This window comes from Streptomyces sp. LARHCF249, from assembly GCF_052871255.1.
Genome location: NZ_JBIXJQ010000002.1, coordinates 57672 through 168422, shown reverse-complemented (window position 1 = coordinate 168422; position 110751 = coordinate 57672). Strand labels below are relative to the sequence as shown.

Genomic DNA, 110751 nt, shown 5'->3' with positions numbered 1-110751 from the left:
CGGGTCCACCACGGTGCCGCCGCCGGCCACCGCGACCACCGCGTCGAGGAACTGCTCCACCTGCCCGACCCGGTCCTTCAGCAGGTAGCCGACGCCGCTGCCGTCCCCGGAGTCCAGCAGGTCGGCGGCGTACGAGCGCTGCACGTACTGGCTGAGCACCAGCACCGGCAGGTCCGGGCGGACGGTCCGGAGCTCGACGGCGGCGCGCAGCCCCTCGTCGGTGAAGCCCGGGGGCATCCGTACGTCGGTGACGACGATGTCCGGCGCGTGCGCGGCGACGGCGGCGCGCAGCCCGTCCGCGTCGCCCACGGCCGCTTCCACCCGGTGGCCGAAACGCGTCAGGAGACCGACGAGGCCTTCGCGGAGCAGGACGCCGTCCTCGGCGAGGACGACTCTCAGGGACTCACCGGGCACGGGATCTCCAGGCTCAGGACGGTCGGCCCGCCGGGCGGGCTGGTGATCGTCAGTGTGCCATCGAGGACGGCGATCCGGTCGGCGAGTCCGGTCAGCCCGGAACCGGCCGCCGGATCGGCGCCACCGCGTCCGTCGTCCCGTACGCCGATCAGCAGCGCGGCGCCGGTGTGCCGGGCGGTGACGGCGGCGCGGGCGGCGCCGCTGTGCTTGCCGGCGTTGGCGAGGGCCTCGCAGACGCCGAAGTAGGCGGCGGCCTCGACGGACTCGGGCAGGCGGGGCAGGGCGGGGTCGATGTGCGCGTCCACGGGCAGGGCGGACCGCTCGGCGATGTCGGCGAGGGCGCCGGGCAGTCCGTAGTCGGTGAGCACCTGGGGGTGGATGCCGTGGATCAGTTCGCGCAGTTCGGCGAGGACCTTGCCGGCCTCGTCGTGGGCGGTGGCCAGCTGGTCGGCGAGCGGGCCGGGCGGCGCGTCCAGGCGGGCCAGGCCGAGGGTCATCGTCAGCGCGACGAGCCGCTGCTGGGCGCCGTCGTGGAGGTCGCGCTCGATGCGCCGGCGCTCGGCCTCGAACGCGGCGACGAGGCGGGCGCGGGACCGGGTGACCTCGGCGAGGCGGCCGCGGAGCTCGCGCTCGCGGGGGGCGAGGAGGGCGCGGGTGAGGGCGGCGCGGGCGCCGGCGAGCGCGCCGAGGGGATAGAGGAGGACGGGGAGGAGGAGGGCGCCGGCGGCTGCGCAGAGGAAGGTGGCGGGGTAGTCGGTGATCAGCCAGGTCTTGAGCACCTTGACCTCGCCGTCACCGGCGAGGGCGAGCTGCAGCGGGGTGGTCAGGAGGAGGAGCGGGACGCCGAGGAGGATGCCGAGGGCGGCGAGGTCCACCCACCAGAGCAGGAAGCCGTGCAGGACGGCGTAGCCGAGCTCGCGCCAGGTGGCCTGTTCGCGGTAGCGCAGCCGGGCCCAGGCGGCGAGGCCGGGTTCGGCGGGTGTGCGGTGGGGGGTGGGGGCGGGGTCGGGGTCGATGAGCCGCAGGCGGCGGCGCTCGAGCGCGCCGAGGGGGATTCCGGCGAGGGCGAGCAGCGGCAGGCCGACGAGGAGGAGGCCGGTGCCGGTGAGCAGGACGAGGGCGAGGAGGGCCGGGATGCCGGTGAGTGCCCCGCCGGCCAGGTATCCGGCGGCACGCCAGGGTCCTGCGGAGCGGAGGTATCGGCCGCGGCTCAGGCTCTGCCAGGTGTCGTCCATCGGCCCAAGGTAGGCCCCGCGGCCCCGCCGCCCCATGGCCCCAGGGGGTGTCCGGGGGTATGCCCAGCCCTACCCCCGGGCCCGGCCCAAAGCCCGGGGCTCCGCCCCGAACCCGCGCCTCAATCGCCGGCGCGGCTCAAAGACCTGGGGCTCCGCCCCAGACCCCGCGCCTCAAACGCCGGCGGGGCTGGATTTTTGGCTGGCGTCCGCTCGGAAGTGCGCGCAGTGCCATTTGGGCTGGCGTCGGCCCAGAAGGGCGCGCAGCGCCATCCAACCCGCGGGTGGCAGGTACGGGCACAGCTCAGCCACATCCAGCCCCGCCGGCGTTTGGGGCGCGGGGGTCCGGGGGCCGGCCCCCGGCAACGGCGGCGCGCCCTAGCGGTCCAGCAGCGGGCGGCGGCCCTGGGCTTCGTACGCTGCCAGGAGGGTGGCGAGGTCCGGCTCGGACAAGGGGCGGTAGGGCCCGGTCCGGGGGCGGTGCCAGACCGGGTCGGGGCAGAGGAAGCCGGCCCGGCGCAGGGCCACGCGGTGGACCTTGTTCGTGGCCGTGACGGGCATGGTCTCCATGATCCTGACGTACCGCGGGGACATCTTCGTGCCCAGGTCCGGCTGCGCGGCCAGGAACGCGGAGAAGGCGGACGGGTCGAAAGCCGCGCCCTCCCGCAGGGCGACGGCCGCCATCACCTGGTCGCCCGCGACCTCGTCGGGGACGGCGTAGACGGCGACCGCGGCCGCGTCGGCCCACCGCGCCAGGATGTTCTCGATCACCGCCGCGGCCAGGTTCTCGCTGTCGACCCGCAGCCGGTCGTCCGTGCGGCCGGCGAAGTACAGGAAGCCCGCCGCGTCGCGGAAGAAGAGGTCGCCCGTCCAGTACCAGCCCTGCCGCGTACGGGCGGCCTCCGCGTCCGGGTTGCGCCAGTACCCCTCGAACAGGCTCCGTCCCCGGTTGACCAGTTCGCCGATGGCGGCCGAGCCGTTGAGCAGGCGGCCCTCCGCGTCCAGCACCGCGGCCGGGCATTCGGCGCCCGTCTGCGGGTCGATCACCGCCAGGTCGTCCCCCTCCCCCGCCCGGCCCAGCGCGCCCGGCGGGGTGTCCGGCGTGCGCTGGACGGAGGCGCCGCCCTCGGTGGCCCCGTAGCCCTCCACCAGCGGGACCCCGAACCGCTCGGCGAAGCGCGCCGCGTCCACCGCTCCGGCCTCCGTGCCGAAGCCGAGCCGCAGGGTGTGCTCGCGGTCGTCGGGGCGCGGCTCGGTGGCCAGCAGGTACTGGACGGCCCGCCCGACGTACGTGAAGTACGTCGCCCCGTACGCCCGTACGTCGTCCAGGAACGCCGAGGCGGAAAAGCGCTGGCGCAGCGCCACCGACGCCCCGCCCGCGAGCGCCGGCAGCCAGTCGGCGATGACCGCGTTGCCGTGGAACAGCGGCATGCAGACGTAGTGGACGTCCTGCGGGGTGACCGAGAACCGGCGGGCCAGCGCGGACCCGGCCGCCGCGAGCCGGCCCTGGGTGCAGATGGCGGCCTTGGGGGCGCCGGTGGAGCCGGAGGTGAAGTAGAGGAGCAGCCGGGATTCCGGGCCCGGGGTGCCCAGCGCCGCCTCGCCGGGCTTGGCGGCGGCATAGGGGGCGAGCAGGGCCTCGTACTCCTCGGTGCCCGTGACCAGGAGGCGTACGCCCGGCAGGTCGAGGCCGCGCAGCAGCGGCAGGTGGGCGGGTTCGGTGATCAGGATCCGGCAGTCGGTGTGCAGGATGTCGCGGGCCAGCTCGGCCCCGCGCCGGGTGGGGTTGATCCCGGCGACGGCGGCCCCCGCGAGGGCCGCCGCGCCGAGCCAGAACGGGAACTCGGGGGTGTTGTCCAGCAGGACCCCGAGGTGCGGCTCGGCCCCCGGGGGCATGAGGTCGACGAGGAGCGCGGCGCGCGCGGCGGCCTCCTGGGCGGTCCGGTGGTGGCTGAGGACGGCGGTTCCGGTGTCCTCGTACTTCAGCCCCGGCCGGTGGTCGCCCCATTGGCGCGCCACGAGCTCCGCGACGGTCTCGGGTGCAGTCGTCGTCCGCATGCCGCCGGAGATTAGCTGACGTAGCGTCAGAATTGAACGTCGGAGCAGGCGTAGAAGGCGTTGGCCGTGTCGTTGACGGTCCAGACGGCCAGGATCAGGTGCCGGCCGGTCCGGCCGCTCGGCATGGAGCCCTGGTGGACGGTGGTCATGGCGGGCCGGGCGCCGTTGTAGGCGACGGTGAGGAAGGGCTGGGGCTCGAGGTCGGCGCGGGTGAGGGCCTTGGTGCCGTTCCAGCCGTTCTTGGTGACGTAGTACTTGAAGTCGGTGGTGGAGTGGTTGGCGGTGAACTGCCACCGGAAGCCGTAGCTCTGCCCGCTGGTCACCCTGGTGGTGGGCCAGGCTCCGCCGCGCGGGTTGTCGAGCTCCGCGAACTGCGGGAGGCCGGCGGAACATATCTTGCCGTCGGCGGGCCCGGCGGCCGGGAAGCCCTTGAGCCCCTCGACGCTCTGCGGCTCCCACTGGATGGCGCCGCAGTCGGAGACGGTCTTGTTGGCGCAGAGCTTCTGGCGGCTGATGGGGGTGTCGGTGTAGCCGTGACTGCTGGCGCTGGGGGCGCCGAGGAGGGTGATTCCGGCGACGAGGCCGAGGCCGAGCGCGGCGGCGCCCGCCCGTCCGGGCATGCGGAGGTGACGCATGATGCTCCTTGAACGTGGGGGGAGTTCGGCGAGAGCGTGCGCACGCGTGGGGATGGTGTTCGGATCTTAGGTCTAGACCAAGTTCCAGACTATTGACGGCAGTTGGCCATGTCCATACCAACGGACGAACGGGTGGTCCGGTCGGATCCGGCCACCCGTTCGTCCCGTACCGCCGGGCGCGCTACTCGCAGCGCCCCGTGTAGAAGGCGACGGTGAGGTCCTTCACGAGTGCCTTGCGCTCGTAGTCGTCGAGCTCGACGAGCCCGCGCGAGGTGAGCCGGTGGACGGTGTCGTCGACGGCGTCCACGACCGAGGTCAGCACGGAGTCCCGGTGCTTGGCGTCGATCGCCGCGACCCGGCGGCGGCGCATGGCCTCGGCCACCTCGGGCGCGTACTCGATCCGGGTCGGCTGGGCCGAGAAGACCTCGATCCCGACGGCCTCGGTCTCCGCCGCCAGCATCCGGGTCAGCGCGTCGCCGACGGCCTCGGCGTCGCGCAGGGTCGGGGCGTCCTCGTGGAAGGCGTCGGCGGGGAGCTGGGAGAGCACGCGGGCCATCGCGGATTCCACCTGTTCGGCCAGGTACTCCACGTGGTCCGCTACGGCCAGGGCGGCCCTGGCGGTGTCCCTGACCTGCCAGACGACCTGCACGACGACCTGGAGGGCGAGGCCGCCGGAGTCCACGGCGGGCATGGGTTCGCTGCGCCAGTGCCGCAGGCGTACGTCGACCCGGCGGCGCAGCAGCAGGGGGCTGATCCAGGTGAGTCCGGTACGGCGGACGGTGCCGCGGTAGCGGCCGAACAGGGTGAGCACCCAGGCATGGCCGGCGCGGGAGCGGCCGAGGCCGCCGAGGGCGAGGAGGGCGACGATGCCGAGGAAGGCGAGCGGGGGCCAGTGGGTGGCGCGCAGTCCCTGATAGGCGCGCGGGGTGCCCCCGAACGCGGCCACGAGCGGGGCGGGGACGGCCCCGGCCCGCCAGAGCACGGCCGTGCAGCCGGCGAGGGCGAGCCCGCCGACGGCCACGCCGATCCAGCCGGGGAGCACCGGGCCGCGGTGCTCCCGGAGCCGGTCGTCGCCGCGGGGGACCCGGCGGCCGGGGGCGGGGCGGGGGGTGGCCGGCGGCCGGGGGGCGGGGGCCGGGGCCTGGGCCCGGGCCTCGGCGGCGGGCGCGGCGGTCCGCTCACCGGGGAACGGCAGGTGCACCGGCACCTCGGTGACGGCGGCGCCGCGGAGCGGCGGGCCGGGCGGGGCGGGTTGGGTGTCCCGGGTGTCGCCCTCCTCCACCAGGGCGCGCGCGACGGCCCGGGCGACGATCGAGACCACCCCGGGGCCGGGCACACCGGACCGTACGGCCTCGGGCTGGGGGCCGGGGTCGGGCTCCGGCTCCGGGTCCGGGTCCGCGAACGCCGGCCCGGGCTCGGCCGCCGCCTCCGGCACGGACCGGGGGTCCGGCTGCGGTACGGCTTCGGCCTTCGGCCGCACGGGCGCCAGCCGGGGGTCCGGCTGCGGTACGGCTTCGGCCTTCGGCCGCACGGGCGCCAGCCGGGGGTCCGGCTGCGGCGCGGCTTCGGCCCCGGCCGCCGCCAGCCTCGGCACGCGCCAGGGGTCCGGCTGCGGCCCGGTCGCCGGGGCCGCCGGCGCGGGCTCCGGTTCCGGAGGTGGTGCGGCGGCTTCCGCGTCGGTGATCCGCAGGCGCAGGGTGGCCACCGGGGCGCGGGCCGCCTCGTCCTGGGGGTGCGGGATGTCCAGGCCCGCGTGCACCGGTTCGGGCTCGGCCTGGGCCCGGGCGGCCGGCACCTCGGGGCCGGGCGCCAGGAGGACCGCCGGGGCGGTGGCCCAGCCGGTCGAGGTCTCGCCCGAGACCGGAACCGGAACCGCCTCGCGGGGCGCGGGTGCGGCGACACCCCGCACCGGCGAAGGCGCCGGAGCGGGGCCGGGAACGGGAACAGGGGCGGGAGCGGGAACAGGGGCGGGAGCGGGTGTAGGGGCGGCTGCGGCGGCGGGAACAGGGCCGGTCGCCGCCGGTACCCGGAAGGTGCCCGTGGCCGAGGTGGTGTGCGTGGGGTACATCGTGTCCTCCGTCATGCGAACAGCCGGCGCCAGGTTTCCGGGCCCGGGTAGCCGTTGGCCGAGGCACCGCGCCAGCCCTGCGCGCGCTGGAAGGCCTCGACGTTGCGGCGGTCCGCCTCGCTCCAGCGCGGCCCCGGGCCGGACGTGTAGTGCTTGCCGAAGCCCTTCTTGATCAGTTGGCGGCCGAGGGCGGCGATCGCCGCGTGCGACCGGCCCGGGCGGAACACCGCGGCCCCGGGGTAGGCCCGTACCCCGCCCGGCCCCGGCGCTGCCTCCACCGTCGGCGGGATGTCCCTGCCCTGGCGCTCGACCAGCAGGCGCCAGGTGTGCGCGCCCGGAACGCCGTCCGCCTCGGCGCCGGTCCAGCCCTGGGCCGCCTGGAAGGCCTGGGTGGCCAGCCGGTCGTGCTCGCTCCACGTCCGGTCCGCCACCCCCTTCGGGTAGAACCGGTACGCGCCGCGCTCGATCAGCATCCGGCCCAGCCGGGCCACGTGGTCGTTGGTCTGGCCCGGACCGAACTGCGCGGCGCCCGGGAACACCGTCGAATCCCCCGGCTTCGGGTCCGGCACCGGCTTCGGGTCCGGCACCGGCTTCGGGTCCGGCACCGGCTGCTCGGGCACGATCCCGCCCGTGACCCCGTTGAACCGGTAGGGGACGTACTTCGACCCGTTGGCCCAGTACCCGTAGGGCGTGGCCAGCTTGCGCGTCGTGGGCCGCGTCTGCTCGTAGGCGATGTAGTGCGTCTGCGTCTCGTCGGCCCAGCCGCCGAAGATGACCACGTGCGAGCCGTTGTTGGGGTCCGCCGGGTTGTGGAAGAGGAGCATGTCCCCCGGCAGCAGCTCGGCCTTGGTGATCTTGGTGGCGAACTTGTCGAGGCTGCCGGTCCACTCGTTCGTACCAAGGTTCCAGACCATCGAGACGTAGCCCGAGCAGTCCTGCCGGTATCCGTCCGTCCAGTACTCGGACATGCTGTACGGGACCTTCGCGTCCAGCCACAGCTTCGCCCGGTTGATGATCGTCGTCCGGTCGATCCGCTTCACCCCGGCGGGCGCCCCGGGCTTGCCGACCGGCCCCTTCTTCGGGCCGTGCAGCGGAGCGCGCCCGCCCTGCGGGGAGCCGGGATCGTCCAGGGCCACCGGCCCGGCCGCCGGGGTGGTGACCGCCACCGCGGCTGCGCCGCCACCGCTCAGGACCACCCCGGCGGCGGTGGCGAGGACCAGCGCCCGGCGGGCCCCGCGGGCGGCGGGATGACCCCCGTCGCGCAGCGGTATGGCCCGCGCGCGGGCGAGGGCGCGACGGCGCTGGGCGCACCCCCGGCACGCGCAGTCGCCCGCGGGCTCGTACTCCTCGAAAGCGGGCATCGGCATCGGCGTCTGCACATGCGTCGGCGGCTGCATCGTCATGCGGTTCCGTCCACTCCCCTGCTCGTCCACTGGTCAGCCAGGGCCGCATCTGGCGGGTCATCAGATGCGGCACGGCCACACATATCGTGCACGATAAACCCCTCAAACATGGGTTAATCGGACAAGGCGGGCGTGGCTGGTCACGAGCACCACTCGAGGTGGGGTAGAGTTTTCCCTGTCAGCAAGCGCCGCTAGCTCAGTTGGTTAGAGCAGCTGACTCTTAATCAGCGGGTCCGGGGTTCGAGTCCCTGGCGGCGCACAGACGGAGGAAGCCCCCCGCAGCGAAAGCTGCGGGGGGCTTCTTCGTTTGCCCCGCGGGGCGGGGCTAGGCCGCCGTGCCCGGCCGGAGCCCGGCGCCCGTCAGGTAGGCGGAGACCACCACGTTGGCCGTGTACTCCTTGGCCGCCTTGTCGTACGTACCGCCGCAGGTCACCAGCCTCAGCTCGGCGCGGCCCCTGATCCGCTGGCCGTACGCCTTGTGCGGGTCGAAGGCCGCCCGCTCGTAGACCCGTACGTCCTCGATGGTGAACTCGGCGACCGAACCGTCCGCCCGCACCACCCGTACCTTCTCGCCCGGCTGGGCCGAACTCAGCCCGTAGAACACGGCCGGCTTGGACTTCGTGTCCACGTGCCCCACCATCAGCGCGGCCCCGGCGGCGCCCGGCTGCACGCCGTTGCTCCACCAGCCCACCGTGCCCGGGCTGTCGTACGGGGGCGGCTCGATCGCGCCGTCCGCGTCCAGGCCCCGGGAGATCACCGGGGCCTGGACGCCTATGGAGGGCACGTCGACGCGCTGCGGCAGGGAGGCGTTCAGCGGGGCGCGGGCCGCGGGCAGGGCCTGGCCCATCGCCCCGCCGGCCTGGCCGGCGACCGGGGCCGGGACCCCGGTGATCTGCCGGCCCCACAGCCACAGGCCCAGGACCAGCACCGACCAGGCGGCGAAGGTCAGCAGTCGGCCACCGCCGGAGGACTTGCCCTCGCTCATGCGCCCCTCGCTCGTGCGCCACTCGTTCATGCGCCGCTCGCCCGATCGCCGCGCGTTCAGTCACCGCTGCGGCGGCGGCGCAGGGCCAGCGCCCGGCCCGCGACGGCCAGGGTGGCCGCGGCGGCCAGGACGGCGCCGATGACCGTGTGCGGCAGCCCCGGCCCGTCGTCGTCGTGGTCGTCCTTCTTGGCCGCCGCGGCCGGCCGGGAGTTCTCGGCGAGTTCGGCGGACATGCCGCCGCCGCCCGCGTGGACCGGCCAGACCGGGGAGGCGTGGTGGCTCGGCCGCCGGTGGGAGATCTCGATGGAGCCGCTGACCTTGTCGTGGCCGTCACAGGTCACCCGCACCGAGTGCCGGCCCGGCTGGGCGTGCGAGCTGATCACCGCCTCGCCGTAGAGCGGGCTGCGGCCGCCTTCGCGTCCGTACAGCTCGGCGTCCCCCACGAAGACGGACGACTTGGCCGCGCCCCTGGTGCCGTCACAGCCGTTGACGCGCAGCTTGACCTGCGATCCCGGGTGGGCCGGATTCGGCTCGACCGAGATGCTGCCGCGGTCGCCGCGGTCGCCCCGGTCCTCCTCACCCGCGAGGGCGGTGGGCGCGGTCACCGCGGAGAACGCCGTCAGGGCGACGGCCACCCCGGCGGCACGGAGAGCGATGTGAACACTGCGCATGGTGAACCTCCTCAACAAGGAGATTCACGCGCGGCACGCCGCTCCGCATCCGGAGCGGCGCCGTACGTGTCAGCCGAACGACTTAAACGAGGTCCACCAGGTCGGCGATCGAGTCGACCGTCTTGGTGGGGCGGTACGGGAACTTCTCGGTGTCCTCGACCGAGGTCAGACCGGTGAGGACGAGGAAGGTCTGCATGCCCGCCTCGAGGCCGGCCAGCACGTCGGTGTCCATCCGGTCGCCGATCATCGCGCTGGTCTCGGAGTGCGCGCCGATCGCGTTCAGGCCGGTGCGCATCATCAGCGGGTTGGGCTTGCCGCAGAAGTAGGGCGTCTTGCCCGTGGCCTTGGTGATCAGCGCGGCGACCGCGCCGGTGGCGGGGAGCGGTCCCTCGGTGGAGGGGCCGGTCTCGTCGGGGTTGGTGCAGATGAAGCGGGCGCCCGCGTTGATCAGCCGGACCGCTTTGGTCATGGCCTCGAAGCTGTAGGTGCGGGTCTCGCCCAGGACCACGTAGTCCGGCTCGTGGTCGGTCAGTACGTAGCCGATGTCGTGCAGGGCGGTGGTCAGACCGGCCTCGCCGATCACGTACGCGGTGCCGCCGGGGCGCTGGTCGTCGAGGAACTTCGCGGTGGCCAGCGCGGAGGTCCAGATGTTCTCGACGGGGACGTCGAGGCCCATGCGGCTGAGGCGGGCCTGGAGGTCGCGGGGGGTGTAGATGGAGTTGTTGGTCAGCACCAGGAAGGGCTTGCCGGATTCGCGCAGCCGCTTGATGAAGGCATCGGCGCCGGGGATCGGGGTGCCCTCGTGGATGAGGACCCCGTCCATGTCGGTGAGCCAGGATTCGATCGGCTTGCGCTCTGCCACTGGACTGTTCTCCGCTCTCGGTGGCGTCTGACCTCTGGGACCTCTGGTCTGACCGCTGGTCTCTACCACCCTATCGGGGCCCGGTCGCGGACGTACGGGGCGTCCACGGCCCGGACCCCGGGGCCCGGGCTCAGCCCAGGCGGACGTTGTCGACGGTCCAGTACCAGTTGTTGCTGCCGCTGTAGCGGAAGCGGATCTGGACGTCCGTGGCACCGGCCGGGACCTGGAGGTTCAGGGACTCGGCCCTGGCCACCGCGTCGGCGGTGTAGCTCTTGACGACGGTGGGCGCACCGCCGTTGTAGGAGACGAGGACCTGGGCGGTCTGCCCGGCCTCGTGGCGGTAGTGCGTCTGGAAGGACAGGGTCTTCACGGTGCCTGCGGTGACGGCCCACTTGGGGGTGATCAGGGTGGAGTCGAAGCTGCCGGTGTGGCTCTTGTCGTCCCACTCGTCGGAGTCGGCGACGGCGAACACGTCACGGGAGCGGACGTTCAGCTCGCGCCACTGGTCGCGCTGGGCCCGGCTCCAGAACTCGTCGGTCGCGAAGGCCCATCCGGCCCACTCGGCGACACCGCCCGTGCCCATCCGGGAGTTGTCGACGGACCAGCCCGCGGGCGGGGTGTGGGTGAAGCCCTGCACCCCGGCCGGGATGCCCGTCTCGTCCACGCGGCCCCGCAGGCCCGGACGCAGGGTGTCGAAGGGGTCGCTGTCGGGGGCGTTCAGCGGGACGCCGTCCAGCGCGGCGGTGGAGACGCCGACCTGCGCGAGCGCGGTCGCGGCGACGTCGACCAGCTTGACGTCGTCCCGTACCGAACCGGCGGCTATGCCCGCGCCCTTGGCGATGACGAAGGTGCCGCGCTCCTGGATGGTGGAGCCGCCGTGGCCGCCGGCGTCGGTGTGGCCGTGGTCGGTGGTGACCAGGACCTTCCAGTTCTCCTGGGCGTAGGTCGGGCGGTTCTGTACGGCGGTCAGCACCTGGCCGATCAGCTTGTCGGAGCGGCCGATCGCGTCGAGGTACTGCTGGCTGGCGGCGCCGTAGGAGTGGCCGGCGATGTCGATCTCGCCGAAGTAGACGAAGGCGGCGTCCGGGTTCTGGTCGCGCAGTTCGGCGGCGGCCGCGGCGGCGATCTTGGGGTCCTCGCTGCCGTAGCCGTCGCGGTCGCCCTTGAGGGAGAGGCGCTTGTCGACCTTGGCGGAGAAGATCGGGCCGCCCGCGTCGGTGGAGGTGATCGGCTCCCAGTCGGCGGCCGCGTACGTGTTGAGCGCCGGGTTGGCGTTCTCGATGCGGGTCAGGAAGTCCGGGTAGGCCGTGTAGTTCTTGCCGGCGAAGGAGTTGTCCTTCACGCCGTGCTTGTCGGGCCACACGCCGGTGGCGATGGTGGACCAGCCGGGGCCGGAGGAGGTGGCGGCCATCGGGTTCGCGTACAGGGTGCTGCGGGCGGTCAGGCCCTGGGCCATCAGGCCCTTCAGGTAGGGGGCGTTGGCCGCCTTGACGCGGTCGAGGACCGCGCCGTCGATGCCGATGACGAGCACCTTGTCGGTGTTGGCGGCGGCAGCGGCGTCCGCGGCGCCGGCCGGGGCGGCCAGGGCGGAGGCGGCGATCAGGGCGGCGGCGGATGCGGTCACGGCGATGACGCGTCGTCCGGGCAGGGCAGTGGACACGTACTCCTCCTGGGGAGCAGGTGGGCGGCGAAGGTGCGGGGACAGGTGCGGGGACATGCCACCGGGCCCGGACCGAAGGGCATTTTGGTCCAGACCCGTTATGCAAGCGTCACTTTTCCGGACCAGGGTGTCCGGGAAGTGACCGGTCAGCTGCCGGTTGCCGACTTCCACGCGTCGACGTAGGCGGTGAGGTTCGCGTCGATGTCGGCCCAGTTCGGCTCGAAGACCTCGACACCCGTCATGATCTTGGTGAGCTCGACGGCGTTGGCATCGGTCGGCTTGACGTCGGTGCGCGCCGGGAAGCCGCCGCCGACCCCGCTGACCAGCTGCTGGGCCTCCTCGCTGAGCAGGTGGTCGAGGAGCTTCTTGCCGTTCTCGGTGTGCGGGGCCTTGTCGACGAGGCCGGCCGCGTACGGCAGGGCGAAGGTGGTGGGCTTGCCGCCGTCCTTCGCGGGGAACCAGATGCCGATGTTCGGCATGGACTTGGACTGCGCGAAGTTCATCTGGACGTCGCCGTTGGCGACGAGCAGCTCGCCCTTGTCGGTCTTCGGCGCCAGCTTGCTGGTGGAGGAGGACGGGCCGACGTTGTTGGCCTGGAGCTTCTTCAGGTACTCCATCGCCGGCTCCTTGCCGCCGAAGTCGTGCATCGACTTGATGAGGACGGCGGTGCCGTCGCCCGCGACGCCCGGGGTGGAGTACTGCAGCTTGCCCTTGTACTTGGCGTCCAGCAGCTCCTCCCAGGTCCTGGGGGCCTCGGCGAGCTCCTTCTTGTTGTAGATGAAGCCGAAGTAGTTGTTGACGACCGAGGTCCACTTGCCGTCGGCGGCCTTGTCGGCGCCGTTGACCTTCTCGGAGCCCTGGGGCCTGTAGGCCTGGAGGAGGCCCTTGCCGTCGGCCTGCTGGATGAAGGGCGGCAGGGTGATCAGTACGTCGGCCTGGGTGTTGGTCTTCTCGCGGACGGCGCGCTGCACCATCTCGCCCGATCCGCCCTCGACGTACTTGACCTCGATGCCGGTCTTCTTGGTGAAATCGGCGAAGACCTTGTCGTACCAGCCGTCGCCCTTCTCGCTCTTGAGGCCGTCGGCGCTGTAGACGGTGACGACCTTCTCCTCGGCGCCCTTGCCCGAGTCGGCGGTGGTGGAGCCGCCGCAGGCGGTGAGGGAGACGGCGAGGGCGAGGCTGCCGGTGACGGCGGCTGCGGTGCGGAGCACGAGCTTGCTGGGCATGGAACTTCCTTACGGGAAAAGGGAGTCGGCAGAGGATCAGCGGGGGGTACGAGGTCAGCGGTAGGAGGCCTTGGTGCGGATGCGGGAGACGGCCAGCAGGACGAGCAGGGTGGTGGCCATCAGGACCACGGCGACGGCGGAGCCGCTGAAGAGCGAACCGCGGTCGGTGGCCGTGAAGATCCGGACCGGGAGGGGCATCCAGTCCGGCGGGTAGAGCATCATCGTGGCGCTCAGCTCGCCCATGGACAGGGCGAAGCAGAGCCCCGCTGCCGCGGTGAGCGACGGCAGCAGGAGCGGGAGCCTGACCCGCCACAGCACGTAGCCGGGGCGGGCGCCGAGGGAGGCCGCAGCCTGCTCGTACGCGGGGTCGAGCCGTACGATCGCCGCCGAAACCGACTGGTGGGCGAACGCCGTGACAAGGATCGTGTGCGCCAGGATGACGATCGAGCTGGTGCCGTTGAGGAGCAGCGGGGGCCGGCTGAAGGCGACGAGCACGGCGAGGCCCACGACCACGGACGGCACGGCGACGGGCAGCATGAACAGCGCGTCCAGGCACCGCTCGCCGCGCTTGCCGAGCGCCGCGCCGGCCAGCGCCGCCCAGGTGCCGACGGTGAGCGCGAGCAGGCTGGCGGCCACGGCGGTGACCAGGCTGGTGGTCAGGGCCTGGAGGGACTCGCCCTGCACGGCGGAGGCGTAGTTCGCGGTGGTCGGTCCGGAGGGGAAGGCGCCGGACCAGTGCGTGGCGAAGGAGGCCGCGACCACGACGAGCAGGGGCAGGGCGAACAGGGGCAGGAAGAGGAGTCCGAAGAGGCTCCAGACGGCCCAGCGGCCCGTCTTGCTATGCACCAGCACGCTTGCCCACCACCCGGTAGAGGCCGAACAGGCCGACGGAGATCACGATGTTGACGACGGCGACCACGCAGGCGGCCGCGTAGTCGGATTCGAGGATGGCCTTGCCGTAGATGAGCATCGGCAGGGTCGTGACGTCCTTGGCTCCGGTGAACAGGACGATCCCGAACTCGTTGAGGCACATGACGAGGACGAGGCTGCCGCCCGCGGCCAGCGCGGGGAGCGCCTCCGGAAGGATCACCTGCCGGATGATCCGGGCGGGCCGGGCGCCGAGGCCGGCGGCGACCTCCAGCTGGGCGGTGTCCAGCTGGGAGAAGGCGGCGAGCAGGGGGCGCATCACGAAGGGCGTGAAGTACGTGATCTCCGCGAGCAGTACGCCCCAGGGGGTGGTCAGGAAGTGGAAGGGCCCGTCGGCGGCGCCGGTGAAGTCGGTCCACACGCCGTTGGCCATGCCGACGGTGCCGTAGATGAAGAGCAGGGCGAGGGTGATGAGGAAGGAGGGGAAGGAGAGGAAGACGTCGATGAACTTCGCGACGGCCCGGGCCCCCGGGAAGGGCACGAAGGCGATGACCAGCGCGAGCGCGAAGCCGAGGACGAGACAGCCGACGGTGGCTCCGACGGCGAGCCACACGGTGGTGCCGAGCGCTTCGCGGAAGGCCTGCGAGGCGAAGACCTGCCCGTAGGCGTCGAACGCCCCGCCGCCGTTCTCGGGCGTGAGCGACTGCTGGACCACCAGCGCGAGCGGGTAGAGGAAGACGAGCGCGAGCACGGCGACGGGCGGGACCGTCCACACCCACCGGGGGACCGCCCGCCGGGAGGTGTCGGCCGCAAGCGCACCGCCTCCCCCGGCGGGGGCGGGGGCCGGGCCGGGTGCGGGCCCGGCCTGGGCCGGGACCGCCGGGCCGGCGGCCACGGACGGGGCCTCAGCCATCGGACACCCCTGCGGCCAGCAGCACGGCGTCGCGCGGCTCGAAGTGCAAGGTGACCCGGTCCCCCAGGGCCGGTGTCTCCCGCAGCTCGGGCAGGTCCGCCTTCACGCGGTGGCCGTCGACGTCGACGTACAGCCGGTGCGTCGAGCCGCGCCACTGGACCTCGGCGATGCGCCCGCTCAGCGCGTTCGGGCCGTCACCGAGGCCGAGCAGGTGCGGCCGTACGCACAGGGTCGCGGTGGACCCCGGCACGGCGCGGCCGCGGTCGAGGGCCAGCGGGCGGCCCTCGAAGACCGCGCCCGCCTCCGCCACGGTCACCGGCAGCAGGTTCGCGTTGCCGACGAAGGACGCGGTGAACTCGGTGCGCGGGGCCCGGTACAGCTCCTGCGGGGTGCCGAAGTCCTGGAGCCGGGCCTTGTCCATGACGGCGATCCGGTCGGCCAGCGTGAGCGCCTCGACCTGGTCGTGGGTGACGTACAGGATGGAGACGTCGGGCAGTTCGCGGTGCAGGCGGGCCAGTTCGGCGAGCATCCCGGAGCGCAGCTGCGCGTCGAGCGCGGACAGCGGCTCGTCGAGCAGGAGCACCCCCGGGCGGATGGCGAGGGCGCGGGCGATGGCCACGCGCTGCTGCTGGCCGCCCGACAGCTCGCGCGGGTAGCGCTTGGCGAAGGCCGCCATGCCGGTCATCTCCAGGGCCTCGGCGACCCGCCCGGGTATCTCGGCCCTCGGCGCCTTCTGGGCCTTGAGGCCGAAGGCGACGTTGGCCTCGACCTTCATGTGCGGGAAGAGCGCGTACTGCTGGACGACCATGCCGATGCCGCGCTTGTGCGGCGGGAGCGCGGTGACGTCCCGGCCGCCGATCAGGACCCGGCCCGCGGCGGGCCGTACGAAACCGGCGACCGCCCGCAGCGCCGTGGTCTTGCCCGAGCCGGAGGGGCCGAGCAGTGCCATCACCTCGCCGGGCTCGACGGTCAGGTCGAGGGAGTCCAGGACGGTGTGGCCGCCGTAGGCGACGCTGACCCCCTCGAAGCGGATGCCGCTCACGCCGGCTCCGCCAGCAGCTGCGGGAGTTCGGCGACGGAGCCGAGGACGTGGGTCGCGCCGTGTCCGGTCAGGGCCGCGCGGTCGTGGGCGCCGGTGAGGACGCCCGCCACGGTCCCGGCGCCGGAGCGGCGGCCGCTGAGCATGTCGTAGGCGGTGTCGCCCGCGACGACGATCTCCCGTACGTCGTCCACGGCGCCCGTGCGCAGGAACGCGGCGAGCACCATGTCCGGGTACGGGCGGCCGCGGCCGCCCGCGTCGGCGGGGCACAGGGTGAGGTCCGCCAGGCCCTGCCAGCCCAGGGCGTCGAGGATGGCGTCCTGGGTGACGCGGGCGAAGCCGGTGGTCAAGGCGACGGTGCGGCCGTCGGAGCGGAGCTTCTCGATGGCCTCGCGGGCTCCGGGGACCGGGGCGATCAGGCCGCCGTCGACGAGTTCCCCGTACGCCTCCTCGAAGGCGGAGTTGGCGCGCCGGGCGAGCTCCTCCGTACCGAAGAGGTGGCGGAAGACCGAGATCTTCGACTCGCCCATGGTGTCGCGTACGTACTGGAGCTTCCCGGCGTGGTCGGCGCTGCCCGGCTCGACGCCGAGGCGCTCGGCGGCGCGCTCGAAGGCGCGCTCGACGAGGCCGCCGTCGGCGACGGTGGTGCCGGCCATGTCCAGGACGATCAGGTTCTGCTTGCGGTGCTCGGTCATCGGCTCGGTCATCGGCTCGGTCATCGGCTCGGTCATCAGACTTACCAGCCCAGTTCGTTCGCGGTGGTCTCGGCTATGGCGGGCGAGCAGGTCATGCCGCGCCCGCCGGGTCCGGTCACCAGCCAGACGCCGTCGGCCACCTGCTGGCGGTGGACGACGCGGGTGGTGTCGGTGCACTGCGCGTACACGCCCGCCCAGCGGTGCCTGATCTTCGGCAGGGGGCGGCCCAGGAAGGACTCGACCACCTCGGCGAGGTGCTCGTAGGGGTCTTCGAGGGTGTCGAACGCGAAGGGGTGCTCGTACTCGTGGGTGTCGCCGATGGTCAGTCCGCCGTCCAGGCGCTGGACCATCAGCAGCTGCATCTTGTGGGCGGCGGCGATCGGCGCCTGTGCCTGCTCGGCGGCCAGCGCGTCGAGGGCGCCGGACGCGTACGCGGGGTAGTAGCGGAAGCTGTCGGCGTCCGCGACGGAGGTGGTCAGCGGCTCGCCGAGCGGGGCGGTCTGCATCATCTGGAGGCGGACGCGGCGCACGGGCAGGTCGGGAACCAGCTCGCGGACCAGGCCGGACAGCCAGGCCCCGGTGGCCAGGACGACCACGTCACCGCGGTGGACGTCGCCGTGGTCGTCGCGGACGGCGCCCGGGCCCGCGACCTCGCGTACCTCCCGCCCGGGGAGGAAGGTGTACCGGCCGCCGGCCGTGAGGGCTTCGCGCAGGTGGAGCTGCGCGGTGCGCGGTTCGACGGCCGCGTCCCGCTCGCACCACAGCGCCGCCTCGAAGGCGCCGCGCAGGGCCGGGTTGATCTCCCGGGCCTCCGCGGCGGTGACCAGCTTGTAGCCGCGGGCGGCGGCGTCGGGGCGGGCCGCGGCCGCCTCGGCGACCGCGTGTTCACGGGCGTTGCGGACGGGGGTGAGGGAGCCGATGGCGCGGAAGCCCAGTCCGGGCACCTCCGCGCCGATGCGCTCCCAGAGCTCGCGGGCCCGCAGGGCGGTGTCGAGCTCCTCGCCCCCGGCCCGTCCGCTGACCCAGATCTGGCCGAAATTGCGCAGGGACGCGCCGCGGGCCTCGGCCTCTCGCTCGATCTGGACGACCTCGTGGCCGCGTTGGACTGCTTGCCAGGCGTGCATGGTGCCGACCACGCCGCCTCCGACGACTATGACTCTCACGCCGTCCACGGTGGGCGCGGCCCGTGACCCGGGGGGATCCGGCGGACGACGCGCCGGTGAACAGCCCCCCAAGCTTGGACTAGACCCGTTACCGTTCCGTGATGAGGATACGTCCTTTTTGGGGTAGGCAAGGGTGGTTCCCTCGGGACTATTCGGGCCGCAGACGGGTCGTGAAGCTGAACCGGTCGCCACGGTAGAGCGAACGCACCCGCTCCAGCGGCCGGCCGTCCTGGTCCCGCGAGAAGCGGTGGATGAGCAGCATCGGGAGGGCGGGCGGCGTGCCGATCAGCAGGGCCTCGCGGGGCGTTGCGAGGACCGTCTCCAGCTTTTCGTCGGCGTCGCCGAAGGAGATGCCGAGCCGGTCGCGGAGGTATCCGTAGAAGGAGGAGTCGGGCTGGAAGTCGATGTCGAGCCGCGGCGCACGGGCCACCCGCACGTACGTGCTCTCCAGTCCGACCCGCTCGTCGTCGGCCAGCAGGACGCGCTCCAGGTGCCAGACCGGCTCCCCGGCCTCGGCGCCGATGCCGGGGGCGAGGTCGGGCGGGCACGCGAACCGCTCGAGCCCGATCAGGTGACGGCCCGGACGGCGGCCCTGGCGGCGGACGCCCTCGGTGTAGCTCGCCAGGGACAGCGGCTGCTCCAGCTTCGGGCCGGCGACGACGGTCCCGCGGCCGGCGCGGCGCAGGCGGCCTTCCAGCAGCAGCTCGCGCAGGGCCTGGCGGACGGTCTCGCGGGACACCTCGTACCGCTCGGCGAGATCGCGCTCGGTGGGCAGCGATCCGCCCTCGCCGAGCTCGTCGAGGAGCTCGGCGATGCGGGCCTTGACGGCGTAGTACTTCGGGATGCGGCCGTGCTCCGGGATGCCGGAGCGGACGGGCGAGCCGGGACGGTGGTGCTGGGTCTGTTCTTCCACCCTGGGACTCTATGCGGGGCGGGTGTACGGAGATCAGCGGGCGGGGCCGCGCAGCCGCCGGGCCCCGATCACGAGTCCGCCGCCGAGGGTGAGGGCGGCCACGGCACCGGCCCCGATCCCGTACGCCCGTTCGCGGGAGCCGGTGTGCGCGAGGGAGCCCGCCTCGTAGGGGTCCTCCGGGCCCTCGACGGAGAACCGGTAGCCGCCCGCCTCGCCCACCCAGTCGCCGTCGTCGCCCTTGCGCTGCACGAGGGCGGCGTCCGCGACGACCTCACCGGTGGGCGCGTCGGGCGCGAAGGCGAGGCCGACCCGGACGGTCAGCGAGCCGCCCGCGGCGACGGTGAAACCTGGGAAGGCGGACCCGCCGTCGAAGACGGCGATGATCTCGTCGCGGTCGGTCCGCTCCAGGCTGACGGGGAGGGTGCCGTTCGGGGTGTCGAACTCCATGCGCAGGTGGGCGGGGCGCAGGGCGCGGGCCTTGTCGGTGAGGACGACGACGGGGTGGATGTCCGTGCAGCGGGAGTCGGTGGTGTTCGTCAGGTCCAGGTACCAGGTCTGCGGGCCGCCGCCCGTGCGGTACACGGCCGGTCCGCCGCGGATCCGGGCCCCGATGGGGAAGGCGTGGCTCTTGCCGTCCCCGCAGGTGGCCTGCGCGCGGGACGGCAACGCGGGCGCGGGGCGGGCCCCGCCGCCGGTACCGATGTCCGCGCCGGCGGTGGGTGCGGTGGCGACCAGGGCGGCGGAGAGGACGGCGCCGAGGGCAAGGGCTTTGCGCACTCGCATGGAAGACCCTTCGCTGCTCACCGGACGGGACGATGGTCGGACGAGGTGACTATCACCCTGCCCAACCCGCACCTTCCCACGCCCATCACCCCACCCCTGCCCACCACGCCCAAACCCCTCCGCTTTACCCCCGAACAGCCCAAACGGTCAAGCCCCCACACCGAAACCCGTCCACCCCGACCCACCCCCCTCCAGCCCCCCACCGAAACCCGTCCACCCCGACCCACCCCTCCAGCCCCGCATCCAGCCCCGACTCAGCCACCCCGGCCCGATCCGGCCCGATCCAACTCCACACCCGATCAAGCCCCACCGGCCCAGCCAACCCGGCCCCATCCAGCCCCGCCGGCGTTTGAGGCGCGGGGTCTGGGGCGGAGCCCCAGATCTTTCCGGAGGCCCGCCCGGTCAATCCCTCCGGGCGGCGCCCAAGGCTTCGGCCGTGCCGGCACACGAGGCCCGGCCCCGACAACAACGGCAACGGCACCGGCCCCTCACTCCGCCCGACCGAAAACCGGCCCGAGCACCAGCTCCGCGGCCCCCTCCGCAACCCCGGCCTCTGCCAGAGCCACCCCCACCGGCCCCGCACCCGCCCCCCGCACCGCGATCACCCGCCGGACCCCGTCCAGGAAGACCCCCGGCGCCCCTGCCACCACGCGCCCGCCCAACACCACCCGCTCCACATCCAGCAGCGCCACCAGGTTCGCCGCCCCCTCCCCCACGATCCGCGCGGCCTCGGCAAGATCCCCCCGAGCCACCGCCGCCAGGCACAAGACCTCCGCGCACCCCCGCGCCCCGCACCGGCACGGCGGCCCGTCCAGCCGGAGCACCTGGTGCCCGAACTCCCCCGCCCCCGAACGCCCGCCCCGGTAGACCTCCCCGCCCAGCCGCAGCCCGGCCCCGAGCCCGGTCCCGACGTGCAGGTACACCGAGGTGCCGCGGGATCCGGGCGCAACGGCGGCCGCGCCGGCGTTCGTGTCCTTGTCCAGCAGCACCGGCACCCCCAGCCGCCCCGCCAGCACCTCCCGCAGCGGAAACCCCTCCCACCCCGGAAACCCCGTCACCCGGCCCATCACCCCGGCCCGGTGGTCCAGCGGCCCCGGCGCGGCCACGCCGACCCCCAGCAACGGCTGCCCGCCCGGGTCACCGACCCGCGCGAGCGCCCGTACGACCTCCTCCACCACCACGTCCGGACCGGCCCCGAAGTCCAGCGGGCCGCGGCTCTCGGCGACGACCGTGCCCGCCAGGTCCACCCGTACCGCCCGGAGCTCGTCACGGTCCAGGTGCACCCCGGCCGCGTACCGGGCCTGCGGCACCAGCCGCAGCAGGGTGCGCGGCTTGCCGCCGGTGGACACGGCGCGGCCGGCCTCCGCGACCAGCCCCTCCCCGCCCAGCCGGGCCGTGATCTTGCTGACGGCCTGCGGCGTGAGCCCCGTACGGGCGGCGAGTTCGGCACGCCCCAGCCCCGCCGGCCCGGCGCCGCGCAGCAGGTCCAGCAGGAGCGCCTCGTTGTGCCCGCGCAGCGCCGGCAGGTTCACCCCGCCCCGCCCCCGCCCGTGCCGGCACCCGTGCCCGTACCCGTACCCGTAGTGCCCGTCCGCGTCGTCTCCGTGTCCGTCCCCGTTTCCCCTGTTCACCCGCCCATTGTCCACCCTCCTTGCACTTCGACAACGCTGTTGCCAAAGTGGCACCCATGAACGTCACCGCCCCCGCCACCCGCCGCTCCGCCCCCCTCCGCGTCGGCCTGATCGGCTACGGACTCGCCGGTTCCGTCTTCCACGCCCCGCTCGTGGCCGCCACCGACGGGCTCGTCCTCGACACCGTCGTCACCTCCGACCCGGGGCGGCAGGCGCAGGCCCGCGCCGAGTTCCCCGACGTCCGGATCGCCGCCTCCCCCGACGAGCTGTGGGCGCGCGCGGGCGGCGCCGAGGCCCTCGACCTCGTCGTGATCGCCTCCCCCAACCGGACCCACGTCCCGCTCGCCACGGCCGCCCTGACCGCGGGGATCCCCGTCGTCGTGGACAAGCCGCTCGCCGCCACCGCCGCCGAGGCGCGCGAACTCGCCGCCCTCGCCGAGCGGACCGGAACGTTCCTGTCCGTCTTCCAGAACCGCCGCTGGGACAACGACTTCCTCACCGTCCGCCGCCTCCTCGCGGACGGCGAACTCGGCGAGATCCAGCGCTTCGAGTCCCGCTTCGAGCGCTGGCGCCCCCAGCTCAAGGGCGGCTGGCGCGAGTCGGGTGCCCCGGAGGAGATCGGCGGCCTGCTGTACGACCTGGGCAGTCACGTCGTCGACCAGGCGCTTGTGCTCTTCGGCCCGGCGGTACGGGTCTACGCGGAGGCCGACGCGCGCCGGCCGGGCGCCGAGACCGACGACGACACCTTCATCGCGCTCACGCATGCGAACGGGATCCGCTCCCACCTCTACGTCAGCGCCACCACGGCCCAACTCGGCCCGCGCTTCCGCGTCCTGGGCTCCCGGGCCGGCTACGTGAAGTACGGCCTCGACCCGCAGGAGGGCGCCCTGCGCGAGGGTCTGCGGCCCGGCACGGAGGCGGCGTGGGGCGAGGAGCCCGAGCACCTGTGGGGGCTGCTGGGTTCCGGGGAGTCCCCGCTGACCGGCGGCGGCACCCCGGTACCGACGACCCCGGGCGACTACCCGGCGTACTACGCGGCGGTGGCGGCGGCCCTGCGCGAGGGAGGGCCCGCGCCGGTCACTGCGTACGAGGCCGCGCACTGCCTCGAGGTGCTGGAGGCGGCCCGCACCTCGTCCCGGGACGGAGTGGCCGTCGAACTGTGAGCCGGCGCTCCTGAAAATCGGCGAACCCGGGGCGCACAAACGATCTATCCTGCACAGATTGCCATCAACATGATCATCACGTGTGTGAAGAATGGATCTTCTGTGAAGCTGCCCCGGATCGCGTCGGTCGTCGCTGCCGCCGCGATAGCCCCGGCCGTCCTGCTCTCCTCGCCGGCCTTCGCCGCTGACGTCCCGTCGGCCTCGACCCCGTCCACGCCGTCGGCCCCCACCGCGCCCGACCAGGACTCCGAGGGCCGGCCGGTCGCGGGGAACCCGGCGGGGAACCCGGCGGACAAGCCCGCGGACAAGCCCGCCGAGGACCCGCAGGCCGCGAAGGACCGGGCCGCGATCCAGGCGATCCTGGCCGACCCGGCGACCGGCCGGGGCGTGCGCGAGGCGGCCGAGAAGGCGCTCAAGGGGACGGCCGCGGACATGCGGCACTTCCTGGAGGTCGTCTGGCAGAAGGAGCAGTACGTCGACGACCAGGTACGGGTCTTCCAGATCCACAGCACCGGCGGCGTCGCCGTCAAGCGGGAGGCGGAGAAGGCCCTGCGGGCCGGAACCCACGCCGCGCTGAAGGAGTTCCTCACCGTCGGGCAGCACAAGGCCCGGTACGAGGACGACCAGGTCGAGCTCTTCCGCATGCTGAACGGCGCGGGCAACGGCATCCGCGAGGCCGTCGAGAAGCTCCTGCGCAGCGGAACCCCGGAGCAGGTGCGCCAGTTCATCGAGGTCGACCAGCACCACGTGCGTGCGAGCGACGACCGCGTCGAGCTGTCGCGCGTGTACGAGAGCGCCGGCCCGGGCCTGAAGGCGGCGATCAACGCGCTCCTCAACGGGCACCCGTCCAACGCGGAGCTGCGTGAGTTCGTGAAGACGGGGCAGCACAAGCTGCGCGACGAGGACAACAGCGTCCTGATCTCGTCGATGGTGAACAACGCCGGTCCGGAGCTGAAGAAGGCCGCCCTCGCCGCCCTCAAGGGAACGCCCGAGGACCGTGCCGCGTTCCTGGCGACCGGCCAGCACGAGGCGCGCGCCAAGGACAAGGCCGCCGAGGAAGCGGCCGCCAAGGCGGAGCAGGACAAGAAGGACAAGGACAAGGACAAGAACGGGTCCGCGGGCACCGGCACCGGCACGACCCAGATCGCGGCCCAGGGCGCCGGCGGCAACGGCAACGTGACCGCGGCGGGCGGGTCCGCCCCGCTCGCGAACACGGGCGCCGGTTCCGAGAACGCCTGGTTCGCGGGCGGCAGCGCCGCCGCGCTCGCCGCGGGCGCGGGCCTGGTGCTCGCCAACCGCCGCCGCCGTACGCCGACCGAGGGCTGATCCGCACCGCACACCACGCGCGCGGAAGGGGCGGGGCTGCCATCGGCGGCCCCGCCCCTTCCGGATGTTTCCGTGTTCGCGTGTTCGCGTGTACGCGCCACGTGCGGCGCTACGCGCCCTTGAACTCCTGGCGCTGGCGGCCCAGGCCGGCGATCTCCAGCTCCACGACGTCGCCGGCCCGCAGGTACGGCTTCGGTTCCGGCTGGCCCATGGCCACGCCGGCCGGCGTACCGGTGACGATGACGTCACCCGGGTACAGGGTCATGAACTGGCTCAGGTACCGGACGACCTCGCCGACCGGGAAGATCTGGTCCGCGGTGTTGCCGTCCTGCTTGAGCTCGCCGTTGACCCACAGCTTCACGTCCAGGACCTGCGGGTCCGGGATCTCGTCGGCGGTGACCAGCCACGGGCCGAGCGGGGTGAAGGTCTCGCAGTTCTTGCCCTTGTCCCAGGTGCCGCCGCGCTCGATCTGGAACTCGCGCTCCGAGACGTCGTTGACCAGCAGGTACCCGCCGACGTGCGCGAGGCCCTCCTCGGCGGAGGCCAGGTAGCGGGCGGTGCTGCCGATGACGACGCCGAGCTCGGCCTCCCAGTCGGTCTTCACGCTGCCGCGCGGGATCAGCACGGTGTCGTCCGGGCCGACCACGGTGTCCGCCGCCTTGAGGAACAGGATCGGCTCGGCCGGCGGCTCCGCGCCGATCTCGGCCGCGTGCCCGAAGTAGTTCAGCCCGATGCCCACGATCTTGCCTATGCGGCCGACCGGCGCGCCGATCCGCAGCCCTTCGGCGTCCAGGACCGGGAGCTCGCCCGCTTCCGCCGCCTCCCGTACCCGGGAGAGTACGGAGTCCTCCGCGAGGAGAGTGCCGTCCACATCCGTGATCAGGCCGGACAGGTCACGCAGGGCGCCGTCCTGGTCGAGCAGCGCGGGGCGCTCCGACCCGACGGGTCCGACACGCAGCAGCTTCATGGGCATTCTCCCGTGGTCGTGGGTGGTCGGCGCATGGGCAGGCCCATGCGCCGGCCGATGGGTTGCGGCCATCGGAGGATTGGTCGATCCTCCAAGAAGTCCGAACAATCCGCAAGACCCTGTTCACAGACTGGAACGCTCACCTCCGCGGGCCGCCCCACCTGCGGCCTCGCCCCCAGCCCCTGCACCCGCTCCTGCGCGGGACTGCAGCCAGACGCGCTCCGCCACCGACCAGCCCGTGGTGGTCAGCAGGTACAGCCCTGCCGCGAGCGGGACCACGGCAGCCGTGATCAGCGTCCCGAAGGACAGCAGGGGCAGTACGCCGCCCAGCTTGCGCATGACCTCCTGCTGCTCGGCGCTCGCCCCGGCCGGAGCCGCGGCCCCGGCCGGGGCGAGCGCGGCCTCGGCGGCAGCCCGGCGCCCCCGTACCGCACTCCACGCGGCCACGACCCCGATCGCCGCGAACAGCCCGAGGAACACCAGCCCCTGCTCCCCGAACAGGCCGCCCTCCCCCAGCGCCTCGGTCCACCGGGCGCCCAGCGGCGCGGCGAACAGCCGGTGCGCCAACAGCTCGCCCCCCGAGGAGAAGGCCTGGTACATCAGGAAGAACACCGGCAGCTGCAGCAGCACCGGGAGGCAGCCCGCCGCCGGCGTCGCCCCGCGGAAGGCGGCCCGGCTCAGCGGATGCAGGGCGAGCCTCACGAGCACGGTGAACAGCACGATCGCGGCAGCGGTCGCGGACTCGGCCAGTACCGGCTCGAGAAGCCGGCCCAGCTCGGCAACAAGGTGGGTGAAAACGGACACGCGGGCCCTCCGAAGGGTCTCGTCGACGTCGAAAGAGATGCAGGGAGATGCATTTCGGCGTGACGACCCGCGAGGGGCGACGACAGTGATCAGTCAGTCAGCAGAAGGCGAAAAGTGGTGCGGTGCTGCGCGCCCCTACGCGGCCGTCGGGACCGGACGGCCGGGCGCCCTGGGCCGCGACCGGCCCGAGGCATCGGGATCGCGCTGCGGCAGGAACGCCGTGCGCTGCTCGCGATCACGGATCGCGGTGCGTATTCGGTGCGGCGGCACGGGCCGCGCCAGACGCGCGGCGGCAGCCAGGGCCTCGGCGCCCACGGCAACGGTGGCGGCCAGGGCGACGACGACCGCGCCCAGCCCGCCCTCCCCGGCGAACAGCGCGAGCACTCCCCCGAGCAGCAGCAGAGCCGCCACCCACGAGGTGCGGGAGACGAACAGCAGGAAGCGCCGAGCCATACGGACCTCCCCCTTCCACTCCCCCGCGCGAACCTCCGTACGAGAGACGCGACTTGCCATCGATACTAACCGGCCCCACTGACAAGGAGTCGGGACGAGACGGGATCAGGCGGGATGAGGCGGGATCAGGACCTGAGGGTCCCCCACACCACCAGCCGGTACTTGGACGTGTACTCGGGCGTGCAGGTGGTGAGCGTGATGTACGCACCGGGCTCGCTGTACCCGTAGTCCGGTTTCACCAGACTGCGCGGCACGGCCGCGATGACCCCCACATCCCGCTCGGTCGTCTCCCCGAGCACCTTCCCGACCACGTACGTGAACCGCTTCCCACGCACCTCCACGACCAGTTCATCGCCGGCCCGCAACCGGTTGATGTACCGGAACGGCTCCCCGTGCGTATTGCGGTGCCCGGCCAGCGCGAAGTTCCCCTCTTCCCCGGGCCCGGCGGTCCCGGGGTACTGCCCCGCGTACCCCTTGTCGAGCACGGCCCGCTTGTCGATCCCCTGCGCGACGGGCACGGTGAGACCGAGACGGGGGATCCGCAGGACGGCGTACGCCCGGTCCCGGGCGGGCGCTCTGGCAGCAGGTGCCCGGGGGGCGGACGACTCCGGCGACAGCGACGGCGGCGACGAACGGGGCTCCGTGTCGCCGGCCTGCGCGGAGGCGACCGGATCGGCGCCGGCGGACTCCTCGGCAGGACTTTCCGGCGTCGTACGGGCCCAGTCGCTCTCCAGGGCCTTGACCTGCTCCTGCGCGGCGGCGACGGCCTGCCGGTTGGTCCACCACACCTGGTGCACCACCAGCAGCAGGACCACCACCCCCACCGTGACGGTCAGCTCGGCGGCCGCCCACAGCACCCCCGCGAGCCCGGCCCGGCGCGCCCGCCGGCCGCTCCCCTGAACCACCACAGGTATGTGATCCCGCACGGGCGGCACCCTAAGTCCTCCCCCGTCAACTGACCAGCAGCAGTACGGTGTGATCCATGCGCCCTGACACGCCTGCCGAGCACATCGCCGAAGCCGAGCGCCTCATCCGCACGGCGACCCGCTACCCCGAGGACCAGGAGCCGTTGCTCCTCCAGGCCGCTGCCCACCTCGAGTTGGCAGACGCCCGGGACCGCGCCAGCGCGCTGTACGACCAGCTCCTCTCCGCCTCCCCGGCCAACCCTCACCTGATCAAGGCCCTGCAGGCGGCGAACCTCTGGGAGTACGGCCACGAACCGGAGGCCCGCGCCCTGATCTCGGGCATCCGCGCGGCTTCCCCCAAGGACCCGGCGCCCTGGGAGGTCATCGCGGAAACCCTCGAGGCCCACGACGAGTTGGAAGCCTCGCACGACTGCTTCACCGAGGCGGCGAGCCTCCTGATCGCGGACACCGACCCGCTCACTCCGGCCACCACCGCCCTCCTGACGGGCCGCCACCGGGTCCGGCGCCTGCTCGGGCGTCCGCACGACGACTGGGACATGGTCGCCGACACCCGCCACATCGGCCCGATCCCGCTCGACGAACTCCACGACCCGAAGCGCATCTGGGCCCTCGGTTCCGACGACCCCGCCGAACTCCGCGCCGAGATCGCCCGCCTCCGCGCCGAACTGGGCGACCGCCGCGCCGCCCTCTCCCGCCCGTTCCCGGTGGCGATCCTCCACTGGCCCGCCCGCGAGCTGGCCGAACTCCTCACCTCGTACCCGACCCTCGCCGCGGAGTACCCCTCGCACGAGGCCCACCTCCGGGAGATCGAGACCTCCCTGCGCGCCCTCGCCGCCTCGGGCACCACGAACCTCGGCATCGTCACGGCCAGCGTCCCCTCCTACGAGGCCTTCGCCGCCTCGGAACGAACCTCGCCGGCCTCCCCCTCCCTCCTCGCCGAATACGCCACCACCCTGGCCGCCCGCGGCAAAGCCACCCCCTGGCCCCCCACCCCCACAAACCCCTGCTGGTGCACCTCAGGCAAGCCCTACGCGGAGTGCCACGGGATCACCAACCCCTGACTCCACGGTCGACGAGCCGGCCGTATTCACCCAGACCTGCCGCAAGTGACACGCGCGGATTAGGCTCGTCCTCGATTCGACGATCCGCGAGGCAGGTAATGACCGACGACTGGCAGTTCGAGGTTCCCACCACCGGCAGCAAGCACCTCCCTCCTGACGCCCGGTACATGGAGGCGCTCAGCAGCCAGGGATACGGGTTCGAGGTGGCCATCGCCGATCTCGTCGACAATTCCATTGACGCCGGGGCTCGGGACGTGGTGATCCACTTCCTGCGCGACGAGGACCGGCTCGTAAGCCTCCTGGTCATCGACGACGGGAAGGGGATGACCGAGGAGGAACTCGACGTCGCAATGACCGTCGGGGGCCGGCGCGACTACGCCTCCGAAGCCCTGGGAATGTTCGGCACCGGGTTGAAGTCCGCATCACTGAGCCACGCGTCCGCGGTGACGGTCGTGAGCAAGACGCGCAGGACCAGGGCCGTGGGCCGTCGTTGGCTGATGGAGCGGGCCGTGAACGGGTACCAGTGCGACATCGTGGCAGCCGACTATGCACAGACACTGATCGACCGGTACGCCCAGCGGCCGATCACCTGGCAGGGCACCGTCATCCGCTGGGACGGGGTGAAGAACTTCCCCCGGAACGGCGGAGGTGGGCAAACCGACCGCTACCTGCACCGGACCATCAACCGACTCGGCCTCCAGCTCGGTCTGTACCTGCACAGGTTCCTCGCCAAGGACGACTTCAACATCACGATCGCGGTCGAGGACGTGAACACCGGAACCGAGTACATGAACTTCGGAGTCGAGCCCCTCGACCCGTTCGGATATCCGGTACCAGGTCACCTCGACTACCCACGGCGCTTCACCGTGGATCTCGATTCCATTCGCCCCGTTTCCCTCGACGCCCACGTCTGGCCGGCGAAATCAACCCTGGACGGATACAAGGCGGTCGGCTCCGTTCTGGAACGCCAGGGCTTCTATTTCTACCGGCACAATCGTCTCGTGCAGGCAGGCGGGTGGAACAATTTCCGGCAGCCCGACCAGCACCTGTCGCTTTCCCGCGTCGCCATCGACCTTCCGCCACATGGAAACGAAGTTTTCCGGCTGACGGTGAAAAAGGAAGGCGTGGAGGTCTCCCCCGAGTTCATCTCCGCCTTGGAAGAGGCGCGGGACGCCAACGGGCGGCGATTCGTCGACTACGTCGCAGACGCCGAGTCGGTTTATCGGGAGGCACGCAAGCGGGCGGGCACCACTCGAAAGTCCGTCGTCGGGCCGGGCAAGGGGTTCGATCCCGCCGTACGGGAGGCCATCGAGGACGAGCTGCCCCTGCTGCCAGGCGAAGAGCCCATCGCCATCCGCTGGCAGGCTTTGGACAACAGCCTGTTCTTCGATGTCGACAGGGAGAACCGAACCATCGCCTTGAATCACCATTATCGGTCGGCGATTCTCGGCGGACGGCGCGGCGGTCTCAATGACGCCCCTACCTTGAAGTCCCTCATGTACCTCCTGCTCCACCAGGTATTCGAGAAGGAATACAGCGGGAGCCGCGAAAAAGACAACCTTCAATTGTGGCAGTCCATCCTGGTGGCCGCCGCACGCACCGAACTGGAACGCATGGGCGACGATGACTGATACCGGCGGATACCCGGAGCTGCCCTGGTCGACCGTCGAGCACTATCTCGGGGAACGACAGGCAGCCAGCTACCGGCTCTCCGCACCGACCGCGGAGCGCGCGGTCTGGTATGAGATCGGGGACGGCGGGCAGGAGATTTCGCTGCAGGTGGAACTCGACCGCCATCAGCAGCCACCGCGCTCATCGCTGCCGGCCGTGACCATCGACCAGGTGCGACGCGGCGAAGCGCGGATGGCCCGCATCCACACCACCCACGTGGCGTTGATGCGCGATTTCCACGATCTTCTCATCGCCATCGCGGACCGCATCATCACCGGCGAGCGCGATCTCGGGCAGGCCTTCGAGGAGACGGTCCGGGCCTGGGGGCGGCTGCTCGACCAGCCGCGCGGCCTCGGAGTGGAACGTCGCATAGGACTGCACGGAGAACTTGCGGTGTTGCGCGCCGTGGCGCGCTCCCACGGGTGGGCGCAGGCGGTCGAGGCGTGGACCGGCCCCAAGGCGGAGCAGCACGACTTCGGGCTGTCCGACTCCGATCTCGAGGTGAAGACCACCGCATCCGAGAGGCGTCGACACACCGTTCACGGGATACACCAGCTCACGGAGAGCTCCGGACGACCCTTGTGGTTCGCCTCGCTTCAACTGACGCGTGGTGGACTCGGCGGCCGCTCCCTGGGTGAGTCGGTGGCCGCGGTGATCCGCGACGCCCGCGCGGCGCATCGCATCGCGTCCGCGCGCCTGGAAAGCGCCCTCGCCTCCGGCGGGTGGAGCGAGAGCGACCCGGACGATGAACGCTGGACTTTGCGCACGGCGCCTTTGCTCGTCCCGGCAGAGCAGCTGCCGAGGTTGACCGAGTCGATGATTCCCTTCTCCGTCCGAGAGCACGTCTCATCGATCGACTACCGCATGGACGTGACCCATCTGAGCTCGGCACCCGGCCCGCCGGTCGACCTCACCGACTTCCGTCTTCCGTGACCGACGAGGACCCTCAATTGACCAGCAACGAAACCCTCCGGCTCCAACTGCACAGTGCCGTGCTGTCCGATCTCGACGGCAGCAGGCCGAAGAACCTGGCCCGTGCCCTGGAGTACCAGGCCGAGGACATGGCCCCGGAAGCCGGGGCCTACGCCGACGAGGCGGACTTCCAAGCAGCGCTGAAGGGATCCCGCTCGACGCATCAGCTCGTCGAGCTGTGGCGTAAACAGCTCACGCGATGGGACTACGCCGACCGGCCGACCTGGACCGACACCCGGCCGCGTACGGACGAGCGGAGGGCCGAGATCCACCGCCTGCTGAAGCTGGAGGAGACCACACGCACGCTGCTCGACGGGCTGATCCCCGTATCGAAGGCGGCGGTCTCCGTGGTGATCAGCCCGGAGCACAAGCCCTGGTACACGCCCCAGTCACAACTCAGCCGGCCTCACTACTGGCCCGCCTACCGCGGGCTGCTCGCCGCCAAGGGGTGGCCGGCCGACGCCGTGGCCGCGTTGGACGTGGCGACCGATCAGGTGATCGAGCGGCTGGCCGACCCGACCGACTCGGCGGTGTACCAGTCCAAGGGGCTCGTCGTGGGCTACGTACAGTCCGGGAAGACCGCCAACTTCACCGGTGTCATGGCCAAGGCCGTGGATGCGGGCTATCGACTGGTGATCGTTCTCGGGGGAACGCTCAACATGCTGCGCGCCCAGACCCAGCGGCGCCTCGACATGGAACTCGTCGGCAAGGAGAACATCCTGCGGGGGGCCGACGAGCTGGAATCGGACTACGCCGACGACCCTGCCTGGATGGCCGGCAGGTTCGTGAGCTTCGGCAGCCTTCCGTCCGCCCTCGGGGCGTTCGACATCGTGCGCATGACCACGCGGGGCGACGACTACAAGAGTCTGCTGCAGGGCATCACCGCCTTGGAGTTCGAGAAGCGCGAACCCGCCCTGCCCCTGTACGACCGGGAGAACCTGCACCGCTCCGCAGCGCGCCTGATGGTGGTCAAGAAGAACAAGACGGTGCTGGCCAAGCTCGTCAAGGATCTGGGAAAGATCAAGACTCCATTGGCGGAGATCCCCGTCCTGATCATCGACGACGAGTCGGACGAGGCCTCGGTCAACACTGCGAAGCCGGACGTTCAGCGCAGCGCGATCAACGAGCAGATCTCGAAGCTGCTGAACATGCTGCCGCGTGCGCAGTACGTGGGCTACACGGCGACTCCCTTCGCAAACGTCTTCGTGGACCCGAGCGACACCGAGGACATCTTTCCCAAGGACTTCCTCATCTCTCTGCCCCGCCCAGAGGGATATATGGGGGCGCGCGACTTCCACGATCTGGACAGCGAGGTGGAGGAGCACGAGCGCACCGTCGCCAACTCCAACGAGAAGGCGCACGTGCGAGACATCGTCGACGACGCAGAGGACGACACCTGCCTGCAGCAGGCCATGGACATGTTCGTGCTGACGGCCGCCATGAAAATGTACCGGGAGGACGCGGGCGGACTCGGTGACGGCTACTTCGAACACCACACGATGCTCGTCCACGAGTCGGTGCGCACCGGAGTCCACCGCGACCTCCACGATCGGGTCCTGAACCTGTGGCACAACGCGGGGTACACCGGTCCACGCGGGCACGAACGGCTGCGGAAGCTCTTCGAGACGGATGTCGCACCGGTCTCGGAGGTCCGTGCCGACGGTCAGGCCGTACCTGCTTCCTACGACGAGTTGATGCGCTACGTCGGTCCGGCGAGTGTGCGGATCGGCGGTGACGGCCAACCGATCATCGTCGTGAACGGCGACAAGGACCTGGAGACGGGAGAGGCCGACTTCGACAAGCGTCCTATCTGGAAGATCCTCATCGGGGGCCAGAAGCTGGCCCGCGGATTCACGGTCGAAGGGCTGACCGTGTCGTTTTTCCGCCGCCGGGCCGGAAACGCCTCAACGCTCATGCAGATGGGGCGCTGGTTCGGATTCCGCAAGGGTTACCGCGATCTGGTGCGTCTCTACCTCGGACGCAGGGAGACCATGGGGCGGACCGAGGTGGATCTGTACGACGCCTTCCAGGCGATCTGCCGCGACGAGGAGGCGTTCCGTTCGGAGCTGCACCGGTATTCCGTGATGGTGGATGGTCGGCCGCAGATCACACCCGCCCAAATCCCTCCCCTGGTTTCCCAACACCTACCGTGGCTGAAGCCGACCAGCCCGAACAAGATGTACAACGCCAGACTGGAACTCGTACGATCCGCCGGACGCTGGGAGGAGCCCACCGCCTATCCGCAGAAGGGCGAATATCTCCGACGTAATACGGAGCTGTGGCTTCCGTATCTCGAATCCCTCGAATCCCAGGCGGTCACGTACGGGTACCACTTCACGGACAAGGGCGTCGTCCACCGCTTCCGCGCCCTGACTGGGATCTTCTCTGCGAACACGCTCCTGGACACGCTCCGCAACCTGCACTGGGAGGTTCCCGAGCAGTTTCCTCCACACCTTCGGTACCTCTCCGAGATCACCGAAGCCGGCAAGGTGGACGATTGGGTCGTACTGGCTCCGCAGCACGCCTCGGGCGGGGAAGCCAAGACCGTCGCCCTCGGCTCGGCGGTTCGGCCGTACTCGTGGTTCTCCCGTGACCGCCGCGCGGACCGAGGACCCCTCTTCGGAGCGATCAGCGACAAGAAACACCGTGGGGTGGCCCATCGGATCGCCGGAGCGCTCGGGACCTCCGGGGACGAGGCCACGGAGTCTCTCGTGGGCGAACGCCGCGGCGCGATCGTCCTCTACCCGATCATCGAGACCGTTCATCAAGGCAGCATCAGCGCGGATCGGCGCATCGATTCGGACAAGATCGTCATGGCGTTCGCCTTCGTGGCCCCGGCATCGGCCCACAGCGCCAACGGACAGGTCGTCCAATTCACGACGGTCTCCTCCAAGCCCAGTGCGATCATCGACGTCACTGAGATCGACAAGAGTTGATCTCCTGGTACGGCGGCGGCGAGGCGGACCATTGTCTCGCCGCCGCCCTCACTGGGACTCCGGGGGCGGCATGAACACAGGCACGACGGGACGATTTCGCTCCCTGGACATCTGCTCGGGCGCCGGTGGACTGGCACTCGGCCTCGAGGAGTCCGGCTTCGACCCCGTCCTCCTGCTCGACAACCGCGATGTCGCGTGCCGCACCCTGCGTGCCAACCGTCCTTCCTGGAACGTCCTCGAAACGAACCTGCTCGACTTCGACCCGTCCGAGCACACCGAGACGTACGACGTGGACCTGCTGTCGGCGGGCCTGCCGCGGGTAAGGGCAACGGCCACCGTGGCGCGCCGGGACAGCGAGGCCGAACTCGAACTGCTCCGCGCCACGATGCTGCTGCTCCACGGCGTGCAGCCCAGAGCACTGCTCGTCGAGAACGTGCCCGACCTGGTGACGAAGCCTGCCTACGAAGCGATTCGCTCTTATGTCGCGGAGGAACTGTCGCACCTGGGCTATAGGCATACCTGGTTCGTCTTGAACGCAGCGGATTTCGGTGTGCCGCAAACTCGTCGTCAGGGAATTCTGTTGGCGTTCAAGGGCGACGTGCTCGATGCCTTCGTCGAACCGACTCCGACGACCGATCCGCACAGAACAGTCGGCGAGGCGCTGCTGGAATCGATGTCCGCCGGTGGCTGGGCCCAGGCGCGCAGTTGGGCCGCACAGGCCCACCAGCCCGCCCCCACCCTCGTCGGTGGTTCCTGGGAACGTGGTGGTGCCGACCTGGGACCGACGGGGTCCAAGCGCGCATGGGCGCGCATGGGGGTCGATGGCGCGACAGTCGCGGACGCCGTCCCGGACGCGGGCTTCCATTGGGATCCGGCGATCGGCCGGGCGGGCATGATGCCCCTGACCGTGGCCCAGGCCGCACTGCTGCAGGGGTTCCCTCCCTCGTGGCGGATCGAGGGCCGCAAGACCGCGATGTACCGGCAGGTGGGCCATGCCTCACCGCCTCCGGTCGGACGCGTGCTGGGCACTTCCATCGCCGCCGCGCTGCGAGCCTGACGGACAGGGAGAGAGACGCTATGGGCCTTCAGCTCGGTGACTACACTTGACCCTCATGACCAGAAAGCAGCCCCAGCCGTCTCAACCTGTGCAGATCCGCGTCATGGACCTGTTCGCCGGGGCTGGGGGCTTTTCCTCGGGATTCAGCCGGTACACCCCTACGGGAACGGCGAGTCCGTTCACCTCTGTCGCCGCCGTCGAGTTCGACCGCGCCGCGGCCGCCACCTACGCGGCCAATTTCGGCGGCGCGCACGTCTTCGCCGGTGACATCGCGAGGTTCGATCCCACCCCCTTCAAGGGCCAGGTCGACGTGATCATGGGTGGTCCCCCCTGTCAGGGGTTCTCCGGGCTCGGCAAGGAGGATCCGACGGACCCTCGCAACGAGCTCTGGCAGGAGTACGTGCGTGTGGTGGCCAAGGTCCACCCCAAGGTGTTCGTCATCGAGAACGTCGACCGCTTCCTGAAGTCGCCGCAGTATGCGGAGCTGCTGTCGGCTTCCGCGACCCCCGGGCATCCGCTCCACGATTACACGGTGGTGCCTGCCGTGATGAACGCGGCCGACTACGGAGTCCCGCAGGCACGACGTCGCGTCATCGTCATCTGCACGCACAAGGACTTCACCCAGCCGCTGCGGCACCCGGCACCCACGCACCACAAAAACGGGCACGAGTCCGACGAGGCGCAGGACGCACTCTTCGATTCCGTGCCCGGTGGTCAGGCTCTGCCGCGCTGGGTTCCGGTTTCGAAGGTCTTCGACGTCTCCGCGAAGCGCCCGATCCTGGAGCGCATGCCCGATCCGCGCGACGAGGCGATTTCTGCCGGCGCCGTCCCCGGGCACTACCTCACGACGGATCTTCATTTTGGCCGAAACCCAGAGGATCTTTCCCGCGCGCGGTACATGGCGATTCCCGAGAACGGAAACCGGAAGAACCTCCGCGGGGTCAGCTATCGCGTCGACCGAACCGGCCGTATTCGGCTCTCCACCGAGAAGGACTACGGCCGACTGAAGGGGCAGGAGTTCTATCTCTCCACCGAAAGCTGGGACAACCACAATTCCGGATCCGGCGACGTCATGGGCCGCATGCGAAAGAACGCGCCCTCGGTGACGATCCGGACGGAGTTCTACAAGCCGGAGAAGGGGCGTTACCTGCACCCGACGGAGCACCGACCGATCACCCACTACGAGGCCGCCCTCATCCAGGGGTTCCCCGAGACCTTCAAGTGGTACGGAACCAAGATCGAGATCGCCCGTCAGATCGGCAACGCCGTTCCCGTCGGCCTCGGCAGGATGCTGGCAGAGGCCATCCACACGTTCCTGGCCCGGCACAACTGACCCGAGCCGTCGGGCCGCCCGGTCAGAGGGGGTCCGACGGTTTGGCCAGGCTCACCCCTGCCGGCACCCGCGGCGCGGGAACGTTCTTCCTCCCCGCCGAGCGGTCTCGCAGCGGCGCCTCGGCCAGCAACTGCTCGAAGATCGGGACAAGGGCATCCACCGAGGTGGGGCTCACTTCGCCGTCCTCTGGACCTTCCGGCAGCCGATCCCAGGGAGCCGCCGCCGAGCCCTCCGCCTCGTCGATCCAGTCCTGGAGTGCGTCGGTATCGGCCGGTCGGTCCGGTGCCAGAACGTCGTACACCAGGGTGCTGCCGGCAGCATTCACAGCTGAGGAGAGCGCGTTGATCTGGTCCCCGGGCCGAGTCACGCTTGCCGCGAGCTGCCGTTCGAGAACCTTCAGGATCGACTGTGCGGTCGGGCGGTGATCGATGACGTCCAAGCGCATCGTGGTCTGCAACACGTCCTGTACCCGGCAGGCGGTCTCGACCGGGCGGTAGTCGGGCCCGTTGCGGAACAGCTCCGCGGCCCACCAGAGGCGCGAGAAGGCCTGCGTGTAGTGCGGTCCGCAGAAGCGGGCGGCCGTCGCCGTGCCCGGACCGCCGTCCGTGTCGGCTCCCCGATGCCGCCAAGCGACGTAGTCGGGGGCGACGACCATGGCGATGAAGTTCCACACTCGGCCGTCCGCGGCCTCGGCCCGCGTCATGCGCAGGGTGGCATGCAGCCGGGGTGCGAGCCAGCCATCCGCAGCCGTGCGACGGTCCTCGAAGCGTCGCATCGCCTCGTCGACCAGGACACGCACCGGTTCGGTCCGCCACCGGTCTGCACCGCCCAGCGTTTCGGCCGCCCTTCGGAGCGCGACCTGAGGGGGTCGCTCCTGGCCTGCCTGCACTGCCCGACCGAGGTACTTGGCCACCGAAGCATCCGTCAACAAGCCCAAGGTCGGAGGAAGTTCTCCACCGTCGACTCGCTTCACCGCATACCACCGGCCCCTTCGAGGTTCTGCACGGAACGCACCGCATTGGTCAGGTTCCTCGTCGCACGGCTTCGCCTCCCGGCCGCGAACTGCACGCCGGTCTGGATCTCGGCCCATCCGTAGCCCCTGGTCCGCCGTTCGACGATCTCATAGAGCGCGTCGGTCGGTTGGCGGCCCGGCAACACGTCGGGGAGCATGGACCGCAGCACCGACTCGCGCCACCCCTTGGGCAGTATCGGAGTTCCGTCGTCGTCCGCGTCCAGATCGCTGATGGCCGTGTGGAACATCGCGGTCCAGGCGTCCTGGGCGATCTGGGTGGCCGCAAGATCACGCAGCATCCGCTCTGCCGGGCTGCCACCGGAGCCACCGAGCGCCTCCATCAAACCCTCGACTGCTCCGGTGTTGAGGTACACGGTCGGAACATCGCCCGTGGTCTCGACGATCCAAGCAGACTCCTTGTAGGGGCGAAGCCACTCGTGCTCACCCTCCTTGAAGTCCACCTCTACGATCTCGATCTCTCGTTGCCTGGCAGGCGTCGAGGCCTTCAGATCGACATACCAGTCCCTGGCGGCGGACCCCACCAGCCGGCCTGCCACGCCTTCCACCGTCGCGACCACCGACACGCCCAGCGTGGCCCGCCGCAGGTACGCCACGCTGTCCAGCTCGATGGTTCCCTGCATCGTCCCGTCCGCGGCCCGGGAAAGCACCGAGGTGGTACGGGCGTTGGTCGCCTTCTCCGAAAGGACGGCGAGGAACACCACATCGGACCACGGGCCCGATCCGAGTTCTGCCTCCGGGAAGGCCACCGAGAGCCGAAGCCGGGCCCGGTCCCACGCGCCACGCCCCGCCTGGTGCAGGGCGACGGCCCGATCCCCGGCAGAGATCATCGAATAGGGGAGCTCCCGATTGTCCACCGAGACCGACACGACTCTCAGCTCCACGTCCCCGAAGAGCGTCGGATAGGGGAAAACCGCTGTCACGCCGAACCTCCGCGAGCCTTCTGAACCTCCACCACGAGTCGGGCGTATCCGCTGCGCACCGGATGCGTGGCGGGATCGGTGATCCCGCGGAACACCGCCCTGCGCACGCCAGGCTCGACGACGAGGTCACCCTTCTCCACACGGCAGTCTTCCTCGGCGGCAAGGGCCGCCCACTCGACCACCGGACGCCCGCCCGAACGCACATCGAACTTCGCGACGGGCGTCAATCGCCACGGGTCCTCGGCAAGAGGGAGTCTGACGTCCACGGTCACGCTCCACGCTCCGGATTCCTCCACGCGAGCCGTCACCCCACGGACCGTTGGGAAACCCTGGGTCCGCCGTGCCGCGCCGGTCTGGGCGTCCCAGGTGAGCAGCTCGCGCAGCGCCGCAGGACCACCCGCGCGCTTCATCTCACGCCTGCCCACCAAGGCGCGCACGGCCCTGTCGACATCGCTGCGAAACTCCTTCAGACGACTGACGGCGCCGCGCTCGTAGAGCGATGTGAGTTCCTCTGTCCGGTCCCAACGGTCGTGCTCGGGTGGCTCCGAGGCGCGCAGGAACTCCTCGGCCAGGGCCACGTCCTCACCGTTTCGGTCCGTTGCGTAACCGGCCAGCAGTACCGCCTGGAACGGCATTGTCCCCAGAGGCAGTTCGCGCGGCCGATGCTCCGTGATGGTCATGCGGTTGCCGCGCATGCAGACCACCCGACTGTGTCGCTCGTCCGCGTCGGCCGCCGGAGTCAGCAGAAGGACGGCGCGGTGCTCCCTGCCCTTGTCCCGCGCTCTTCCCTTGCCCTTCAAAGGCGTCACGATCAGAGGCACCTCGGCGCGCGCCACGTGGTCCTCCGACGTCAGGCTGTCGACCGTCCGGCCGTCGAGGTGCGCTTGGAGGGCGCGACTCAAGGCAGGGTGGCGGGTGTGGGGATCGACTCGCTCCTCGGGCACGACGACTTCCCCGTCCCGGAACGTGGACACGCGCGCCTCCAGCAGGGGACCTGCCGCGGCGCCTCCGATCATCGCCGCCCAAAAGCCGTCGGCCAGTGATCGCACCACTTTGTCGTGGAGGTCACGCAACTCCTCCGCGTCGCCCGAAGCATCGTGGGCGCCGACCACCAGGAACGTCGTGCCGGGTTCGCCGGTGTGCCGCTCGAGGTGCAAACTTCGCGCCGTGTCCTCGTCGGCCCACCACGACCGCGACACGTCCTTGTGTTCCGGGTCCGTATCCGGCTCGCCGAACCAGGCCGGGCCGGCGAAGGCCTCGCCGTCGACCTGCCGCCACGGCAGGTCGAGACGTCCGATGACGCGTCGTTCGGTCCGGCCCTCGTGCGGCTCGGAGAGCGTGGAGTTGATAAGGACGAGACCGAAACGGCTGGCCGCCCACAGCGTTGCCTTGCCCAGGCCGTATGACCCGCCCGCACGACCGCCGGACTGCTTGTGACTGTCGAGCTGGCGCCTGACGACGGCGGCGAAGCGCCCGTCGTGATATTCCGGTCCGGTGAGCCCGTTGGCGTTGAAGTCGTCCACGCGCAGCAGGAGCAGCGAGTTCTTCGACTCCAGTTCGTCCAACGCCGCCCGCAGACTCCTCGACACCTTCTGCTCCGCCGAGGCCGCCCGGTCGTAGTGCGGGCGCAGCTCGTCCCATTGGAGCGCGGCCAGGAACGAGGAGAGGTGCTCGCCCGTCAATTCGTGCAACGTGTAGTGCACTCGAACCGGCGCGTTGGCGTCGAGTCGCTCGTCAAGCGCGTTCTGAGTGGCCTCCCGGGCCAGAACAGCCATGTCCGCGTCGAAAGCGAAGGCAGCGGCGTTGCCGTACTCGCGCCCGCCGTCGGCATGAGCCGTGCGATGGTGCCACCGCAACGGACGATTCATCGATATGTCGCTCGTTCGACTTTCGACCAGGTCGGGGTTGGTGCCGAATACCTCGGCCAGCGACCGTTTGGTCTCCTCACGAGGCTCCGCACGCCCATTCACCCAGGCGGAAACGGCCGCACGGGTCAACCCGAGTCGGGCTGCCAGGTCGGATTGCGACATGTCCATTCGGTTCAACTGCCGCGCCAGCCAGGGACCGAAAGCCTCACCTCGGTGATCCATGCATCGCCCTCCGCTGTTCGGCTCGCCACCGCGTACGTCGCGATCACCCTAACAGGGGTTATTTGACAAGGAGGGTGCTGTCAAATATTCGAGATGGAGCCTTGCGCTCGGGACTTGGGACGTGTGCTCGCGCGACGACTTGCGACGACCTCCAGCACGCGCTCTGCCGCCTCGTCCGCCCGCTCGTGCTCCCAGACACGCACGGCCAGCCATCCCGCCTCGGCCAGCCGGGCGTCCGTGTCCAGGTCGCGACGCCGATTCCCTTCGATCTTGGCGCGCCAGAACTCGGCGTTGTTCTTCGGCCACGTGGCGTGCACGGGGCAGCAGTGCCAGAAACAGCCGTCCACGAACACGGCCACGCGTGCCGGTCCGAACACGATGTCGGCCTCGCGCCTGACGCCCTTCACCGGCTTCCGGTGGATCCGGTACCGAGCCCCTTTGGCGTGCAGTGCCTTGCGCAAGGCCACCTCCACGCCGGTGTCGCGGCTCTTCTGGCGACTCATTCGAGTACGCACGGTCGCCGTCGTTGCCAGTTTCTCCACCCCACCATTGTGAACCGCTCGGGCGCGGGCCCACTCAGAACGGCAGCCAGAGTTGTTGGTGGCCGCGGGCGAGGGCGTTGGGTGGGGTGGGGCGGGGGGTGGTGAGGGTGAGGAGGGTGCGGAGGGCTGCGAGGACTTCTGTGGGGGTGTCGCGGAGTATCGAGGGGGTGGCGCTGACGACGAGGATGCCGTGGGACTCCAGGCGCAGGCGGCGGCGGAGGGTGGCGTGCCAGGCGTCGCGGGTGTAGTGGTACTCCGCCGAGTCGATCTCCAGGGCCACGCCCTCGTCGGGCCAGTAGGCGTCCGGGCTGGCCAGGAAGGTGCCGTCCGGGGTGTAGAGGCGTGCGTTCCACAGGGGGGTCGGGAGGTCCGTCGCGGTGAGGACGTCGCGGGCCTGGGCCTCGGCGATCGAGCGGACTCCGGCGAGGAGTTCGGAGGCGGCGGCGCGGATCGCGGGGCGGCCGAGGAGGCGGGCGGCGCGGAGTTCGGCGTGCAGGTCGTGCGGGTGGCACCAGCCGGCCTGGACCACGTGGGCAAGGGTCGAGCGGATGCGGTCGGCGTCGGCGTCCACGGCGCGGGAGGCGAAGTCGGCCACCGCGCGGACCGGGCGGGTGCTGGGGATGCCGCAGACCGTGATCGTGCGCGGCCAGCGGGAGGTGGGGAGCGGGCGGACCTCCGGGGTGCCGGTGAGCCGGCGCGGGGCGCGGATCAGGACGTCCGCCGGGGCGGCCGGGCCGTACGGGGCCTCGCGGATGCCGAGGAGGGCGAGCGCTGCTGCGCCGGTGAGGGCGGCCGTTTCGCCGGACAGGGGGTCCGCGGCGGGTTCGGCGGCGTACAGGACGGCGGCGAGGGCGCGTTGGCGCTGGTCCGGGGGCCCGGTCTGGAGGAGGTAGACCCGGGGCAGTAAGCGCTGCCAGGGGCCGCCCGGGCGGGTCCGTGAGGTGATCGTGCCGTGGGGGACGCCGGCCGCGGCGAGCTGGTGACGCGTGGCCAGGTTGAGCTGGCGGCGGGGCGCGGGCGTCTGGTGGGGCGCGGGGGTCGGGTGGGGCGCGGAGGTCTGGTGGGGCGCTGGGGGCTGTTGGCGGGGCACTGGGGGCTGGGGAGGCTGCTGGGGTTGGCCTGCTTGCCGGGTTCGGCTGGGCCGCTCGGGCGTCCGGGTCTGCTCGGGCGTCCGGGTCTGCCGGGTCTGACCGGGGTGCTGGGGCTGACCGGGGTGCTGGGACTGACCTGCGTGCTGGGGCTGACCTGCCTGCTGGGCCTGACCGGGGTGCTGGGGCTGACCTGTCTGCCGGGTCTGACCGGGGCGCTGGGCCTGACCTGGGCGCTGGGGCTGACCGGGATGCTCAGGCTGACCCGGGGACTCGGGCTGACCTGCGTGCTGGGGCTGACCTGCCTGCTGGGCCTGACCGGGGTGCTCGGGCTGACCTGTCTGCCGGGCCTGACCGGGGTGCTGGGGCTGGCCTGTCTGCCGGGCCTGACCGGGGTGCCGGGTCTGACCGGGGCGCTGGGGCTGGCCAGGGTGCTGGGGCTGGCCGGGGCGCTGGGGCTGACCGGGGCGCTGGGGCTGGCCCGTCTGCCGGGTCTGACCGGGGCGCTGGGCCTGAGCGGGATGCTCGGGCTGACCAGGGTGCCGGGGCTGACCGGGGTGCTGGGTCTGACCGGAGTGCTCGGCCTGACCGGGGTGCTGGGGCTGACCTGTCTGCCGGGCCTGACCTGTCTGCCGGGTCTGACCGGGGTGCCTGCGGTGTCGGGCCTGTCCGCCCTGTTGAGGCAGCTGGGTGTGCGTGGCCGGCGGGTGCTGGCCGGCTTGCTGGGGCTGGGGCTGGTCGGTGGGTGTGATCATGCGGCGGGTATGCCCCGGCGGGGGGTGGGGGACACCCCTCAGCGGCTGGGGTGGTCCGGGGAGAGGAAGACGATCACGCCCGTCTCCGTGCCCGGGCGGGCCGGGACCTCGTGCCAGCCCAGGCGGCGGTACGTGGCCACGGTGTCGGTGGCCAGGCGGGAGGTCAGCAGCCAGGCACGCCGGTCCGGGGCGTCGGCGGTGATCTCGGTGAGCAGGGCCCGGCCCGTTCCGCGGCCGCGCGCGTAGGGGCGTACGGCGAGTTCGTCTATCTCCAGCGCGCCGGTCAGGAGCTCCCGCACGCGGTCCGGGCCCAGCTGTGCCCGGACCTGCGCGTACGCGCGGTTCTTGGGGAAGGTGGCCGGGGTGATCCAGCCCGTGGCGAAGCCGTCGATGCCGACCCGGGACTGGGCGAGGGCCGTACGGAAGCCGGGGCGTCGGGCGTCGGCCGGGAGGCGGGCGGCGAACTGGCGAATGGTTTCTTCGTCCTCGTTCCAGGGCGGACCGGAGAAGACGTCGGCGTAGGCGTCGACCAGTTCGTCCGCGAGGTCGAGGACGGCCTGTCCGTAGCAGATCACGATGTCCTGGCTCCTGAGTGCGTGGTGAGAGGCGGGATTTTTCCCTTTGGGTGGGGAGAGTGAATGTATGCCCTTCGGGTTCCTTCGGCGCACATCGCACGGATCCGGCGAGTGTGCGACAAATCCCCTCCGCGCCCTCCGTGTCGACAGGCCCCGCCCCCGCGTTGAGCAGCCGTGGACAGACTGCTTCGGGCGGCCGGCCGGTGCACGCTCGCCTTTCTTCTCGTCCTGGGCGTCGTCGCGCTGCTGCCGCGCGCCGTACGGGACGCGGTGCCGGACGCCCTGATCGGCGGAGCCGTGGTCGTGGTGGTGTGGGTGCTGGGCGCCCGCCGGATGGCCGGGCGGCCGCGTTAGCCTCGTACGAGAAGTAGAACGAGAACGAGCGAGCGAGCGAGCGACCCATATGACGGGAAAAACCGAGGAGTTCGACATGGCGCGGGTACCGAGTTCCGTGGTGGCGGCCGCCGGGCTGGTCGGCGGCTACGCCGTCGCCCGGTGGACCAAGAAGCGGCCGCTGGGCGGTGTCGTCCTCGGCGCGGCCGGGCTCGCCGCCGGACGCGAGTGGCACCGCCGGGGCGGCGCGCCCGCGGCGGCCGGGCTCGGCGCGCTGTACCTGGCCGGCTTCGCGGGCGCGCACCCGCTGGCCAAGAAGGTCGGCGCGTGGCCGGCCGTGTTCGGGGCCGCCGGGGTCGTGGCCGCCGCGTCCTGGGCCGTCGCCGACCGCGGCTGAGGACCGGCGGAAGGGCTCGCCGGCCGGTAGCGACTACCGGTCGGAAGGGCTGCCGGGCCCGTGGGGATTACGCGCCGACCGCGCGGGACACCGTGTAGATCAGCAGGCCCGCCAGGGCGCCGACCACCGTGCCGTTGATGCGGATGAACTGCAGGTCCCGGCCGATGTGGGCCTCGATCTTGCGGGACGTGTGCTCGGCGTCCCAAGCCGCCACCGTGTCCGTGATCAGGGAGGTGATCTCGATCCGGTAGGTGGTGACGACGTAGACGACCGCGCCCTCGATCCAGCCCTCCACCTTGTCCTGGAGCCGGCCGTCCGTGGCCAGCCGCGCCCCCAGGGACATCAGCGAGGAACGCACCCGCAGGCGCAGCTCGCTCTGCTCGTCCTCCGCCGCCGAAATGATCATCGACCGGATCGCGGTCCAGGCGGAGGCGATCACGTCCTGGATCTCGCCGCGCTGCAGCAGCTCGGACTTGAGCCGCTCGACCCGGGCCCGGGTCTCCGTGTCCGACTGGAGGTCGGCCGCGAAGTCCGTCAGGAAGCGGTCCACCGCCCCGCGGGCGGGATGCGCGGGCATGTCGCGCATCTCCGTGACGAAGCGGAGCAGCTCCTTGTACACGCGGTCGCCGATCTTGCGGTCCACGAACCGCGGGGTCCAGCCGGGCGCCCCGCCCTGGACCGCGTCCATCACCGACTCCCCGTGCGTGACCAGCCAGTCGTGGGCCTTGGCGCACACCAGGTCGACGGCGCGGTGGTGACCGCCGTCCGCGACGACCCGTTCCAGGGTCTTGCCGATGCCCGGGGCGATCTCGGCGGTCTCGGCGCGCCGGGTGATGGCCTCGCCCACGACGGCTTGCACGTCGGCGTCGCGCAGTACGGTCAGCGCTCCGCGCAGGGCGGTGGCCAGCTCCGCGGTGACCCGGTCGGCGTGCGCTGGCTCCGCCAGCCAGGCACCGAGGCGGCCGCCGATGCCGAGGGAGTGGAGGCGGGCCTTGACCACGTCGGAGGAGAGGAAGTTCTCGCCGACGAACTCCCCGAGGGAGATGCCGAGCTGGTCCTTCTTGGTCGGGATGATCGCCGTGTGCGGGATGGGCAGGCCGAGGGGCCGCCGGAACAGGGCGGTGACGGCGAACCAGTCCGCGAGCGCGCCGACCATGCCGGCCTCGGCGGCGGCCGCGACGTAGCCGGCCCAGCCGCCGGCGCCCCAGGCGTGCTGGGCGTACTTGGCCAGTACGTAGACCAGCGCGACCAGGATCAGCAGGCCGGTCGCGGTGGTCTTCATCCGGCGGACGCCGCGGCGGCGCTCCTCGTCGGCGGCGCTGAACACGAACGCGCCGCGTGACGCCGCCGCTGCCGTCGCCCTGGCCGTTGCCGTGGCCGTTGCCGTTGCCGCGGCCGCGCGTGACGGCGGTCGCGGTGGCGGTGGGGCGGCACCTCCGGTGGTGGTGCGGTGGTCCACGTGGTCCTGCCTTCCCCCGGGGCGCGCCGGTTTTGTCTGCATAGCATCCGACTACTGGGAGGCGCCAGGAGTTCCCGGCACGCCGTTTCGCTCCCGCGGGGGGTGGCGGTCGGGGCCCGGCGGCCACCCGCGTTGGCCCGCCGGCCGCCCCCGTTGGCCCGCCGGCGCCCCCGGTCGCCCGGCGGCCCCGCAGACGGCCTGCCCCTACGGCCGCTTCTGCAGTGACGGCCCCGACGGGGGGCGTTTCGGCGACTTGACCTTGATCTCCACGCCGCCCCAGAAGGCCAGGCCCGTCACGACCACGCGCGGAGCGCCCGGCTCCGCCGGGCCCGGGCTGTCTCGCTGGTCGAACGCGCCCATCAGGCCGATGCCCCGTACGTCGACCTCCACGCCCGGCGGCACCGTGATCTGGATGCCGCCCATGATCGCGATGCAGTTGATCACCACCTCGCGCTCCGCGAAGTTGGCCTCGCGCAGGTCCAGCTCCCCGCCGCCCCAGAACGCCACCGCGTCGAAGCGGGCGGGCACGGTCCACACCCCCTTGCGCTGGAACCCCGACATGACCGCGATCGCGTTCGTGGACGTGCCCCGGCCGCCGATCCGCGCCGGCCAGGACGAACCGGCGGCCGCCGCGGGCGCCGGCAGCGGCGCCGCGCCCCCGGCCGCCGGAAGGTCCCTGGTCAGCGGTTCCAGTTCCGCGTACGTACGGGACGTGTACGCCGCCTCCAGCCGCTCCTCGAATTCCTCCATGTCGAGCCGGCCCTCGGCGACGGCGTCCCGCAGACGCTCCACCACCCGGTCCCGGTCGGCATCCGACGCCCTCAGCTCCGGCAACGGCTTCTCCGGCCGCTCGTCACTCATGCGGACCAGCCTATGCAGGGAACCCGGGGAGTTGTACGGCTTGAACCCCTGTCCGACTCCGGGTTGCCCCTGATTTACCCCCGGCCCCCGGCCCCCGGCCCCCGGCCCCCGGCTCCCGGCTCCCGGCCCGCCACGAGGCCCCCGCTACTCCCGCCCCGCGTACATCCGCGCGATCACGTCCTCGATGTCCGGTTCCCGCACCGACAGGTCCAGCAGCGGATACCGCGCCGCCACCGCCGCGACCAGCGGCGCTGCCGAAGCCCCCGCCGGGAACGCCAGCCACTGGCGCGGCCCGTCCACCTTCACCACCCGCGCGCCCGGCACCTCGATCGGCCCGAGCTCCCGCTCCAGGTCGATCACCAGCGTCCGTTCGCTCTCCCCCACCGACCCCGCCGCGTGCAGCCCGGCCAGCGGCCCGTCGTACATCAGCCGCCCGTGGTCGATCACCATCACCCGCTCGCACAGCTGCTCGATGTCCTGGAGGTCGTGCGTGGTCAGCAGCACCGTCGTGCCGAGCTCCGCGTTCAGCTGCCGCAGGAAGCCCCGCACCTTCGCCTTGCTCACCACATCGAGCCCGATCGTCGGCTCGTCCAGGTACAGCACGTCCGGATCGTGCAGCAGGGCCGCCGCGATGTCCCCGCGCATCCGCTGCCCCAGCGACAGCTGGCGTACCGGAACGTCGAGCAGCTCGGCCAGGTCCAGCCGCTCCACGCAGCGCTCGAGGTTCTCCGCGTACCGCGCCCGCGGGATCCGGTACATCCGCCGCATCAGACCGTACGAGTCCTTCAGCGGCAGGTCCCACCACAGCGTCGTGCGCTGCCCGAACACCACGCCGATCCGGTGCGCGAGCCGCATCCGCTCCCGCGCCGGGTCGATCCCCGCGACGCGCAGCCGGCCGCCGGTCGGCGTCAGGATGCCGGTCAGCATCTTGATCGTGGTCGACTTCCCGGCGCCGTTGGGTCCGATGTAGCCGACCATCTCGCCCCGCGCCACCGCGAAGCTGATCCCGTCCACCGCCCTGACCTCGCGTTTCTCCCGGCGCATCAGGCCCACCCGGCGCCGTACGCCGAAGACCTTCTCGACCCCGTCCAACGAGATCAGCGCATCCTGCACAGCTGGATCCGACACCACTAGCTCCCCGTGCTTCGGTACGAACGGACTCCCGCGCGCCACGCCAGCGACGCGGGCAGGAACACCACGAAGGCCACCAGCGGGCTCAGGTACGCGACCCACCCCGGCAGCCCCAGCGGATCGGGCCGACCCAGCACGTGCAGCGCCGGCAGCCAGTTGACGAAGGCCAGCGGGACGATGAAGGTCACCCCGCGCAGCAGGTCCTTCGCGAAGATCGTCGGCGGGTACTGGAGCATCGCGTTCCCTCCGTACGTGAAGGAGTTCTGCACCTCCGCCGCGTCCCCGGCGACGAACTGGAACGCGGCCCCGGCCACCATCACCGCCGCGAAGATCGCCGCCCCGGCCACGATCATGACGGGCACCAGCAGCACCTTCCCGGCCGACCAGTCCACGTCCAGCACCGACACCGCCCAGCCCAGCACCACCAGACCCTGCCCGATGCGCCCCAGCCGGCGCAGCGCGAACCGGTCCGCCGCGACCTGTGCGATCAGCGGAACCGGGCGCACCAGCATGGTGTCGAGCGAGCCGTCGCGGACGCGGGCGCCGATCCGGTCGGTGTTGCCGAGCAGGAGGTCGGCCAGGCCCAGCGAGGCCGAGCAGGACCCGTACAGCAAGGCGATCTCGGGCAGCGAGAAGCCGCCCAGCGCGTCCACGTGCTGGAACATGATCCAGATCCCGACGAAGTCGAGCAGTTGGATCGCCGCGTTCCCGAACACCGAGAGGAAGAAGGAGGTCCGGTAGGTCATCGTCGACCGGATCCACATCGCCGCGATCAGCCCGTAGCCGCGCAGCCCCTCCCGCACCCGGCCGCGCCGGGGCACCTCCACCGCCGCGAACTCCCGTTCCGGCTCCCGCTCGGGCTCCCGTTCCGGCTCCGGCCCCGGCTCCCGCTCCAGTACCGCCTCAGCCACCCTGGACCACCACCTTCCGCGTCGCCGCCGACTGCAACAGCCGCCCCGCGCCCAGCAGTACGCACGCCCACGCGGCCTGGAACCCCAGCGCTCCGGCGGCGCTCCCGGCCCCGGAGTGCTTACCCAGCAGCACGTCCATCGGGACCTGGAGCATCGCCGCCCACGGCAGGCTCCGGACCAACTCCCCGAACCCGCCCGGGAACACCGTGAGCGGCAGCAGCACACCGGAGAAGAAGACCGTGACGACCTGCGCCATCAGATTGATCCCGGACCCGTCCATCAGCCAGAACGCGGCCAGCCCCAGCAGGTAGCGCAGCCCGAAGCTCACCACCAGCCCCAGCACGACGGAGACCAGGAACAGCAGCCAGCGCACCGGATCGGCGGGCAGCGCCAGCTGGAAGGCCAGCGCCCCGGCCGCCAGCGGAACCACCCCGCGCCCCACCAACTGGAAGGCGGCCCGTCCCAGGTCGGCCGCGAGCCACCACATCTGGAGGTCGGCCGGCCGGTACAGGTCGACGGCGATGTCGCCCGTACGGACGCGCTCCTGGAACGTCTCCTGGAAACCGCCCCCGATCAGCGCCCCGGCGGCGAGCAGCGACTGGCTCACCCATACGAACGTCAGGGCCTGCGCCTGGTCGTAGCCGCCGAGGCCGGGCCGCTCGTCCCACAGGGCGATGTACGTGTACGCGACGATGAAACCGAACACGGTGTTGGTGAACACCCCGGCCGCCGTCGCCGTGCCGTAGGTGGCGTAGCGCCTGAACCCTCCGGCCGCGACAGCCAGGTAGAGCGGCACCCGGTGCCGGACTCCCGGCCGCACTTTCTGACGCACCGTATCCCTCCGTTTCCCACGTCGTTCCTACGTCGGCCAAAGCGCGCGAGCTTAGTGCGGAGGGGCGAGCCACGCGACCGATTTACCCCCGTCCGGAGCGGAATCGGCGGCCAATCGGGTAGACACCATGAGGTACAGAAGTGGATATTTCGCACGGCGCCGAGGAGTCCTGGAGATGAGCGACCAGTCACCACCACCGGGCTGGACCCCTCGCGACCCGGACACGCCCGACGGACCACCCGCGGCGGCGCCCGCCGAGCCGGACAGGACGGCCGGCAGGACGGCCGGCAGGACCGCCGACGCGAAGGCCGGCAAGAAGGCCCGGCGCAAACGGACCGGTTGGCGCCGCATCCTGCCCACCTGGCGCATGGTCCTGGGAACCGTCTTGCTCCTCGCCCTGCTGCTCGGCGGCGCCCTCGTCGCCGGGTACCTGCTCGTGGACATCCCGCCGGCCAACGCCGCCGCGACCGCCCAGTCGAACGTCTACCTCTACTCCGACGGCTCCCAGCTCGCCCGCGACGGCGAGGTCGACCGCGTCAACATCCCGCTGTCACAGGTCCCGCTGACCGTCCAGCGGGCCGTACTGGCCGCCGAGGACCGGAACTTCTACTCCGAGCGGGCGGTGGACCCCCAGGCGATGCTCCGCGCCGCCTGGAACACCGCGACCGGCAAGGGCACCCAGTCCGGCTCGACGATCACCCAGCAGTACGTCAAGAACTACTACTTGGGCCAGGAGCAGACGATCAACCGGAAGGTCAAGGAGTTCTTCATCGCGATCAAACTCGGTCGCGAGAAATCGAAGGGCTACATCCTCGAGGGGTACCTGAACACCAGCTACTTCGGCCGCAACGCGTACGGCATCCAGGCCGCCTCGCAGGCCTACTACGGCAAGGACGCCGGCCAACTCACCACCGCCGAGGGCGCCTACCTGGCCACCCTCCTCAACTCCCCCAGCGCCTTCGACGTCGTCTCGCACCCCCAGAGCCGCCCCCGCGCCCTCGCCCGCTGGAACTACGTGCTCGACGGCATGGTCAAGAAGGACTGGCTGCCGGCCGCCGAACGCGCCGCGACCCAGTTCCCGGAACCGGGCAAGGTCCGCGCGGCCGCCGGACTGTCCGGCCAGCGCGGATACCTGGTGGAGGCGATCAAGGACTACATCGTCGAGAACAAGGTCCTCGACGACAAGACCCTCGCCGAGGGCGGCTACCGCATCACCACCACCATCGACAGGCGCCGCCAGAACGCCTTCGTCGAAGCCGTCGACGACCAGATGGTCGCCAAACTCGACCCGGAGAAGCGCAAGGCGGACCGGGTGGTCCGGGCCGGCGGGGTCTCCATCGACCCGGCCACCGGCAAGGTCGTCGCCCTGTACGGCGGCATCGACTACACCAAGCAGTACGTCAACAACGCGACCCGGCACGACTACCAGGTCGCCTCCACCTTCAAGCCGTTCGTCTTCGCCGCCGCCGTCGAGAACGACTCCCGCACCCAGGACGGCCGCCGGATCACCCCCCACACCGTCTACAACGGCGACAACAAACGCCCCGTCGTCGGCGGCCGGATCCGCTTCGCCCCCGAGAACGAGGGCCAGGTCTCGTACGGGAACATCACCGTCAACACCGCCACCGACCTCTCCGTCAACGCCGTGTACGCGCAGATGGCCGTCGACGTCGGCACCCTCAAGGTCAAGGAGACGGCCGTCGCCCTCGGCATCCCCGAGACCACCCCGAACTTCGAACCCGTCCCCGCCATGGCGCTCGGCACCCTCCAAGCCAGCGTCCTGGACATGACGCAGGCGTACGCGACCCTCGCGGACCACGGCCGGCGCACGCCCTACACCTTCCTGGAGAAGATCACCAAGGAGGACGACACGATCGCCCTGCCCGAGCGCACCGCCACCCAGGCGATCAGCCGCGAGGCCGCCGACACCACCACGTCCATGCTGGTCAGCGTCGTCGACAACGGCACCGGCACGGCCGCCCTCGCCGCCGGCCACCCGGCCGCCGGGAAGACCGGGACCGGCGAACTCGACCGCTCCGCCTGGTTCGCCGCGTACACCCCGGACCTCGTCACGGTGGTCGCGATGATGGGCCAGGACCCGGACACCGGCGCCCTGCAGTCGCTGTACGACGCCCTCGGGGAATCCCGCATCGGCGGAGGCGGCTACCCGGCCCGGATCTGGGCCGCGTACACGAAGACCGCCCTGGAGGGCGCCGACCCCGTCGACTTCGACCTGGAACTCCAGCCCGGCGCCTCCCAGCCTCCGCCGTCGCCCAGCTTCGAGCCGTTCCCGCCGGAGGAGCCGACACCCGGCGACCGCTCCCCGACCCCGCCCGTCCGCCCGACCCGCCCGACCCCGCCGAACCCGACGGGCGGCCAGGACAACGGCGGACAGGACCAGGGGGGCCGGACCAACGGCGGCCGGACCCAAGGAGGACAGGACAACGGAGGCACCACCCAGGGCGCCCAGGGCGGCACCTCCGCGGGCACCCAGGCCGGCACGACCCAGGGCGCCGCTCAGGGCGCGAGCCAGGGCGCCGACGCGGGCGCGTCGGGAGGCATGCGCCCCCCGTCGGCCTTCCTCGAATAGCCCCGTCCGAGCAGCGGCTAGTGGCCGGAGGTGGCCTTCAGCCCCACCACGGCGACCAGCAGCAGGCAGATGAAGAAGATCCGGGCGGCGGTGACGGGCTCACCCAGCACCGCCATACCGAGCACGGCCGCACCGGCGGCGCCGATGCCCACCCATACGCCGTACGCGGTGCCGATGGGCAGGGTCTTCGCTGCGTAGGACAGCAGCACCATGCTGGCGACGATCCCGGCGCCCGTGAACACACTGGGCCACAGCCGGGTGAATCCTTCGGTGAACTTCATGCCGATCGACCAGCCGACCTCGAGCACACCGGCGAGAAGCAGCAGAACCCATGCCATGACGGCACCTCCGAGACATCGAGCGATACGGGGTGCGTCGTCTTGTCGTACCCGGTACGGCGCGTCTCGTCGGGTTCCCCTCAACCGTAGCAAAGGACACCGAAAAGGGCTGGTGACCTCGGCCACCAGCCCTGTAGAGCAGTCTTCACAGAGGAATCAGAGGTAAAGCCCGGTCGAGTCCTTCGCGCCTTCCAGCCGCTCGGCGGCCACGGCGTGCAGATCCCGCTCGCGCATGAGCACGTACGTCGCCCCCCGCACCTCGACCTCGGCCCGGTCCTCGGGGTCGTACAGAACCCGGTCGCCGGGCTCCACGCTCCGTACGTTCTGTCCGACGGCGACCACTTCCGCCCAGGCGAGCCGCTTGCCCACCGCGGCCGTCGCCGGAATGAGGATGCCGCCGCCCGAGCGGCGCTCGCCCTCCGGCAGGTCGGACTTCACGAGCACGCGGTCGTGCAGCATCCGGATGGGCAGCTTGTCGTGGGTGGTGTTCTCGCTCACGCCCCGAACCTACCCGCCCTCGCCCGGCCCGCGCTCCGCAGGGTCATCAGCGCTTGCGCCGCGCCGAGACGACCAGCAGCCCGACCACACCGGCCGCCACCAGCGCGACGGGCACGATCCGGCCGACGCGCGGGGTCCCGTCGTCGTGGCGCAGGCAGGCCTTCGCGTCCGTCACGAGACGGTTCACCGCGACGAAGGCCCGCCCGGCGGTCTGGTCGACCGTCGAGGCGACCCTGGCCTTCGCGTCCCCGATGATCGTCTTCGGGTGCATGCGCACGCCGATCTCGTCGAGCGTCTCGGCGAGCTGCTCGCGGCGGCGGACGATGTCCGCCTCGATCTGTGCGGGGGTCCTGGCTTCCGGCACCGCGCTGCCTCCGTCGTCGTGTCGTCTGTGGGCGTGATCCGTCATGGACAGTCTGTCAGCTCCGTCAGCTTAGGCTCATGCCATACCGATCCCCTCCCGAGGAGACTGCCGACATGAGCGAGCGACTTCAGCCGGGCGACACCGCCCCCGCCTTCACCCTGCCCGACGCGGACGGCAACGAGGTCTCGCTGGCCGCCCACAAGGGCCGCAAGGTGATCGTCTACTTCTACCCGACCGCGATGACGCCGGGCTGCACCAAGCAGGCCTGCGATTTCACGGACAACCTGGACGTCCTGGCGACGGCCGGCTACGACGTCATCGGCGTCTCCCCGGACAAGCCGGAGAAGCTCGCGAAGTTCCGCGAGAAGGAGGACCTGAAGGTCACCCTGGTCAGCGACCCGGAGAAGGAGACCCTGACCGCCTACGGCGCGTACGGCGAGAAGAAGCTGTACGGCAAGACGGTGACGGGCGTCATCCGCTCGACGGTGGTCGTGGACGAGGACGGCAAGGTCCAGCACGCCTTCTACAACGTCAAGGCCACGGGCCACGTAGCCAAGATCATCAAGGACCTGGGCGTCTGACCCCGGCCCTTCCCGCCGCAGCGGCCCGCACCCCACCGGTGCGGGCCGCTGCGCTCATCGGACGAACCGGCCGCAACGCCGGCGCGGCAACCGCCGGGAAAACCTGCCGCCGTTGCCCCAACCGCCACGCGGTCACCAGCACCTGGTGCGGAGGCGGCCTGACCCGCCGTCAGACTTCAATCTGAGACCCACAACGGCGGCCCTCCGGCTAGGATTGCGGCGCGAGCGGCCGTTGCTGAACGGTATAAGCGGAGGTTTTAGGTGCCTCTGGACGAAAGTCCATGTGGGTTCGAATCCCATCGGCCGCACAAACCGCAGAAACCAAGGCCCGGCTCCCAGAGCCGGGCCTTCGGCGTACCGGCGTCAGCCCAGCAGTTCGCGCAGTACCGGGGCCAGGGCGCGGAAGGCCTGGCCGCGGTGGGAGATGGCGTTCTTTTCCGCCGGGGCGAGTTCGGCGCAGGTGCGGGACTCGCCCAGCGGCTGGAGGATCGGGTCGTAGCCGAAGCCGCCCGTGCCCGACGGGGTGTGGCGCAGGGTGCCCAGGAGGCGGCCCTCGACGACGCGTTCGGTGCCGTCCGGCAGGGCCAGGGCCGCCGCACAGAAGAAGTGGGCGCCGCGGTGCTCGTCGGCGATGTCGCCGAGCTGGGCCAGGAGGAGTTCCAGGTTCGCCTTGTCGTCGCCGTGGGTTCCGGCCCAGCGGGCCGAGAAGATGCCGGGGGCGCCGTTCAGGACGTCCACGCACAGGCCGGAGTCGTCGGCGACGGCCGGCAGGCCGGTGGCCCGGGCGAGGGCGTGGGCCTTCAGCAGGGCGTTCTCGGCGAAGGTGACGCCGGTTTCCTTGACGTCCGGGATCTCGGGGTACGCGTCCGCGCCGACCAGCTCGTGCGGCAGGCCGGCGTCGGACAGGATGGCGTGGAGTTCGGCGATCTTGCCGGCGTTGCGGGTGGCCAGGATCAGGCGCGGCGGCGTGGAGGTCATGCCGTCATTATTCCGGCCCCGCCGGAGCCGTCAGCCCGGGGTGCAGACCTTGGAGATCTCGCTCGCCGCGTCCGCGACCGGCTGGATGTCCGGGGTGGCGTCGCCGCTCTCGATGGCGGTGCGGACGTTCTTCACCGCGGTGTTCATCGAGTCGATGGCCTTGCCCAGGTCGGTGTTGTCGGTCTGGTCGCCGATCTTCTTGAGGTTCGCCTCGATCTGGTTGAGCGCGTTCTGGGCGTCCTGCGGGCTGTTGCCCGCCTGGGAGACCGCCTGCTGGAGGTCGTTGGCGCCGTCCGTGATGGCCACCGCCGTGTTGGCGCAGTCCATCGCCGTGGAGATCGCGTCGCAGGAGGAGAGGGCGGGTATGGCCAGGGCCGCGGCCAGCGCCAGGGCGGCGACGCGGTGCTTCGGCTTCATCGTCTGCTTCATCATCGGGTCCCCCAGGGGTCAGGTACGTGGACGGGCGCACGGCTGTGACACCGTGCGCCCGTACCAGGACGGACGCGAATCCGCGCGTCGCGGTTGCCGCTCACGGGCCGCTCACAGGTCGAGCGCGCTCCGCTGGATGGCTTCCAGGTCCGCGCAGCCGCCGGCCGCGAGGTCCAGGAGGGCGTTGAGTTCCTTGCGGTCGAAGGGCTCGCCCTCGGCGGTGCCCTGGACCTCGACGAAGCGGCCGTCGCCGGTGCAGACGACGTTCATGTCGGTCTCGGCGCGCACGTCCTCCTCGTAGCAGAGGTCGAGGAGCGGTTCGCCGTCGACGATGCCGACGCTGACGGCGGCGACGGTCCCGGTGAGGGGCTTGCGGCCGGCCTTGATCAGCTTCTTCTGCTGGCCCCAGGCGACGGCGTCGGCGAGGGCGACGTAGGCGCCGGTGATCGCGGCGGTGCGGGTGCCGCCGTCGGCCTGGAGGACGTCGCAGTCCAGGACGATGGTGTTCTCGCCGAGGGCCTTGTAGTCGATGACGGCGCGCAGCGAGCGGCCGATGAGGCGGGAGATCTCGTGCGTGCGGCCGCCGATCTTGCCTCGGACGGACTCGCGGTCGCCGCGGGTGTTGGTGGAGCGGGGCAGCATCGAGTACTCGGAGGTGACCCAGCCTTCGCCGCTGCCCTTGCGCCAGCGCGGGACGCCTTCGCTGAAGGAGGCGGTGCAGAAGACCTTGGTGTCTCCGAAGGAGATGAGGACGGAGCCCTCGGCGTGCTTGCTCCATCCGCGTTCGATGGTGACCGGGCGGAGCTGTTCGGGCGTACGGCCGTCGATGCGAGACATGGCTCCGAGCCTAGCCTCTGTGGAGCAACGCGAGGACCCCGTCCGGAGGGGTCCGGGACGGGGTCCGAGGCGTGGGGCCGAGCGCGGCGGGCTCAGCCGGCCGAGCGCGTGGGCTCAGCTCACATCATGTCTTCGATCTCGCCGGCGATCGGGTCGGCGTCGGTGCCGATGACGACCTGGATGGCGGTGCCCATCTTGACGACGCCGTGGGCGCCGGCGGCCTTCAGGGCGGCCTCGTCGACCAGGCTCGCGTCGTGGACCTCGGTGCGCAGGCGGGTGATGCAGCCTTCGACTTCGTCGATGTTGTCGATACCGCCGAGCCCGGCGACGATCTTCTCAGCCTTGGTGGCCATGTGTTTCTCCCTGGGTCTTACGAAGAACGAGTCTCGGCGTCCGGTACGTGGACAACGCTCCACGCAGTCCGCTTTGTCACGGTAACGCACGGTTGGCCCAGCTACGCGAGCACATGACTGCCGCCTGCCGAATGATGACGATCAGCAGCAGCCTGCCCACAACTGGTCTACACCAGTGTGCCGCACGTGCTGCCGCCGCCAAAACGAGGCCGGTCAGGGAGGACGCCGATGAGCGCGAGCAGCGCCGCAGCAGAGCCACGCCGCCAGTGGTGGAACGGCTTGTTCCAGGGCCTGCAGAAGATGGGCCGCAGCCTGCAGCTGCCGATCGCCGTACTGCCCGCGGCAGGCATCCTGAACCGCTTCGGCCAGGACGACGTCTTCGGCGCGGACGGCCTCGGCTGGACGAACGTGGCCAAGGTGATGGCCAGCGCGGGCGGCGCGCTGCTGAACGCGGACCTCGGTCTGCCGCTGCTCTTCTGCATCGGCGTCGCGATCGGCATGGCCAAGAAGGCGGACGGGTCGACCGCCCTGGCCGCGGCGGTGGGTTTCCTCGTCTACCGGGCCGTGCTGCAGGCCTTCCCGAAGAGCTGCCCGGAGGGGACCAAGGACATCCGGGGCGGCTGCCTGGGGCCGGACGACACCTTCTCCGAGTACGCCTTCCAGAACCCGGGGGTGTTCGGCGGCATCGTCATGGGCCTGCTGGCCGCCTGGTTCTGGCAGCGCTACCACCGGGTGAAGCTGGTCGACTGGCTGGGCTTCTTCAACGGCCGCCGGCTGGTCCCGATCATCATGGCCTTCGTCGCGATCGCGTTCGCCGTGCTCTGCCTGTGGATCTGGCCGCCGATCGGTGACGCGCTGGAGAGCTTCTCCGACTGGCTGGTGGGCCTGGGGGCCTGGGGCGCAGGCATCTTCGGCGTCGCGAACCGCGCGCTGCTGGTGATCGGCCTGCACCAGTTCCTGAACGTCCCGGTGTGGTTCCAGTTCGGCAGCTACACCAAGCCGGACGGCACGGTCGTCCACGGCGACATCGCCATGTTCCTCAACGGGGACCCGGAGGCCGGGCAGTTCCTCTCCGGCTTCTTCCCGATCATGATGTTCGCCCTCCCGGCGGCGGCGCTGGCGATCACCCACTGCGCGAAGCCGCTGCGGCGCAAGGAGGTCGGCGGCCTGATGCTGTCGGTCGGCCTGACCTCCTTCGTCACGGGCATCACGGAGCCGATCGAGTACTCCTTCCTGTTCGTCGCGCCCCTGCTGTACGTGATCCACGCACTGCTGACGGGCGTGTCGATGGCGGTGACGTGGGCACTGGGAGTGAAGGACGGCTTCAGCTTCTCGGCGGGCCTGATCGACTACGTCATCAACTGGAGCCTGGCGACCAAGCCCTGGCTGATCATTCCGATCGGCCTGTGTTTCGCGGTCGTCTACTACGCGGTCTTCCGTTTCGCGATCACGAAGTTCGACATCCCGACGCCGGGCCGGGAGTCGGACGAGGAGATCGAGGAGATGCAGAAGGAGAACCTCAAGGCGTAGCCGCCGCCGCCCGCCCCCGGCCGGGCCTTTCGGCCCTGCTCCCAGGCCCTCGGATCTTCGGATCCGGGGGCCTCGGCCATGTCCGGAGGGCCGATCGCCCGGGTGTGGAGCCGATCGCCGCGCCATGTGGTGTAGACCACAGGAAATCGAAGGTTCCTTATCTATCCCTCACCGTGTTACAACTGGTCTACACCACCTATTGGTGTAGACCACGCGGGCCTGTCTGGCCCGCGTATCCCCCCTTTCCGAGACGTCGCCGTCCCCCGTTTCCCTGGCGGCGCCTTGCCCACTGGAGGAAGTTGATGAGTACGGCAACCGCCGCTCCCGCCAAGAAGCGGGGCTCCAGCGTGATGCAGGGCATGCAGAAGGTAGGCCGCAGCCTCCAGCTGCCCGTCGCCGTTCTGCCCGCCGCCGCCATCCTGCTGCGCCTGGGCCAGGACGACGTCTTCGGCAAGGACGGTCTGGGCTGGGGCAAGGTCGCCGGCGTCTTCGCCAGCGCGGGTGACGCGGTCTTCGCCAACCTCGCCCTGCTCTTCTGTGTCGGTGTCGCCATCGGCTACGCGAAGAAGGCCGACGGCTCGACGGCCCTCGCGGCGCTCGTCGGCTTCCTCGTCTACAAGAACGTGCTGACCGCGTTCCCGATGGACGGATCCGTCACCGAGCTGCTGCCCAAGGGCAAGCCCCAGGACCCGGGCGTGCTCGGCGGCATCATCGTCGGCCTCGTCTCCGCCATCATCTGGGAGAAGTACCACCGCACCAAGCTGGTGGACTGGCTCGGCTTCTTCAACGGCCGCCGGCTGGTCCCGATCATCATGGCCTTCGTCGGCACCGCCTTCGGCGTGTTCTTCGGCCTGGCCTGGGGGCCCGTCGGCTCCGCCCTCGCCGACTTCGGTGACTGGCTGATCGGCCTCGGCTCCGTCGGCGCGGGCATCTACGGCGTGTTCAACCGCGGCCTCATCCCCGTCGGCATGCACCAGTTCCTGAACACCTTCTTCCAGCAGCAGGTCGGCACCTTCACCAAGGCTGACGGCACTATCGTCACCGGCGAGATCCCGCGCTTCTTCGCAGGCGACCCGACCGCCGGCCAGTTCATGTCGGGCTTCTTCCCGATCATGATGTTCGGCCTCCCGGCCGCCGCGCTCGCCATCGCGCACTGCGCCAAGCCCGCCCGCCGCAAGGCCGTCATGGGCATGATGATCTCCCTCGCGCTGACCTCCTTCATCACGGGTGTCACCGAGCCGATCGAGTTCACCTTCCTCTTCCTCGCCCCCGCCCTGTACGCAGTGCACGCGGTGCTGACCGGTATCTCCATGGCCGTCACCTGGGGCCTGGGCGTTCACGACGGATTCGGCTTCTCCGCAGGCCTGATCGACTACCTGCTGAACTGGAAGCTCGCCACCAACCCGTGGATGATCATCCCGATCGGCCTGTGCTTCGCGGCGGTCTACTACGTGGTCTTCCGCTTCGCGATCGTCAAGTTCAACCTTCCGACGCCGGGCCGCGAGTCCGACGAGGAGATCGCCGAGATGGAGAAGGCCGAGGCCAAGTAGGCCTCAGCCGCACGGCGCGCAATCAGCACCGAAGCCCCCGCCTTTCCTTGCGAAAGGCGGGGGCTTCGGCCTGTCGGCACTGCACGGCGAACCCGGGCGGGCGGCTCGTACGAGGCCATGGCGCGGGTCAGGCAGGATCCGGAAGAGGCGGCCTAGACCTCGTAGACGGCGCCCGCGTAGGCCAGGTCGACCGGGCCCGGGTAGACCGCGCGGGCGTCGGCGAGGTTCTGCTGGGGGTCCGTCCACGGCGGGATGTGGGTCAGGACGAGCCGGCCGACCCCGCCGCCCTGGGCGTACTGCCCGGCCTCCCGGCCGTTGAGGTGGAGGTCGGGGATGTCCTCCTTGCCGTGCGTGAAGGAGGCCTCGCAGAGGAAGAGGTCGGTGCCCTCGGCGAGGAGGCCCAGCTCGGGACAGGTTCCGGTGTCGCCGGAGTACGTGAGCGAGCGGCCGCCGTGCTCGACGCGGATGCCGTACGACTCGACGGGGTGGCTGACGCGCTCGGTGCGGACCTGGAAGGGGCCGATCTCGAAGGTGCCGGACTTCAGGGTGCGGAAGTCGAAGACCTCGCTCATCGAGCGCTCGTCGGGGACGTCGTCGTAGGCGGTGGTCAGGCGCTTCTCGGTGCCCTCGGGGCCGTAGACGGGGATGGTGCCGCAGCGGCCGCCCTCGTGCCGGTAGTAGCGGGCGACGAAGTAGGCGCACATGTCGATGCAGTGATCGGCGTGCAGGTGACTCAGGAAGATCGCGTCGAGGTCGTAGAGACCGATGTGGCGCTGGAGATCGCCGAGGGCGCCGTTGCCCATGTCGAGGAGCAGCCGGAAGCCGTCGGCCTCGACGAGGTAGCTCGAACAGGCCGATTCCGCGGACGGGAACGAGCCCGAGCAGCCGACGACGGTGAGCTTCATGGAGCGTGAACCTCCGTGGACGGTCCGTGGACGGAATGCGGGCCGTGCGTGGGTTGAGCGTAAGGCGCGAAACGACTGGTCGCTCCTCCGCGGCGGGCCGTTGTGGGGGGAATCACCTGTGCTGTCACCCGGGGGAGCGACGGTGGGCACAGGCGTTGCCACACGTTGCCATGCCGGGGCGTTCCCGCACGGCTACGGTCGAAACATGGACACGTCCTGGTGGCCCGCGGTGGCCGCGGTCGTGGTCGTGGCGCTGGTGGCTCTGTTCGCCGGAGGGCGGCTGTGGCTTCCCCGCCGGGCCAGGCCCGCGCCCGCGCACGGTCCCGGGCCGCCGCCGAGGCCCCGGGCGGGTGAGCTGTGGTACCTGGCGGACGGCCGGATCTGCCTGGTGATGGCGGTCGAGCAGGTACGGGGGCACCGGGCGCGGGTCGCGTGGATCAGCGGGAAGTACGACGACCGGCGGGCCGGTGTGATCCCGCTGCCCCCGGGGACGGTGGGGGCCGGAGGTCGGGCGGGCTTCCTGGAGGCGGACCGGCCGGAGGAAGTGTCGCTGTGGGAGTTCGACAGGCGGGTGGGCATGCTGGATCCGGCGGTGTGGGACGAGATCAAGGGCCTGGGAGGCGGACGGTGATCCGGATCCGGCGGATCTACGACACCCCGGAGCCGGGGGCGGACGGGGTCCGGGTGCTCGTGGACCGGCTGTGGCCGCGGGGGCTGGCGAAGGAGGCGGCGGCGGTGGACGAATGGCCGCGGGAGGTGACGCCGTCGACGGAGCTGCGCAAGTGGTTCCACGCGGGCGGCTCCGCCGGGGAGTTCCGGCAGCGGTACGAGGCGGAGCTGGCGGAGCCGGACGCGGTGGCGGAGCTGGACCGCCTGCGGGGCCTGGCCGCGGCCGGGCCGCTGACGCTCCTGACCGCGGTGAAGGACCCGGAGTCGAGCCACGCGGCGATCCTTGCGGAGCTGCTGGGCGCGGGGCCCGGGTGACCGCCGCGGGCCGGGATGCCCCATCGGCGTCCCGGCCCGCGGCGGGCCCTTGGGGGTCAGAGGGCGCCGGGGCTGCGGTCGACGCACAGGGCCCAGATCACGAAGACACCGAGCGCGATGGTGATCAGGGACCAGAACGGCTGGTAGGGCAGCCACAGGAAGTGCAAGATGATCATGACGCCGGTCAGGGCGACGCCCAGGGCCCGCCCCCACGGCGTGCCCTTGAGGACTCCGATGCCGACGATCAGGACGACGATGCCGAGGATCAGGTGGATCCAGCCCCAGGCGGTCAGGTCGAACTTGAACGTGTAGCCGCGGACCCGCCAGATGACGTCGTCCTTGGCGAGCGCGGCGATGCCTTCGAAGATCGCGAACACGCCGCTGATCATCATCAGGACGGCGGCGAACATCGAGCCTCCCGCCGCCCAGCCGGAAGCGCTCCCCGAAGGAGGAGGCGTACCGGAAGTGCCGGGGGCCGCGGGGTTGGGAGTGGTCGTCATCGAGCCACCACCCTCTCTGTAGGGTCGGTCGGGCACGTTCAGCCTCGGCCCGTACCACCGTCCCGGCGACCTCCGTGGGCCATTCGGGCGATGTCGCCCGGAAATGCCGCGGCCCGCTCCCCCGGTGGAGGGGAAGCGGGCTCGGGATCCGCGGAAGAGGGGAGGAGCCGGGCTACGCCCAGAGTTGCCCCTGGAGGACCTCGATGGCCTCTTCCGTGGTGGCGGCCGTGTACACGCCCGTCGACAGGTACTTCCAGCCGCCGTCGGCCACGACGAAGACGATGTCCGCCGATTCGCCGGCGGCCACGGCCTTGCGGCCGACGCCGATCGCCGCGTGCAGCGCGGCCCCGGTGGAGACGCCCGCGAAGATGCCCTCCAGCTGGAGGAGTTCGCGGGTCCGGGTGACCGCGTCCGCCGAGCCCACCGAGAAGCGGGTGGTGAGCACGGAGGCGTCGTACAGCTCCGGGACGAAGCCCTCGTCCAGGTTCCGCAGGCCGTACACCAGGTCGTCGTACCTCGGCTCCGCCGCGACGATCTTGATGCCGGGGACGTTCTCGCGCAGGTAGCGGCCGACGCCCATCAGGGTGCCGGTCGTGCCCAGGCCCGCCACGAAGTGGGTGATCGACGGGAGGTCGGCGAGGACCTCCGGGCCCGTGGTGGCGTAGTGGGCGCCCGCGTTGTCCGGGTTGCCGTACTGGTAGAGCATCACCCAGTCCGGGTGCTCCGCCGCCAGCTCCTTGGCCACCCGCACCGCGGTGTTGGACCCTCCCGCCGCCGGCGACGAGATGATCTCGGCTCCCCACATGGCCAGCAGGTCGCGCCGCTCCTGCGACGTGTTCTCCGGCATCACGCAGACGATCCGGTAGCCCTTGAGCTTGGCCGCCATCGCCAGGGAGATCCCGGTGTTGCCCGAGGTGGGCTCAAGGATCGTGCAGCCGGGGTACAGCCGGCCGTCCTTCTCCGCCTGCTCGACCATGTGGAGCGCCGGGCGGTCCTTGATCGAGCCGGTGGGGTTGCGGTCCTCGAGCTTCGCCCAGATGCGGACGTCGTCCGAGGGCGACAGCCGGGGCAGCCGGACCAGCGGCGTGTTGCCCACCGCTGCCAGCGGGGAGTCGTAACGCATCAGACAGCGCCGCCGGCCACGGCCGGAAGGATGGTGACGTGGTCGCCGTCCTTCAGCTGGGTGGAGATGCCGTCGAGGAAGCGGACGTCCTCGTCGTTGAGGTAGACGTTCACGAAGCGGCGCAGCTGGCCCGCGGCTGCCTCGTCGACGAGTCGCTCGCGAATGCCCTTGTGCCGGGTCTCCAGGTCGGAGAACAGGTCGGCGAGGGTGGCGCCCTCACCGGACACGGCCTTCTCGCCGTCGGTGTAGGTGCGGAGGATGGTGGGGATGCGGACCTCGATGGCCATGGCTGGCTCCAGTCGTGAGGGAGGGCGTGAGTACGTCGGTACACGAGTACGTGCAGGCGCGCGGTTCGTCGGCCCCCGCGCACAGTGGGCTCTGGTGCTCTGGTGCTCAGACGGCGGGACAGATCGCGCTGGCGAGGCGGCACAGGTCGACGTGCAGCCGCGCCACGAGCAGCAGCCTGCCGGGCGTCTCGATGCTCACGTCGTGGGAAACCATGCGGTCATGTTAACGATTCCAGGTCCCCCGTTTGGAGTGGTATCCCGCATCGCGGACGGTTTGTGCTCACATGCTGGTCAGTAGGCCTCTACGACCCGCACTTCTTCCTCGGTGATCACGCCTTCGACGATCCGGTACGAACGGAACTGGAACTCGCCGAGGCCGTCCTTGTCCGCCGTCGAGACGACCACGTAGTGCGCCTCGGGCTCGTTCGCGTACGTGACGTCGGTGCGGGAGGGGTAGGCCTCGGTCGCGGTGTGCGAGTGGTAGACGATCACCGGATCCTCGTCGCGGTCGTCCAGCTCGCGGTAGAGCTTCAGCAGGTCCTTCGAGTCGAACTCGTAGAACGTCGGCGAGCGGGCCGCGTTGAGCATCGGGATGAAGCGCTCGGGACGGCCGGTGCCCGCCGGTCCGGCCACGACGCCGCACGCCTCGTCGGGGTGGTCCTGGCGGGCGTGCTCGACGATCTGGTCGTACAGGGCCTGGGTGAGGGTCAGCATGAGCGACAGGATAAGCAGACGGGCCCTCCCGTACCGAGGAGTGGTACGGGAGGGCCCATATCCTGGACAAGCTCAGCCGGGAAGGCCTGGTTCAGGAGGCCTTGGTGAAGGCGGCGCCGCGCGGGTTGCGGGACTTCAGGGCCAGGTAGGACAGGCCCAGGACCAGGCCCCACAGCGGGGCGCAGTAGAGCGAGACGCGGGCGTCCTTGTCGATGCCCATCATCACGATGACCATGCCGATGAAGAGCAGGGCGAACCAGCTCGTCCACGGGGCGCCCGGCGCGCGGAAGGCGGACTGCGGCAGCTCGCCGCGGTCGGCCTTGGCACGGTAGCGCAGCTGGCAGACCAGGATCATGATCCAGGCCCACATGCCGGAGATGGTCGCGAAGGAGACGACGTAGTCGAAGGCCTTGCCCGGGGCGACGTAGTTGATCCAGACGCCCACCAGCATCAGCGCGGCGGAGAACGTGGTGCCGATCAGCGGGGTGCCGCTCTTGGTCAGCTTGGTGAAGAACTTCGGGCCCTGGCCGTTGAGCGCCAGGTCGCGCAGCATGCGGCCGGTGGAGTACATGCCCGAGTTGCAGGAGGAAAGGGCCGCGGTCAGCACGACGAAGTTGACGATCGCGGCGCCGACGCCCAGGCCCATGCGCTCGAAGGCGGCGACGAAGGGCGAGACGCCCGGCTGGAAGTGCGTCCAGGGGACGACCGACAGGATCATGATCAGCGCGCCGACGTAGAAGACGGCGATGCGCCACGGCACGGTGTTGATGGCCTTGGGCAGGGTCTTCTCGGGGTCCTTGGACTCGCCGGCGGTGACGCCGACCAGCTCGACCGCGAGGAAGGCGAACATCACGATCTGCAGGGTCATCAGCGTGCCGCCGAGGCCCTTGGGGAAGAAGCCGCCGTCGTTCCACAGGTTGCTGACGGTCGCGGTGTCGGCGGCGTCGGAGAACCCGATGGTGAGGATGCCGGCGCAGATCAGGATCATGCCGACGATGGCGGTGACCTTGACCATGGAGAACCAGAACTCCAGCTCACCGAAGAGCTTCACGGAGATCAGGTTGGCGCCGTAGAGGATGACGGTGAAGATCAGCGCGTACGCCCACTGCGGGAAGCTGTCGTGGGTCCAGTACGCCATGTACTGCGCGGCCGCGGTGACCTCGGTGATGCCGGTGACCACCCAGAAGAGCCAGTAGGTCCAGCCGGTCACGTACCCCCAGAAGGGGCCCAGGAACTCGCGGGCGTAGTCCGAGAACGATCCCGCGACGGGGCGGTACATGAGCAGCTCGCCCAGGGCCCGCATGATGAAGAAGATGACCAGGCCCGCGATCGCGTAGGCCAGGATCAGGCTCGGGCCGGCCTTGGAGATCGCCTTGCCGGCGCCCAGGAAGAGGCCGGTGCCGATGGCTCCGCCGATCGCGATCATCTGGATCTGGCGGGCGCCGAGTGTGCGGTGGTAGCCCTCGCCACCCTCGCCCTGCGTGCCCTCACCGGGCGTCTTGCCGTGCTGCTCGACCTGCACAGAGGTCATGTCTGGTGCGCCTTTCTCCACGCCGACCCGCGCCTTCTGCTGGCTGCGGATCGGGTCCTCGATCCCCCCGGATACGGATGGAGTTGCACGCCGGCGGTCCGCCGGTTCAAGCAGGCCGCGGGACATGGGTGGCGTCCCGGCGGCGGTCGTGAAGATTTATCACGTGCTTACGGGTGACCGAGGGAGGGAAATGTGACGCAGGGCACGGTGAATTCAGGACAGAGGTCCCGAAATGGATCAGACCACCGCATCGCGGTGATCTGATCGTTATCCGGATTTGAGCGTCCGCTGAGCGAACGCGGCCGTGTTCCGGGGACCTTCAGAGCGTTTCGATCAAGGTCTCCTGGAGGCCGCCCAGCCAGAGGTACGCCATCACCATCGGCTTGCGCGGGTCGTCGTCCGGGAGCCGGAACAGCACCGCGCTCTCGTCGTCCTCGGTGATGTCGAGGCGGGCCGCGAGGGTCAGGCGCAGGTCGTTGAGCGCGCCGAGCCAGCGCAGCGGCAGCTCCCCGGTCAGCTCGAGCACCGCCGCCCCGTCGCCGGCCGGGGTGAGCCGGTCCAGGCTGTGCACGACGGCCAGCGCGTCCTCCCGCTTGCGGGTGCGGAGGTCGTTCTCGGTGAAGCGGCGGAACTCCGCCGAGCGGGCCCGCAGCTCCTCGGCGTCCTCCTTGGGGCCGGGGCCGTCCGGGCTCCCGTAGGCGTCGGGGAAGAGCCGGGCCAGTGCCGGGTCCGACGGGGGCTCGGTGGGGCCGTCGGAGGCGAACAGCGCGGCCAGCGGGTCGGCGTCCTCGGCGGGTTCGGGCTCGCCGGGGCCGATCAGCTCGAGCAGCTGGACGGCCAGGGAGCGCAGGATCGAGATCTCGATCTCGTCGAGCGCGATGGCGGCGCCGCCGCCCTTCAGGGGCTGGAACGTGCCGCCCATCAGGTGCGGTCCTGGGAGAGGGTCGCCCACAGGCCGTAGCCGTGCATGGCCTGCACGTCGCGCTCCATTTCCTCGCGGGTGCCGCTCGACACGACCGCCCGCCCCTTGTGGTGGACGTCGAGCATCAGCTTGTGCGCGATGTCCTTCGAATAGCCGAAGTAGGCCTGGAACACGTACTCCACGTAGCTCATGAGGTTGACCGGGTCGTTGTGCACCAGGGTCACCCAGGGGACGTCGGGTTCCGGGACCGCGAAGGTCTCTTCGGCCGACTCGGTGCGTTCGATCTCAATGGGAGCAACACTCACTTGTCCCATGCTGCCACCGTGACGGGTCCGTCGCACAAACGGGCCCTACATCTCGTCACTTTGACGAAATGTGCGCTAGCATCCCAGGCATGAACCCTGCGGACCTGGGGCTGCCGGTGGACGTGCCGTCGACAGCGCTCTTCACGGACCATTACGAGCTGACGATGCTGCAAGCCGCCCTGGCGAACGGCACCGCCGACCGCCGCTCGGTCTTCGAGGTGTTCACCCGGCGGCTGCCCGAGGGACGCCGTTACGGCGTGGTCGGCGGAACCGGCCGGGTGCTCGACGCGGTGGAGAACTTCCGCTTCGACGGCGCGGTGCTGGACTTCCTGCGCGAGCGGGCCGTCGTCGACATGCGGACCCTGGACTGGCTGGCCTCGTACCGGTTCTCCGGCGACATCTGGGGCTATCCGGAGGGGGAGGTCTACTTCCCCGGCTCGCCGATCCTGCGCGTCGAGGGCAGCTTCGCCGAGTGCGTGCTGCTGGAGACCGTGATCCTGTCGATCCTGAACCACGACTCGGCGATCGCCGCGGCCGCCTCCCGGATGTCCTCGGCGGCCGGCGACCGGCCGCTGATCGAGATGGGCGCCCGGCGCACGCACGAGCTGGCCGCCGTGGCCGCGTCCCGCGCCGCGTACGTCGGCGGCTTCACCTCCACCTCGGACCTGGCGGCCGGATTCCGGTACGGCATCCCGACGGTCGGCACGAGCGCCCACGCCTTCACCCTGCTGCACGACAGCGAGCGGGACGCCTTCACGGCGCAGGTGGCCTCGCTGGGCAGCGGGACCACCCTGCTGGTGGACACGTACGACGTCGCCGAGGCGGTACGGACGGCCGTGGAGGTGGCCGGGACGGAGCTGGGCGCGGTCCGGATCGACTCGGGCGACCTGCTGCTGGTGGCCCACCGGGTGCGGCAGCAGCTGGACGAGCTGGGGGCCGCGGGGACGAAGATCGTGGTCACCTCGGACCTGGACGAGTACGCCATCGCCTCGCTGGCGGCGGCTCCGGTGGACGCGTACGGAGTGGGCACCCAGCTGGTGACGGGCAGCGGGCACCCGACGTGCTCGATGGTCTACAAGCTGGTGGCGCGGGCGACGTCGGCGGACCCGAAGGCCGCGCTGGCGCCGGTCGCGAAGAAGTCCACGGGCGGCAAGACCTCGATCGGCGGCCGCAAGTGGGCGGCGCGGCGGCTGGACTCCGAGGGTGTCGCCGAGGCGGAGGTGGTCGGGACCGGACCGGTGCCGTCGGCCCTGGCGGACCAGCAGCTGCTGATACAGCTGGTCAAGGCCGGCGAGGTGATCGCCCGCGAGCCGCTGGAGGCCGCGCGCGACCGCCACCGGGCCGCCCGCGCGGGGCTCCCCCTGTCGGCGACGCAGCTCTCGCGGGGCGAGGCCGTGATCCCGACGGAGTACGCGTAGCCCTGCGGGTCCGCTCCCGGGGCTCCGCCCCGGTTTCGGGAAGGGGCGGGGTGGGGGAGAGAGCCCCGCAGGGCCCGCCGGCCGCATCATGGACACTGAGCCGAAGGACACGTCATGCACCGCGCACTGATCGTCGTCGATGTACAGAACGACTTCTGCGAGGGCGGCAGCCTCGCAGTGACCGGCGGAGCCGACGTCGCCGCCGCCGTCACCGAGCTCATCGGGCAGGCCACCCCCGGCTACCGGCACGTGGTCGCCACCCGGGACCACCACATCGACCCGGGCAGCCACTTCGCCCGCCCCCCGGCCGAGCCGGACTACGAGACCTCCTGGCCGGTCCACTGCGTCGCCGGAACCGAGGGCGTCGGCTTCCATCCGAACTTCGCCCCCGCCGTCGCGTCCGGCGCGGTCGCCGCCGTCTTCGACAAGGGCGCGCATGAGGCCGCGTACAGCGGGTTCGAGGGGACCGACGAGAACGGGACGGAGCTCGCCCGCTGGCTGCGGGACCGGCACGTCACCGAGGTGGACGTCGTCGGCATCGCCACCGACCACTGCGTCAGGGCCACCGCCCTCGACGCCGCCCGCGCCGGCTTCGCCACCCGCGTGCTGCTGGACCTGACGGCCGCCGTGGCCCCCCACACCACCGCCCGCGCCCTGGACGAGCTCCGGGCGGCCGGGGTCGTCCTCGTGGGCGCCCAGGCCCGCCCGGGCCCCGCCTAGGCCCTCCCGGACCCGCCTAGGTGCCCAGCAGAGCCCGGATCGGGTGCCAGAGCTCGTCCTCGATGTCGGGCGCGCAGCGCCAGAGCAGGCCGTCCGGGTGGTGCAGGACGGCCGTGACCTCGTCCGGGGTCGGCGGCTGCGCGTTGCCCCGCAGGTACACCGCCCGCATGCCGAGGTTCCGCAGCCTGGTCAGGGCGCGGGCCCGGTTCGCGGCGTGCACCAGAACGCGCACGTTCCCGCCCTCTCCCGAGGGCCTCGGCAGCGTGAGCGCGACCACCACGCTGCCGCCTGGCAATCTGACGAAACCTCCACCGGGCATGGCTGTCATCTCCCCCGTCAATAAGAAACTCGCACCACGCATCTAAACGCGATCGGCCGCCGCCCGCTAGAGGGCGACGGCCGATCATGCTTTGACCTGCGATTTTATCGAATTACTTCGAGGAGGGGCCGACCTCGACCGTCATGACGAGACCGTCGTAGGTCTCCTTGGCGATCTTGATCTTGGTGTTGGTGTCAGTGACCTTCACCGAGCCGGTCGGGTTCTCGTCGTAGTAGTACTTGCCCTTGCGGTCGTCGAAGACCAGCTGGGCGGGCTTCGGCTTCAGGAACAGCGACTCGCCGTTCTTGTGCAGCGTGAACGCGTCCGTGGAGTACGCGCTGAAGGCGGCGTCGTACGGCTGGATCTTGTTCCGCAGCAGGGTGCCGTCCGCCCACTTCATGGGCTTGGCGTTGGCGTCGATCGGCAGGATCAGACCCTGGCCCGGGTGCTGGCTGGTGTTGTTGTCCTTCTGGGAGGTGTCCCACTGCCAGATCAGCAGACCGTCCTGGTACGGGTAGTGCTCGACCCAGTCCGGACGGGTGGTGCCGAAGCCGAAGTTGTACGGGCCCACCTTGAGGGTGGAGTCGTACGAGACGTAGCGGCGGTTCTCGGCCAGGTAGTACTGCGCGTACTCCTTGGTGAAGCCCGCGCCGATGCGCGAGAAGCCCTTGCCGGTCCAGCCGTTGTCGCCGTTCTCGGCGCCGTCGGTGAACAGCGCGGCGCCGTCCGCGGTCAGGGTGACGGCATCGGCGGTGAAGCCCTTGCCGCCCGCGCCGCCGTCCGTCTGGTAGCGGAAGCGGAGGTCGATCTTCTTGCCCGCGTAGGCGTCGAGCGGGAAGTTCAGGTTCTGCCAGGCACCCGAGACACCGGTCAGCGACGGGCTGCCGGAGGCGTCGGCCGGGATGGCCGTGCCGTCGGCGGTACCCGCGAGGGCGGTCCAGTTGGCGCCGCCGTCGGTGGACACCTCGGTGTAGAGGTAGTCGTAGTCGGCCTCGATGTCCCACCAGCCCTTGAGGGACAGCGCGGCGGACGTCTTGCCCGTCAGGTCCACGGAGCGGGTGAGGGTGTTCTTGAGGTCGTCACCCATGTTGCTCCACCACTGCGAGGCGCCCTCGGCGGGAGCGACGACCTCGGTGGTGACCTGCTTCTTGGGCAGCTCGACGACCAGCGCCTGCTTGTCCTTGGTGTTGTACTCCGCCACGCCCAGCTTGTGGGTGGACTTCGTCGCGGCCTTGGCCGTGTCGTAGTTCAGCCAGCCCAGCTGGAGCTTGTCCCAGGCGGTCATGTCGCCCGGGAGGTCGCCTATGGAGTCCTTGCCGGTGCCGAGCCAGGAGCCGGCCGACATCAGGGACCAGAAGCCGACGGAGTTCTCGCCGCCGCCGGAGGTGTCGTAGAGGTCCGGCAGGCCCAGGTCGTGGCCGTACTCGTGCGCGAAGACGCCGAGGCCGCCGTTCTCCGGCTGCATCGTGTAGTCGCCGACCCAGATGCCGGTGTCACCGATCTGGGTGCCGCCGGCCTTGTTGTTGTCCGGGCCGGTCTTGCCCGCCGCGGTGCCGTAGGCGTACCAGCGGTGCGCCCACAGCGCGCTCGTGCCCTGCACGCCGCCGCCGGCCGACTCGTCCTCGCCCGCGTGGACGATCTGGAAGTGGTCGATGTAGCCGTCGGGCTCGTTGAAGTTGCCGTCGGTGTCGAAGTCGTAGCGGTCCCACTGGTCGTACTGGGCCAGCTGCGCCTTGATCTCGGCGTCGGTCTTGCCGGCCTTCTTCTGGGCCTCCGTCCACGCGGTGACGCCGTCCTTGACGGTGTCCCACACGTTGGCGCAGTTGGTCTGGCCGCAGTAGTTGGAGCCGTAACGGCCCTCGTTGTACGGGACCTTGACCCAGTCGGAGACCTCGCCCTCGACCGAGTAGCGGCCCGAGGAGGTCTTCTCGTAGTAGGTCTTCAGCGAGTGCTTGCCCTGGCCCGTACCGAAGTACAGCTCCTGGAAGTAGTCGCGGCTGAAGTCCTTGCGCCAGGCGGTGCTGTTGTCCTTGGTGCGGTCCGGCTCGGCGATCGTGTTGTGCGCCGGGCCGGGGGTGCCGCCGTACTTCGGGACGGCCGGCTTCGGGCCGGGGCCGTCCGGGTCGAACATGGTCGTGTTGTCGACCTGGTCGCCGAACTCGACGAGGATCGTGAAGATCTTGTCGGTCTTCTCGCGGCCGAGCTCGACGTACTTGCTCTCGTCGAGCTTGACGACCTTGGAGGCCCCGCGCTGCTCGACGTCCTTCTTGCCGGTCAGCACCTGCTCCAGGGCGGCCTTGCGCTGCTGCGCCTGCTGCTCGCTGAACGGGCCCTGGAGGTTGTGCTCGACCACCTTGGAAGGAGCGGTCGGGTCCTGGTGGTCGGCCGCGGGGGCGGTCGGGCCCCTGTCGTCGGCCTGGGCCGAGGCGACGGTGAAGAAGGTGGCGCTGCTCGCGCAGGCGGCCATGGTCACGGCGACGGCGGCGGTACGAAGCGCACGCCGTCTGGCGGAATTGCTGGTCACTTGATGTCGTTCCCCTCCCGCGGCCGCATGGACGGTCGGAACGGCTCCATAGGAGCGGGGGGTTCCGCGCGGCGCGCGTCTCAAGTGACGACATTTGACCGGAGAGTCGAAAGAAAAGACAGACCTTGACTTGTTCCTTACAACTGCACTATGCGGTCAGCCAGTTCCGCTATTCGGACGTTCCGCAGCCATATGGGGCGAAGGCCGCGTCACGACCGCTCGGCACGCGCCTCAGCCGGGCATTTCGGGCCGATGGCGGCGTGCGCGATGACCCCGTGCGCCCCCCGTGCTCCGGCACCGTGGGTTAGGTCACGCTTACTGGCGGTTCCGCTCGGGCATCCCCCGTCGTAGAGTCACTTGACGCGCGACCTAGTTGAGCCGACTCCCCCTCCCCTCACCGAGGACGGATATCGCCATGCCGCGTCCGACTGCCGCACAGCTCGCCTACGGGTCCGCCACCGTCGTCGTGTCGACGATCGCCATGCTGCTGCTCTCGCGGACGAGTTCGGGGTTCTGGATCGCGGCCATCTCCGCCGCCGCCCTCGCGCTCGGCCTGCTCGTCGCCGTCACCGCGCCGGTCCCGAGGCGCCGGGGCCGCCACGCGGCCCGCCGCGGCCCGGCAGCGGCCGCCCCGGCACCCGCGCCCGTCCCCGCGCAGCTCCCGCACGAGGACACGCCGACGGCCGCCCGGGTGGTCGAACCCCGGACGGCCGCTGCGGAACACCCCGTTCACCACTGACGGTCTGGTGACCTGAGTCAGAGATTCGGTGGCAGTAGGCGGCGGCTCTGCCGAGGATCTCGTCGGCTGTCTTCGTCCACACGAACGGCCGGGGCTGCTCGTTCCAGTCGGCCAGCCACGCCCGGAGGCCGCGTTCGAGGGCCTGGACGGAGCGGTGGACTCCGCGCTTCCCGGCCCGAGACGGGGCGAGTGGCAAGCGAGGGGCAGATGACGCTCGAAGGGACAAACCGGCCGGCAGCCAAGTGACGTTTCTGCGGTGAACGGGCTACGCCGTTGGCGTGAGGGCACCCGCGCAGGAACCATTCCCCCAGAAATGGTCAGGAAAAGATCTGTTTTGGGTAAAGCGCTGCCGTGTCACCGCCGCTATCCCACTTCCCTGTGAGCCGCGTCTTTGGAGAGGTCTGACCATGAGTTACGGAAACACGCTGCGGGAGGCGATCGCGAAGCCTGGCACCACACCCTTGATCGGCGTGTACGACATGTACTCGGCGTCCGTGGCGGCCCAGCACTACGACGGGATGTTCGTCTCAGGCTTCGGCTTCGCGGCCTCGTACTACGGGCTGCCCGACATCGGGTTCATCGCCTGGCCCGACATGATGGCCTTCGTCCAGCGCCTGCGCGGCGCCTTCCCGGGCCACCACCTCCTCGTCGACATCGACGACGGCTACGTCGACCCCGAGGTGGCCTGCTACGTCGTGGAGGGCCTGGAGCGGATCGGTGCCTCCGGCGTCATCCTCGAGGACCAGAAGCGTCCGCGGCGGTGCGGGCACGCGGACGGGAAACTGGTGCTGCCGCTGGCGGAGTACCTGGAGAAGCTGGAGATGGTGCTGGCGACCCGGCGGGACCTGGTCGTGGTTGCCCGAACCGACGCGACGGAAGAGGACGACATCTTGCGGCGGGCCGAGGCGCTGGCCGCCACGGACGCCGACGTCGTCCTGGTCGACGGGGTCCGCAGCGTGGAGTGGATCGAGCGGATCCGGAAGGTGGTCGGCGGAAAGCCGCTGCTGTTCAACCAGATCGCCGGCGGCAAGTCGCCACGCCTGTCCCTGGGCGAGTTGACCGACCTCGGCGTCGACGTCGCGATCTACAGCACCCCGTGCCTCTTCGCCGCGCACAAGGCCATGGACACCGCCCTGGCCGAGCTCCGGCGCGCTGACGGACGCCTGCCCGCCGCCGAAGACGGGGGAGAGATCGGCGTGGCCGAGTCCACCCGGCTGGTGGCGAAGAACATCACCCGCCACCGCACCCTCCCCGCTGCCCGGGAGAACACGAGCGTGCACGTGTGACCAGCGCACGAGTGCGAGCCTGCGCCTTCCTCGTCTTGACCGGCCTCGGCGGCAGCGCGGTCCCCGCGGCTGCGAGCGACAGCCTGATCACCGTCATCGACAACTCCCACGCCGACTCCGTCCTGGAAATCGACCGAACTGCCAACATCCAGAGCGGTAGCGGGACCGCCGGCAGCGACCACGACGGCAGCGCCGCCGGCATGCTCGCCACACTCGTCCAAGCCCTCCACTCCGAAACCCGAGACTGAGCCACACACGTCACCGGCAGGCACGGCCGAGGCCACGTCCGCGGGGGCTCCCGGCCACCCTGAGGTATCCGGAGTTCCCGGGACCGGCCAACTACCGAATCGGCCCCACGACGAGGGACCACCCCTTCCCTCACATGTCCGGTATCCCTCAGCGCGCTTGGCCTTCGCCAGCCTCGCTGGTCTCCGCACTGGGCGGAGCTCCAGCGGGCTCTGCTGCGGCAGGAGACCCTCGCGGGGGGCTCGGCGGCGGAGAGGGGGCCTGGTAGGCCGCCCGCTACTTCCAGGTGAGGGGCTTGCCGTCACTCAGGTTGTTGTAGGGCTTGCCCCAGTACTGGGCGCCGGCCACCTTCGTCTGCGCGGACGGGGCCAGCGCGATCGCGCAGCCGTTCTGCGTCTGGCCGTTGGTGAAGCCCTTCGGCAGCGAATCGCCCTTGCACTTCTCGAACTTGCCGATGACCGAGACGCCCTGGGCCTCGCTGCCGTCCGGGAGCAGGCCCTTGATGTGGCCCACGGTGGAGAACGACAGGTCCGTGGTGCCGACGTTCTTGACCGTGTAGCGGACGTAGTAGGGGATCATCCCCTTCACCTTGTCGCCGAGGTTGAGCGGCTCCAGGTCGGCGGGGTTGCCCTGCTCGATGGTGGTGACCGTCAGGTCGATGGTGCCGCCCTTGTTGTTGCCGTAGTCGAACGGGACCGTGGCGGTCTCTCCGAGCTTGAAGGCCTGGCCGGACTTCGCCGTGCCCGCCGCCCCGGCGGGGGCCTCGCCGCCGCCGGTCGAGGGGCTGGCCGCCGCGCTGGGACTGGCCGGGGCGCCGCCCGGAGCGGAGGAGGTCGGCTGGGCCGGGGACAGCTCCTCGTTGCCGTTCTTGCATCCGGTCAGGGCCATGGTGCCGGCGACCGCGACAGCGACCGCGGCCAGGGTGCTCTTGCGCATGCTGATGGTGCTCACTCTTCTACTCCCCCATGACTGTGCATCAACAATGTGACGCCTGTGCACTCTTGATAAGGGATGAATAAGTGCGCGATCCAGCGCAGAGGCCTTCGGCGACAGTCCTGTGACATGCCCAAGACAGCCGCGGAACAGTCGATACCCGTTTGCCGCAGTCAGGCGCACAGTCGCAGGCCCCGCTGGTCGGACGACAAACGGACGTCACGGACCTCAGCCCGTCCAGGCCGTGCTCCAGGAAACGGCGCCGCCAGGCGCGGACCGTGTCCGGAGCGATCCGCAGGCGACGCGACACCTCCCTGAAAGAGACGGACTAGGGGGTGGACTGGACGACCACCGTCCTGGCCACCTTGTCGTGGAGGCCCTGCTTGTACGGCTTGTCCACGAGGATCGAGATCACGATCGCGATCGGCCACAGGCAGAAGCAGCAGATCAGCGTCGGCAGCCAGAGCATGGCGGCGCGGGCGAGGGCCGGGCTGGACTGCGGGACGCTGCCGTCGTTGAGCATCGCGACGCGCAGGCCCATCGCCTTCTTGCCGATCGTCTGGCCGTTCTTCTTGGTGAACCACCAGTCGTAGCCGAGGTACGCGACGATCGAGATCAGCGTCATGATCAGGCCGCTGCCGCTGTAGGACCGCGTGATGACCTCGCTGATGTCCTCGCCCTCGTTCGTCTCGACCATGTACCGCTTGGTGCCGAAGGCCAGTTGGATGAGGAACAGCGGCACGGCGACGATGATCACGTCGATGATGCGGGCGGCGAGCCGCTTGCCGAAGTCGGCGAGCGGGGGCATCCCCGCGAGCGGATCGGGCATGCCGTAGCCGCCGCCCCCGCCGTAGGGGTCGCCGCCGCCTCCGTACGGGGGCGGCGGCGGGGGCGTGTATCCGCCGCCGCCGGTGCCGCCGGGGGGCGGTGGGCCGGGGGGCGGTGAGCCCGGGGGCGGCGAGCCGTACGGCGAACCGCCCGACGGAGGCGTCGGTTCCTGGGGCTTCTTGAGGAACGGGTCGTCCTCGGGCCGTTCGCCCGGCGGCGGCTGATCGGTACTCATGGCCCGAGTCGAACCCGGCACCGTCAACCCCGCAACGTGACGGCATCCATCCGGGGGACGGGCCCGTCACGGGCGGCTCAGCGGGCCACGTACGTACCGGCCCCTTTGTCGTGCCAGGCCCGGCGGCGCGGGCGGTCCACGAGGCACCAGAGGCTGCCGACGGGGCCGAGGAGGGCGAACACCAGCCAGCGGCGCAGGGCCGCGCCGACGGTGGGCGGGCGCAGGGTGCCGGCGGCCAGCACCCGCACGCCGAGCAGCTTCTTGCCCGGGGTGCGGCCCCAACGGGCGGTGGGCAGGGCCTCGTAGAAGACGCCGAAGAGCAGGACCGCGCCGAGGACCAGGCCGATGTGGCCGGCGACGGTCCCGTCGAGCAGCCAGACGGTGGTGGTGCGGCCGCTCGTGCGGGCGGCGTCCACCTTGGCCTGGAGGTGCGCGGTGGCGGCGGGGAGCAGGGGCGCGGCGGCGGCCGCCGCGACCGCCGCGAACACCAGGGAGTCCACGGCACGGGCCACGGCCCGTCGGACCAGCCCGGCGGGCCGCACGGCCCGCTCGGCCATCCGCTCGAACACCTCACGCGGCGTCCCGGCACGTTCCCGGTGGGGGGCGGGTGCCTCGGCGTCGCCTGCTCGGCGGGGCGCCGGGGTCTCGGCGGCGCGTCGGGGCGCCGGGGTCTCGGCGGCGGCCTCGTGGCGGGGGGCCCGGGCCTCGGCTGCGTCCTCCCGGCGCGGCGTCCACGCCTCGACGGCGGCCTCGTGCCGGGGCGCCCGGGCCTCGGGGCGGGGTTCCGCCGGGGCCGACGGCCTGGTGGCCGGGACGGACGGGCGGGCGCCCGCGGGCCGGGGCGGCCAGGGCTCGGACCGGACCGCGGCGGGCGGGGGCTCCGCGGCGGCGGGCGGCGCCTCGGGCCAGGAGGACGTCAGGCCCGACCCTCTGGACCCTGCGGACGCCCCGGGCGCATCGGGCCATGCCGGGGTCGGAGCCGGGGCGGGGGCCGCGGCCGCGGCTGCCGGGGAGCGGGCCGACAGGATCCCGGCCGCGGCGGACGGCGTACGGGCGAGGGAGATCCCGGCGGCCGGGGCCCGGGCCGGAAGCGGGGCCACCCGCTCCCGCTCCGGCTCCGGCACCGGTTCCCGCTCGGGCTCGGGCTCGGGCTCCGACGGGCTGCCCCACGACACCCGGTGGTCGCGCGGCCCGCCGAAGCCGGCCTGGTGGGCGGGGTCGGCCTGCCACACCGCCTGCTCGGCGGGCCGCTCGGCCACCGCCGCCGTCGCCGAGGTCTGGTCCAGGAACACCGGCCCCGTCTCCTCCACGGGAACGGGGGCCGGCGCAGGTGCCGGCGCAGGTGCCGGGGCAGGGGCAGGGGCAGGTGCCGGGGCAGGGCGGCTCGTACCCGGAACCCAGGCGGCACCGTTCCAGTACCGGACGTACCCGGGGATGGACGGATCGGGGTAGTAGCCCTCGCGGGCCGCGTGCTCGCCGTCACCAGGGGAGGCCGTCAATGTCCCCAACTCCGATCGTGGCTTGAGGCATGTGCAGGGCAGGACCATAGCCAAGAACCGCCCCCCGACAGGTCCGGTAACGGGAGATTGCAAACCTTCGGGCGAACCCCGGGCCATGCGGCTGTTTCCGGTCACCCGACAGAAATCGGCCAAGCTTCGATTCCCCGCCCGAAGTCGCGTCATACCCGGGCACACCGGAGCTCTCTTTGGGTGTGGGGCGCGATCCGCCCCCGCGCACCGAACCGAAGCGAGGCCGCCATGCACCACCCCGTCATCGAGCGCGAGCTGGAACTCAAGCTGGTCCTGTCCCCCGAGCGCAGCGTCCCCGTACCCGCCCGGCTCCTCTACCTCACGGACGACCCGTACGCCGTCCACATCACCTTCCACACCGGCTCCAGCGCCCCCGTCAACTGGACCTTCGCCCGCGAGCTGCTGGTCGAGGGGGTGTTCCGCCCGTGCGGCCACGGCGACGTCCGGATCTGGCCCACCAAGATCGACAACAAGGCCGTGCTCTGCATGGCGCTCAGCTCGCCCGACGGCGACGCCCTGCTGGAGGCCCCGGCCGCCTCCGTGTCGGCCTGGCTGGAGCGCACCCTGCGCATCGTGCCGCCCGGCACCGAGGCCGAGCGGCTCGGCCTGGACGACGCGCTGGCCGAGCTGCTCACCCCGACCCCGGCCGACGAGCTGTGGCTGCGCGACCCCTGGCCCTCGGACGAGTCCGCCGACGGGGACCTGTGATGCCGGCCGAAGGACGGCCGCGGGAACGGCCGGGGGAAACGGACGCGGGAACGGCCGGGGCATCAGCCGGGGGTCAGAAGAGCTTGCCGGGATTCAGCAGGCCCAGCGGGTCGAAGGCGGCCTTGATCGCCCGCTGCATCTCCAGCCCCACCGGACCGAGTTCGCGGGCCAGCCATTCCTTCTTCAGCACGCCCACCCCGTGCTCGCCGGTGATGGTCCCGCCGAGCGAGAGCCCCAGCGCCATGATCTCGCCGAAGGACTCGCGGGCCCGCCGCGTCTCGTCCTCGTCGGCGGGGTCGAAACAGACGATCGGGTGGGTGTTGCCGTCGCCCGCGTGCGCACAGACCCCGATGAGCAGGTCGTGCGTACGGGCGATCTCGGCCGTGCCGTCCAGCATCTCGGCGAGCCGCGAGCGCGGTACGCACACGTCGTCGATCATCGTGGCGGGCCGCAGCGCCTCCAGCCCGGGGAAGGCCATCCGGCGGGCCTGGAGCAGCAGTTCCGACTCCGCCACGTCCTCGGCGGGCACGACCGCGGTGGCCCCGGCGGCCGTGCACAGCTGCCCCACGGCCGCGAGGTCCTCGGGCGCGTGCGGGGTGTCGAACGCGGCGAGCAGCAGGGCCTCGGTGGCCTCCGGCAGGCCCATCCTGCCGAGCGCGTTGACGGCCCGGACGGTCGTACGGTCCATCAGCTCCAGCAGCGAGGGGGTCAGGCCGGCCTCCATGACGGCGCAGACGGCTTCGCAGGCGGCCGCGACGGAGGGGAACTCCGCCGCCATCGCGAGCTGCCGGGGCGGCGCCGGCCGCAGCGCGAGCACGGCCCGGACGACGACGCCGAGGCTGCCCTCGGAGCCCACGAAGAGCCGGGTGAGGTCGTATCCGGCGACGCCCTTGGCGGTGCGCCGGCCCGTGCTCAGCAGCCGCCCGTCGGCCAGGACCACGTCGAGGCCCAGCACGTACTCGGCGGTGACCCCGTACTTGACGCAGCACAGCCCGCCGGAGGCGGTGCCGATGTTGCCGCCGATGGTGCACTGCTCCCAGCTGGAGGGGTCGGGCGGGTAGTACAGGCCCTGCTCGGCGACGGCCCGCGAGAGCACGGCGTTGACCACGCCCGGTTCGACGACGGCGATCCGGTCGACGGCGGAGATCTCCAGGATCCGGTCCATCTTGACGAGTGACAGCACGATGCAGCCGTCGGAGGCGTTGGCCCCGCCCGACAGGCCCGTACGGGCGCCCTGCGGCACCACGGGGATCCGTAGGGCGGTGGCGGTGCGCATCACGTGCTGGACCTGTTCGACGCTCCGGGGCAGGACGACGGCCGCGGGGGTGCCCGCGGCGCAGAAGCTGGCCATGTCGGTGGCGTAGGAGGCGGTCACCTGGGGGTCGGTGAGGAGCGCCTCGGCGGGGAGCCCTGCCAGCAGGCTCGTTCGAAGACGTGCGAAGAGATCGTCATCCATGGGACCAGCGTGACAGCGGGGGCCATCGGTGTGAACACGGCCGCGACCGGCTTCGGGCACCTCGGAGAGCTCTTCATATTGACGCACAGTGAGCCCATGGACCGTATCGACCGTATCGACGAGGAAGCGCAGACCCCGGCGCCGCCCGTGACCTTCACCGGCCGCAAGACGCTCGTGGCGGCCGCGGTCGCGGTGGTCCTGATCGCGGGGGCCCTGCTGATCCGGCCGGCCCGGACCGGGGACGACGCCCGCCCGCCGGGGCCGAGCGAACGGGCCGCGGCGGCGGTCGGGATGGGCGCGCCCGCGGCGGCGGTGGACCTGACGGCGCTGGTCGCCGACCGGGAGAAGTGGCTGGCGAAGCACGCGGACGACGACGCCTCGTGGGCGGTCCTGGGCGCCGCCTACCTGGAGCAGGCGCGGCGCTCGGCGGACCCGGCCTGGTTCCCGAAGGCGGAGAAGGCGCTGAAGAAGTCCCTGGAGGTACGCCCGGCCGAGAAGGGCAATTTCGACGCGATGACGGGCATGGGCACCCTCGCCAATGCCCGGCGGGATTTCGGGACCGGCAAGAAGTGGGGCGAGCTGGTACGGGCTCAGTCGCCGCGGCGGTGGACGGCGTACCCGGTGCTCGTGGACGCGTACACCGGCCTGGGCGACTACAAGGCCGCGCAGGCGGCGATGGAGCGGCTGCTGGAGCTGCGGCCGGGCCTGGTGGCGTACATCAGGGCCTCGCAGGTCTACCGGGACCGCGGCTGGCGCGAGGACGCGGTCGTGGCGATGGAGCACGCGTCGGCCGCGGCCAAGGGCCCGGCGGAGAAGGCGTACGCGCTGTTCCGGCTCGGGGAGCTGTCCTGGGAGCGGGGCGAGCCGGGCGAGGCGCTGCGGCTGTACGAGGGCGCGCTGCGGACGGATCCGGCGCAGGCGGAGGCGCTGGGCGGCCGGGCCCGGGCGCTGGCCGCGCTGGGGCGCGGCGGGGAGGCGGTGCGGGACTACCGGATGGCGCTGGGGCGCACTCCGCTGCCCCGGCTGGCGCTGGAACTGGGCGAGCTGCTGGACTCGCTGGGCCGGGAGCAGGAGGCGCGCGTCCCGTACGGCATGCTGGACGCGCTGGCGGTGCGGGACGGCTCGAGCGGGGTCGACGACGACGTGGTGCTGGGCCTGTACGAGGCGGACCACGGCGATCCGGCGGCGGCGGTGCGGCGGCTGTCGGAGGAGTGGTCGCGGCACAAGAGCGTGCAGGTCGCGGATGCGCTGGGCTGGGCGCTGCACAAGGCGGGCGATGACTCGGCGGCGCTGGAGTACGCGGAGAAGGCGACCGAACTTGGGCTGCGCAGCGCGGAGTTCGCGTACCACCGGGCGATGATCGAGCGCGGGCTGGGGGACGAGGCGGCGACGCGGCGCCACCTCCAGGAGGCGATGCGCACGAACCCGCACTTCTCGCCGCTGCGGGCGCCGCTGGCGAAGGAGGCCCTGGCGACGATCGGCCAGCCGCCGGCGGGCGGCCCGGAGCACATGCAGCCGGCCACGCCCTGGGTGGCCCCGGAGCTGCCGAAGGCGGCCAAGCCCAAGCCGAAGCCCGCGGAGCGGCCGAAGCCGTCCCCGTCTCCGACCCCGACCCCGACCCCGACCCCGTCGTCCCGCTGAGCCGATTCCGCCCCGCCGGCGTGTGAGCCGCGGGCCCGGGCACGGCGAAGCCCCCCGGCGGGAGCCAGGGGGCCGGGCCGTACGACCTACAGGTTGCCCCGCTTGGCCTGCTCGCGCTCGATCGCCTCGAACAGGGCCTTGAAGTTGCCCTTGCCGAAGCCCATCGAGCCGTGCCGCTCGATCATCTCGAAGAAGACCGTCGGCCGGTCCTGCACCGGCTTGGTGAAGATCTGCAGCAGGTAGCCGTCCTCGTCGCGGTCGACGAGGATCTTCAGCTCGCGCAGCGTCTCCACCGGCACCCGCGTCTCGCCCGCCCACTCGCCGAGCGTGTCGTAGTACGAGTCCGGCGTGTCCAGGAACTGCACGCCCGCCGCCCGCATCGACCGCACGGTGGCGACGATGTCGTTCGTGGCCAGCGCGATGTGCTGGACGCCCGCGCCGCCGTAGAACTCCAGGTACTCGTCGATCTGCGACTTCTTCTTCGCGATCGCCGGCTCGTTGATCGGGAACTTCACCTTCAGGGTGCCGTCCGCGACGACCTTCGACATCAGCGCCGAGTACTCGGTCGCGATGTCGTCGCCCACGAACTCCTTCATGTTCGTGAAGCCCATGACCTTGTTGTAGAACGCGACCCACTCGTTCATGCGGCCGAGCTCGACATTGCCCACGCAGTGGTCGATGGCCTGGAAGGTGCGCTTGGCCGGGGGCTCGACCATCGGGCCGACGGGCACGAAGCCCGGCAGGTAGACGCCGGTGTAGTCGCCGCGCTGCACCAGCGTGTGGCGGGTCTGGCCGTAGGTGGCGATCGCGGCCAGGGTGACCGTGCCGTGCTCGTCCTTCACCTCGTACGGCTCGTCCAGGCCGCGGGCGCCGTGCTCGACGGCGTACGCGTACGCCGCCCGCACGTCCGGGACCTCGATGGCCAGGTCGATCACGCCGTCGCCGTGGTCGGCGACGTGCTCGGCGAGGAAGCGGCCGTGGTCGGTCGTCGCCTTGATGACCGAGGTCAGGACGAAGCGGGCGCCGCCGTTGGTGAGGACGTAGCTGGCCGTCTCGCGGACGCCGTTCTCCGGTCCGGAGTAGGCGACGAGCTTCATGCCGAAGGCGGTCGAGTAGAAGTGCGCGGCCTGCTTGGCGTTGCCGACGGCGAAGACGACCGCGTCCATGCCCTTCACCGGGAAGGGATCTGCCTCACGCGCGGTGTGGGGGGTGGTGTCGAGGGTCTCAGTCATGACCGCAGAGTCCCGCCGATCCACAAGCTGCGCAATAGTTTCCTGTTTGACTGTACAGACTGCCCAGTACAGCCGGAGGATGGCTGAAACATCTGTGCACTATGACCACCGCGGAGGCACCTGTGGGCATCGACGAACTCGACGGCCGCCTCATCGTCCTGCTCGCCCGCGAGCCCCGGATCGGCGTCCTGGAGGCCTCGCGCCGCCTCGGGGTGGCGCGCGGGACCGTACAGGCCCGCCTCGACCGGCTCCAGTCGAACGGAGTCATCCGCGGCTTCGGCCCCCAGGTCGATCCGGCCGCCCTCGGGTACCCGGTCACCGCCTTCGCCACCCTGGAGATCAAGCAGGGCCAAGGGGCCGACGTACGGGCCCACTTGGACGGCGTACCGGAGGTGCTGGAGCTGCACACCACCACCGGGCACGGGGACATGCTGTGCCGGCTGGTGGCCCGGTCCAACGCCGATCTCCAGCGGGTGATCGACCGCGTCGTCGGATTCGAGGGGATCGTGCGGGCGTCGACGGCGATCGTGATGGAGAACCCGGTGCCGCTGCGGATCATCCCGCTGGTCGAGCAGGCGGCGGAGGACGACGACCGCTGAGTTCCAAAGAAGTCCTTGCAAAGAAACCCTTGCAGAGAAGTCTTTGCAACTCTAGAGTGGAGGCATGCCCGAGAAGCCCGGCAATCAGCCCTCAGTCCGCACCCTCGACGCCCACGCCCTGCGCGGCCTGGCACACCCCCTGCGCATGCGCCTGCTGGCCTCCCTGCGTCAGGACGGCCCGGCCACGGCCTCGCAACTGGCCGCGAAGCTCGGCGAGTCCAGCGGCGCCACCAGCTACCACCTGCGCCAGCTCGCCGCGCACGGGTTCGTCGAGGACGCGCCGGAGCACGGCAAGGGCCGTGAGCGCTGGTGGAAGGCCTCCCACGACGGCACCGCCTTCGACGAGGGACTGATCCACGACCCGGCGACGCGCGGCGCCGCGGACGTCTTCCTGGCCGAGATCGCGAAGATCCACACGCAGGAGCTGAACACGTGGCTCGCCACGGCGCACGAGTGGCCCACCGAGTGGCGGGGCGCCTCGGACCTCAGCGACTTCACGCTGAGACTGACCGCGGCGCAGAGCCTCGAGCTGATCGAGAAGATGCACGACTTGATCAACAGCTACCGCGACCTGCCGCCGTCGGACTCGGGATCTGGCTCGGGCTCGGACCAGGACCGCACGGAAACGGTCCGTTTCCACACGCACGCCATCCCTCGCCGCACCGCCGAATAGCACCCTTTCGCAGAAGGAGTCCTGCCATGCACGCCTTCACCCATGCCCTGACGCACGCCACCCGCACCGCCGAACTGGCCGCCGAGGCCGCCGCCTGGCGCCTCGCCGCTTCGGTGGACACCACCCCCGCCCTGCGCGACCGCCTCGGCGAGGCCCTGATCTCCGCCGGGATCCGCCTGCTGCGGCCGGACCACGTCCACAGCCGCGCCCGGCATCAGCTCGCGGCATGAGCAGGCGGCCCTTCACCGCGGTCCTGGCCGCCAACACGATCTCCATGGCGGGGAGTTCCCTCACCCTCATCGGCGTCCCGTGGTTCGTACTGCAGACCACGGGCAGCGCCGGCCGGGCCGGGGTCGTCGCCTTCTGCGCCACCCTGCCCGTCATCGTGGCGGCCCTGGTCGGCGGACCGGTCATCGACCGGATCGGCCGCCGCCGGGTCTCCGCCGCCTCCGACCTGATCTGCGGGCTGGCGGTCGGCGCGATCCCGCTCCTGCACCACGCGGGCGTGCTGGAGTTCTGGATGCTGTGCGCGCTGATGGCCGTCGGCGGGCTCGTACACACCCCGGGCCTGACCTCCCGGTACGTGCTGCTGCCGAATCTCGCCGAGCACGCGGGCATCACCCTGGCCCGGGCGGCCAGCCTCTACGACGCCGTCTCGCGCGGAGCGCGGATGATCGGGGCCGCGCTGGCCGGCGTACTGATCGCCGCCTTCGGCGCCGAGACCGTACTGCTGCTGGACGCGGCGACGTTCGGGGCGTCGGCGCTGCTGGTCTCCGCCTTCCTGCGCGGGGTACCGGCCGCCGAGCCCCAACGGACCGCCGGGAAGGTGTCCTTCGCGGGCTACCGGGCCGAACTCGCCGAGGGCTGGGCCTTCCTGACCCGTTCACGCCTCCTCATGGGCATCACCGTGATGGTGATGATGACCAACGGCCTCGACCAGGGCTGGTCCTCCGTACTGCTGCCCGTGCACGCGCAGGACTCCCTCGGCGGGGCCGCCGCCATGGGCCTGCTGGTCTCCCTCTTCGGCGGCTCCGCGCTGCTGGGCGCCCTGCTCTACGGGGCATGGGGCGAACGCTTCCCGCGCAGGACGGTCTTCGCCGCGGCCTTCCTGGCCTCGGGTGCCACCCGCTACGTGGTGGCGGCGCTCACCGGCACCACACTCCCGCTCGCGGTGACGATGGCCCTGGCCGGACTGGGCGTGGGCGTGCTCAACCCGATCCTGTCCACGGTGATGTACGAGCAGGTGCCGGAGCGGCTGCGCAGCCGCGTCTCGGGGGTGACCACGGCGGGCTGCGAGCTGACCATGCCGGTGGGCGGGCTCGCCGCCGGCCTGCTGGTCGACGGGTTCGGGGCGGCGAAGGCGCTGCTGCTGTTCGGCGGCACCTATCTGCTGACCACGCTCGCGCCGCTGGTCTTCCCCGCGTGGCGCGCCATGGACCACGGCGATGTCAGCAGGACGGAGCGTCCTCGCCCCGGTTCAGTGCCCGCAGAGCGTTCACCGCGTCCGTCAGGGAAGTGACGGGCACCAGCCGGAGCCCCTCGGGGAGTTCGGACTGCGCGTCCGAGCACTCGGCCTTCGGTACGAGGAACACCGTCGCCCCGTCGCGTCGCGCTGCCTGGGTCTTCAGGGCCACTCCGCCGACCGCGCCGACCGCGCCGTCCGCGGCGATGGTGCCCGTACCGGCGATGGTGCGTCCGCCGGTGAGGTCGCCGCCGCTGCCGTCGCCGTCGAGCTTGTCGACGATGCCGAGGGAGAAGAGGAGGCCAGCGCTGGGACCGCCGACGTCGGCGAGGTTCAGCTCGACCTTCACGCCCTTGGGGTCCTTGTGGAGATAGCCGAGGGCGGCCTCCGCGGCGGCCGACTGGGATTTGGCCATTTCCTCCAGATTGTGCTCCTCGATCTCCTTGTCCGTTCCGCCCGAGGAGTAGACGACCTCCTTGGGCATGACGGCGCGGGAGCGGTCGAACCAGTCGTCGAGCAGTTCGGGCAGGTTCACCGTCGTGGACGGACCGGTGGCCTGGATGGTGGTCATCCGGAGCTGGCCCGTGGTCGGCCGGGTCGGGGCGCCGGAGACCGTGATGACGGGCTTGCCGTCCCGCTCGCCCAGCACATCGGCCGTCAGCCCCGGCTGGGCGACCACGAAGGGCAGCGGCGCGAGGACGGCGACGGCGAACAGCCCGACCACGGGCACGGCGCTGACGGCCAGGGCGACGGGACGCGGCAGACGCAGAAGACGAGAGAGCACCCGGCCAATCTATCTGCCCGGCCCACACATCCCAGCCCCGCCGGCACCACCTGCCCGGCCGGCACATCCCAGCCCCGCCGGCACCACCCTGCCCGGCCGCACCATCCAGCCCTGCGGGCAAACGGCGGGCCTGGCCGGCAGACCGGCCCCGGACGACCAACCCGGCCTCGCTGGACAAAACCCAGCCCCGCCGGCGTTTGAGGCGCGGGGTCCGGGGCGGAGCCCCGGCAACGGCGCCGCACCCGGCCCCCGACCGACGGGCTAGCGAAGGGCGTCCGCGACCTCGCGCGCCGCGTCGACCACCCGCGGCCCCACCCGCTCCGGCACCGCGTCGGCCAGCATCACCACACCGACGCTGCCCTCCAGCCCGGTGATCCCGACGAGCGGCGCGGCAGCGCCACTGGCGCCCGCCTCCAGCTCCCCGTGCGTGAGCGTGTATCCGGGATCGATCAGGGACCCCTGACGGGCGGCCAGAATGGCCCGCCCGGCGGCCCCGCGGTCCAGCGGGTGGCGGAAGCCGGCCCGGTAGGCCACGTGGTAGTCCGTCCAGGTCGGTTCCACGACGGCGACGGCGAGCGCCTCGGTGCCGTCGACGAGGGTCAGGTGCGCGGTGGCACCTATGTCCTCGGCCAGCGACCGCAGCGCGGGCAGGGCCGCTTCGCGTACGAGCGGATGCACCTGCCGGCCCAGCCGCAGCACGCCGAGCCCGACCCGGGCCCGGCCGCCGAGGTCACGGCGGACCAAGGCGTGTTGCTCCAGGGTGGCCAGGAGCCGGTAGACCACGGTGCGGTTCACACCGAGGCGGTTGGAAAGCTCGGTGACGGTCAGACCGTGGTCGGTGTCGGCGAGCAGTTTGAGGACTCTGAGCCCTCTGTCGAGAGTCTGGGAGGTTTCCGCGGTCACGACGCCTCTCCCTCTTTCGGTGAGCGGCGGTGACTCTCGGGGTGGCACGCCGCCGGTCCCGCGGCGGCGCACGGAGAGGCCGCCGGTAGCGGCCATGGCACCGGCTGCGCTCCCGCGGCGGCGCTGCCACGGTGCGTTCGATGCGGGGACAGTAGCGAGCGGGTCCGCTCAGCGGAAGGGCTCGTCCAGAATCCGGGCGCGTGCTACCCCTTTATGCCGGTTCCTGCCCGACCCTTGGTGTCAATTCGTGACCTCGATCCCTCCAAGAGCTCTTTACCCCGCCATTACTCTGATCTTCGTGCAAAAACTGACCGACCGCCTCGCCGACGCCGGCATGGAAAGGACGAGGTCTTCGACCTCAAGGTTCGGATGAAGTTCGGCACGGACGCTCCCGCCTCCCGCTTCTCCCTGTCCCCCACCGCCGAGGGCGGGACGTCGCCGGCACCGGCACCGCCTAGCGCCGCCGTCCCACCGCGCAGGTCCGTACACGCGAACGGGCCCGTGCGCGCCTGCGCACGGGCCCGTCCCCGTCGTGGCCGGGGGTCACCTCACCGCATCCGGGTGGCCCACTCCTGCACCTTCTTGATCCGCTCGCGCAGCTGCCCCGCCGTCGCCTCCGCGCTCGGCGGCCCGCCGCACACCCGGCGCAGCTCCGTGTGGATGACCCCGTGCGGCTTGCCGCTCTGGTGGACGTACGCGCCCACCATCGTGTTCAGCGACTTGCGCAGCTCCAGCAGTTCCTTGTGCGAGACCACGGGCCGCCTCTCGGCCGGCAGCTCCAGCAGGTCCGCCTCCGCGTCCGGCTTGCGCCGGCTGTGCGCGATCTGCCGCGACTGCCGCTTCTGCAGCAGCATCTGCACCTGGTCCGGCTCGAGCAGCCCGGGGATGCCGAGGTAGTCCTGCTCCTCCTCGCTGCCCGGGTGCGCCTGCATGCCGAATTCGGCGCCGTCGTACAGCACCCGGTCGAAGACGGCGTCGGACTCGAGCGCCTCGAAGGACATCTGCTCGTCCTCGCCGGTGTCCTCGTCCTCCTGCCGGTTCGCCTCGTCCATCTCCTTCTCGGACTCGGCGTACGGGTCCTCCTCGCCCTGCTTCTTCGGCTTGTCGAGGACGTGGTCGCGCTCGACCTCCATCTCGTTCGCGAAGCCGAGCAGGTAGGGGATGGTCGGAAGGAACACGGACGCGGTCTCGCCACGTCTGCGCGATCGCACGAAGCGCCCGACGGCCTGGGCGAAGAACAGCGGCGTCGAGATGGTGGTGGCGTACACCCCGACCGCGAGCCGGGGTACGTCGACGCCCTCGGACACCATCCGGACCGCGACCATCCAGCGGCTGCCGTCGGCGCTGAACTCGTCGATCCGCTTCGATGCGCCGGTGTCGTCGGACAGCACGACGGTCGCCTTGCTGCCCGTGATCTCCCGCAGCAGCTTGGCGTACGCGCGCGCCGAGTCCTGGTCGGAGGCGATGACCAGGCCGCCCGCGTCCGGGATGCCCTTCCTGACCTCGGTCAGCCGCTGGTCGGCGGCGCGCAGCACGTTCGGCATCCAGTCGCCGCGCGGGTCGAGCGCCGTGCGCCAGGCCTGCGAGATGGCGTCCTTGGTCATCGGCTCGCCGAGCCGGGCGGCGATCTCGTCGCCCGCCTTCGTCCGCCAGCGCATGTTGCCGCTGTAGGAGAGGAAGATGACGGGCCGGACGACCCCGTCTCCCAGCGCGTTCCCGTAGCCGTAGGTGTAGTCGGCGGAGGACCGCCGGATCCCGTCGTTCCCCTCCTCGTACGCGACGAAGGGGATGGGGTTGGTGTCGGACCGGAAGGGCGTTCCGGTCAGGGCCAGGCGCCGGGTCGCCGGGTCGAAGGCCTCCAGGCAGGCCTCGCCCCAGGACTTCGAGTCGCCCGCGTGGTGGATCTCGTCGAGGATCACCAGGGTCTTGCGCTGCTCGCAGCGGTTGCGGTGCAGCATCGGGCGCACGCCGACACCGGCATAGGTGACGGCCACCCCGTGGTAGTCCTTGCTCAGCGGCCCGGCGGAGTACTCCGGGTCCAGCCGGATGCCTATCCGCGCCGCTGCTTCGGCCCACTGCTTCTTCAGGTGCTCGGTCGGCGCGACCACGGTGACCTGCTGGACGATGTGGTGGTGCAGCAGCCAGGAGGCGAGGGTGAGCGCGAAGGTGGTCTTGCCTGCGCCGGGGGTGGCGACCGCGAGGAAGTCCCGCGGCTGGTTCTGGATGTAGCGGTCCAGCGCCGCCTGCTGCCAGGCGCGCAGTTTGCCCGCGGTGCCCCAGGGGGCACGGCCGGGGAAGGCGGGTGAGAGGTGGTGGGAGGCGGTAGTAGTCACGGTCTCCGGTTCGTCGCTCTCGGCAGTCGTACGTAGGACAACCGGGCCACCTTACCGGGACGGGCCCGCCCCTCGCGGAGGGACAGGCCCGTGACCTCGGGCGGTGCGGCGAGCGTCACACCGCCTCGTGCAGGGACCGCAACCGCCCGGCGATCCGCCCGACGTCCCCCTCGTGCCCCGACGCCACGTCGATGACCAGGTCGTACGCCAGGTCCTGGTCGGCGTCGCCGAGATCGATTCCGTTCACGGCGAGGAAGGTGGCGGCGGCGAGCCAGGCCGTGCGCTTGTTCCCGTCGACCAGCGGGTGGTTCGTCGCGACGCCGTGGAGCAGCGCGGCGGCCTGCTCGTAAGGGTCCTCGTAGGCCGGCGTCCCGAACATCCTTGCCCGCGGCCGGTGCACGGCCGACTCGAGCAGCCCGGGGGCGCGCAGCTCGACGGGCTGGTCCCGGGCGAGGCAGGCGTGCCGGGCGAGGTCGAGGACCTCGGCCAGGGTGAGGTGGCGGGTCATGCGCCGAGCCGCTTCAGCAGTCCGGCATGCTGCCCGGCGAGGCGCTCGGCGGCTTCCCCGACCCGCTGCCGCTCGGCGCGCAGATGTGCCCGTACGGCTTCCAGTGCGGCCTCCTCGGGCCGCTGCCCAGCAGCGTCGGCAAGGTCGGCAAGCTCTGCGCGCTCGGCGCCGGACAGCCGGATGATCAGCTCGTTCATGAGGCGAAGCTAGCGCGGCGGTTGGTCACGGCGCACCCGGGTTCGGCGCTTGCGAACTGCGACTGCGGCGCTCACGGATTGCGGCGCTCACCCGCGGCGGGCTCCAGCCGGGTCGCGACCCACGCACCCGCCAGCGCCACGCAGGCCATGGGCAGGAAGACCACCACGAAGGCGACCGGGTGCGAGGCCCCCGCGCCTTCCGTGAGGGCGTGCGAGGCGCCCACCGCGCCCCCGCCCAGCGCGGCGAACGCCGCACCGCCGGCGGCCAGCAGCACCACGTTCGCGAGCGCGTCCGAAATCTGCAGCGCCGCGGAATTGGCGCCCGCCTCGTCCGGCGCCGACAGCTTCAGCAGCAGCACACTCGTGGAGCCGATCACCAGCCCCATCCCCAGGCACCCCAGCGCCCAGGCCAGCGCCAGCGTCCACACCGGCACGGACTCGATCAGCACGGCGGGCGCCGCGGCGATGGCGACGGCCACCATCACCATCCCGCCCACCATCAGCCGTTGCCGGTACGGAGCCATCCGCCCCTTCGACTGGACCCAGGAGCCGCCCGCCCACGTCAGCCCGCCCAGCGCCAGCGAGAACCCTGCCAGGGTCGGGCTCAGCCCCCTCTGGGTCACCAGCATCAGCGGGACGAAGCTCTCCGCCGCGATGAACGACCCCGCCGCGACCCCGCGCAGCAGCACCACGGACGGCAGCCCGCGCCGCGCCAGGTAGGTCCCGCGCGGCAGCAGGCCCAGCACGGCGGGCACCAGCAGCGCCACTCCGGCCAGCGCCGGGAGCAGCGAGAGCCACCGGAGGTCCTGGGCGGCGTACTGGAGCAGCCCGGCGCCGAGCGAGATGCCGAAGGCCAGCCGGATCCGCCGCCGGTCGAAGGCTACGGGCGGCGCGTCGGGATCCACCGGTCCGGAGGCGGTCCTGCGTATCGCCGGCAGGGCGACGGCGAGGGGGACGACGACGAGGACCGGGATCCCGAGGAACACCCACCGCCAGCCCAGGTGTTCGGTCACGGTCCCGGCGGCCAGCGGGCCGACGATGGACGGGACCACCCAGCTCGCGGCGAAGGCCGCCATGATCGCGGGCCGCAGCCGGTCCTCGTAGGCGCGGCTGACGACGACGTACAGGGCGACGATGACCAGCCCGCCGCCGAACCCCTGCACGGCCCGGCCGATGACGAACACCCACATGGCACCGGCGGTCCCGGAGACCACCAGCCCCGCACCGAAGGCCGCGATCCCGGCGGTCACCGGCCGCAACGGCCCCTGCCGGTCGGCCCACTGCCCGGACAGGACCATGCCGAAGAGGCTGGTCGTGAAGTAGGCGGAGAAGCCGAAGGCGTAGAGCCCGATCCCGTCCAGCTCCCGCGCGGCGACGGGCATGGCCGTGCCCACGGCGGTGGCCTCGAAGGCGATCAGAAAGACGACGGAGATGATCCCGATGCTGAGCGTCCGGTACGCGGCCCCGAGAATCCCGCCCTGCTGGGCAGGCGGGATCGGCTCGGCTATCCGGGGCACACGGGGTTCAAGGGCACTCATCGCCCCAGAGTAAGGGGCGTGCCGGGATTTGGCCCCTGTCAATTGGACGGACCCCACCTCGTCCCCGGGACCTAGGACCCGTGGACTGTGAACGCGGCATGGCAGTCACATTGCACCCCCCGCGCCCCCCTTCCCCCCGGCCCGCCGCCCCCCGTACGGTCGTGCCCATCACCACCCACAGCCGTGTGCCCGAGTGGTTGAGGGACTCGCCTGCAAAGCGAGTTACGCCGGTTCGATTCCGGTCACGGCTTCCCCGAAAGGCCGCTCAGGACCCTCCTGAGCGGCCTTCGCGGTGTTCGGGCCCTACATGCCGCATCGGGTCTGCTGCTTCGCGAACTCCAGGTACTTCTCCATCAGGGCGGTGAACTTGGGGCGCCGTTCGTCCGGCTTAACCCCGTCCACGACCCCGGTCACCCACAGTTCGAGCTCGAAGGACTCCGCAGGACCCTCACACGTGAGGAAGACGGCTGCACCGTCATCCCAGAGCTTTCCGTCTTTCACGAAGGGAAGCGGCTCAGGTTTCTTATCAGCGAGCAGGGGAGGCCAGCTGTGTCCACTCCCCACCGGCTGCCGATGGGCGCTCGCGACGAATCGATTCTTGCCGTCCACATCGATATGGCAGCTCTCACGAGTTCGATCCGCAGTCAGTCGGATATCGACTGGCGAGGAGACTCGAACTTCCTTTCCGGTGCCCATGAATGGCGAGAGTTCGGCCGGAGTGAACGCCCCGAAGCAGGTGGACGACGGGAGTTCCGGACTGACTGAAGGCGCCCCCTTGGAACAACCCGTCACGAGCACCAAAGCTGTCATGACGGCTGCCAGAGCGCCGCTTCGCCCAACCATCAGGAGCTGCCGTTCATCGTGGCCACCAGACCCCTGCCGACCGTGAACGCGTTCGCCGTCTCAGCGGAAGCCACACCCCGATAGGAACCGAACGTACGCTCGGACAGACCAAGCCTCTCCGCGGCAATACGCACCGAATCAGAGGCGGACTGGGACGCCCCTTCCTGGGCTTTCACGAAGTCCTTTACAGCCTCCTGATTACTGCCCTCCACCTTTTTGGCGGCGTCCTCCTTTGCCCCCTCGACCACACTCTCGGTGATGTCCTCCTGGAGCCATTCGACGACGTCACCCGCGAGTGGGAGCATCTCCAGATACTTACCGCCGGCGGCACTGATACCTCGATTGACCCATTTTGCGTTGTCCTCGACGCCTTTGACGTACTCCTCCTGCTTGTGGGCGTTCTCTCCAAACACTCCCTCAGCACGAGCTTGGGACAGGATCCCGGCGATCTCGCCACCCGGATGCACTGCACTCACGATAGCGGCGCCGACGTTCTCGTATTCGCTCCGATGATTGAAGACATCGGAGACCAATGCCGTGGTGAACGTCCTCTGGGCAGTCGTGATCGCACCGTATGCGTCCGGATCCTGACCCACCGCCCCGATGAAATATGCCATGTTCGTTTTGTCGAACTCGGCCATCACGCCATTCGCCTTGATCATGCCGCTGTTGTCATCGGCAGCGGCTTGAATATCCGGCATGTACTCCGCTGCCATCTGCCCGAAGTGGCCGGACAGACCCTTCAACGGGCCCTCGCCCTTGCCCGGCTCTCCCACGACCAGCTCCCACTTGTCGCCGATCTTCTCGACGACTCGTTCCATGACGGCCTTCATCTCCGCGCTGTGCGGCACCGGCGGGGAGTCCTCGTCACCCGGGCTGCGGTGGGAGACGGCAGCCATGAGCGCGTCGCCCACCGCCTGCTGCGCCGGGTGGAGATCCCCGGTCTTCGTGATGTCGAAGCTGTCCATGTGCGGCTGCTTGTCGAGCATGTAGTCGACCATGCCCCGCTCCTGGCCGTGCTGCCCCTTGACCGGCTTGTCGTCCTTCGTGACGATGCCGTCGCCGTTGCTGTCCTCGCGGACCGGCTCGTTGAAGAAGGCCGTCGATGCGTCCGGGTTATTGGCGAACGCCTCCATGAGCCCGGTCAGGGGGTAGAACCCGCGGCCGCCGCCCTCCCCCTGGTTGAGGACCATGTCCATGCTGAGCGGGGTGGTGTACTCCCAGGCCTTCGGGTTCTTGCGGTCCATGGCGATCATGTCGCGGCCGACCGAGGTCAGGAACTCCGTGTCGTACTTTCCCTCCCGGATCAGCGCGCCAAGGGCCTGGTAGCCGTAGATCTTCGTCACCCCGCCGGTGACGTCCATCTCCTTGCGGCCGGCCTTCATCAGTCCGGTCGTCCAGGCCGCGTCGAGGTGGTTCGGTACGTCCTTGTGCGTGGCGAGACCGAGCATCGCGCCCATGTCGCTCTGGATGTTGCCGACCCGGAAGGCCCGGTCTGCGCCCGGCAACCCCAGACCCGTCGCGTCCAGCGAGAGTGTCGCGTAGGCCTGAAGAGTGCCATCGGGGCCCAGCCTGCGGTAGAAGCTCGTCGCGAACTCGGGGTCGTCGCGGTTGTCGTCGAGCAGATTCTCCAGCTCGCGCAGAGCCTCGGGATTACGTGCGGTGCCCCCTTCGCCCGTGACCTTCTTCATCAGGTCGACGGCACGATCCACCTGCTCTGCGTCAAGGGTGGTGTAACGCGGCTCGCTGAAGTTGTGGCCGTCGGCCACATTGATCTGGAGCACCCGCACCAGGGACTCATCAGCATCCTGGGCGTGTTCGACGGCTCGGTTGACCCGTTGCTGCCACAGGCTCCGGTTCTTGCCGACGGTCGCCTGGTAGTCGGGATCGTGCTGCGCCGCGTACTGGTCCTTCGCGTCGGGCAGCGGGATGGCGGTGACCCGTCCGACCGCGTCGATACGGAAGCCGGCGGCCGGTGCCTCCTCGGCCAGCTTCTTGATCTCGGCCTGGACCGCGGTGATGGTGGCATGCCCGTCGGCGAGAACCTGGTGCACGCCCTTGGCCTCTTTGGCGGCGTCCTCGAACTCCTTGGCCGTCTTGGCGACGAACTCGCGACCCACTCCGGCGGTGACCCCGCTCCACTCCGCCTTGTCGGCTTTCGTCTTCATGCCGTTGCGGGCCGCCTCGGCGAGTTCGTCGAGCTTGTCGACCATCGCCTTCCAGTCGGTGACGGCCGTCTGGAGCTTGTCCAGCGGGGCGTTCATCACGTTCTCGTACGTCAGCATGCGGGCGCCTACTTGAGGTAAGAGGTGAGCGCGGACGTGGTGAAGTCGGCGCGGAGTTGCTCCTCGTCCTTGGCGTGGGAGGAGAGCGAGTAGTTCAGCCCGTTGGAGATGTTCGCGCAGGCGGCCACGAGGGTCTTCACCTGGCTCTCCCAGAGGGTGTTCGCCTTGAGCAGCGCCGCGCCGCTGGCGAAGTTCTCCTTCGTGAGCGCGCCCGCGGCCTCGGCTGTGGAGGTCGCGGCGTGCTTGCCGTCCGTCTGCAGCCGGGAGTGCAGCTTGTACGCCTCGGAGCCGATGGCGCCGATGTGGTCCTGGTTGAGGTCGAGGTCGCCGCCCCCGCCGCCGCCCGGATCGACCGGGACCTGGTTCAGCCGCATGGAGACGTTGGCGGCGGCCGTGGCGCGTGCCGCCGACCATTCCTCGTCGAACGACATCGCGTGAACTCCCTTGTCAGGTCGGGTCAGCGGTCAGCGGTCTGCGGTCAGCGGTTGCGGCGTACGACGACGACCGTGACGGCCCCGCCGATCAGCAGGCAGGCTCCCAGCCCGAGTCCGATCCAGGGAAGGAGGCTGCCCTCCTTCTTCTCCTCGGCCTGGGCCGCCGGCTGGGACGGCGCCGCCGCGTCGGGGGCCTTGCCGTCCGCGGAGGCGGAGGGCGACTTGGCCGCGGCCTCGGCTGCGGCCAGATCGGGCAGCGGGAACTCGTTCGCCGGGCCGGGGTCGCCGGGGGTGGGCACGGCGACGCGGGGGCGGACCACGCCGTAGCCGACGAAGTCGTTGCGCTCCGAGCCGTCGGCGGGCTTGCCGGCGGTGTTCAGGAGGACACGGAGCACCTGGTTGTTGGTCCAGTCGGGGTGCGCGGACCAGAGGAGGGCGGCGGAGGCGGAGGCCAGGGCGGACGCATCGCTGGTGCCGTGGGTCGTGCACAGCCCCGTCTTGCCTTTGCAGGCCGTCACGATGTCGATACCGGGGGCCGCCATGTCGATGAAGGCACCCTGCTGCGACTCCTTGGTCGGCTCCCCTTGGGCGTCTACTGCTGCGACACCCACGACTCCGGGAGTTGCGGCCGGGTACATGATCGTCCTGTTCCCGTAATTGCCTGCACTGGCGAAGATCAGCTTCCCCTTGGAAAGCGCATACTTGACGGCTTCAGCGCGGTCCCTATCGTCCTCAGGCTTGCCGTCAATCGCCTTGGAAATGTTGATGATCTTGGCGTCCGAGTCTGCCGCATATCGAATGGCGGCGACCATGGATGGGGCCTTCGCCGGCTCGAGTACATCGGGCACCCGGATCGGCAGGATCTTCGCGCCGGGTGCAAGCCCGTAGGCGCCGTCACCACTGGGGTGCTTTCCGGTAGCGGCGATCATCGCAGCAATACCGGTGCCGTGACCGTCGTAATCGTTGTCTCTGCCTCCCTCGGCAGAGCCAACAGGGAACGCCGCGCCAGGGAGGACCTGCCCCTCAAGCTCCGGGATGCGGTCGACGCCCGAATCAATCACCGCAACGGTGATCCCCTTGCCTGTGTTGATCTTCCAGATGTCGTCGGCCTTCATGGCGTCGAGATGCCATTGCTGCGATCGAATCGTCTCCGCGTGGGCCGGGGTCGCGGCGACCCCGGCCAGCAGAAGACCGACCAGGGCCGAGGTCGTCTTACGCATGCGCATCCCGTACAACGTCCGTTCTGCTCAGTCGATCACCGGCGGGACAACACGACGGTTGCCCTGCCAGGTCTCTTCGTCCTCGGCCAGGTAGTCGGGGCGTTCGCCCCTCTGGTCATCGCGTCGGCTGCCCGGAGTACTCGCACCCGCGCCGATGCCACCAGCGGTGTTCCGCACGAGGCCCGAGCCGCCCGGCGTGAACGGCGTCGCGCGACCGGCCGCCGCAGGCTGGCGCCCGCCGACGATACCTCCCGGCTCCGTAGCCAGCCGCCGGCCCCCGGCGGGTCCTCCCACGCCGCCATGGGCACCGCCCAGGCCGCCGCCCATCATGCCGTTCACGGGACGGCCCGCATGCCCGGCTTCGGTGCCGATGACGGTGCCGCGCGGGATGCCCGAGCTGGGGCCGGTGGAGGTCACCGGGCGGCCGCCCATGATGCCGGTGTCACGCGGAGGCAGACCGAGCTTGCCGAGAGGCCCGCTCGTACCCGGGACCGGGCCTCCGGGCGGGAGGCCAACGGGGCCAATGCCGGGGATCGTCTTCATGCCGCCGACCGGGGGCGTAGCCAGAGGCGGGACGATAGCGACGGGGACGGGCCCAGTGGGGCCTGTTGGCAGCGGGCTAACAGGCGGCGTCGTTACCGGAGGCAGGGTCGGGTTCGGGAGCGTAGTGACGGTATCGAGGTCCACGTCCACGTCGCGGTCCGGCGTCACCACCACGGGAGCTGTCGGCGGAAGGGTGCTGTCCGGCTTCGCCTGGTGCCCGGGAACCCAGCCCGTTTCGCTTGCAGTACCACTGGCGCCGGGTGCCGACGATGCATATGAGGAGCTTCCCGAGTAGCTCTCCACTCCGGAACTTCCACCCGGGCGGGCCCTGTCGACTTCGCCGTACGCCCTGTCCGGCACGAACACAAGCGGCGGTGCCGGAAACGTCGGAATCGTCGCCTTGTCCATCTCCGTCTTCGACAAGCTGTACGACTGCGACAGCTTCGTCAGCGCATCCACCGCCCGCGCATGGTCCCCGCTCAGCTTCGACCACGCCTCCTGGCCCAGCTGCTTCGCGTCCGGGTCGTTGTGGTACTTCCGCGAGATCTCGAGGTTCTCCTTGAGCGCGGCCTCCGCGCCCGCGTCGTACTTGGGCATGTGGATCTCGGACATGGTCTGGGCCGCCAAGGTCATCCAGTGGCCGCCCGTGGCGCTGAAGTCGGCCAGGACCAGCGTCGCGCTGCCCGCCCGGTTGACCCACTCCTGGAAGGCGGTCGCCGCTTCGCCCTCCCAGCCCTTGACCTTGTGGTCCTTGAGCTTCTGGCCGATCTCCTTGATCGCCTTGGCGGCGTCGGTCAGCTGCGTGCCCCGCTGCGACACCGTCTTGGGGTCGAGTGAGGCGACCATCGCGGCCAGCTGCGCGTGCGAGTAACCCTCGAAGTTCGTTCCCATCAGATATCAGCGCCCCGCCGCCTCGTGCCGCCGTTCGTACCCGGGTCGTTCGGCGGCGGGTCACCGGCCGGCTGGTCCGCATACGGGTCCCGCGTTTTGACGTAGTTCTCCTGGGCTTCCTTGGCGATGGCCGCCATGCGCCGCTTGGTCTCCTCGTCCACATCGCCGAAGCCCTTGCCCGCCGTCAGGATCGCGATGCCCAGGGCCTCGATCTGCCCCGCCAGCCCCTTCGACAGCTTCTGCAGCTCCGCGTGGACGGTGTTGTACGACCTGAAGAGGTCCTCGGCCTCCGGGAAGCCCGTGCCCAGCGCACCCGCCGGGAGTGTGCCGTGGGCCAGCTTTCCGTGGTCCGCCTGGGAGTCCTCCAACGACGTCAGGAGGCCGTCCACCAGGCTCTTGTACTCCTTCATGGTGTCGTACTCGACCGACAGCGCCGCCGCCTGCGCCCTGATCGCGTCCGCCAGCCCCGCCGTAAGGCCCTGCCCGAACAGACCCGGCTCACTCTCCACTGCCACGCTGGCCTCCCCGACTCCCCGTCCCCGTTCGCACGCGCGCGTGCGCAACCTCACCCGTCACTGTAGCGACCAGCACCGACAGCCCCAACTCCGAGGTTGCAGGTGCAATGCGGGTCACACGGTCACGAGTTGGGCGCGGCGACCGCCGCCGATGGCCGGATCGGGAGCCTGTTCACCGGGCGGCCCGTGGCCGAACGGACCGCCGAGGCCACCGCCGCGGGCGCCGTCACCACCGGGATCGCGCTCGCCGCCTTCGCGCCGAAGGGCGCCACCACGTCCCGTTCCTCGACCAGTTTGACGATGCGGACCACCGGGGCGTCCAGGGCGGTCGGCAGGGCGTAGCCCGTCAGGTCGGGGTGGCGGACCAGGCCGGAGACCGTGCGGAGGTTCTCCGTGAGCGCCGCGCCCACGCCCTGGGTGACGCCCGCCTCGATACGGGCTTCCAGCTGGCGGGGGTTGAGGATGCGGCCCACGTCCTGGGCGACGGCCAGCTCCACGACCCGTACCGAGCCCAGTTCGATGTCCACGTCCACCACCGCGCGGATCGCGCAGAAGGCGAGGCCCACGAAGGCGTCGCCCTGGCCGTCCGCGTCCAGGGGCTCCGTCGGGTGGGGGCGGCACTGGGCCGTCGCCCAGAGCTCCTTGCCTTCTATGGCCTCCGCGACCGTCGTGGAGAACGCGCCGTCGTACGACGTGATCCGGCCATCCGCGATCTGCAGGAGTTCCGTGGACATGCCGAGCTTGTGGGCCATCGGCTGGAGGAGCTGCGTGCGGACCATCTTCGCCGCGCGTTCGACCGCGCCGCCCGACACCCACGTGTGGCGGCCGTGCGCCGACGGGCCCGCCGGCGGCTGGTCCGTGTCGACCGGGGCCATCGTCACCTCGTCGACGCCCAGGACCTCCTGGACGATCTGACGGGCGAGGGTCGCGAAGCCCTGGCCGGTGTCGACCGCCGCACAGATGACGGTCGCGGCGCCGTCCACCACCTTCACCGTGGCCGTGGAGACCTCGTCGGCGCCCTCAGCGCCCAGCATGTGCACCATGCCGACGCCGTACCCGACCCCGCGCCGCACCGCGCCCGGCTCGCCCGCGCCCTCCGGGCCGCCGGGCAGCAGCCACTCGTCCTCGGGGGTGTCCTTCGGCAGGGCGGGCAGCTCGAAGTCCCGTACGGCGCGCACGAGTTCGGCCACCGGCGCCGGGCAGGTCACCGTCTGGCCGGTGGGGAGGAGGTCTCCCGTCGCCAGTACGTTGCGCAGGCGCAGTTCCGCGCCGTCGATGCCGAGGGCGGCCGCCAGCTTGTCCATCTGGCCCTCGTACGCCGCGCACACCTGCATCGCACCCTCGCCGCGCACGTGGCCCGACGGCGGGTTGTTGGTGCGTACCGCCCAGCCCTCCACGAAGGCGTGCGGGACGACGTACGGGCCGCAGGCGAAGGCCACCGCCGCCGCCAGGGACTCGGAGGACGCGTCGGCGTACGCGCCCGCGTCCATCAGGATCTGCGCCTCGACCTTGACCAGCCGGCCCTCCGCGTCCGCGTGGTGGCGGTAGCGCAGCAGGGTCGGGTGCCGGTGGGTGTGGCCGAGGAAGGACTCCTCGCGGGTGGCGGCCAGCTTGACCGGGCAGCCCGTGCGCAGGGCGAGGAGGCCGAGGGGGAGCTGGAACGCCGCGTCCTCGCGGTCGGCCGTCGCGCCCGGCACGCCGGTGACGACGACCCGCACGCGGTCCGGTTCGAGGCCGAAGCAGGCGGCCGCCAGGTCGCGGTCGGTGTGCGGGTCGGTGGAGGCGGTGTACAGCTCGACGCCGCCGTCGGGGCGCGGCACGGCCAGCCCGGCCTCGGCGCCGATGGGCGCGGGGTCCTGGCGGCCGATCCGGTACAGGCCCTCGACGACGACCTCGCCGGTGGCCTCCGGATCGCCGTAGCGGAGCGGGATGTGCCGGATCAGGTTGCCGTCGGGGTGCAGGGCGGGGGCGCCGAAGGACTGCTCGGGGTCGGTGACCGGGTCGAGGAGCTCGTACTCGACGGCGATCGCGGCCGCGGCGAGCCGGGCGGTGTCCGGGTGGTCGGCCGCGACGGCGGCGATGGGCTCGCCGTGGTGGCGTACGACGTCGTGCGCGAAGACCGGCCGGTCGGCGATCCGGCGGCCGTGCGTGGTGGCGCCGGGGACGTCGGCGTGGGTGACGACGGCGCGCACGCCGGGCATCTCGGCGGCGGCCGAGGTGTCGATGGAGAGGATCCGGGCGTGGGCGTGCGGGGAGCGCAGCACGGCGGCCCACAGGAGGCCCTCGGCCCACAGGTCGGCGGCGTAGGGGAAGGTGCCCGCGCTCTTGGCGCGGGTGTCGGCGGCCGGTACGGATGCTCCGATTCCGCTCGGTGCCCGCTGTTCGGCGGCCGTGGCGCCGGCCTCCGCCGCCAGGGCCGTGACCGTGGTGTTCACCGTTGTCGTCGCCGTCGCCGCGTCCTGCCCGCTCACGCCGTGCCTCCGTGGTGGATGCCGCCCTCGCCGGGCGCTGCCTGATGCGGAATGCGCGCCCCCGAAGCCTGAGCCGAAGCCTGAGCCCCCTCGGCCGCCGCCTCGCGCCCGGCCACGACCTCGCGCACGGCGTCGATGACCCCCGCGTATCCGGAGCAGCGGCAGAGGTTCCCGCACAGGGCCTGCCGCGTCTCCAGCTCGCTGGGGGCGTGATTGCCCTCCAGCAGGTCGTGGATGGTCATGGCCATGCCGGGCACGCAGAACCCGCATTGCACCGCACCCGACCTGCACAACGCCTGCTGCACGTCCGAGAGTTCCCCGCCCGTCGCGAGCCCCTCGACGGTACGGACCTCGCTCCCGGCGGCCGTCGCTGCCGGCACCAGGCAGGAGGCGACGAGCCGGCCGTCGACCTTCACGGCGCAGGCGCCGCATTCGCCCTGCGAGCAGCCGTCCTTGGCGCCGGCGAGGCCGAGGCGCTCGCGCAGCACGTAGAGCAGGGACTCGCCGATCCAGGCACTGGTGACGGGGCGGTCGGCCCCGTTGACGCGCAGGACGTACGACGCCTGCGGGTGCTCGTGATGGGCGACGGCCCCGGCTGCCGCCGTTTCTTCCTCGTACGTCGGCACCCCGGTCGGGAAACCTTCGGAGGTGTCCTCGGTCGGCGGTGCCACAGCGATGTCGGCGGTGTCCCCGATCGGCGCGGACCCACCCGGAATCCCGGCCGGTCCAGGGACGACCGCGGCAAAACCGTGCCCGTCCGTACCGCCGGGCTCCGCGAACGCCTCCGCGGACTGCTCTGCGAACGCCTCCGCGGACTGCTCCGCGAACGCCTCCGCCTCCGCCTCAACCGCGGCCGCGGGCCCGGCCTCCGCCTCGGACGCCTCGGAAACCACCCCGAGCTCAGCCTCGGCCTCGACTTCGGCCCCGGCCCCGCGCCCGGCATCCGCCCCGCCCCGCACTCCGCCGAACATGTCCAGCCCGCCGGAAGCCACCGGATGCGGCCGCTCCTCCTCGACCGGCATCGCCGCCGGACCGTGCGCGGCCTCGATGTCGTGCGGGGCCGGGTGCACCGGCTCGCCCGCGTCGGGGAGCGGGGTGCCGACTCCCGGTCCGCCCAGCACGCGCGGTCCGCGCCGCGGCACCGAGCCGACCCCGGGCCCGCCGAGCAGCCGCTCGGCGGCCGCCGAGGCCACGGCGTCGTCCGTTCCCGGCAGGGTGCCGGGCTCCGGCTGCTGAGCCGCGTAGTCGGGGTGGTCGGCCCACGGCGCCGCGGCGCCGCCCGGCAGCGTCGCCGGGGCCTGGCTCCAGTCGGCGGCCCACTGCCCGGTCGACGAGGCCTCGTCCGGGAAGCGCCACTCCGCCGTCGCCCCCGCGTCCGGTTCCTGCCGGGGAGCGGGCGCGCGCTCCGCCTCCGGCTCCCCCTCGGCGAACGCCGCGGCCACCGATGCCGGAATCGGGATCGACGCCGGAATCGGCCCGCCGACCGGAGCCGGGGCGGCCGGGGCCGACGCGCCCGCCTCCGGCCACTGCACCGGGATCGTCCACGTGCCCGTGGCCGCCGGATCGGTGCTGGCCGAGCCGAGCGGCACGATCATCGGCGGCGGCACGTACCCGTGCCCGGGCGCCGCCAGGGGCTCCCCGGTCCCCAGCGCGTCCAGCATGTCCTGCGGCAGTTTCACGAAGGCCGTCGCGTCGGAGTCGTACTCGCCGCCCTGCGGCACCGGCTCCCAGCCCCAGCTCGCCGTACCGTTCCCCTGGGTCACGTTCTCGTTCTCGTTCCCGCTCATGAGCTCAGCGCCCTCCCCAGGGCCCTGCGCGCCAGCACGGCCACCGTCCGCCGCAGATGCAGTACACCGGGGGCCACCGGTTCCCCCTGGTCGGGCACGCAGGCTGCGGCGACGTACTCGCCGAAGGCCTCCAGTGCCTCGGGAGCCAGGTTCCGCTCCCCGTCCCAGTCGATCAGCGAGGCCACCCACTGCTCGGCCTCCAGCGGGCGCAGCGGCATCGGGGCGACCGCCCCGATCGCGCAGCGCACACCCCGGCGCGCGGGATCCAGTACCAGCCCCACGGACGCCACCGCGCGCCCCGGTCCCGTGCGCCCCGTGGCCTTGAGGAACACCTGCGGGGCGTGCAGCAGCGGCACCCTGACGAAGCCGATCAGCTCGCCGGGCCGCAGCATCTCGCGGCCGGCCAGCAGGTGCGACACGGGGATCTCGCGCGATCCGGCCGGGCCGACGATGACGAGGACGGCCTCCAGGGCGGCCAGCACGGGCAGTGCGTCGCCCGTGGGCGCGGCGGAGGCGATGTTGCCGCCGAGGGTGCCGGCGTTGCGGATCTGCGGGGGCCCGGCGGCGCGCGCGGCGGCCGCCAGCGCGGGGATCAGAGCGGCGAAATCCGGCCGTCCCATCCGCGCGTGGGTGAGTCCCGCGCCGAGCAGCGCGTGGCCGTCCTGGTACTGCCAGCCGCGGATCTCGTTGATCCGCCCCAGGCCCACCAGTGCGGCGGGCCGCAGCTGCCCGGCGTTGACGGCGGCCATGAGGTCGGTGCCGCCCGCGACGGGCACGGCGGCGGGCATGGCGGTGAGTGCCGCCACGGCCTCGTCGAGCGAGGCCGGCAGCGTCACGGACTGCGCCGCCTGCGGTGCGTGCGTGGTCAACCCAGCTGCCCCTTCCCGATGTCCCGGTCCCGGCGCTCACGCCTGTCCGCCGTACGGTACGTGCTCACCGCCGGGAGGTGGCAACTCTGGCACATCTTCCCCGACGCCCGGCGCGAGGGTCGGCGGGGGCGCCCCCCGGCCGGAGCTCCCCCATCGCGGCACGACCGGCCGCACCGCCGGGACCCGTACAGATCCGCCTACTGACCGTTTTTCCCCGTATCGCCGGAAATCCGGCCAGAGTTCCGGTTCTGGTTGTCACACGTTCGGGGGCGTCCCGTCCTTCGGGCGCCCGAGCACCCCGGGGCGGCGCTGCCACGGCAGGGGGCCGGCCGGTGGCCGGTATCCGACGCCGAGGGCGTCCAGCCGCGCGTAGTGCGCCGCCATCCGCGCCTCGAACCCCGCGAAGTCGCGCTCCCGCGGCGCGGGCTGCCAGGACCACACCACCTCGGCGAAGGCCGCCAGCCGCGGGAACACCTGATAGTCGACGCGGTCCTGGTTCTCCATCACCTCGGTCCACACGTTGGCCTGGGCGCCGAGCACGTGGGCGGCGGCCTCCGCGGACAGCCCGGCCGGGACGGGCTCGAACCGGTAGACGTCCTCCAGCGTCCGGACGTACGAGATCGGCATCGGCTCCTGCTCGCCCGGCGCCTGACGGTAGTCCAGGTACACGTGCTGCTCGGGGCACATCACCACGTCGTGCCCGGCCTCGGCGGCGGCGATCCCGCCCGCATACCCCCGCCACGAGGAGACGGCCGCGCCCGGTGCGAGCCCGCCCTCCAGGATCTCGTCCCATCCGATCAGCCGCCGCCCCCGCTCGGCGAGCCAGGTGTCGAAGTGCCGGATGAACCAGGACTGGAGCCCGTCCTCCCCGTCCACGCCGAGCTCCCGGATCCGCTCCTGGGCGACCTTCGAGGCCTTCCACTGCGCCTTGGGGCACTCGTCGCCGCCCACGTGGACGAAGGGCGAGACCGCGGCGGGGAAGAGCTCGAGCAGTTCCTCGAAGACCCCCTCGTAGAACCGCAGTACGGCCTCGGTCGGCGCGAGCACGTTCTCGTTGATCCCCCAGTCGTCCCACACCTCCAGCGCCTCGGTGTCGACCACGTCCGTGTTGCCCAGTTCCGGGTACGCGGCGATCGCGGCCTGCGAGTGGCCCGGTACGTCGATCTCCGGGACCACCCGGACGTGCCGCTCGGCGGCGTAGGCGACGATCTCGCGGATGTCGTCCTGGGTGTAGTAACCGCCGTGCGGGGTCTCGTTCCACAGCGGCGATGCCCGGTGGCCCCAGCGGCTGCGCGCCCGCCACGCGCCGACCCCGGTGAGGCGCGGGTAGCGCTTGATCTCCACGCGCCAGCCCTGGTCGTCCGTCAGGTGCAGGTGGAGCACGTTGAGCTTGTGCGCGGTGAGCAGGTCGATGTACCGCAGGACGGTGTCCTTGGGCATGAAGTGCCGGGCGACGTCGAGCATCAGCCCGCGCCACCCGAACCGGGGGGCGTCCGCGATCCGTACGTACGGCAGGCTCCAGGCGCGGCCGGGCAGCGGGGCCTTGCGGTACACGTCCGGCCCCAGCAGCTGACGCAGCGTCTGGACGCCCCAGAACAGCCCGGCCTCGCTCGCACCGGTCAGCTCGACGCCGGTCGCGCCGACGGAGAGCGAGTACGCCTCGCGGCCGAGCCCCTCCCCCGGCCCGGACTCCGGGCCGATCAGGCCGAGCGGGTCGAGCGGGCCGACCCCCAGCCGTATCGCTGCGGCCGCGCCCGGCCCGGCGGCCGGCAGGCTCCAGCCGGTGGCCGCGCCGAGTTCGCGGCGCAGCAGGCGCGCGGCCCCCTCGGCGCCCGGTCCGACGGCGAGCACCGGCTCGGGCCCGAACGCGTAGCGGCGCGCGCCCTCGTCGAAGACGGCAGCCCGGGGTACGGGGATCAGGTCCATGCGTCAGCCCTTCGCAGCAGCCTGTTGCGCCCTGCGCAACGCCGGTTCCGCAGGGTGCTCGTCGCGCCGACCCTAAGCGGTCTCCGGGAAGCGGGGTGCGTTTCCGCCCCGCTTCCCGGAGACCGCTTCACGCCGAAGGCCCCCGGGGTGCGCCGATGCGCACCCCGGGGGCCTGGCCTGCTGCGGGAGGGCCGGACTAGCTGTCCTTGCCGCCCTTGCCGCCCTTGTCCTTGTCCCCGCCGGGGCCCATGGACTCGTAGATCTCCTTGCACATGGGGCAGACCGGGTACTTCTTCGGGTCCCGGCCCGGCACCCAGACCTTGCCGCAGAGCGCGACGACGGGGGTCCCGTCGAGCGCGCTCGCCATGATCTTGTCCTTCTGGACGTAGTGGGCGAAGCGCTCGTGGTCGCCGTCGCCGTGGGACACCTGCGGCGTCGGCTCTACGAGGGTCCCCGTACCAGTCCCGCGCTCGGGCTCAAGAGTGCTCATAAAAACCAGGGTACTGAACGCCGCGGTGGTCAGTTGAGCGACGGGTCGTCCGGATAGGTGGCCACCATCGCGAGGTCGCTGCGCTGGCGGCGCAGGACCGCCCGCCAGAGCCGCTCGGGGTCCGGGAAGGACACGTCGCCGGGCTCCGACTCCACGACGTACCAGGCGCCGTCGCCCACCTCGTCCTCCAGCTGGCCCGGGCCCCAGCCCGAGTAGCCGGCGAAGATGCGCAGGGAGCCCAGGGCCGCCGCGAGCAGTTCCGGCGGGGCCTCCAGGTCGACGAGCCCGATCGCCCCGTGCACCCGGCGCCAGCCGAGCGGGCCCTCCTCGCCGGGGATGACCGCCACCCCCAGGGCCGAGTCCAGGGCGACGGGACCGCCCTGGAAGACCACGCCGGGCTCGCCGGCCAAGGGCGCCCAGGGCAGCAGGATGTCGCCGACGTCCACCGGGGTCGGCCGGTTCAGGACCACGCCGAGCGAGCCCTGCTCGTCGTGGTCGAGCAGGAGCACCACCGCGCGGTCGAAGTTCGGGTCCGCGAGGCGGGGGGTGGCCACGAGCAGCCGCCCTGTGAGGGAGGACACCTCGGTCATGCCGCCATGATCCCGCACATTCGCCCGTTGCGGGGAGCGGGCGGGGAGATCGGATCGCCCGCAGCTCAGGGCGCACGGCAGCAGGAGGGAGGGCGCGTCGACGGCGCGAGCGGAACGCAACGCTCCGCCATGTGGTGGGTACGGAGGGTGTTGTACCGAATTCATGACAGTCCTACGGCCGCGTCAGCCATACAAACAAAGGGGTGGTGGCCCTTACTCTTTTCCCTGGCCCCCTGCCCACCCCACTCCGGAACGCGAGATTCATGACCGGCATCAGTGACGATGTACTGCTTGTCCACGGCGGCACCCCGCTCGAGGGCGAGATCCGTGTCCGCGGTGCGAAGAACCTCGTGCCCAAGGCCATGGTCGCCGCTCTGCTCGGCAGCGGACCCAGCCGACTGCGCAACGTCCCCGACATCCGTGACGTCCGGGTCGTGCGCGGGCTGCTCCAGCTGCACGGGGTGACGGTCCGTCCCGGCGAGGAGCCGGGCGAGCTGGTGCTCGACCCGACCCACGTCGAGAGCGCGAACGTCGCCGACATCGACGCCCACGCGGGCTCGTCGCGCATCCCGATCCTGTTCTGCGGCCCCCTGCTGCACCGGCTCGGCCACGCCTTCATCCCCGGCCTCGGCGGCTGCGACATCGGCGGACGGCCGATCGACTTCCACTTCGACGTGCTCCGCCAGTTCGGCGCGACCATCGAGAAGCGCGAGGGCGGCCAGTACCTCGAGGCCCCCCAGCGCCTGCGCGGCTGCAAGATCCGCCTGCCCTACCCCTCGGTCGGCTCGACCGAGCAGGTGCTGCTGACGGCCGTACTGGCCGAGGGCGTCACCGAGCTCAGCAACGCCGCCGTGGAACCGGAGATCGAGGACCTCATCTGCGTACTGCAGAAGATGGGCGCGATCATCTCCATGGACACCGACCGGACGATCCGGATCACCGGTGTCGACCGCCTCGGCGGCTACAACCACAAGGCGCTCCCGGACCGCCTGGAGGCCGCCTCCTGGGCTTCCGCGGCCCTGGCGACCGGCGGCAACATCTACGTGCGCGGCGCCCAGCAGCGCTCGATGATGACCTTCCTGAACACGTTCCGCCGGGTCGGCGGTGCGTTCGAGATCGACGACAACGGCATCCGCTTCTGGCACCCGGGCGGTCCGCTCAACGCCATCGCGCTGGAGACGGACGTGCACCCCGGCTTCCAGACCGACTGGCAGCAGCCGCTCGTGGTGGCCCTGACGCAGGCCACCGGCCTCTCGATCGTCCACGAGACGGTCTACGAGTCCCGGCTCGGCTTCACCTCGGCGCTCAACCAGATGGGTGCTCACATCCAGCTGTACCGCGAGTGCCTGGGCGGTTCGGCCTGCCGTTTCGGCCAGCGCAACTTCCTGCACTCGGCGGTCGTCTCCGGCCCCACCAAGCTGCAGGGCGCCGACCTGGTCATCCCCGACCTGCGCGGCGGGTTCTCGTACCTGATCGCGGCGCTGGCGGCCGAGGGCACCTCGCGCGTCCACGGCATCGACCTGATCAACCGCGGCTACGAGAACTTCATGGAGAAGCTCGTGGAGCTCGGCGCGAAGGTCGAGCTGCCGGGCGGCGACCTCGTCTGAGCCGTACGCCGGTCCGACGAGAGCCACCGTCAGGCCGTCGGACCGTCAGAAAGCCCCCCGGAAGGGCCCGCAAGGGCCCCGGGGGGCTTTCTCATGGCCCCTCAGGCGCCCCCTGGGCCCCGGGCGGGTCCCGGGGCCGACGGCGCCCCACGGGCCGGGGGGGGGGCGGGGCTGGGGGGGTCCGGCCCCCCGCGCGGCCCGCGGGGCGCCCCCCCGGGGGGGGGGGCCCCCCCTTCTCCGTACTGCTGCCGCTCCAAAGGCCTGTGCGGCCTTCGGCGCCGGGGCAGGACTACTTGCCCTTGGCGGCTTCCTTGAGCTTGGAGCCCGCGGAGACCTTCACGCTGTAGCCGGCCGGGATCTGGATGGGGTCGCCGGTCTGCGGGTTGCGCGCGGTGCGAGCGGCACGGTGGGTGCGCTCGAAGGTCAGGAAGCCGGGGATGGTGACCTTCTCGTCGCCCTTGGCGACGATCTCGCCAACGGTCTCGGCGAGCGCGGCCAGAACGGCGTCGGCGTCCTTGCGGGTCACCTCGGCGCGCTCGGACAGAGCGGCCACCAGCTCACTGCGGTTCATGTTGTACTCCCGTGTTCAACTTGCCTTAGAGGCGTGAGATCGAAGCCGATGCTGCCAGGGCCCTCGGACAGTCCCCGGACCCGGGTCTGAACGTCAGACCCTCTCGCCCGGTTACGCATCCTGCCCCCACCAGCGGCGGGAAAGCCAATCCGGCACCCGCCGGGGTCACACGAAAAGCGCCACAGTCACGCCGCGGTGACGCTCCGTCCACGCCCTCGCCCATACGCTGCTGCGCACCGCGGACCTCGCGGGCATCCCCGCAACCCTAGAGGCGCCCCGCGCGGCCCGCATCTCGCGACGCGCCGGGATCGGGGCGCCCGTGAGGGCGGTCACAGCGGCGGTCAGACGGCCGAGGCGGCCTTGCGGACGGCTCCCGCGACGGCGCCGGCGACCTTGTCGTTGAACACCGACGGGATGATGTAGTTCGCGTTCAGCTCGTCCTCGCCGACGACGTCCGCCAGGGCGGTCGCCGCGGCCAGCATCATGTCGGTGTTCACCGTGCGCGACTGGGCGTCCAGCAGGCCGCGGAAGACACCCGGGAAGACCAGCACGTTGTTGATCTGGTTCGGGAAGTCGGAGCGGCCGGTGGCGACGACGGCGGCGGTCTGACGGGCGACGGCCGGGTCCACCTCGGGGTCCGGGTTCGCGAGCGCGAACACGATCGCGCCTTCCGCCATCGCGGCAACGTCCTCGCCGGAGAGCACGTTCGGGGCCGAGACGCCGATGAAGACGTCGGCGCCGACCACGGCCTCCTTCAGCGTGCCCGTGTAGCCCTCGGGGTTGGTGTTGTCCGCGATCCAGCGCAGCGGGGAGTCGGGGGCCGCGTCGACGAGGTCGGGGCGGCCCGCGTGCACGACACCGTGGATGTCGGCGCTGACGGCGTTCTTGACGCCCGCCGCGAGGAGCAGCTTGAGGATGGCGGTACCGGCCGCGCCGGCGCCGGACATGACGACCTTGACGTCCCCAACTGCCTTGCCCACGACGCGCAGTGCGTTGGTGAGCGCGGCGAGGACGACGATGGCGGTGCCGTGCTGGTCGTCGTGGAAGACGGGGATGTCGAGGGCCTCGCGCAGCCGGGCCTCGATCTCGAAGCAGCGCGGCGCGGAGATGTCCTCCAGGTTGATGCCCGCGAAGCCCGGGGCGATGGCCTTGACGATCGCCACGATCTCGTCGCTGTCCTGGGTGTCGAGGCAGATCGGCCAGGCGTCGATGCCGGCGAAGCGCTTGAAGAGGGCCGCCTTGCCCTCCATGACGGGCAGCGCGGCCATCGGGCCGATGTTGCCCAGGCCCAGCACGGCGGAGCCGTCCGTCACGACTGCGACGGAGTTGCGCTTGATGGTGAGGCGGCGCGCGTCCTCGGGGTTCTCGGCGATCGCCATGCACACGCGGGCCACGCCCGGGGTGTAGATCATCGAGAGGTCGTCGCGGTTGCGGATGGGGTGCTTGGACGCCATCTCGATCTTGCCGCCGAGGTGCATCAGGAAGGTGCGGTCGGAGACCTTGCCGAGGCTGACGCCCTCGATCTCCCGCAGCTTCTCGACGATCTCGTCCGCGTGCGCGGTGGAGGTCGCGGCGATGGTGACGTCGATCCGGAGCTTCTCGTGGCCGGAAGCGGTCACGTCGAGGCCGGTGACCGAGCCGCCGGAGGACTCCACGGCGGTGGTGAGCTGGGAGACCGCGGTTCCGCTCGCGGGCACTTCCAGGCGGACCGTCATCGAATACGAGACGCTGGGCGCCGTTGCCATGGCCGTGTTCCTCTTCTGTCCCTGGTTTATCGCTGTACACAGGGCCCGGGGCACACAGCGGGTGGCGCGGCGGGACCTGTTGTCCGATCGTCCCACCTACCAGCCGGTACAAGGTAACCAGCTACAAACTTCGGAAAGACTCTTCCACCATACGAGATACCAGGGGTCCGCGGAAGGGTGGGCTGACACAAAAACAGGTCCGCGCCCCCCACCGGAGTGGAAGGCGCGGACCTGCGTGCTGCTACGTCTACGACACCGACCCGCCATGCTCGCCTCGCGGCAAGTGGTCGCTCTAAGCGACGAAGGTTGGGCCCGGGGGCTTGGATCGAGTCGGTGCCTTCACCAGGCTAACAAAGGATCGCCGAATGCGGTCCCCCTCCCGGCAGCCGGTTGTGCGCACCACGCGCATGGCCGCGGACCATACGGCCGTACGCCTACGGAAGCAGCAGTTCCGGCACCCCGGACGCGTCGGGCCTGTCCCGCTCCGCCGAGACCACCGTGAGCTGCTGCGTCGCGCGCGTCAGCGCCACGTACAGCACCCGCAGGCCCGCCGGGGACTCGTCCGCGATCTCTGCCGGGGAGACGACCACCGTGGCGTCGTACTCCAGGCCCTTGGCCTCCAGGCTGCCGAGCGCCACCGCCCGCTCCCCCAGGCCGGCGAGCCAGCCCGCGGCCTCCGCGCGCCGGTCCATCGCCACGACCACGCCGACGGTGCCGTCCACCTGCTCCAGCAGCCTGCGGGTCTCCTCCCGCACCGCAGCGCCAAGATCGTCCCCGGCGGCCGTGAAGCGGGGCTCCAGGCCCGTGGAGCGCACCGCCGACGGGGGCTCCATGCCGGGCATCGCCAGGCGCAGCACCCGGGCGGCGACCTCGGCGACCTCCGCCGGGTTGCGGTAGTTGACGGTCAGCGTGAACCGGCGGCGCGGCCGGGACCCGAGGGCCTCGTCGCGGGCCGCGGCCGCCTCGTCCGGGTCGGTCCACGAGGACTGCGCCGGGTCGCCGACCACCGTCCACGTGCCC

At 71.4% G+C, this 110751-nt stretch carries 107 protein-coding genes, 3 tRNA genes, 1 pseudogene and 1 riboswitch (2 of these 112 running past the window's edge); of the genes and pseudogenes, 31 read left to right on the top strand and 80 right to left on the bottom strand.

Annotated elements, in window-relative coordinates; all coding sequences use genetic code 11:
- The 6 genes from ACIPUC_RS05610 to ACIPUC_RS05585 form a co-directional block, all read right to left on the bottom strand.
- A protein-coding gene (locus tag ACIPUC_RS05610) for a LuxR C-terminal-related transcriptional regulator (RefSeq protein WP_446586928.1) crosses the window boundary here: on the bottom strand, window positions 1-414 show its 5' portion. 243 nt of this gene lie to the left of the window's left edge; the window shows 414 of its 657 coding nt (coding positions 1-414); the start codon lies at window positions 412-414; the stop codon falls past the left edge of the window.
- A complete protein-coding gene (locus ACIPUC_RS05605) occupies window positions 396-1649 on the bottom strand; it encodes a sensor histidine kinase (RefSeq protein ID WP_446586927.1) in 1254 nt (417 codons plus the stop codon). Before ACIPUC_RS05605 ends, ACIPUC_RS05610 begins: the two co-directional genes overlap by 19 nt.
- 375 nt (window positions 1650-2024) lie before the next feature.
- Complete coding sequence (locus ACIPUC_RS05600; protein WP_446586926.1) at window positions 2025-3704, bottom strand: AMP-binding protein; 1680 nt, start codon at window positions 3702-3704, stop codon at window positions 2025-2027.
- 26 nt (window positions 3705-3730) lie between these two features.
- Window positions 3731-4324, bottom strand: a complete 594-nt coding sequence (locus tag ACIPUC_RS05595) for a lytic polysaccharide monooxygenase auxiliary activity family 9 protein (RefSeq protein ID WP_446587621.1) — start codon at window positions 4322-4324, stop codon at window positions 3731-3733.
- 196 nt (window positions 4325-4520) lie between these two features.
- Window positions 4521-6422 (bottom strand): SPFH domain-containing protein, encoded by a 1902-nt coding sequence (locus ACIPUC_RS05590; protein ID WP_446586925.1) that lies wholly within the window; start codon window positions 6420-6422, stop codon window positions 4521-4523.
- Entirely contained in the window at window positions 6419-7774 is a 1356-nt protein-coding gene (locus ACIPUC_RS05585; protein WP_446587619.1) for a peptidoglycan-binding protein, read from the bottom strand. Before ACIPUC_RS05585 ends, ACIPUC_RS05590 begins: the two co-directional genes overlap by 4 nt.
- 221 nt (window positions 7775-7995) lie before the next feature.
- Here ACIPUC_RS05585 and ACIPUC_RS05580 point away from each other — a divergent pair.
- A tRNA-Lys gene (locus ACIPUC_RS05580) sits at window positions 7996-8069 on the top strand.
- Between the two features lie 66 nt (window positions 8070-8135).
- Here ACIPUC_RS05580 and ACIPUC_RS05575 read toward each other — a convergent pair.
- From ACIPUC_RS05575 to ACIPUC_RS05515, 13 genes are all read right to left on the bottom strand, one after another.
- Window positions 8136-8795, bottom strand: coding sequence for a class F sortase (locus ACIPUC_RS05575; protein ID WP_446587617.1), 660 nt, complete (start codon window positions 8793-8795; stop codon window positions 8136-8138).
- Window positions 8796-8851: 56 nt separating this feature from the next.
- Window positions 8852-9466, bottom strand: a complete 615-nt coding sequence (locus ACIPUC_RS05570; protein WP_446586924.1) for a hypothetical protein — start codon at window positions 9464-9466, stop codon at window positions 8852-8854.
- Window positions 9467-9548: 82 nt separating this feature from the next.
- Window positions 9549-10328 carry an HAD-IIA family hydrolase gene (locus ACIPUC_RS05565; RefSeq protein WP_446586923.1) on the bottom strand — a complete coding sequence of 260 codons (780 nt, stop codon included), beginning with the start codon at window positions 10326-10328 and terminating at the stop codon, window positions 9549-9551.
- A gap of 130 nt (window positions 10329-10458) precedes the next feature.
- On the bottom strand, window positions 10459-11988 hold the full coding sequence (locus ACIPUC_RS05560) for an alkaline phosphatase family protein (RefSeq protein WP_446586922.1): 1530 nt from the start codon (window positions 11986-11988) through the stop codon (window positions 10459-10461).
- Between the two features lie 146 nt (window positions 11989-12134).
- Window positions 12135-13214, bottom strand: a complete 1080-nt coding sequence (locus ACIPUC_RS05555; RefSeq protein WP_446586921.1) for a 2-aminoethylphosphonate ABC transporter substrate-binding protein — start codon at window positions 13212-13214, stop codon at window positions 12135-12137.
- Between the two features lie 54 nt (window positions 13215-13268).
- Window positions 13269-14066, bottom strand: a complete 798-nt coding sequence (locus ACIPUC_RS05550) for an ABC transporter permease (protein WP_446586920.1) — start codon at window positions 14064-14066, stop codon at window positions 13269-13271.
- The gene (locus tag ACIPUC_RS05545; RefSeq protein ID WP_446586919.1) at window positions 14053-14994 is read right to left on the bottom strand and encodes a 2-aminoethylphosphonate ABC transporter permease subunit; all 942 of its coding nucleotides are present in this window, start codon (window positions 14992-14994) and stop codon (window positions 14053-14055) included. Before ACIPUC_RS05545 ends, ACIPUC_RS05550 begins: the two co-directional genes overlap by 14 nt.
- Entirely contained in the window at window positions 14987-16036 is a 1050-nt protein-coding gene (locus ACIPUC_RS05540; RefSeq protein WP_446586918.1) for an ABC transporter ATP-binding protein, read from the bottom strand. The genes ACIPUC_RS05545 and ACIPUC_RS05540 overlap by 8 nt, the downstream gene beginning before the upstream one ends.
- Window positions 16033-16764, bottom strand: coding sequence for a phosphonatase-like hydrolase (locus tag ACIPUC_RS05535; RefSeq protein ID WP_446586917.1), 732 nt, complete (start codon window positions 16762-16764; stop codon window positions 16033-16035). The genes ACIPUC_RS05540 and ACIPUC_RS05535 overlap by 4 nt, the downstream gene beginning before the upstream one ends.
- 5 nt (window positions 16765-16769) lie before the next feature.
- Complete coding sequence (locus tag ACIPUC_RS05530; RefSeq protein ID WP_446586916.1) at window positions 16770-17891, bottom strand: TIGR03364 family FAD-dependent oxidoreductase; 1122 nt, start codon at window positions 17889-17891, stop codon at window positions 16770-16772.
- Between the two features lie 148 nt (window positions 17892-18039).
- A complete protein-coding gene (locus tag ACIPUC_RS05525; protein WP_446586915.1) occupies window positions 18040-18804 on the bottom strand; it encodes a GntR family transcriptional regulator in 765 nt (254 codons plus the stop codon).
- Window positions 18805-18837: 33 nt separating this feature from the next.
- Window positions 18838-19587 (bottom strand): hypothetical protein, encoded by a 750-nt coding sequence (locus tag ACIPUC_RS05520; RefSeq protein ID WP_446586914.1) that lies wholly within the window; start codon window positions 19585-19587, stop codon window positions 18838-18840.
- Window positions 19588-20075: 488 nt separating this feature from the next.
- Window positions 20076-21218: an ROK family protein gene (locus tag ACIPUC_RS05515; protein ID WP_446586913.1), complete on the bottom strand. Its 1143-nt coding sequence runs from the start codon at window positions 21216-21218 to the stop codon at window positions 20076-20078.
- Window positions 21219-21274: 56 nt separating this feature from the next.
- On the opposite strand from ACIPUC_RS05515, the gene ACIPUC_RS05510 reads away from it, so the two are divergent.
- Together ACIPUC_RS05510 and ACIPUC_RS05505 are read left to right on the top strand one after the other, a co-directional pair.
- Window positions 21275-22381, top strand: a complete 1107-nt coding sequence (locus tag ACIPUC_RS05510; protein ID WP_446586912.1) for a Gfo/Idh/MocA family oxidoreductase — start codon at window positions 21275-21277, stop codon at window positions 22379-22381.
- A 102-nt stretch (window positions 22382-22483) separates the two neighbouring features.
- Window positions 22484-23707 carry an LPXTG cell wall anchor domain-containing protein gene (locus tag ACIPUC_RS05505; protein WP_446586911.1) on the top strand — a complete coding sequence of 408 codons (1224 nt, stop codon included), beginning with the start codon at window positions 22484-22486 and terminating at the stop codon, window positions 23705-23707.
- A 109-nt stretch (window positions 23708-23816) separates the two neighbouring features.
- Here ACIPUC_RS05505 and ACIPUC_RS05500 read toward each other — a convergent pair whose 3' ends face one another.
- From ACIPUC_RS05500 to ACIPUC_RS05485, 4 genes are all read right to left on the bottom strand, one after another.
- Window positions 23817-24674, bottom strand: coding sequence for a fumarylacetoacetate hydrolase family protein (locus tag ACIPUC_RS05500; protein ID WP_446586910.1), 858 nt, complete (start codon window positions 24672-24674; stop codon window positions 23817-23819).
- A 123-nt stretch (window positions 24675-24797) separates the two neighbouring features.
- Window positions 24798-25478, bottom strand: a complete 681-nt coding sequence (locus ACIPUC_RS05495) for a YidC/Oxa1 family membrane protein insertase (RefSeq protein WP_446586909.1) — start codon at window positions 25476-25478, stop codon at window positions 24798-24800.
- 135 nt (window positions 25479-25613) lie between these two features.
- A complete protein-coding gene (locus ACIPUC_RS05490; protein WP_446586908.1) occupies window positions 25614-25931 on the bottom strand; it encodes a DUF6412 domain-containing protein in 318 nt (105 codons plus the stop codon).
- Between the two features lie 125 nt (window positions 25932-26056).
- The gene (locus ACIPUC_RS05485) at window positions 26057-26857 is read right to left on the bottom strand and encodes a class E sortase (RefSeq protein ID WP_446586907.1); all 801 of its coding nucleotides are present in this window, start codon (window positions 26855-26857) and stop codon (window positions 26057-26059) included.
- A 56-nt stretch (window positions 26858-26913) separates the two neighbouring features.
- Between ACIPUC_RS05485 and ACIPUC_RS05480 the strand changes: the two genes are divergently transcribed.
- The 6 genes from ACIPUC_RS05480 to ACIPUC_RS05455 all read left to right on the top strand — a co-directional run bounded on the left by ACIPUC_RS05480 (window position 26914) and on the right by ACIPUC_RS05455 (window position 35887).
- Window positions 26914-27918 carry an SEC-C metal-binding domain-containing protein gene (locus ACIPUC_RS05480; protein ID WP_446586906.1) on the top strand — a complete coding sequence of 335 codons (1005 nt, stop codon included), beginning with the start codon at window positions 26914-26916 and terminating at the stop codon, window positions 27916-27918.
- 98 nt (window positions 27919-28016) lie between these two features.
- Window positions 28017-29549 (top strand): ATP-binding protein, encoded by a 1533-nt coding sequence (locus ACIPUC_RS05475; protein ID WP_446586905.1) that lies wholly within the window; start codon window positions 28017-28019, stop codon window positions 29547-29549.
- On the top strand, window positions 29542-30522 hold the full coding sequence (locus ACIPUC_RS05470; protein WP_446586904.1) for a PD-(D/E)XK motif protein: 981 nt from the start codon (window positions 29542-29544) through the stop codon (window positions 30520-30522). The genes ACIPUC_RS05475 and ACIPUC_RS05470 overlap by 8 nt, the downstream gene beginning before the upstream one ends.
- 17 nt (window positions 30523-30539) lie before the next feature.
- Entirely contained in the window at window positions 30540-33497 is a 2958-nt protein-coding gene (locus ACIPUC_RS05465) for a Z1 domain-containing protein (RefSeq protein ID WP_446586903.1), read from the top strand.
- Between the two features lie 70 nt (window positions 33498-33567).
- Window positions 33568-34554: a DNA cytosine methyltransferase gene (locus ACIPUC_RS05460; protein ID WP_446586902.1), complete on the top strand. Its 987-nt coding sequence runs from the start codon at window positions 33568-33570 to the stop codon at window positions 34552-34554.
- 55 nt (window positions 34555-34609) lie between these two features.
- A complete protein-coding gene (locus tag ACIPUC_RS05455) occupies window positions 34610-35887 on the top strand; it encodes a DNA cytosine methyltransferase (RefSeq protein ID WP_446586901.1) in 1278 nt (425 codons plus the stop codon).
- Window positions 35888-35909: 22 nt separating this feature from the next.
- On the opposite strand, the gene ACIPUC_RS05450 is transcribed toward ACIPUC_RS05455, so the two are convergent.
- From ACIPUC_RS05450 to ACIPUC_RS05425, 6 genes are all read right to left on the bottom strand, one after another.
- A complete protein-coding gene (locus ACIPUC_RS05450) occupies window positions 35910-36800 on the bottom strand; it encodes a DUF6339 family protein (protein ID WP_446586900.1) in 891 nt (296 codons plus the stop codon).
- Between the two features lie 56 nt (window positions 36801-36856).
- Window positions 36857-37840 (bottom strand): hypothetical protein, encoded by a 984-nt coding sequence (locus tag ACIPUC_RS05445; protein ID WP_446586899.1) that lies wholly within the window; start codon window positions 37838-37840, stop codon window positions 36857-36859.
- The gene (locus ACIPUC_RS05440; RefSeq protein WP_446586898.1) at window positions 37837-39930 is read right to left on the bottom strand and encodes a helix-turn-helix domain-containing protein; all 2094 of its coding nucleotides are present in this window, start codon (window positions 39928-39930) and stop codon (window positions 37837-37839) included. Before ACIPUC_RS05440 ends, ACIPUC_RS05445 begins: the two co-directional genes overlap by 4 nt.
- An 80-nt stretch (window positions 39931-40010) precedes the next feature.
- Window positions 40011-40472 (bottom strand): very short patch repair endonuclease, encoded by a 462-nt coding sequence (locus ACIPUC_RS05435; protein WP_446586897.1) that lies wholly within the window; start codon window positions 40470-40472, stop codon window positions 40011-40013.
- Between the two features lie 34 nt (window positions 40473-40506).
- The gene (locus ACIPUC_RS05430; protein ID WP_446586896.1) at window positions 40507-41562 is read right to left on the bottom strand and encodes a hypothetical protein; all 1056 of its coding nucleotides are present in this window, start codon (window positions 41560-41562) and stop codon (window positions 40507-40509) included.
- Window positions 41563-42353: 791 nt separating this feature from the next.
- Complete coding sequence (locus ACIPUC_RS05425; RefSeq protein WP_446586895.1) at window positions 42354-42890, bottom strand: GNAT family N-acetyltransferase; 537 nt, start codon at window positions 42888-42890, stop codon at window positions 42354-42356.
- A 174-nt stretch (window positions 42891-43064) separates the two neighbouring features.
- Here ACIPUC_RS05425 and ACIPUC_RS05420 point away from each other — a divergent pair, with 174 nt between their 5' ends.
- Both ACIPUC_RS05420 and ACIPUC_RS05415 read left to right on the top strand, forming a co-directional pair.
- Complete coding sequence (locus ACIPUC_RS05420) at window positions 43065-43244, top strand: hypothetical protein (RefSeq protein WP_446586894.1); 180 nt, start codon at window positions 43065-43067, stop codon at window positions 43242-43244.
- A 76-nt stretch (window positions 43245-43320) separates the two neighbouring features.
- Entirely contained in the window at window positions 43321-43620 is a 300-nt protein-coding gene (locus ACIPUC_RS05415) for a hypothetical protein (protein WP_362392311.1), read from the top strand.
- 67 nt (window positions 43621-43687) lie between these two features.
- Here ACIPUC_RS05415 and ACIPUC_RS05410 read toward each other — a convergent pair whose 3' ends face one another.
- The 5 genes from ACIPUC_RS05410 to ACIPUC_RS05390 all read right to left on the bottom strand — a co-directional run bounded on the left by ACIPUC_RS05410 (window position 43688) and on the right by ACIPUC_RS05390 (window position 48778).
- Window positions 43688-45121 (bottom strand): DUF445 domain-containing protein, encoded by a 1434-nt coding sequence (locus tag ACIPUC_RS05410; protein ID WP_446586893.1) that lies wholly within the window; start codon window positions 45119-45121, stop codon window positions 43688-43690.
- Between the two features lie 162 nt (window positions 45122-45283).
- Window positions 45284-45940 carry a DUF1707 SHOCT-like domain-containing protein gene (locus ACIPUC_RS05405; RefSeq protein ID WP_446586892.1) on the bottom strand — a complete coding sequence of 219 codons (657 nt, stop codon included), beginning with the start codon at window positions 45938-45940 and terminating at the stop codon, window positions 45284-45286.
- Between the two features lie 144 nt (window positions 45941-46084).
- Window positions 46085-47068 carry an ABC transporter ATP-binding protein gene (locus tag ACIPUC_RS05400; RefSeq protein WP_446586891.1) on the bottom strand — a complete coding sequence of 328 codons (984 nt, stop codon included), beginning with the start codon at window positions 47066-47068 and terminating at the stop codon, window positions 46085-46087.
- Between the two features lie 2 nt (window positions 47069-47070).
- Window positions 47071-47982, bottom strand: a complete 912-nt coding sequence (locus tag ACIPUC_RS05395) for an ABC transporter permease (protein ID WP_446586890.1) — start codon at window positions 47980-47982, stop codon at window positions 47071-47073.
- Window positions 47975-48778 carry an ABC transporter permease gene (locus tag ACIPUC_RS05390; RefSeq protein WP_446587615.1) on the bottom strand — a complete coding sequence of 268 codons (804 nt, stop codon included), beginning with the start codon at window positions 48776-48778 and terminating at the stop codon, window positions 47975-47977. The genes ACIPUC_RS05395 and ACIPUC_RS05390 overlap by 8 nt, the downstream gene beginning before the upstream one ends.
- A gap of 211 nt (window positions 48779-48989) precedes the next feature.
- On the opposite strand from ACIPUC_RS05390, the gene ACIPUC_RS05385 reads away from it, so the two are divergent.
- Window positions 48990-51404 (top strand): transglycosylase domain-containing protein, encoded by a 2415-nt coding sequence (locus tag ACIPUC_RS05385; protein ID WP_446586889.1) that lies wholly within the window; start codon window positions 48990-48992, stop codon window positions 51402-51404.
- 17 nt (window positions 51405-51421) lie between these two features.
- Here ACIPUC_RS05385 and ACIPUC_RS05380 read toward each other — a convergent pair whose 3' ends face one another.
- From ACIPUC_RS05380 to ACIPUC_RS05370, 3 genes are all read right to left on the bottom strand, one after another.
- On the bottom strand, window positions 51422-51742 hold the full coding sequence (locus tag ACIPUC_RS05380) for a DMT family transporter (protein WP_053693727.1): 321 nt from the start codon (window positions 51740-51742) through the stop codon (window positions 51422-51424).
- A gap of 31 nt (window positions 51743-51773) precedes the next feature.
- A riboswitch (guanidine-III (ykkC-III) riboswitch) is annotated at window positions 51774-51843 on the bottom strand.
- A 55-nt stretch (window positions 51844-51898) separates the two neighbouring features.
- Window positions 51899-52240 (bottom strand): GroES family chaperonin, encoded by a 342-nt coding sequence (locus ACIPUC_RS05375; RefSeq protein WP_359942254.1) that lies wholly within the window; start codon window positions 52238-52240, stop codon window positions 51899-51901.
- Window positions 52241-52286: 46 nt separating this feature from the next.
- A complete protein-coding gene (locus ACIPUC_RS05370) occupies window positions 52287-52604 on the bottom strand; it encodes a DUF3618 domain-containing protein (RefSeq protein WP_446587613.1) in 318 nt (105 codons plus the stop codon).
- A 113-nt stretch (window positions 52605-52717) separates the two neighbouring features.
- On the opposite strand from ACIPUC_RS05370, the gene bcp reads away from it, so the two are divergent.
- A complete protein-coding gene (gene bcp, locus ACIPUC_RS05365; RefSeq protein ID WP_446586888.1) occupies window positions 52718-53185 on the top strand; it encodes a thioredoxin-dependent thiol peroxidase in 468 nt (155 codons plus the stop codon).
- Between the two features lie 225 nt (window positions 53186-53410).
- A tRNA-Leu gene (locus tag ACIPUC_RS05360) sits at window positions 53411-53493 on the top strand.
- Window positions 53494-53548: 55 nt separating this feature from the next.
- Here ACIPUC_RS05360 and rdgB read toward each other — a convergent pair.
- The 4 genes from rdgB to ACIPUC_RS05340 all read right to left on the bottom strand — a co-directional run bounded on the left by rdgB (window position 53549) and on the right by ACIPUC_RS05340 (window position 55782).
- On the bottom strand, window positions 53549-54163 hold the full coding sequence (gene rdgB, locus ACIPUC_RS05355) for an RdgB/HAM1 family non-canonical purine NTP pyrophosphatase (RefSeq protein WP_446586887.1): 615 nt from the start codon (window positions 54161-54163) through the stop codon (window positions 53549-53551).
- Between the two features lie 30 nt (window positions 54164-54193).
- Window positions 54194-54580, bottom strand: coding sequence for a hypothetical protein (locus ACIPUC_RS05350; RefSeq protein WP_446586886.1), 387 nt, complete (start codon window positions 54578-54580; stop codon window positions 54194-54196).
- Between the two features lie 123 nt (window positions 54581-54703).
- The gene (rph, locus tag ACIPUC_RS05345) at window positions 54704-55429 is read right to left on the bottom strand and encodes a ribonuclease PH (protein WP_446586885.1); all 726 of its coding nucleotides are present in this window, start codon (window positions 55427-55429) and stop codon (window positions 54704-54706) included.
- Between the two features lie 119 nt (window positions 55430-55548).
- The gene (locus ACIPUC_RS05340; RefSeq protein WP_446586884.1) at window positions 55549-55782 is read right to left on the bottom strand and encodes a glucose PTS transporter subunit EIIB; all 234 of its coding nucleotides are present in this window, start codon (window positions 55780-55782) and stop codon (window positions 55549-55551) included.
- Window positions 55783-56010: 228 nt separating this feature from the next.
- Between ACIPUC_RS05340 and ACIPUC_RS05335 the strand changes: the two genes are divergently transcribed.
- Together ACIPUC_RS05335 and ACIPUC_RS05330 are read left to right on the top strand one after the other, a co-directional pair.
- On the top strand, window positions 56011-57312 hold the full coding sequence (locus ACIPUC_RS05335) for a PTS transporter subunit EIIC (RefSeq protein WP_446586883.1): 1302 nt from the start codon (window positions 56011-56013) through the stop codon (window positions 57310-57312).
- A 302-nt stretch (window positions 57313-57614) separates the two neighbouring features.
- Window positions 57615-58862, top strand: coding sequence for a PTS transporter subunit EIIC (locus ACIPUC_RS05330; protein ID WP_446586882.1), 1248 nt, complete (start codon window positions 57615-57617; stop codon window positions 58860-58862).
- A 152-nt stretch (window positions 58863-59014) separates the two neighbouring features.
- Here the strand turns inward: ACIPUC_RS05330 and ACIPUC_RS05325 are convergent, their stop codons facing one another.
- Window positions 59015-59767: an MBL fold metallo-hydrolase gene (locus tag ACIPUC_RS05325; RefSeq protein WP_446586881.1), complete on the bottom strand. Its 753-nt coding sequence runs from the start codon at window positions 59765-59767 to the stop codon at window positions 59015-59017.
- A gap of 205 nt (window positions 59768-59972) precedes the next feature.
- Here ACIPUC_RS05325 and ACIPUC_RS05320 point away from each other — a divergent pair, with 205 nt between their 5' ends.
- Complete coding sequence (locus ACIPUC_RS05320) at window positions 59973-60398, top strand: hypothetical protein (protein ID WP_446586880.1); 426 nt, start codon at window positions 59973-59975, stop codon at window positions 60396-60398.
- Window positions 60395-60751 (top strand): DUF488 domain-containing protein, encoded by a 357-nt coding sequence (locus tag ACIPUC_RS05315; RefSeq protein ID WP_446586879.1) that lies wholly within the window; start codon window positions 60395-60397, stop codon window positions 60749-60751. The genes ACIPUC_RS05320 and ACIPUC_RS05315 overlap by 4 nt, the downstream gene beginning before the upstream one ends.
- Before the next feature lie 56 nt (window positions 60752-60807).
- On the opposite strand, the gene ACIPUC_RS05310 is transcribed toward ACIPUC_RS05315, so the two are convergent.
- The 8 genes from ACIPUC_RS05310 to clpS all read right to left on the bottom strand — a co-directional run bounded on the left by ACIPUC_RS05310 (window position 60808) and on the right by clpS (window position 66142).
- On the bottom strand, window positions 60808-61251 hold the full coding sequence (locus ACIPUC_RS05310; protein WP_446586878.1) for a DUF7144 family membrane protein: 444 nt from the start codon (window positions 61249-61251) through the stop codon (window positions 60808-60810).
- Window positions 61252-61423: 172 nt separating this feature from the next.
- The gene (locus ACIPUC_RS05305) at window positions 61424-62374 is read right to left on the bottom strand and encodes a PLP-dependent cysteine synthase family protein (protein ID WP_446586877.1); all 951 of its coding nucleotides are present in this window, start codon (window positions 62372-62374) and stop codon (window positions 61424-61426) included.
- The gene (locus ACIPUC_RS05300) at window positions 62374-62661 is read right to left on the bottom strand and encodes a MoaD/ThiS family protein (RefSeq protein ID WP_446586876.1); all 288 of its coding nucleotides are present in this window, start codon (window positions 62659-62661) and stop codon (window positions 62374-62376) included. The genes ACIPUC_RS05305 and ACIPUC_RS05300 overlap by 1 nt, the downstream gene beginning before the upstream one ends.
- 106 nt (window positions 62662-62767) lie before the next feature.
- Window positions 62768-62875, bottom strand: a complete 108-nt coding sequence (locus ACIPUC_RS05295; protein WP_312847437.1) for a putative leader peptide — start codon at window positions 62873-62875, stop codon at window positions 62768-62770.
- A 77-nt stretch (window positions 62876-62952) separates the two neighbouring features.
- Window positions 62953-63375 carry a Mov34/MPN/PAD-1 family protein gene (locus ACIPUC_RS05290; protein WP_446586875.1) on the bottom strand — a complete coding sequence of 141 codons (423 nt, stop codon included), beginning with the start codon at window positions 63373-63375 and terminating at the stop codon, window positions 62953-62955.
- A 91-nt stretch (window positions 63376-63466) separates the two neighbouring features.
- Window positions 63467-64906, bottom strand: a complete 1440-nt coding sequence (locus tag ACIPUC_RS05285) for an amino acid permease (protein ID WP_446586874.1) — start codon at window positions 64904-64906, stop codon at window positions 63467-63469.
- Between the two features lie 319 nt (window positions 64907-65225).
- Window positions 65226-65828 (bottom strand): DUF2017 domain-containing protein, encoded by a 603-nt coding sequence (locus tag ACIPUC_RS05280; RefSeq protein WP_446586873.1) that lies wholly within the window; start codon window positions 65826-65828, stop codon window positions 65226-65228.
- Complete coding sequence (gene clpS / locus ACIPUC_RS05275) at window positions 65828-66142, bottom strand: ATP-dependent Clp protease adapter ClpS (RefSeq protein WP_446586872.1); 315 nt, start codon at window positions 66140-66142, stop codon at window positions 65828-65830. Before clpS ends, ACIPUC_RS05280 begins: the two co-directional genes overlap by 1 nt.
- An 80-nt stretch (window positions 66143-66222) precedes the next feature.
- On the opposite strand from clpS, the gene ACIPUC_RS05270 reads away from it, so the two are divergent.
- Entirely contained in the window at window positions 66223-67551 is a 1329-nt protein-coding gene (locus ACIPUC_RS05270) for a nicotinate phosphoribosyltransferase (RefSeq protein WP_446586871.1), read from the top strand.
- Between the two features lie 114 nt (window positions 67552-67665).
- Window positions 67666-68271 carry an isochorismatase family protein gene (locus ACIPUC_RS05265; RefSeq protein ID WP_446586870.1) on the top strand — a complete coding sequence of 202 codons (606 nt, stop codon included), beginning with the start codon at window positions 67666-67668 and terminating at the stop codon, window positions 68269-68271.
- Between the two features lie 16 nt (window positions 68272-68287).
- Here the strand turns inward: ACIPUC_RS05265 and ACIPUC_RS05260 are convergent, their stop codons facing one another.
- Window positions 68288-68590: a hypothetical protein gene (locus ACIPUC_RS05260; RefSeq protein WP_446586869.1), complete on the bottom strand. Its 303-nt coding sequence runs from the start codon at window positions 68588-68590 to the stop codon at window positions 68288-68290.
- A 112-nt stretch (window positions 68591-68702) separates the two neighbouring features.
- Window positions 68703-71057 (bottom strand): immune inhibitor A domain-containing protein, encoded by a 2355-nt coding sequence (locus ACIPUC_RS05255; RefSeq protein WP_446587611.1) that lies wholly within the window; start codon window positions 71055-71057, stop codon window positions 68703-68705.
- A 472-nt stretch (window positions 71058-71529) separates the two neighbouring features.
- Between ACIPUC_RS05255 and ACIPUC_RS05250 the strand changes: the two genes are divergently transcribed.
- Complete coding sequence (locus ACIPUC_RS05250) at window positions 71530-71853, top strand: hypothetical protein (RefSeq protein WP_446586868.1); 324 nt, start codon at window positions 71530-71532, stop codon at window positions 71851-71853.
- 7 nt (window positions 71854-71860) lie between these two features.
- On the opposite strand, the pseudogene ACIPUC_RS05245 reads toward ACIPUC_RS05250, so the two are convergent.
- Window positions 71861-72022: pseudogene (locus ACIPUC_RS05245) on the bottom strand (IS630 family transposase); the annotation flags it as partial.
- A 238-nt stretch (window positions 72023-72260) separates the two neighbouring features.
- Between ACIPUC_RS05245 and ACIPUC_RS05240 the strand changes: the two are divergent.
- Window positions 72261-73139, top strand: a complete 879-nt coding sequence (locus tag ACIPUC_RS05240; RefSeq protein WP_446586867.1) for an isocitrate lyase/PEP mutase family protein — start codon at window positions 72261-72263, stop codon at window positions 73137-73139.
- Window positions 73136-73387: a hypothetical protein gene (locus ACIPUC_RS05235; RefSeq protein WP_446586866.1), complete on the top strand. Its 252-nt coding sequence runs from the start codon at window positions 73136-73138 to the stop codon at window positions 73385-73387. The genes ACIPUC_RS05240 and ACIPUC_RS05235 overlap by 4 nt, the downstream gene beginning before the upstream one ends.
- A gap of 274 nt (window positions 73388-73661) precedes the next feature.
- Here the strand turns inward: ACIPUC_RS05235 and ACIPUC_RS05230 are convergent, their stop codons facing one another.
- From ACIPUC_RS05230 to ACIPUC_RS05215, 4 genes are all read right to left on the bottom strand, one after another.
- Complete coding sequence (locus tag ACIPUC_RS05230) at window positions 73662-74336, bottom strand: hypothetical protein (protein ID WP_446586865.1); 675 nt, start codon at window positions 74334-74336, stop codon at window positions 73662-73664.
- 25 nt (window positions 74337-74361) lie between these two features.
- Entirely contained in the window at window positions 74362-74628 is a 267-nt protein-coding gene (locus tag ACIPUC_RS05225; RefSeq protein ID WP_446586864.1) for a helix-turn-helix domain-containing protein, read from the bottom strand.
- Window positions 74629-74646: 18 nt separating this feature from the next.
- Window positions 74647-75381 carry an RDD family protein gene (locus tag ACIPUC_RS05220; RefSeq protein WP_446586863.1) on the bottom strand — a complete coding sequence of 245 codons (735 nt, stop codon included), beginning with the start codon at window positions 75379-75381 and terminating at the stop codon, window positions 74647-74649.
- Between the two features lie 77 nt (window positions 75382-75458).
- Window positions 75459-76928 carry an RDD family protein gene (locus tag ACIPUC_RS05215; protein ID WP_446587609.1) on the bottom strand — a complete coding sequence of 490 codons (1470 nt, stop codon included), beginning with the start codon at window positions 76926-76928 and terminating at the stop codon, window positions 75459-75461.
- A 210-nt stretch (window positions 76929-77138) separates the two neighbouring features.
- Between ACIPUC_RS05215 and ACIPUC_RS05210 the strand changes: the two genes are divergently transcribed.
- Complete coding sequence (locus ACIPUC_RS05210) at window positions 77139-77618, top strand: SsgA family sporulation/cell division regulator (RefSeq protein WP_446586862.1); 480 nt, start codon at window positions 77139-77141, stop codon at window positions 77616-77618.
- A gap of 73 nt (window positions 77619-77691) precedes the next feature.
- Here the strand turns inward: ACIPUC_RS05210 and ACIPUC_RS05205 are convergent, their stop codons facing one another.
- Complete coding sequence (locus ACIPUC_RS05205) at window positions 77692-79074, bottom strand: FAD-binding oxidoreductase (RefSeq protein WP_446586861.1); 1383 nt, start codon at window positions 79072-79074, stop codon at window positions 77692-77694.
- 96 nt (window positions 79075-79170) lie between these two features.
- On the opposite strand from ACIPUC_RS05205, the gene ACIPUC_RS05200 reads away from it, so the two are divergent.
- Window positions 79171-80715, top strand: coding sequence for a tetratricopeptide repeat protein (locus ACIPUC_RS05200; protein ID WP_446586860.1), 1545 nt, complete (start codon window positions 79171-79173; stop codon window positions 80713-80715).
- 86 nt (window positions 80716-80801) lie between these two features.
- On the opposite strand, the gene hppD is transcribed toward ACIPUC_RS05200, so the two are convergent.
- Entirely contained in the window at window positions 80802-81947 is a 1146-nt protein-coding gene (hppD, locus tag ACIPUC_RS05195) for a 4-hydroxyphenylpyruvate dioxygenase (protein WP_446586859.1), read from the bottom strand.
- Window positions 81948-82069: 122 nt separating this feature from the next.
- On the opposite strand from hppD, the gene ACIPUC_RS05190 reads away from it, so the two are divergent.
- The 4 genes from ACIPUC_RS05190 to ACIPUC_RS05175 all read left to right on the top strand — a co-directional run bounded on the left by ACIPUC_RS05190 (window position 82070) and on the right by ACIPUC_RS05175 (window position 84738).
- Entirely contained in the window at window positions 82070-82546 is a 477-nt protein-coding gene (locus tag ACIPUC_RS05190) for an Lrp/AsnC family transcriptional regulator (protein WP_446587607.1), read from the top strand.
- A gap of 64 nt (window positions 82547-82610) precedes the next feature.
- On the top strand, window positions 82611-83219 hold the full coding sequence (locus tag ACIPUC_RS05185) for a helix-turn-helix domain-containing protein (RefSeq protein ID WP_446586858.1): 609 nt from the start codon (window positions 82611-82613) through the stop codon (window positions 83217-83219).
- Between the two features lie 26 nt (window positions 83220-83245).
- Complete coding sequence (locus tag ACIPUC_RS05180) at window positions 83246-83449, top strand: hypothetical protein (RefSeq protein ID WP_446586857.1); 204 nt, start codon at window positions 83246-83248, stop codon at window positions 83447-83449.
- Complete coding sequence (locus tag ACIPUC_RS05175) at window positions 83446-84738, top strand: MFS transporter (RefSeq protein ID WP_446586856.1); 1293 nt, start codon at window positions 83446-83448, stop codon at window positions 84736-84738. Before ACIPUC_RS05180 ends, ACIPUC_RS05175 begins: the two co-directional genes overlap by 4 nt.
- Here the strand turns inward: ACIPUC_RS05175 and ACIPUC_RS05170 are convergent.
- From ACIPUC_RS05170 to ACIPUC_RS05145, 6 genes are all read right to left on the bottom strand, one after another.
- Window positions 84668-85465 (bottom strand): S16 family serine protease, encoded by a 798-nt coding sequence (locus ACIPUC_RS05170; protein WP_446586855.1) that lies wholly within the window; start codon window positions 85463-85465, stop codon window positions 84668-84670. The two genes, ACIPUC_RS05175 and ACIPUC_RS05170, sit on opposite strands and share 71 nt — an antisense overlap.
- Window positions 85466-85726: 261 nt before the next feature.
- Entirely contained in the window at window positions 85727-86368 is a 642-nt protein-coding gene (locus ACIPUC_RS05165; RefSeq protein ID WP_354384399.1) for an IclR family transcriptional regulator, read from the bottom strand.
- A 548-nt stretch (window positions 86369-86916) separates the two neighbouring features.
- Window positions 86917-88701, bottom strand: coding sequence for a DEAD/DEAH box helicase (locus ACIPUC_RS05160; RefSeq protein ID WP_446586854.1), 1785 nt, complete (start codon window positions 88699-88701; stop codon window positions 86917-86919).
- Window positions 88702-88816: 115 nt separating this feature from the next.
- Window positions 88817-89209 (bottom strand): type II toxin-antitoxin system death-on-curing family toxin, encoded by a 393-nt coding sequence (locus ACIPUC_RS05155; RefSeq protein ID WP_446586853.1) that lies wholly within the window; start codon window positions 89207-89209, stop codon window positions 88817-88819.
- Entirely contained in the window at window positions 89206-89406 is a 201-nt protein-coding gene (locus ACIPUC_RS05150) for a hypothetical protein (RefSeq protein ID WP_446586852.1), read from the bottom strand. Before ACIPUC_RS05150 ends, ACIPUC_RS05155 begins: the two co-directional genes overlap by 4 nt.
- Before the next feature lie 71 nt (window positions 89407-89477).
- Window positions 89478-90944: an MFS transporter gene (locus ACIPUC_RS05145; RefSeq protein WP_446586851.1), complete on the bottom strand. Its 1467-nt coding sequence runs from the start codon at window positions 90942-90944 to the stop codon at window positions 89478-89480.
- Between the two features lie 179 nt (window positions 90945-91123).
- On the opposite strand from ACIPUC_RS05145, the gene ACIPUC_RS05140 reads away from it, so the two are divergent.
- Window positions 91124-91195: transfer RNA gene (locus ACIPUC_RS05140), tRNA-Cys, on the top strand.
- Between the two features lie 52 nt (window positions 91196-91247).
- Here ACIPUC_RS05140 and ACIPUC_RS05135 read toward each other — a convergent pair.
- The 12 genes from ACIPUC_RS05135 to ACIPUC_RS05080 all read right to left on the bottom strand — a co-directional run bounded on the left by ACIPUC_RS05135 (window position 91248) and on the right by ACIPUC_RS05080 (window position 105808).
- Entirely contained in the window at window positions 91248-91553 is a 306-nt protein-coding gene (locus ACIPUC_RS05135; protein ID WP_446586850.1) for a hypothetical protein, read from the bottom strand.
- A 233-nt stretch (window positions 91554-91786) separates the two neighbouring features.
- Window positions 91787-94072, bottom strand: coding sequence for a hypothetical protein (locus tag ACIPUC_RS05130; RefSeq protein ID WP_446586849.1), 2286 nt, complete (start codon window positions 94070-94072; stop codon window positions 91787-91789).
- Window positions 94073-94080: 8 nt separating this feature from the next.
- The gene (locus tag ACIPUC_RS05125) at window positions 94081-94503 is read right to left on the bottom strand and encodes a hypothetical protein (RefSeq protein ID WP_446586848.1); all 423 of its coding nucleotides are present in this window, start codon (window positions 94501-94503) and stop codon (window positions 94081-94083) included.
- Between the two features lie 47 nt (window positions 94504-94550).
- The gene (mycP, locus tag ACIPUC_RS05120) at window positions 94551-95726 is read right to left on the bottom strand and encodes a type VII secretion-associated serine protease mycosin (RefSeq protein WP_446586847.1); all 1176 of its coding nucleotides are present in this window, start codon (window positions 95724-95726) and stop codon (window positions 94551-94553) included.
- A 27-nt stretch (window positions 95727-95753) separates the two neighbouring features.
- Window positions 95754-97160 (bottom strand): WXG100 family type VII secretion target, encoded by a 1407-nt coding sequence (locus ACIPUC_RS05115; RefSeq protein WP_446586846.1) that lies wholly within the window; start codon window positions 97158-97160, stop codon window positions 95754-95756.
- The gene (locus ACIPUC_RS05110; RefSeq protein ID WP_446586845.1) at window positions 97160-97675 is read right to left on the bottom strand and encodes a hypothetical protein; all 516 of its coding nucleotides are present in this window, start codon (window positions 97673-97675) and stop codon (window positions 97160-97162) included. The genes ACIPUC_RS05115 and ACIPUC_RS05110 overlap by 1 nt, the downstream gene beginning before the upstream one ends.
- Before the next feature lie 122 nt (window positions 97676-97797).
- Window positions 97798-100089, bottom strand: a complete 2292-nt coding sequence (locus ACIPUC_RS05105; RefSeq protein ID WP_446587605.1) for a xanthine dehydrogenase family protein molybdopterin-binding subunit — start codon at window positions 100087-100089, stop codon at window positions 97798-97800.
- A 53-nt stretch (window positions 100090-100142) separates the two neighbouring features.
- Window positions 100143-101933, bottom strand: coding sequence for a 2Fe-2S iron-sulfur cluster-binding protein (locus ACIPUC_RS05100; RefSeq protein ID WP_446586844.1), 1791 nt, complete (start codon window positions 101931-101933; stop codon window positions 100143-100145).
- Window positions 101930-102802: an FAD binding domain-containing protein gene (locus ACIPUC_RS05095; protein WP_446586843.1), complete on the bottom strand. Its 873-nt coding sequence runs from the start codon at window positions 102800-102802 to the stop codon at window positions 101930-101932. The genes ACIPUC_RS05100 and ACIPUC_RS05095 overlap by 4 nt, the downstream gene beginning before the upstream one ends.
- 255 nt (window positions 102803-103057) lie before the next feature.
- Entirely contained in the window at window positions 103058-104728 is a 1671-nt protein-coding gene (locus ACIPUC_RS05090) for a beta-N-acetylhexosaminidase (RefSeq protein ID WP_446586842.1), read from the bottom strand.
- Between the two features lie 196 nt (window positions 104729-104924).
- Window positions 104925-105218, bottom strand: coding sequence for a DUF3039 domain-containing protein (locus ACIPUC_RS05085; RefSeq protein ID WP_446586841.1), 294 nt, complete (start codon window positions 105216-105218; stop codon window positions 104925-104927).
- A gap of 29 nt (window positions 105219-105247) precedes the next feature.
- Window positions 105248-105808 carry a YqgE/AlgH family protein gene (locus ACIPUC_RS05080; protein ID WP_446586840.1) on the bottom strand — a complete coding sequence of 187 codons (561 nt, stop codon included), beginning with the start codon at window positions 105806-105808 and terminating at the stop codon, window positions 105248-105250.
- A gap of 263 nt (window positions 105809-106071) precedes the next feature.
- On the opposite strand from ACIPUC_RS05080, the gene murA reads away from it, so the two are divergent.
- Window positions 106072-107415, top strand: coding sequence for a UDP-N-acetylglucosamine 1-carboxyvinyltransferase (murA, locus tag ACIPUC_RS05075; RefSeq protein ID WP_446586839.1), 1344 nt, complete (start codon window positions 106072-106074; stop codon window positions 107413-107415).
- A 289-nt stretch (window positions 107416-107704) separates the two neighbouring features.
- Here the strand turns inward: murA and ACIPUC_RS05070 are convergent, their stop codons facing one another.
- The 3 genes from ACIPUC_RS05070 to ACIPUC_RS05060 all read right to left on the bottom strand — a co-directional run.
- Complete coding sequence (locus tag ACIPUC_RS05070; protein ID WP_007264399.1) at window positions 107705-107986, bottom strand: HU family DNA-binding protein; 282 nt, start codon at window positions 107984-107986, stop codon at window positions 107705-107707.
- A gap of 341 nt (window positions 107987-108327) precedes the next feature.
- Window positions 108328-109731, bottom strand: a complete 1404-nt coding sequence (locus ACIPUC_RS05065) for a malic enzyme-like NAD(P)-binding protein (protein WP_446586838.1) — start codon at window positions 109729-109731, stop codon at window positions 108328-108330.
- A gap of 434 nt (window positions 109732-110165) precedes the next feature.
- Window positions 110166-110751: the final stretch of a HelD family protein gene (locus ACIPUC_RS05060; RefSeq protein ID WP_446586837.1), read on the bottom strand. The gene runs 1721 nt beyond the window's last position; the window shows 586 of its 2307 coding nt (coding positions 1722-2307); its start codon lies off the right edge, out of view; the stop codon is at window positions 110166-110168.

What these genes read in the sequence shown, in the direction of transcription:
- ACIPUC_RS05605 (WP_446586927.1), bottom strand. Translation starts at nt 1,649, where the DNA reads ATGGACGACACCTGGCAGAGCCTGAGCCGCGGCCGATACCTCCGCTCC.
- ACIPUC_RS05600 (WP_446586926.1), bottom strand. Translation starts at nt 3,704, where the DNA reads ATGCGGACGACGACTGCACCCGAGACCGTCGCGGAGCTCGTGGCGCGC.
- ACIPUC_RS05595 (WP_446587621.1), bottom strand. Translation starts at nt 4,324, where the DNA reads ATGCCCGGACGGGCGGGCGCCGCCGCGCTCGGCCTCGGCCTCGTCGCC.
- ACIPUC_RS05590 (WP_446586925.1), bottom strand. Translation starts at nt 6,422, where the DNA reads ATGACGGAGGACACGATGTACCCCACGCACACCACCTCGGCCACGGGC.
- ACIPUC_RS05585 (WP_446587619.1), bottom strand. Translation starts at nt 7,774, where the DNA reads ATGCCGATGCCCGCTTTCGAGGAGTACGAGCCCGCGGGCGACTGCGCG.
- ACIPUC_RS05575 (WP_446587617.1), bottom strand. Translation starts at nt 8,795, where the DNA reads ATGAGCGAGGGCAAGTCCTCCGGCGGTGGCCGACTGCTGACCTTCGCC.
- ACIPUC_RS05570 (WP_446586924.1), bottom strand. Translation starts at nt 9,466, where the DNA reads ATGCGCAGTGTTCACATCGCTCTCCGTGCCGCCGGGGTGGCCGTCGCC.
- ACIPUC_RS05555 (WP_446586921.1), bottom strand. Translation starts at nt 13,214, where the DNA reads ATGCCCAGCAAGCTCGTGCTCCGCACCGCAGCCGCCGTCACCGGCAGC.
- ACIPUC_RS05545 (WP_446586919.1), bottom strand. Translation starts at nt 14,994, where the DNA reads ATGGCTGAGGCCCCGTCCGTGGCCGCCGGCCCGGCGGTCCCGGCCCAG.
- ACIPUC_RS05535 (WP_446586917.1), bottom strand. Translation starts at nt 16,764, where the DNA reads ATGACCGAGCCGATGACCGAGCCGATGACCGAGCCGATGACCGAGCAC.
- ACIPUC_RS05520 (WP_446586914.1), bottom strand. Translation starts at nt 19,587, where the DNA reads ATGCGAGTGCGCAAAGCCCTTGCCCTCGGCGCCGTCCTCTCCGCCGCC.
- ACIPUC_RS05510 (WP_446586912.1), top strand. Translation starts at nt 21,275, where the DNA reads ATGAACGTCACCGCCCCCGCCACCCGCCGCTCCGCCCCCCTCCGCGTC.
- ACIPUC_RS05500 (WP_446586910.1), bottom strand. Translation starts at nt 24,674, where the DNA reads ATGAAGCTGCTGCGTGTCGGACCCGTCGGGTCGGAGCGCCCCGCGCTG.
- ACIPUC_RS05490 (WP_446586908.1), bottom strand. Translation starts at nt 25,931, where the DNA reads ATGGCTCGGCGCTTCCTGCTGTTCGTCTCCCGCACCTCGTGGGTGGCG.
- ACIPUC_RS05480 (WP_446586906.1), top strand. Translation starts at nt 26,914, where the DNA reads ATGCGCCCTGACACGCCTGCCGAGCACATCGCCGAAGCCGAGCGCCTC.
- ACIPUC_RS05475 (WP_446586905.1), top strand. Translation starts at nt 28,017, where the DNA reads ATGACCGACGACTGGCAGTTCGAGGTTCCCACCACCGGCAGCAAGCAC.
- ACIPUC_RS05470 (WP_446586904.1), top strand. Translation starts at nt 29,542, where the DNA reads ATGACTGATACCGGCGGATACCCGGAGCTGCCCTGGTCGACCGTCGAG.
- ACIPUC_RS05460 (WP_446586902.1), top strand. Translation starts at nt 33,568, where the DNA reads ATGAACACAGGCACGACGGGACGATTTCGCTCCCTGGACATCTGCTCG.
- ACIPUC_RS05455 (WP_446586901.1), top strand. Translation starts at nt 34,610, where the DNA reads ATGACCAGAAAGCAGCCCCAGCCGTCTCAACCTGTGCAGATCCGCGTC.
- ACIPUC_RS05440 (WP_446586898.1), bottom strand. Translation starts at nt 39,930, where the DNA reads ATGGATCACCGAGGTGAGGCTTTCGGTCCCTGGCTGGCGCGGCAGTTG.
- ACIPUC_RS05415 (WP_362392311.1), top strand. Translation starts at nt 43,321, where the DNA reads ATGGCGCGGGTACCGAGTTCCGTGGTGGCGGCCGCCGGGCTGGTCGGC.
- ACIPUC_RS05410 (WP_446586893.1), bottom strand. Translation starts at nt 45,121, where the DNA reads ATGCAGACAAAACCGGCGCGCCCCGGGGGAAGGCAGGACCACGTGGAC.
- ACIPUC_RS05405 (WP_446586892.1), bottom strand. Translation starts at nt 45,940, where the DNA reads ATGAGTGACGAGCGGCCGGAGAAGCCGTTGCCGGAGCTGAGGGCGTCG.
- ACIPUC_RS05385 (WP_446586889.1), top strand. Translation starts at nt 48,990, where the DNA reads ATGAGCGACCAGTCACCACCACCGGGCTGGACCCCTCGCGACCCGGAC.
- ACIPUC_RS05380 (WP_053693727.1), bottom strand. Translation starts at nt 51,742, where the DNA reads ATGGCATGGGTTCTGCTGCTTCTCGCCGGTGTGCTCGAGGTCGGCTGG.
- bcp (WP_446586888.1), top strand. Translation starts at nt 52,718, where the DNA reads ATGAGCGAGCGACTTCAGCCGGGCGACACCGCCCCCGCCTTCACCCTG.
- rdgB (WP_446586887.1), bottom strand. Translation starts at nt 54,163, where the DNA reads ATGACCTCCACGCCGCCGCGCCTGATCCTGGCCACCCGCAACGCCGGC.
- ACIPUC_RS05350 (WP_446586886.1), bottom strand. Translation starts at nt 54,580, where the DNA reads ATGAAGCCGAAGCACCGCGTCGCCGCCCTGGCGCTGGCCGCGGCCCTG.
- rph (WP_446586885.1), bottom strand. Translation starts at nt 55,429, where the DNA reads ATGTCTCGCATCGACGGCCGTACGCCCGAACAGCTCCGCCCGGTCACC.
- ACIPUC_RS05340 (WP_446586884.1), bottom strand. Translation starts at nt 55,782, where the DNA reads ATGGCCACCAAGGCTGAGAAGATCGTCGCCGGGCTCGGCGGTATCGAC.
- ACIPUC_RS05335 (WP_446586883.1), top strand. Translation starts at nt 56,011, where the DNA reads ATGAGCGCGAGCAGCGCCGCAGCAGAGCCACGCCGCCAGTGGTGGAAC.
- ACIPUC_RS05330 (WP_446586882.1), top strand. Translation starts at nt 57,615, where the DNA reads ATGAGTACGGCAACCGCCGCTCCCGCCAAGAAGCGGGGCTCCAGCGTG.
- ACIPUC_RS05325 (WP_446586881.1), bottom strand. Translation starts at nt 59,767, where the DNA reads ATGAAGCTCACCGTCGTCGGCTGCTCGGGCTCGTTCCCGTCCGCGGAA.
- ACIPUC_RS05320 (WP_446586880.1), top strand. Translation starts at nt 59,973, where the DNA reads ATGGACACGTCCTGGTGGCCCGCGGTGGCCGCGGTCGTGGTCGTGGCG.
- ACIPUC_RS05310 (WP_446586878.1), bottom strand. Translation starts at nt 61,251, where the DNA reads ATGACGACCACTCCCAACCCCGCGGCCCCCGGCACTTCCGGTACGCCT.
- ACIPUC_RS05305 (WP_446586877.1), bottom strand. Translation starts at nt 62,374, where the DNA reads ATGCGTTACGACTCCCCGCTGGCAGCGGTGGGCAACACGCCGCTGGTC.
- ACIPUC_RS05300 (WP_446586876.1), bottom strand. Translation starts at nt 62,661, where the DNA reads ATGGCCATCGAGGTCCGCATCCCCACCATCCTCCGCACCTACACCGAC.
- ACIPUC_RS05295 (WP_312847437.1), bottom strand. Translation starts at nt 62,875, where the DNA reads ATGGTTTCCCACGACGTGAGCATCGAGACGCCCGGCAGGCTGCTGCTC.
- ACIPUC_RS05290 (WP_446586875.1), bottom strand. Translation starts at nt 63,375, where the DNA reads ATGCTGACCCTCACCCAGGCCCTGTACGACCAGATCGTCGAGCACGCC.
- ACIPUC_RS05285 (WP_446586874.1), bottom strand. Translation starts at nt 64,906, where the DNA reads ATGACCTCTGTGCAGGTCGAGCAGCACGGCAAGACGCCCGGTGAGGGC.
- ACIPUC_RS05280 (WP_446586873.1), bottom strand. Translation starts at nt 65,828, where the DNA reads ATGGGCGGCACGTTCCAGCCCCTGAAGGGCGGCGGCGCCGCCATCGCG.
- clpS (WP_446586872.1), bottom strand. Translation starts at nt 66,142, where the DNA reads ATGGGACAAGTGAGTGTTGCTCCCATTGAGATCGAACGCACCGAGTCG.
- ACIPUC_RS05270 (WP_446586871.1), top strand. Translation starts at nt 66,223, where the DNA reads ATGAACCCTGCGGACCTGGGGCTGCCGGTGGACGTGCCGTCGACAGCG.
- ACIPUC_RS05265 (WP_446586870.1), top strand. Translation starts at nt 67,666, where the DNA reads ATGCACCGCGCACTGATCGTCGTCGATGTACAGAACGACTTCTGCGAG.
- ACIPUC_RS05260 (WP_446586869.1), bottom strand. Translation starts at nt 68,590, where the DNA reads ATGCCCGGTGGAGGTTTCGTCAGATTGCCAGGCGGCAGCGTGGTGGTC.
- ACIPUC_RS05255 (WP_446587611.1), bottom strand. Translation starts at nt 71,057, where the DNA reads ATGGCCGCCTGCGCGAGCAGCGCCACCTTCTTCACCGTCGCCTCGGCC.
- ACIPUC_RS05250 (WP_446586868.1), top strand. Translation starts at nt 71,530, where the DNA reads ATGCCGCGTCCGACTGCCGCACAGCTCGCCTACGGGTCCGCCACCGTC.
- ACIPUC_RS05240 (WP_446586867.1), top strand. Translation starts at nt 72,261, where the DNA reads ATGAGTTACGGAAACACGCTGCGGGAGGCGATCGCGAAGCCTGGCACC.
- ACIPUC_RS05220 (WP_446586863.1), bottom strand. Translation starts at nt 75,381, where the DNA reads ATGAGTACCGATCAGCCGCCGCCGGGCGAACGGCCCGAGGACGACCCG.
- ACIPUC_RS05215 (WP_446587609.1), bottom strand. Translation starts at nt 76,928, where the DNA reads ATGGTCCTGCCCTGCACATGCCTCAAGCCACGATCGGAGTTGGGGACA.
- ACIPUC_RS05210 (WP_446586862.1), top strand. Translation starts at nt 77,139, where the DNA reads ATGCACCACCCCGTCATCGAGCGCGAGCTGGAACTCAAGCTGGTCCTG.
- ACIPUC_RS05205 (WP_446586861.1), bottom strand. Translation starts at nt 79,074, where the DNA reads ATGGATGACGATCTCTTCGCACGTCTTCGAACGAGCCTGCTGGCAGGG.
- ACIPUC_RS05200 (WP_446586860.1), top strand. Translation starts at nt 79,171, where the DNA reads ATGGACCGTATCGACCGTATCGACGAGGAAGCGCAGACCCCGGCGCCG.
- hppD (WP_446586859.1), bottom strand. Translation starts at nt 81,947, where the DNA reads ATGACTGAGACCCTCGACACCACCCCCCACACCGCGCGTGAGGCAGAT.
- ACIPUC_RS05185 (WP_446586858.1), top strand. Translation starts at nt 82,611, where the DNA reads ATGCCCGAGAAGCCCGGCAATCAGCCCTCAGTCCGCACCCTCGACGCC.
- ACIPUC_RS05180 (WP_446586857.1), top strand. Translation starts at nt 83,246, where the DNA reads ATGCACGCCTTCACCCATGCCCTGACGCACGCCACCCGCACCGCCGAA.
- ACIPUC_RS05175 (WP_446586856.1), top strand. Translation starts at nt 83,446, where the DNA reads ATGAGCAGGCGGCCCTTCACCGCGGTCCTGGCCGCCAACACGATCTCC.
- ACIPUC_RS05155 (WP_446586853.1), bottom strand. Translation starts at nt 89,209, where the DNA reads ATGACCCGCCACCTCACCCTGGCCGAGGTCCTCGACCTCGCCCGGCAC.
- ACIPUC_RS05150 (WP_446586852.1), bottom strand. Translation starts at nt 89,406, where the DNA reads ATGAACGAGCTGATCATCCGGCTGTCCGGCGCCGAGCGCGCAGAGCTT.
- ACIPUC_RS05145 (WP_446586851.1), bottom strand. Translation starts at nt 90,944, where the DNA reads ATGAGTGCCCTTGAACCCCGTGTGCCCCGGATAGCCGAGCCGATCCCG.
- ACIPUC_RS05130 (WP_446586849.1), bottom strand. Translation starts at nt 94,072, where the DNA reads ATGCTGACGTACGAGAACGTGATGAACGCCCCGCTGGACAAGCTCCAG.
- ACIPUC_RS05125 (WP_446586848.1), bottom strand. Translation starts at nt 94,503, where the DNA reads ATGTCGTTCGACGAGGAATGGTCGGCGGCACGCGCCACGGCCGCCGCC.
- mycP (WP_446586847.1), bottom strand. Translation starts at nt 95,726, where the DNA reads ATGCGTAAGACGACCTCGGCCCTGGTCGGTCTTCTGCTGGCCGGGGTC.
- ACIPUC_RS05115 (WP_446586846.1), bottom strand. Translation starts at nt 97,160, where the DNA reads ATGGGAACGAACTTCGAGGGTTACTCGCACGCGCAGCTGGCCGCGATG.
- ACIPUC_RS05100 (WP_446586844.1), bottom strand. Translation starts at nt 101,933, where the DNA reads ATGAGCGGGAACGAGAACGAGAACGTGACCCAGGGGAACGGTACGGCG.
- ACIPUC_RS05090 (WP_446586842.1), bottom strand. Translation starts at nt 104,728, where the DNA reads ATGGACCTGATCCCCGTACCCCGGGCTGCCGTCTTCGACGAGGGCGCG.
- ACIPUC_RS05085 (WP_446586841.1), bottom strand. Translation starts at nt 105,218, where the DNA reads ATGAGCACTCTTGAGCCCGAGCGCGGGACTGGTACGGGGACCCTCGTA.
- ACIPUC_RS05080 (WP_446586840.1), bottom strand. Translation starts at nt 105,808, where the DNA reads ATGACCGAGGTGTCCTCCCTCACAGGGCGGCTGCTCGTGGCCACCCCC.
- murA (WP_446586839.1), top strand. Translation starts at nt 106,072, where the DNA reads ATGACCGGCATCAGTGACGATGTACTGCTTGTCCACGGCGGCACCCCG.
- ACIPUC_RS05070 (WP_007264399.1), bottom strand. Translation starts at nt 107,986, where the DNA reads ATGAACCGCAGTGAGCTGGTGGCCGCTCTGTCCGAGCGCGCCGAGGTG.
- ACIPUC_RS05065 (WP_446586838.1), bottom strand. Translation starts at nt 109,731, where the DNA reads ATGGCAACGGCGCCCAGCGTCTCGTATTCGATGACGGTCCGCCTGGAA.